Origin of the sequence: Halalkalibacter oceani (assembly GCF_023715705.1) — a bacterium.
GTDB classification, from domain to species: domain Bacteria; phylum Bacillota; class Bacilli; order Bacillales; family Bacillaceae_D; genus Halalkalibacter; species Halalkalibacter oceani_A.
In genome coordinates this window covers 1-115,343 of sequence record NZ_JAMBOS010000008.1, presented here as the reverse complement: position 1 = coordinate 115,343, position 115,343 = coordinate 1, and the positions used below count along the sequence as shown (strand labels likewise).

Genomic DNA, 115,343 nt, shown 5'->3' with positions numbered 1-115,343 from the left:
AAGTTATTCAAATGACAAGAGGTGACGCTTTTATCTGAACGTAGTGGGTTATAAAGTAAAATCCTCCTTTAGAAGGTTAAAACCTGTATTTCCTTTTATCTGAACGTAGTGGGTTATAAAGCTGCTTGTCCTGGCATTGCTATGGACGGGGTACGTTCTTTTATCTGAACGTAGTGGGTTATAAAGAAATGTTTTGTCGCTCATTATGCGACAACATCCCTACTTTTATCTGAACGTAGTGGGTTATAAAGTTGGCGTTGATTGCTGCATTAGTGTTGTTTGTTTTCCCTTTTATCTGAACGTAGTGGGTTATAAAGACAAGGTTATGGGCTTGTTATAGCGGCTGGCGTTATTCTTTTATCTGAACGTAGTGGGTTATAAAGTGAAAGCTTACCAGCCACAGTTGTTTTTCCATCACCCTTTTATCTGAACGTAGTGGGTTATAAAGTAGAAATATTGTTGCTACAGTTGGTATAATCGTCACTCTTTTATCTGAACGTAGTGGGTTATAAAGTCAAAAAATATAAGATTCATTTTATCACCTAAATATCCTTTTATCTGAACGTAGTGGGTTATAAAGCAAGTTAACCATATAGACGGCAATAAAGCTAATAACCTTTTATCTGAACGTAGTGGGTTATAAAGCCTGAGCATCGGGTTGAGGATCGGTCTTACCTGCTCCTTTTATCTGAACGTAGTGGGTTATAAAGATCCATCATACGCTCGTTCAGGCGGTTGATAACATCCTTTTATCTGAACGTAGTGGGTTATAAAGATGAATCTACAGTATTTTAGCGATCCAACGGACGGAGCTTTTATCTGAACGTAGTGGGTTATAAAGGAAGGGCAGCTTTTTTATTCCATGCGCGGCGCCATTCTTTTATCTGAACGTAGTGGGTTATAAAGTACGATTTCTCCTGGTTCAAAATCCTTGCGACATTCCTTTTATCTGAACGTAGTGGGTTATAAAGTGAGTTAGGTCACTATTTTGAAGATGCAGCAGGAATCTTTTATCTGAACGTAGTGGGTTATAAAGTTAAATAAGATAGGAGATAAGAAGACAGCACTCTCTCTTTTATCTGAACGTAGTGGGTTATAAAGGAAGTATCTCGTCATCGATAAAGAGGTGGTTACATGATCTTTTATCTGAACGTAGTGGGTTATAAAGGGGCGATAGTGTAGACCGTACAGCCCGCAGCCTGTCTTTTATCTGAACGTAGTGGGTTATAAAGCGGTAAAATTAAACAACGTATCAAAAGGCGTGTCGTCGCTTTTATCTGAACGTAGTGGGTTATAAAGAAAGAAATATAGAAAGGGAGTTTTAAACATGTTTGCTTTTATCTGAACGTAGTGGGTTATAAAGAGGTACATTAACAAGAGCTGAAGCGGTGACGTTTATCTTTTATCTGAACGTAGTGGGTTATAAAGTCGACTCCAACGCCTCCATAAGTGCTGATATTTTCCTTTTATCTGAACGTAGTGGGTTATAAAGTAATTTTTTGAGATTACTTGCTTCAACAACCGCCGGACTTTTATCTGAACGTAGTGGGTTATAAAGCGCACAATAAAACTGCCAAGCGCTCACCAGTACACTCTTTTATCTGAACGTAGTGGGTTATAAAGGAAAATGCAGAACCGATAGCACATTCGAAAAAATCCTTTTATCTGAACGTAGTGGGTTATAAAGAGTCCCGGACTGTGGACATTAGGCGCAGTGACGGCCCTTTTATCTGAACGTAGTGGGTTATAAATTTATCAAAAAGGGTGGGTAGTTTTCTGCCATCCACACTTTTATCTGAACGTAGTGGGTTATAAAGTAAGTAAATGTCTGAAATACCCTAAAGCTCTCCTGGACTTTTATCTAAACGTAGCGGGTTATAAAGTCTGCCTGGGACCCGGCATATCGCCAAAAACACTCACTTTTATCTGTACGTAGTGGGTTATATATATTGGATTTCTCTTTCACCTAAATACAGTGCAATAAAAGGATGATATAATAGATGATATAAAAAACAATTAGACTTTATCTGAACGTAGTGGGTTGTAAAGAAAGATTCAGTGTAAGGCTCAAATCTCTATCTGAACGTAGTGGGTTATAAAGGTTGATAGATCCTTTAATAATAGCATTTTTAACATATTCACTTTTCAGGATTTGCTTTTTCCTCAACTAAATGCTAATCTTTTCTTTTTATTTTACATGCCGAAGCCGAGGATAAAATATCGTTTTGCTATCATCCCTTCAGCAAACTTCATCATTTTTATCTTACTATATAAGAAGCCTCTTTCCCTATCATCGCAACATCTTAATCGACGTGTCGATATGATGGTCATATTTACAGGTGAACTTCTCGACGAGGAAATTTGTCGGTATGTAGAAGTTCACCCTTTCTCCAAATGGCTTCATATTAGAATCTAACTTGAAAGGCTAATGTCAATGTCTTCCTGAATTATTAAGCTTTCAGGGAGCTGTTTTTTAGGTCTGTAGGTTCTTTTCAATATAAAGGGCAACATATGCCGCATCCTTCCCGATACCACATACTAAGGCCGAGCCTCGCTGGTGCTGCCATGGCAGGCCGAGGAAAAAGAGGCCTTTTATGTCTGTCACACCGCGCTCATGCTTAGGTTGCCCGGCGGCCGATATAACTCCGTCGATCTGTATCCAGTCATAATCAGGAACAAAGCCCGTTGCCCAAATTATATTGTTAGCCGTCAGTTGCGTGCCGTCCTCAAAGGTCACGAGCTGCCCGGTGACCTCTCTCACCCGGGTCTTTTGCGTCACTCGCCCGGCCTTGATTAATGTTTTTAATTCCATTCCAAATACCGGATCATTCTTCTTCTGAAACCATCTTCCTCGTTTTGTATCGAGACCGGCGTATAATAGGCCGCTCTTTTCGAGCCAATGGAAGATGCTTTGCCCGAAAAGCCGGAGCGGAAGGAAGCGCATCGGAGCGGAAATGGCATGAAAAACATCTCGTTGATCATTCGCCAATTCGACAGCGATTTGTGCCCCGGAATTGCCGCCGCCAACCACGAGCGTAGTCCCTTCAGACAGGTTGGCCGGTGAAACATACGTAGAGGAATGAAGCTGGACGATTTCCCCCTCAGTGCTCGTAATGAGCGGTGGAATATAGGGCTTTTGAAAAGCGCCGGTCGCAACCACAACTTGCCTGGCGTACAGCATCTTTTTATTTGTTGTCATGCGGAAAACGTTGTCTTCGAATTCAAGTCGATTAACCGTGATGTTCAGCTCATAAGGCAGCTGAAAGTGGGAAACGTATGCTTGTAAATACACCGCCATTTCTTCCCTGGTCGGATAGCTTTCCGGATCACCTTCCATTTCCATACCCGGAAGAGAGCTGAATCGTTTAGGCGTAAATAAGACGAGTGATTTATAACGCGAAAGCCAGGATTGACCAATTTGAGCACTGGAATCAATCATCAGATGATCAATTCCTTTCATCTTCAAATGGTGACTCATCGCAATTCCGGCCTGTCCCGCTCCAATGATGATAACTTCATATTCATGCTCCATAACCATACCCCCTTATCGTATTATACATGATTGATAGAGATAAAGGGAGGAAGAAATTGGGCAAAAAAAGAGACTAGGGAAAAGGCTGCTTTGATGCCTTTTTCCCAGCCCCTTAAACAATGGGCGGAACCGCCACGCTCTTGTAGAGCTATTGCCAATAGGTCAATGCTGGTTTTGTCTCAAGCTCTTCTCTCTTTTCTAACGTAATGCTGCCAGGTCAAATTCTGGAACAAAGCCTTCCTCTGCCGCTCTGCCCAGTAATGCTTCAACAGCCGCATAGCCCGCCTCACCAAGATCGGCCGTAAACTCATTGACGTATAGATCTATATGAGACTGCGCCACTTGCGGGGAAAGCTCCTGGGCGTGCTCCATCACATAAGCCTTTGAAGCCTCCGGATGCGCCCAGGCATATTCAACGGACGCGCGCGCCCACTTGGCAATTTCCTCTTTATTCAGTGAACGGTGGGCAATGATCGCGCCGAGCGGAATCGGCAGACCGGTGTCGTCTTCCCACCAATTGCCGAGGTCAGCGAGCTGCTTCAGGCCGTAGTCCTGAAAGGTAAAACGGGCTTCATGAATGACAAGACCGGCGTCGATTTTTCCATCACGTACCGCCGGCATGATCTCATGAAACGGCATCACGACAATCTCACCGACTCCTCCCGGCACCTGCTGAGCCGCCCATAAGCGGAAAAGCAAATAGGCTGTGGAACGCTCACTCGGCACGGCGACTCTCCGGCCGGAAAGAGCTGCCGGTCCGGCCGACTCCTTCGTCAGCACGAGCGGACCGCAGCCTCTTCCGAGCGCTCCTCCGCACGGAACAAGCGCATAATCTGACAGCACCCACGGAAGGGCTCCATAAGAGATTTTCAGCACTTCCGGACCCTTTCGTTCGGCCGCCAGCTTGTTTGTAATATCAATATCCGCAAATGTTACCTCAAGCTTCGGCGCGCCCTCAATCAGACCATGCACCCAGGCATGAAAAACAAATGTATCGTTCGGACAAGGGGAATATGCTATTTTCATTGAATAACCTCCATGAATGCTGCACTGGCTTGCTCTAAAACAGCCAGCGCCTCTTTAATTCGCCACGCCCCGCGGTCACGCGGGCCAACAAGATTTGAAATCGTCCGGATCTCCATTGCCGGTAAAGCAAACTGGGTAGCCGCCACAGCCACCCCGTAGCCCTCCATGCCTTCCGCAGTCGCCCCGTCTACACGCTGCGCCAGCATCGTGGCACTTTCGGCGGTACCTGTCACGGTGGAAAGAGTCAAAATCGGGCCGGAGTGAACCGGCAGCTGTTTTTCCCTCAGCCTCGTGACGAGCCTTCCGCTTAGCACGTGCTCTGTTTCGATGACCGCCGTTGTTCCAAGCTGCAAATAATCGATACTGATAAAGCCTTCCGCCGATTCTGTCCCGAGATCGGCGGCGATGATCCGGTCTGCGACGACAATCGACCCGACCTCAGCCCGCTCTGGAAACCCGCCGGCTATCCCGGCGCAAATGACAAGGTCATAGCTTGCCCGCGCCAGTTCCCGGGCCGTGCTGGCAGCAGCAGCGGCTTGTCCAACACCCCCTGTGATGACCGTTACTCCACTGCCTGCTCCAAATCCCCGCTCGACAGCCTCTTTTTCCGCAGCCACTGACGTCACGATTAAGCACCGCAGCGGCCTCTGCTTCTTGTTCATAGTTTTTGCTCCTTTATGTTACAAGCGTTTACGATTTCAAGTGTACTCCAATTCCATTGCGCTTGGCTAGTATCGCCGCTTCTCTTTGCCCACTGTCGGACGAAATTGAGCATAGACAACCTGGAACAAAAATGGAAATAGAAAGACCGGGACGAGCAAAAGCACGCGGCCAGTTAGCAGCAACCCGTAAAGCGCGCAAGCCAGCATAACGAAGAAAAAGACGACGGCAAACCAATAAAATCCTTGAAGCCACCTGTTGCGTTCACATTTTTCCCCGAAAAAGAAGATCAGCAGCTGTTTCATCGAACCACCTCTTTTCCCGCTTAACAAAGACAGCCGTTAGACTTGAATCATCCAGCGGCTGTCCTTTTTTCTATTCATAAACCTCGTACTCAACCTCGTATTGCTCGGCCAACGTCTCCATTTCAGCGATGTATTGATCAATCTTCGCCTTTCCTTCCTCTAATAGAAGATTCGCTTCCTGAATGACCTCTTCGCTTCCCTGTTCAACACCCTGTAAGGAAAGACGCATCGAATTGCGTTGCAGCTGTGCCCCTTCCACAAATAAAGCGTGGACCTTGTCGAGCTCCTCCGATTGAGGCTCAATGCTTTCCAGTCTCTGTACAAATTGCTCATACCTTGGCAGCACTTCCTCCACCATTGTGTGATAGAAGGTTTCATCATCAACATAATTACTGCCCGTCACGCTGCTTAGATGGTCAACCGCTTCCTCCTCCAGACTGTAAATCGGATTGACCTCTTCGTTAACGTAATGAATGATTTCTTGTTTTACCGGGTTTGAACACCCCACCACCAGCATTAGACCCAGACATAGTAGTAACCGTTTCATTCCTGTCTCCTTCTTCTTTGTCTCTTAAAGCTCGAGATCATGCCCTTTCACATACTCCTGCTTAAATTTCGGATATACTTTTCTTCGTAAAAGAATAAATACACCGATCATCGGCAAGGTGACACATAGGCCGAATAGCACGTATAACCCATGGATAAAGGCCATAATCATGTAATAGAGCGAATAAAGGATTAAGATGGCGTAAAGAAGAATAAACAAAAGATTAAACATCATTAATGAAGCGTACTTCGTTTTCTTCTGCTTGGCATCCGTTTGTTTATAAGGCCCGAGACACTGCTTCACCTCGGCAATTGCATCAAAAACAGGCTGTAGCAATATATTCACCGTTTAACTCCTCTTTTCAAAAACTTCTTTTAGGCGCTCGCGTAACAACAGCTCTCCTTCTGTTTCCAACCCTTTAAACACGACTGTTTCGATTTGGTCGCGATCAAAAAAGACATTTGTGTCATTCGATAAATGCCCCTGTGGATACGGACAAGCGACGTAATCCCAAATTTTCTGCTTTTCTCCCTGTTCCTGCTTTCTTCCATAAATCATCACGGCCTGATCAAGGAACTTCACCGTCACGACCGAGCCTACCGGTAAAAGCTCTCCGTTGTTAGGGAGGGTTAATTGGTTGATTTCTTCTGCCATCGATTCTCTCTCCTTTATCACCTATTGCGCGTCATTACGCTTAATCCTCAATCTGTCTTTCAAAGCTCAGTCCTAATTTGACTCCGATAATAAATCGTAAATCAAGCATCGTTTCTTTTCCTATTTTCGCTTCTCCGCCGATGCTTCCACCCGAGGCCCCTGCCGTTATCTTTGCATTCCAGTCGGTGAACGGAATCGGTAAAATCCCGCTGACATCCCCTTCTATAACCGCCGCTTTCGCCGCAACCCCGACAGAGGCATTGTCGACCCCGGCGTAGCCTTTTGCGGTCAGGATTTTCGCATCACCTTCAACTCCGGTCCGGCCAATGACCGGAATGTCACTATCGGCCTGTACTCTCGCATGATGCCTCAGCACGGTACCTTCCGCTTTGACAATTGGAAAAATCGACGGTCCGCCTATGCTCGCTTTCAGCTCGGTATCGACCATCCGCTGGGCGTAAGTGCCGTCGACAACGCTTGTATCCAGGTCAAACCCGGCATAAACGCCTGTAAATTGTGAAGATCCGCCAATCGGCAAATCGGAATTGCGAAAGCCTTCGGAAATTCCAGTCCAGTTATTATCATAATACCCTACTCCACCGGCTGCACTAAATCCGCCTCTTGGCTCACTTTCTTTTCCGATGAGAAACTTCCGGCCTTCATCCTCGTCCTCCACCTTTTCATTCATTGTCGGACGAGCACTGCTCATCATCGTCGAATACAGCTGCCATCTGTACTCATCCTGGTTGGCATAGCGCAGTCCCGCATAATGCATAAAAAGCGAGTCCGTCCAATATGGGTGATTGATAGATCCTCTATTAAAAGGCGAAAAAGCGGAAAGCGTATAGAGATCCTCTGTTTTCTTTTGCAAATTCGTTAATAAAGCGGTATATGCCAGATTACGTTTAACCTGATTGGTTAAGAAGGCAAGAGAATGGACTTTACTCGTAAAAATGGCCTCGACCTGCTTAACGTACTGGGCCATCAGCTGAATATCTTTCCCAACGCTCGTCAACGCCTCGGTCTGCTGCTGGTCAAACTGATACAGCTGCTCAACCGTGTCCTCCGTGTGGCGCTTCGCTCTGCCTGCTTCAAGCAAAACCGGTTCATCCTTAATGTCCGGCAGGAACACGATATCACGTACGCGGCGAATTGCCAGATTGGCATCATTCGTTAAGCTGATTGTGACGGATTTCAGCTGTTCAATTCCCTGTGACACTTCCTGCTCCAAATAGCTTTGCCGAATAAAGCCGTCCTGCGCAGGCTCCAATGCCTGCAAGGCTGCCTTCATTCGTCGCAGCACGCTTTCATATTCAACGGCAAACGCTTGAAAAAAAGCGAGGAAAGGGAGATGGCAATCCCGATAAAAAGACCGGATTGCTCCTCCCCCGCTGCCTGCAAAAGAATCATCTAAATGAATCATAGCTTGAATGTTCAGCTTCACTTGCTGCAGCTGTTCTTTTTGGGAGGAAAGCGTTTCGATCACTTGATCAATTCCATTGTGTAATGCATCCACATTCAAGGTTTTCATTGAATTGCCGGCTCCCTCCTGCTTATCGAATAGAAGAACTTATTTGATGATCTGTTTCTCGCATCACTTCCAACGATTGTCTCGTACTCTCTATATTTTTCAGGACGAGCATTTGGTACTGCTCGATCACCTGCTGTAACTCGCTTGAGAGTTCATTTAAACGTGTGACAACATCAAGCACATTCCCTTCTCCTATGGAAGAAGGGTAGGTCCCATCGACTTGCTGCACCGCGCTTTCGACCTTGGCCAGCTCCTGTTCCACATCGCTATAAAGAATTTTAATTTCTCCGCTCATCTTCTCACCGCTTTCATATGGTTTTATTGACTTGCAGCAGCTGCCTTAGCCGCTGCAATCGCCTGCTTAATCGCGGCAATTTCCTGCTCGGTACGTGTAATTTTATTAGCTACAAGCTGCAGAATATGACTGAACTGGTTTGTATGAATATCTTGATAGCTCGGGACAATCGCACCCTCCCGGATGTTTTCAAATGCTTGAGCCAGCGTTCCGGCCCACGTATTCGAAGAAAGCTCGGGCTCTAAACAAATTGTCTCCTGGCTGTAGAAATCCTGCCGGCAGCTGTTCAACTCATTTTGGCAAATTCTGAGCCGGGATAACTCCTCCTGCTTTTGTCTCAAACGTGCATATAAGCCTGCCAAAGCCATTTCATTTCACCCTTTCCATGGAAATTGACAGAGAGAAAGTCTGCCTGCCGTTACCCACTATGCTGACGGAGAACGCCGCACAAGTTTCGGTAGAATGATGACAAATAATACACCTACCAGTAAGAGCACGACCGAAAACAGAATCGTCGTCAGCTGAATAGCCCCTGCTTCCACTTCCTGCTGATCGCGGTAGGCATTATTTCGTACAGCCTCTTCAAACAATTGCAGCTGCTCCGCTTTGACGACGATCGTATGATTTTCGTCCAGTGTATGGACGAACAGCTGCTGCTCCACCTGGTCAAACAATTCGTAATCCGCCTGCTGAAAAGTCAGCACCCGCTGCTCTTCCGGCATGGCTTCACGCCGCTGCAGCTGAGGATCGCGGAAATAATGTAAGTTCAGCTCGACCTTCCCATGCTCATATCGGTGCGGCTCCACGTTCTCCTCTTCTGCTCTTATTTCCTCTGGCGCAAGAAACAACAGAAAAAGCAGCAAGCAATAGAGTGACGCGCCGGCAAACAAGGCCTCACGCCAGCATCTCGGGCGGGCGCGCTGTTTCCAGCAGCCCACCGTCTTAGCTGACCTCGTCATACTCTTCATAGCTCTCCTCAATCTGATTTCTGCGTTCCTTGACCCGCTTCAGTACATACGGCAGCGCGACGACAACGGCACTGAGTAGCGACGTAATTATGACAGCCGGCAGGAAGGCGGATTGATCTCCATATTGAATCGACATAAACACCTGCGCAACCGGATGCTGAATGCTGAAGCCCGCAATGACTAAATCAAGCAGCGGTGCGATGAAAAAGATCAGCATTGCTCCAACAGTCAGGCCGCCTGTAACCGGACCGATTTCCAGCCCGAGACGAATCATGCCGGCGCAGGCGATCAAAAACAGGATCGTGCTGACGGTCCATTGCACCACCTGAATGTCATGCAGCGGGTAAATCGTTAAGCCGTAAATGCTGATAATTAAGCCCACGGCTAATGTAAGCAGCATGAACAAGGAAAAATTCAGCATCGGCGCTACATGAGAAAAATGATAGACGAGAAACCCGATCGCCAAACCACAAAGAAGGAGAATAATCAACATGACCACCGGCGGCGCGTGGGTCGTCCGTTCTTCCGGAGTTGATCCGCTGATCATCGTCGGATTCGTTAAATACTCATAAATGTACGGGTTAGCCTGCCCATCGACGACGGCATTGCGGAGAACATCATAGAGATCCTCCCTCACCATTCTCGTCGAATCCACATTTTCCGCCCAGCTCTGGTTTAGCTGATCGGCGCGCTCCTGAACGGAGTCGACCCGCTGATAGAGCTCATTCGTATAGTCATTAACATATGAATGGCGGTCCGCTAATGAGTGAACGAGATTCGAAATTTCCTGAATGTCCATCATTGCATTTTGCTGCGTGTTCACGACAAGTTCACCGTTTAATCCATCGACAGGAGCGTCCTCAAGCTCCGGCGTTGTTATTTCCTCCCGCAAAAAGGCAGTAACGTCATTGGCGCCCTGCTCGATTGCAGCCAATTCACTCATCATTTGCTCACGCTCTTGCTTCACCACTTCATCGTATTCCTCAATGAAACCGATTGTCGCCTCGGCAAATTCGATAAATTCATCTTCAAGCAGATTAAGATGAGTTGATGACTCTCTCAGCCCTTTCCGAAGCTGATCAAAATGCGCGGTTTCGCCCTTCAGTGTTTCAAAGGCCGCTTTCACTTCATCTTCACTTTGCCCTGTGTGGCTTGCAATGATCTCACTGATTAGTTCCTGATCAGAGCTTTCAGCCTTTTGCAAAATGTCCTCATAGATTGATAAATACGCAAAATAGGAGAGTAATTGATTAATGTCACGGCTTTGCAACGGCTGCTCAAAATGAGAAGCGAGCTTTTGTTTACGCGCTTCGTCTAAATAATCGAGTTGCAAAATCGCGGCTTCCTTTGCTTTAATCAGTTCAACCGCCCGCTCCTCAGCTGATTTCCCTTCAGGTACATTCTCCTGCTGTTCCTGAATAATCGTTTCCAGACGCTGTTCGACGGCTTGCTCCCATTCTGCTTGCTCGGCAGCCTGTTTCATCAGTTCACTTTCTACCAGCTCGACATTGCTTTCAAGCTGGGTGATTGTTTTTTGGATCTCGTCCAACGGTTTTTCCGCTTCAACGACAACCGCCTCCAACGCCTGGTAAAGACTGTTGATCTGCTCTTTGACCGTCTTTAACGACACGTCTTCCGCCTGCCCGGCTGTCGGTAATCCCGCCGCCGAGAGCTCCTTTGCCTTGCCTTTTGCCTGAATCGCCGATGCAGCGACAAGCTCGCTGCGCGCTGGCAGAAGCTTTTCCTCAAGGCGATTTAACGATTGTTTCTCCGTTTCTTCCCTATATTGCTTCATCATCGCCTCTTGCACGGCCATGATTTTCTCAAATTGTTCTTCGACTTCCGATCCTTCAATTGACTCCTGAATATGCTCAACAATGACATGGTTCTGATGGATCGATTGTTGAATTTGCACGACGCTGTCAAGTAAGTGCTCGCCATCAACAGTCGGGGCCGGGGGGACCTCCCGGTTGTGAAGCACCTGTTGAAGCCCTTCCGTCAGATTGGTTTCATAGCTCATTAAGCCTTGCTGCAACAGCTGCTGATTCTGCAAGCTTGTTGTCAGGAACAGCTCGCTTTGCCGGTCCTGAAATTCACGATATTGCTGGACCCTCGTGAGAAACTCATTCATCTGCTGGACCGACGCTTCCATTTCAGCATTCGTGCCGCTTGAGGCGTTCATGGCTTCCGACGCGGCCGCCTGCAGCTGTTCGAGCATTTCCATCTGCTGTCTGATTTCTTCTGCAATTGTGGCGGAACCCGGTGAATAGAAAGCATACATCGACTCCTGGAAGGCAATTTCCCGCTCCAGAATTTGATCGAACTTCTGCCTGATATCATCAACCTCTTGAGAGACGTGATCCCAGTATAGTGCGGAAATATGGCTATTAATGCGGTTCCGCGCCGTCGTCAAAGCCCGCTGAACCCTTTCCATATTCGCCGCATCCAGGTTACCCTGAATCTGATAGTGCAGCACGGCCTTTTCCGGCTCATCCTCTTTAAAGGCCATTACCTGCGCTGACAAATTCGACGGAAGGTACAGCACTGCATCATACTGATTGCGCTCAAGACCGGCCTCCGCCGCATTGCGTCCTACTACTACCCATTTATAGTCGGAGTCTCTCTCCAACGAAGCGATCACTTCCTGCCCGAAATGGAGCTGCTCATCCTGAAATTCTGTGCCAAGATCTTCGTTCACAACGGCAATTTCCCTGGCGGTCGCTTTATTCGCCTGATCCTGCTCCGGTTCAATATAAGAGAAAAACATTGTCGGAAAGAACAGGATGACCAATATCATGACCACTAATTTAATAAGACTTTTTTTATCGAACATCATTTTGCCCTTCTTTCCTAATTAACTTTAGGAATTTGCATCCTTATTTCTTTCCCGCCCCTGATGAGGTAGCCAAAGCCCGGCTGCACCTCTTCTTCATTTCTTGTAAACGGAAGCGGGAATAGGTTCTGATCCGATTTCTTAGCTAAGAGAATCGCCTGCCTGATCTGCTTGATTTCACTCGTGAAGGAATCGAATCCTTTTGAGAATTCATTCGGATTGCCTGCCACAAGAACCGTAAAGCCAAGATGAGTATAAAGCTTCAGCAGCGTCGCTAATTTATCCTGGATCGCCGCATCCGCTTTTTGCTGAAACCGCGAGAAGCTGTCAATCAGCAAATAAACCTTCGGATATGCCCGCTGCCCGCGATTGGCCTGTTCAATGCTCGCGACATACTCGGCTTCTCTTCTGCTCAACTCAGCTTCCATTTGGTTGAGCCATTCCATAATCTGCTCCTTTGACTCCATATAATGAACAGACTCATGCTGGGCATAATTTGCCAGACCGCGATCAACCCCGTCAAATAACCCGATTGACGTATGGTTTTGGCCGAAGATTCCATGCAGCAGGACGCGCAATGCATTTGTTTTTCCTTTTTTCGCCTGGCCCATAATCAGGCAATGCTGTTCGGCAATCAGATCAACCTCCATCGTCGTCACACTTTCCTCTTCCAGACCGATTGGCAGCTGCCCTTCCGTCACTCCATCGACATACCGCTCGTTAAATTCGGTGATGTTCAGCTGTGAAGGAAGCATTGGAATTGGACGAGGCAAGCTGCGTCCCTGGTTCGCTTGATTAATCAGCTTAATTTCATCTTTAACCATCTGCAGCATCTTAAGGTCGTCCTTCCCTTTAGCCGGCAAATAGATTTGCACAAGGGAGGCCTGGTCTTTAATCAGCAAGGCCCGGCCCGGAATCGGCTCAACTTCATAAGGCGTTTTTCCGACAAGGGTATATTGTTCATTGCTGTCCATAACATAATGCAGGACTTTTGTTTTCAAGGTGTTCATCAATGGCTGACGGACAGCATTGATTCGCGTCGCGCTAATCGCGACAAAAAGCCCGAGCGACTGGCCATCCCTCGCAAGCTGAATAAATTGCGACTCCGCTTCCGGAAGCTCCTCTTTGACTAAGTCAAAGTTATCAACAACTAAGAAGAGTACCGGCAGCTTTTCTTCTACCATTTGGTTATAATGCGTAATATTGCTGACCTCATGCTCCAAGAACAGCTGCTTACGCTGCTCTATTTCACGCTTGATAAAGGTAAAGAATTTGGCAATCTTCCGTTCGTCATCAAAGCGGAAATAATCGGCGGTATGTGCCAGCTGCCTAAGCGGCAATAACGTCCCGTTGCCAAAATCGAAAATATAGTAGTGCAGCTCATCGGCCCGATGGTGGGCGGCAAAGCTCAGCAAGTAGGTGAACAATGTTGTTGATTTCCCATAACCGGACGAACCGAAAACGCCAATATTTCCATCGGTGATCCATTGATATCTGTACGGTGTCTGACTCTGCTTTTCCGGTTCGTCTTTCAGCCCAATCAGAAAACCTTCCGCCGTGGAATCAACTTCCGGTCTCGGCAGCCATTCTCCTAACGGCGGAAGCCATGGGCTCGGAAGCTTGATCAGCTTCAACTTATGTTGAAGAGCCGCGATTTCAGTGACTATCGCTTCTATTTCTGATTTCTGGCCCTTCGAGTCGGGGGCAGTCTTCGTGCTAAGTCCCGAGAGCTGGACAAGTCCGAGATCGGTCACAAGCGAGACCTCTTCCTCCGCCTGAAAGGATTCTTCCAAATACGGAGCGCCGCTCCAGGCTGATTGAAACAACTCATAGACTTCATTGTTTCCGACTTGCAAATAGCCTCTTCCCGTCTGGGTGATCGTTGCCGCATCCCCATTTTTTAAAATCTCCTTACTGTCTGTTGCATCCTGAACCTTAAGGGCGATTTTAAAGCGGGAGTTACTCCAGATCTGGTTATCGATTACGCCGCCAGGCTTTTGTGTAGCAAGGATAAGATGAACACCAAGGCTGCGTCCGATCCGGGCAGCGCTGACCAATTCTTTGATAAATTCAGGCTCCTCACTTTTCAGCTCGGCGAATTCATCCGAGATTAAGAAAAGATGAGGCATCGGCTCTTTGGCGATCCCTTGCTTTACTAAATCGCTGTAGTCGTTAATATGATTAACCTCATACGTATCAAGCAGGCGCTGGCGCCGCTTCATTTCGCTATTAATCGAGGCGAGCGCACGCGTGCTGAAGTTCTTGCTTTCGCTAATGTTCGTGATCGTCCCAAGAAGATGAGGCAGTTGCTTAAACGGCTGCGCCATGCCGCCGCCCTTATAGTCAATCAGCAAAAAGGCAACCTCATGCGGATGAAAGTGAACCGCTAGACTGAGAATATAGGTTTGTAAAAGTTCACTTTTCCCGGAACCGGTCGTTCCTGCTACAAGCCCATGCGGTCCGTGCGCTTTTTCATGAAGGTTCAGCTCCACCTTATCCTGCTTGCCTTTTAAGCCAATTGGCACGGCGAGCGACTTCGACGGCTGATTGCTGTGCCACTTCCGCTCAATCTCCAGATCAGCTACTTCCTCCGCTTCATTTAATTCCAAAAAGGAAACCATCTCCGGAATCGAATTGCTCATCCCTTTTTGATGATCAAGGGAGCACAGCAGACGGGCATAGCTTTCATTACCTATCTCCACGTGCTCGTCGATATCAAAAGGTGTATGAACAGCTCTGTTATGCTGAATAAGAATCTCGCTTTTCTGGCCGTTAATGTAGCTGATAAGGGTGTGAATCGAATCGGTTAGATTCTCTTTGGCCTCTGTTGCAAAGATCGTGGAAAGTCCGATACCGCGATCCTCTCCCTCTAAATATTCCATAATGAGGTGATCGGAAATGAGCTGGCGGTTCTGGACGATAAAGACGAGATGCGGAGCAAATATTTTGCTTGCCTTCTCTTCATCGATATCACGCTCACGCAGCATTTCGTAAATCGAGGACAATAGCTGATCTCTCGTTTTTTCATTATAAATAAAGCCTTTGGCAAAGGAATGCGGCAGCTGAAAATGCGGCAGCCATTTCATCCACTCCCAGCTTTCATAGAGGGCCTGGTCAAAAATGGCAATAAAACGGACGTCACGGTAACTATGAAAGAACGCCAGCTGGCCGACAATCTGCTGTAGCTCCCGCTGGACGATCGCATTCTTTCCGACGAGGCCAATTGAGCCGGCTGACAGATCAATCGGCAAAGCAACATTTTTTACATGCTGATACGCTTTGATGATCTCCTGCGACCTTTCGAGCAGATGGTCGATTTCCCGATTCGCGAAGTCAAGACTCCCAACGGCCACCTGGTAACTCGCCGGGACCTCCGCCCGGCCCACGCGAAACTGTAGAAAGTCCTCACTGTCCAGTGACCGTTCCCAGATTCTTGCGCTGATCGTCTTCGCCATTGCTTTCATTTCTTCAAAATCGGGAAAATGATAGGCCATCACCATCTTCTGCTTTTCCGCCAGGCCCTGCAGCTCCTCCCGCTTCTGCTTCAGGTAATTTGAGTAAACCCTCTCCCGTTGCTCTTCACGCTCTTTTCTTTTTTTCTTTTCCCGAAAATACTGAATCGTTGACGTCAGAATTGTCGTCGTAAACATGACGATTGAAATGAGGATGAAGATTCCTCTTGGAATAAGGAGTACAACGACGGTCATGACAATCAGCATCATCGCCGGCGGTAAAATTAATAACCATAAGGCGCGCTGGTTATTATCAATTTCCTGGGACGGAAAGGAAAACGTCACCTTCTCTTCCGGCAGATCATAAATTAAACGCGGAGTCCGCCGGTAAAGAGGATATGTTTTTTGCATTTCGGAAACGGGTGGACGGACGACGGGAAGCTCAGTTTTAACAGCTTCCGCACATCTGATCATCAGCAGATCACCCTCAACGATTGTGATCGTCATAAACGGAAATAACAGATGATCCCCATTTGCACAAGGTGAGGCCTCCCTAACTCGATGGCCGTTCAAATAAATGACACTTTGCTCTTCAGGCTTGAGCATCCACGTTTCGCCGACTTTGACAAGTGTCAGAAAGCTGCTTTCCTCATTGGCAAAGAAATGGCCCTCCTTTTGAATGGTCGCTCCGTCGACATTGCCGATTTTCACTTCATCCAGTTGCCCTATGTAATAGGTATATTGCTTTTCCTCGGCAGTCCGATAGAGCAGCCGCAACGTCCGGCCGTCCACTTCCATCGTCACCGTCTCATCAGGAGTTAAAGAACCGGTCTGCTGATTCCCTTGATAGATCACATAGCGCTCACTCTCACGCTCAAGCGACAGTTTCCCGCCTGAAAAGGAAAGCGAGTGGATCGTGATCGTATCATGGTCGTCATTGCCGATTAGAATCTCAGATTGATCTTGTTCAAGCTGGCAGTACTGATATGTGTCGTCATAAAACAAAAATAACTGATTCATCTTCTCCCACTCCTATGAAGCGTTACCTGGCTCTTCCGCCGCTTCACTTTGCTGTTCACGCTCTTCAACATACTCCTCAAGCTCCCGTTCGATCAACTGAAGTTCTTCTTCCTTTTCCAGGCCGGATAACGAATCATCCGCCCGAATATCCTCCCTGTATTTCAACAGACCGAACATGACGAGATCACGGTCCCCGAGCGAGCGGCCGAGATCAACCGCCTCCTCATTTTCGCCCCTGCCAATATAGATCCAGTAATCAAAATAAGCAGGGTCGGATTGCAGCGTCAGCGTGTTTTGAATGTTCGTCCTCTGCTCGTCGGACAGCGCCTCATATTGGACATAGGCTGTCGCTAATTGATATTTCGTCACATAGGGCATATCAGCGGGGTCATAATAGCGTAACTGTTCAATGACATCGCTGTATCTCGCTGTGAGAAAATGCTCGCCACTTTTGATATAAGCCTGCTGCTCTGGTTGAATAAAGAAGAAAGAATAGACCGTATAACATAGCGTCGGCAGTAAAAGGATCACGAGCCCCCAAAGACTGTAGCGCTGGATCAGCCATTTTTTTCTCGGAAGATGAATGAGATTTTGCTCTTTTTGTTCCAGTTCATTAATCGATGCTTGCACGATTTCCTGAAGTTCCGCTGTATTTTTGGCTGCAAAGAGCTGCCTCGTCACATCGGACAGCTTCAGAGTCTGATGAAAATGAATATATTCATGGAATGAGTAGCGACTATCAACCGCGGCCGCTATCGTTGCCTTCAGTTCGAGCAGCAACTTCTCCTCGTTTTTCGTATAAGGAGGAAGGCTTTCCTTTACTCCATAATGCAGAAAGCTCGGTTTGAAGCTGCTGTCGATGATTACATTTTCAGGACAGATCACGACAGTAAGCCGCTCGAACCGTTGATTGTAAAGTTCTTTAATCAGCTGATCGGCAAAGAGCCAACGACTGTAAAGCGACTTCCGCTTTACATGTTGAAACGAATATGTGCCCTTTGGCGGAACAACGGTAACTTCCACCAGATCCTCCGACTCATTGATCGTACGCTGAAGCGGATCGTTGAGTCCTTGAAGCATATTAATCTCAAGCTTGTCGGTAAGCTTAACCTTAGCCTTCTGAAACTGAAAAACATAGCTGTCCTGCTTCTTTTTGATTGTCGCTTCCGTTTGACTTTCCAGGTATGAGTCCTTCTTCTCTTCCATTCTTCCAGGCGGCCCCTTTGTCTAGTTAGTACTACAAAATTTCCAGCTTATCTCCGTTCGTAATTCCACTTTCCTCAAGGGTGACATGTCCATGACACACCTTTTCTTTATTTGAAACGCGCACCCAGCCGCCTTCTCTCGGTCTGACTGCAATTCGTTCAACCTGCCATACAATTTCAATTACCTTTTTGATGGAATAATAGTTTGACAGTCTAAGGTCAAACTGCTTATTCACATAATGGCGCAAATCGATTGTCACCTGAATATATATCGTCCTCACCTCTAAACAAAGAAAGAGCGCAAAAACAAGTGGTGATTGTCAGCGCTCTTTTGTGCTCGTTATGATACTGATTTAACCGCGAATTTGGCTGGCAATTTGACGATCGGTATCTTCAAGAACTTGTGCAGAATTTGCTAGCTGCATTGATACTTCGTTCAGCAGCACTGCCATCCGGTCAAACGATGGACGCAGTTCTTGATATTGTTGAGCAAAGGCTTGACTAGACGCCCCTTCCCAAACATCCTGCAAATGACTGCTCATGCTATCCAGCCTGCTAATCAAATCGTGGACATTGCCGCTTTCGGTATCATACTGTCTTGCTACCTCTCTTAGCTCCGATGGTGTTAAACGAATAATTTCAGACATGCTCGATCAGCTCCTTGTTCATTTTTCTCGCTTTAATCGTAAGCGAGTTGTTTTTTGAAAACAACAACTTTTCATTTTTTTACCAAAAACCATTCCTATTCCCTACAACTTTGGCGTCGTTTGTTTCGCCCCCATTCTACAAATAAAGGAAAAAACAACCAGTAAAAAAGTAAGCGGATCAGGTCTTAATGCCTAAAGACCATCTGACAAAAAAAGGAATCCTCAAGGCTGCTATAGCCTCTCGGACTCCCGTTTCCACTCGCCTGACAGCCCATTTGTTACCCAAATTGAGCCTGATGGAGGCGACTGTAAATTCCATTTTTTTCAATTAACTCTTCATGTCTTCCTTGCTCGGCGATGCCCTCTTTTGTTACAACAATGATGCGATCTGCGTTCTTAATGGTTGCCAAACGGTGGGCAATGACTAATGTTGTCCGGCCTTGAGCAAGCTCGGTCAAGGACTTTTGAATCGCCACCTCCGTCTCCGTATCAAGGGCGGAAGTCGCTTCATCCAGGATCAGAATCGGCGGGTTCTTCAAAAACATACGCGCAATCGCCAACCGCTGCTTCTGCCCTCCTGAAAGCTTGACGCCCCTTTCGCCGATCACGGTATCAAGCCCTTGCGGCTGACTGCGGATAAATTCATCAAGCTGGGCCCGGCGGGCGGCCTCAAGAATTTCCTCATCGGAAGCATCGAGCTTACCGTAGGCGATATTCTCTCTAATCGACCCGGAAAAGAGAAACACATCCTGCTGGACAATGCCAATCTGACTGCGTAAGGAGGACAGCTTTATATCGCGAATATCAACGCCGTCGACTTCAATCCCGCCCTCGGACAGCTCATAGAAACGGGGCAGCAGGCTACATAATGTTGTTTTTCCCGCTCCTGAAGGTCCGACAAAGGCTACTGTTTCCCCTTTGCTGATCGTCAGGCTAATATTGTTCAAGACCGGATCCAGCCCTTCATAACCGAAGGAAACATCGCGATAGCGGATATCGCCTTCAAGCTCCATCTCAACCGCATTTGGGGCATCGGCAATATCCGGCTTCGTATCAAGGATTTCCGTGTATCGCTTAAAGCCGGCAATCCCTTTCGGATAGCTCTCAATCACCGCATTGATTTTCTGAATTGGTCCGAGAAGAATATTGGATAACAAAATAAAGGCAACAAATTCACCATTCGTTAATTCCCCGCGAATGACAAAAAATGTCCCGAATAGCAGCGTGAAAAGAGTGATAATTCTCATAAACATATAATTGGCTGTAATGTTCTGCGCCATAATTTTGTATGATTGCAATTTCGTATTGCGGTATTCCTGATTGTTCTTCGCAAATTGACGCTGCTCGTACTTTTCATTCGCAAACGCCTGAACAACGCGGATACCGCCAATGCTGTCTTCTACTCTCGCGTTAATGTCAGCGACATCGTGAAACATCTTCCGAAACGTGCGCGTCATCTTTTTATTGAAGTAAATCGCACAATAGGTCAAGAACGGAATAACAATGAATGAAATTAACGCCAGCTTCCAATTGAGCGTCAGCATAAGCACAAATGAGCCGATCAGCGTCATCACCGCGACAAAAACATCCTCAGGTCCGTGATGTGCGACCTCGCCAATCTCCTCCAGATCCTTCGTCAGCCGTGAAATGGAATGACCGGTTTTATTATTGTCGTAGTAGCCAAAAGAGAGCTTCTGCATATGCTCAAACAGCTTGCGGCGCATATCGGTTTCGATATTAATCCCGAGCATATGCCCCCAGTAGGTCACCACGTAATGGAGACCGGTGTTGATGACATAAATGAGCAGTAAACCAAGACAGGCCCATAAAATAATTGACCATTCTCCACTTGGAAGCAGCCGGTCAATAACCTGATTCACCGCCAGCGGGAAAGCCAGCTCCAGCAGCCCGACAAAGACAGCGCATGAAAAATCTAGAATGAATAAAAACTTGTAAGGCTTATAATAGGAAAAAAAACGCTTTAACAACAGAAACACTCCTTAAAAAACAGGCAAGCGGGCCAACATCTACAAAAGTAATCAGGAAGCGAGCCTATCCTTCATTTTCGATAGTGATAATGATAATCAATTATATGGTAGATTCCCTCGACTTTCAAGCGCTCTACCTCGTTAAAAAACGAAGGAGTGCACCAAAAAGGATTGTTTTTCCTTTCGGTACACTCCGAAACGGCAATTGGCGGCTGCCTGTCATTGTTAAATGAGGAAAACAGATTTTTCTTCCCTGCTCACTAATAAGACTAGCCGCCCTCTGTTTGGATTTTTGAAGTTTAAAAGCCCGTGTGAATGCTCTCTACGACCAGCACCGAGTCCGGTCGCCAGACAGAGACATAAGGTTAGAATCCGTCCTTGCTCCGTGATCTTTCATTTCTCTTCTCAGCCGTTTCCACCGGCCGCAGATTATCCAGAACTTTTCTCGTTTCCTCCGTGCCCAGCTGATAGATTCTTTCATACACCTGGCGCAGCTCCTTTTGCGTTTGATCCTTTTCTGCATCGGACGCTCTCTCATCAAATGGATGGCCAAACACTTGCTGCGGCTCAAAGTCATGGTCGCCCACTTCGTCCAGCAGCGCATAAAGCTCGTCTTTCTCTTGCTCTGTTGCCCTGATCTCGTATTGAACCACATTTTCAGGTGTTTTCGTTTTGCTGATACTGAGAATTGACATATCGACACTTACATAATAGGTTTCCCGCGTCATCTCACATCTCTCCTTTAGTCAGACAAGTTTTGATACTCTTTACCCGGCTAACAGGAGATTCACACCTCTACTCTAGTTTATGTCGGCTGATTCGGCTCCACGTCTGACAGCAGGCCAAAGGATGGACGCCTTGGCGCTTCGGAATCATTCCTTTTCATAAAGGGCGGCGGTTCTATGTATTCTTCCTTAATTTTGTAGAAGAAAACTGGAAGGGTGCAGGATTTTTAGGTATTTTGTCGATAATTTTTATGGCAAAATGACTTTATTAATGCAGAGAAAACAGTTAACATTAAGACAAAGGGAATAAATAAGTAATTAGGAGAGGGAAAAATGCTAGATCACATTGATGATACGTTGATGCTAGAATCCTACTACAAAGCAGTTGAACTTAACCTCAGCCAAGATTTTATAACAATCCTCAGAAACGAATTAGAAAGAAGAGAAATTCAAATTGCAGCACCCGAAGAGATCTGTATATAGCCGTTAAGGGGGAAAGCATGGGAAAGTTATCATCACTTCCAATTATGAGCATTATTTTTTTTATTATGGCCCTATTTTGGCTGATAGCGTCTATCGCTGTCTATGGGGATACTTTATTTTATCTGTTTACATTATTAGTCCCTGTTAATCTATATTTTGGTTTTAAGTTTTTACAACGATAAAAGGATGGCGTGAAGTGTTATCTTTTTTACCCTCTTACAATGGCCGAAGGCTCATTTGCGACACCTTTTGTGCCGACTTCTTCCCGCTGCCCCGGGCTGACGCAAAAGGTCCGAAACACTCTTTTTCGTCAGCGCCCGGCTTTCATTCAACCACTCTTTTTACTTCCCTGTAAAATACGGCACATTTTTTAAAAATATACTTTCGAGATTTTGGACAATCGGACCGTCCTTTTCAGAATCGGCCTTCACTTGCTGCCATTCCGGGTCTGCCTGGAATTTTTCAAATTGTTGATTACGCGTCTCCATATCTGGAAATTCCATCACATAGAAGATACGGTTGTTTTCCGGCTCGATTTCTTCCCAGAATTGAGTGACACGCATTCCGTGCTTTTCAAAGATTGAGAGCGTCGCTTGTGAAAAGCGATTATGGATAGCTTGCATTTTGCCAGGGTGCATCGTATAAATTCTCAATTCGTAAATCATCTTTTCCCCTCCAAATAAGAACGCTTTCATTAACACTATTCTAATTATTATAACACATTTCCTGCTAAAATTCTCTTCCGATAACATTTTTTCTCTATTTATTTATCCGATAGATTGCGAACATAAATAGAACATACTAAACTGAACGGGAGAGACATTTTTTGATGAGTGGAGGGAACTGGATGTTAAAACCAAAAATTCGCGTAAAACTGGCAGAACTAGAAAAAAGACAAAACGAAGTCACAAAGACATTAGACATTAGTGCGCAGCGTTTTAGCAACTGGGTCAATGGTGCAGCCTATCCAAAGCTGGAAGAAGCCTTCAGGCTGGCAAAGTATTTAGATTGCTCTATTGAAGATTTATGGGAGTACAAGGAGCAATGCGATCAAGGAGCGGACTATTTACAAAGCTCCTAGCGCAAAGTTGTCAAAAGGGAATTCCGCTGAACGGCTTGCAGCATCCGCATGCTTGTAAGCGCAGAAAACGGCTTTCCATCCTGTTCAACGTCTGCAGGATGGAAAACCGCCTCTCCTTGTGAGGTTTCAGCTTGCCCTTTGACGCCCCGCTTCTAACCGGTGCGTATACGATTGTTCTCCTTTTTTCTGACTCCACTCTCTCTTATCTATACTCCTAATCCAGCTTCCCGAGCCTGTCGAGAATAACGGCGAGCTGTTCACGTGTCAGCGCTTCTTTAGGGCCTTGACCTTCATTCATAATCCCCTTCGCGAGCGCCTTGTTCCATGAAGCTTCTGCCCAGGAGCTTGGCGTTTGATTACTCATCTGGACCACCCCTCTCTTAAACTGATCAAATGTCGGTAACAGAATAGCTGGACAATTCTTGCCAGTCCAATGCTGATGGGTAACGACCCGGTCAATCGGAATCGAAAGCTCCCTCATAAGCCGGGCGATCAGCCATTGAGCATGGCGCTTTGTTTGCTCAAAGTCTCCATCACTGTTGACACATAGCTCGATTCCAAGCGATTGACGATTTCCTTCCGATCCGGCATGCCACCCAAGCTCATGATTGGGCAAATGCTGGATGATATACTGGTCATCAACGGTGTAATGCCAGGAGACCTGGCGGTTCTGGGCGTCTTCTCCCTTTACATAGCGGGCATGAGTCAACGCGTCTGCTCCCCTTGAACGGTTCGCTGTTTCATGAATGGTGAGATGGGTTGGGATAATCCGGGTGCCTGGACGATTACGATTAGAAGCAGGAATGAAATCCTGCCTAATCTGCATCATCCATTCCCCTTGTCATGCCTTCACGGTTATTCCCTACTTCAAACAAACCTGTTGCTGCCAATGCCGCCAGACCACCGGCCCACAGTCTTAAGCTTAATGAAAGATCCGTGAACGGATAGGACACCACCCCAACAAGTAAGCCAACGACAAAAGCGACTGCTGGAACATAATTCTTCGGAAAAGAGACGGAACGTTTGATCAATTCAACCAGCGCTAAAATTACTGGCGAAATGACGGTTGCAAACAATAAGACTGCTTCCATTTTCATCAGCTCCTTGCTACATAACATGTAAAAAGCTGATTTTTGAAACGGCGCTTATCCTTCTTTTCGTCAGAAATAGGCTCGTCTTATCATGAGGAAGGGAACGAGGAAAATGTTTTGTCCGATCACTATGGCCAAATGGCAAAGGCTTTATTCGGCGAAAAGCCCGACTCAAAAGGGAAATCAAACCTTTTAAGTCGGGCTCCGGAGCTATCCCTCTTTTTATAGCTGTCCGAGTGCGGACAGGATTTTTTCCGGCTTCATCGGTAAGTCATAGATGCGGGCGCCAATCGCGTTGGAAATCGCATTGGCAATGGCCGGAGCTGTTGGGACGATTCCCTGCTCGCCGACGCCTTTCGCCTTAAACGGCCCCTTATTTTCCAAATCCTCAACAATGATGATCTCCATTTCCGGGATGTCTGAGCTGGATAAAATTTTATAATCCAAAAAGCTCGGATTACGGTTTCTTCCCTCTTGTTCAACGACACCCTCTGTCAGGGCGTAACCGACGCCTTGAATAATACCGCCTTCCAATTGGCCTTCAACCGCTTTTGGATTGATCGCCTTACCGACATCATGAGCGGCGACAATGTTCAGGACCTTCACCTGTCCGGTTTCGACATCGACCTCCACCTCGGCAATCTGACAGCCGTAAACGAGATTCGGAAAGTTATGTGAGCCTTCCCCGCGTTTGAATTTCGGCGCCTCCGGATCAAAGAAGCGTCCTTTTCCGGAAACCGTCCTTCCTTCCGTATAGGCGGCGTATCTTGTCACCTCGGCGAAGTCAACCGCCTTCTCCCATTGATCGGCGGGGCCAATTTTTCCATCACGGCAGATGAGATCAGCCGGAGGAAGAGCGAACATCTTACCGGCAAGCTCTAATAATTCGTTTCTTGCCTGTTCAGCCGCTTCCTGGACGGCGATGCCGTTGACAAAGGTTGTCCGGCTGCCCCATGTCCCTAAATCAAACGGAATAATATCCGTATCATGATCGATGATGTGGATGGAGCGCGATGGTACTCCGAGCACTTCGCCGGCAATTTGCGCCATCACCGTCTGCGGCCCCTGGCCGATTTCAACCGCCGGTGTAATAATCGTCACCTGGCCTTCCTCTGAAATCTTCACGAAGGCCTCCGTCGAGTTGAAGCCGTAACCGCGGCTGCCGCCTCCTGATTGCAGCATGCAGGCAAGACCGATCCCCCGCCGCTTCGTCGCATTCTCCGGCTGTTTTGCGTACAGTTCGCGCTTTTCCTGCCATTTTGCCTTTTCCATCGCCACTTCGAGCGTATCGCGCATTGACTCCGTATCAATGACCTTCCCGCTGCTCGTCACTTCATCGCGCGAATGGGCATTCAGCAGCCTAAACTGAGCCGGATCAACACCCAGACGGTCAGCGATCAAGTCCATTTGTGATTCAATCGCAAACGTGATTTGCGGATTGCCGAAGCCACGAAACCCTGTACAATATTGATTGTTCGTATAGACAATAAAGCCGTCAAACTTCGTGTTTGGCACTCGATAAAAGCAGGAATTCACATTTTCACAATAGCTCATCGTATTTGGACCCTTATCATTATAAGCGCCGTTATCGACCGTTGCCGTGCAATGACGGGCGATAATTTCTCCTTCTTTCGTAACCGCAGTTTTTAACGTAATCTGATACGGGTAGCGCGGACGTGCCGTCATAAATTCTTCCTGCCGGGAATTCGAAATCCGTACAGGCTTCTTCGTCTTTTTCGCCAAAAATGCAGCAATCGGCTCCTTCATATCCATCACAAGCCGGTTGCCAAACCCGCCGCCAACCGGCATCCGAATCACTCTTACTTGCGAGATCGGCAAGTTGAGCACCATCGCCAGTTCCTTCCGTAAAGTATGGGGAGTCTGTGTTTGTGAGCGAACGGTTAACCGCCCGGACTGGTCGAATTCAGCGATACACGCTCTTGTTTCCAAGCAGCAATGCGCCTGTTTAGACGTCTCGAAATGATCCTCATAAATATAATCAGCCTTGGCAAATGCCGCCTCCACATCGCCGTATTCCGTATGCATCTCATGAGCGATATTACTGTCGGTCTCCTGATGAACACGGGCACTGTCTTCCTGCCGCGCTTCCTCATATTGAAAAACAGCCGGCAGTATTTCATAGTCAACTTCGATCAATTCAAGCGCCCGCTCGGCAATTTCTGGTGTCTCGGCTGCAACAGCCGCGACTTCATCGCCGATAAAGCGGACGTACTCCTCACAAAGCACGAGGTTGTCAGCCTGCTCAGGCCTGAAGCTGAACTTGACCTTTTCCGTATCGGCAGCCGTTATGACAGCACGGACGCCCTTTAATGCTTCCGCCTTGGCCGTATCTATTTTGCGAATGCGGGCGTGACTGTGCGGACTTCGTAAAATTGCCCCATAAAGCATCCCTGGCAGCACCGTATCATCAATATAGCGCAAGTCACCGGTCACTTTTTGATAACCGTCAATCTTCGGCTCGGACTTTCCAACAAGCCAATGCTTCTCCGCTTGTAATGGCTCGGTTTTCATACTAATCCCTCTTTTCCTGTAGCACGGCCGCAGCTTCCTTGACGGCGTCGGTTATTTTCACATAACCCGTACACCGACATAAGTTCCCTGCAGTTTCATGCTTGATTTCTTCTTCAGCAGGATTTGGATTCCGGTCAAGTAATGCCTTTGTCGCCATGACAAACCCTGGTGTGCAATAGCCGCATTGCGTGCCCCAATGCTTGACGAATGCTTCCTGAATCGGATGAAGGACCCCATCATCTGCCAACCCTTCCACCGTTGTAATCTCACTGTTTTCACATTCGACCGCAAGAACGAGACAGGACTTGACGACTTCACCATCAACGAGCATCGAGCAGCTTCCGCAATCACCGGTTCCGCAGCTTTCCTTACCGCCGGTCAGCTGCAAATCCCGTCTGATATATTCAAGCAAGGTCCGGTTCGCTGGAGCAGTCAATTCATACGTCTCTCCATTGACTTTCATTTCCTTCATTATGATCACTCTCTCATTATTGGTTTTCTTCTGATCGACGCACGATATCGTGTAACGCCCGGCCGACTAAAACGCTGACCATTTTCTTCCGGTAGGCGGCACTCGCCCGCACATCTGTAATCGGGCTCGCCTCATCACCGGCCATTGCTGCCGCTTCTTCTATCACGGTCCTGTCTAAACGCTTGCCGAGAAGATGAGCCGCCGCCAAAGGAGCCTGAAGCGTTGTCGGGCCGACCGCCCCCATCGCCACCCGCGCTCCAGTACATTGACCTGATTCATCCACTTCCACACTAACCGCGACGTTGATAATCGCAATATCGTCATACGTTCTCCCCAGCTTTTGAAAACTCGAAAAAAACCGGTCTCCCGGGAGCGGCAGCCTGATCGCCCGGACAAATTCATTCGGCTGAAGAATCGTCTTACCGGGACCGAGCCAAAATTCAGAAATCGGCACGACCTTTGAACCCGCGGAGGACTGAACATGGACCTCAGAGTGGTAGATAAGCAACGCCGTATTCGCATCCGCTGCCGGAGAAGCGTTGCACACATTTCCGACCAAAGTTCCGCGATTGCGAATTTGTCGGTCAGCCAGCTCATAAATTGCCTGCCACAAAGCCGGATACAAGCCTTTCACCCCATCATGGTCGAGCAGCTCACTTAACGTCGTGCTGCAGCCGATCTCCAAATAAGAAGCGGTTATTTCGATTTTTTTGAATTCTGCTATGCTCTTAATATCAATAATGTGCTGCTGGGGCCAGCGTTTGAACTTCATTTGCAAAATTAGATCCGTCCCTCCCGCCAACAGCTTGCCATTCTCTCCATATTGGTCGAGACAGGCCAAAAGTGCGTCGACGCTTGACGGGTTATGGTATTCAATCTCATTGATAAACACGTGTGATCTCCTCCTGATTAGTAGCCATCCAGTTGTCGGGCGATGGCTTGTTCATACTGCGACTGTTCGTTTAAGTTAAGCAAAATTTGAGGCTGCCCGACCACGATAAGCTGACAGCCCGGATGATGGCGGATCACGGCACGAAGCCCCTCCGTTTCCTCAGTGACCGCTTCAACCTTCTCGTATAGGGAGGCGGCAAAAAGAGGGGGGTGGCCTTTTCTCCCTTGATAGACCGGGATCGCAAGCTCAGCTTGCGTGGATAACAGCGTATTGACGGTGACTGCCCGTACAGGCTGATCGACACCGATGATCAGGACATAGTCACTCTCATTTGCCAAATGCTTCATACCAAGCCGGATCGAGCTTGTTTTTCCTGTTTCATAATGTGGGTTGATCCTGATTTTAATTGTCAGCTTCGTTGCGACGTCTCTTGTCGCTTCCAGTATCAGCGGCTTTAGTAAATCGGCCTGAAAACCAAGTACCACCACGACTTCATCAATCATTGACCGGGCGAGCTCGTCCAGCTGCTTCTCCAGTAACGTGCGGCCGCCCCATGGAAGCAGCGCCTTCAGGCTTCCCATCCGCGACGATTGCCCGGCAGCTAATAAAATAGCTGAATTCATTTTGCCTTACCGTCCGATCGCTTCAATAAAAATTTCCTGAATGCCGCCGCAAATCCCACCATCCTCATAGAAGAGACCTTTCGTTAAATCGACTTTGTACCTCACCGGACTTCCGTTTTCAATCACTTCCAGCCCCTTCTCAATCACTTCGCCTTCCCCGCAGCCGCCGCCAATCGTACCGGAAATGCTGCCATTGCGAAAGATCAGCATTTTAGCTCCGACCTTTCTTGGGGTTGAGCCCTTCGTGCGGATGACGGTCGCCAACGCCGCTCGTTCATTCGTAGCCTGTAATGTCATAATCTGCTGGATAAACGCTAGCTCATTCATGTTGTTCCTCTTCCTCTCTGGCAATAAAGTAAGGAATTTTCTCACGTAGTGAAATACCTGATTTCTCATTTTTGACCTTCAACACTTCCCCAATAATGCTAACTGCGATTTCCTCCGGAGTCTGGGCGCCAATATCAAGCCCAATCGGCGCATAAACTCGATCAAAATCAGCATTCGGGTATTCCTGCTTCAACTGCGAAAAAACGCCTGATATCCTTCTTTTGCTGCCGATCATTCCGATATAGGCCACTTCCTTGTCAAACAGACTCGGCAGGATCATTACATCATGCTTATGTCCGCGCGTCACAAGCAGCACATACGTCGATTTGTCCGTTTTTGCCTCGGCAAAAAAGTCGAGAAAAGGCTGACAGATCACTTCATCAGCCGCCGGAAAATTCTCTTTCATCGCATACTCCGCCCGGTCATCAATCACGGTGACATCGAAGCCGACAAGCTTGGCAATCTCGACAATCGGCACCGCCACATGACCGGCACCGGCGATAATCAGACGAAGCGGGGGGAGAAAAACGTCAACATAGCATTCCATTCTCATCTCCCGCGTTTCAATCACATATGTTTTTGATTTTCGCTTTGCAAAGGCTTCATTGACACATTGTAAGACGGCTGTTTTCACTTCCGCTAAAAGAGGAAATTCACTTTCTGTTTGACCGTTCATCCAAACGAGCAGCTTCCTTCCGATCAGCTCACGATGCCTCTCTTCTGCTGATGCAATCTCGATAATGGTAACAAGAGACACGCCTTCCTTCCGTTCTATTGCTTCTGCCAGCTTACGATAAATGTCCATACCATCACCTTTTATGCTTGCTTTGTTGGGATTTCAGCAACCTTCATCAGCATATGATAGATGTCAGGTGCCTTGTTTTTAATCTTTTCAAATTCAGTTTGATTTCGCTGTAGCAGGTCGGCCCCATTTTCGATCGCTTTGTTGAAGATCGCTTTTTCATCAACGCCGACCGCTTTCCGTTCGCTGACCACCTTTTTGCCGTTTACGTAAACGGCGTCGATCGCCATATCAGCCCGTCCGTATACGAGCTGCCAAATTAAATCATTTAATGGAGCGAAGTTGCTCACCTCTTTATTTAATAGAACGAAGTCAGCTTTCTTACCCGCTTCGAGTGAACCGATTTCGTCAGACATTCCGACCGCTCTTGCACTGCCGATCGTTGCCATCTCAAGCACATCAACCGCCTTCACCCAACGCTGGTAGTCAGGTGTGAACGTATTGGAGAGAATCGCCGCCAGTTTCATTGATTCAAACATCGATTGATAGCCGCAGCAGTTCGCTCCATCGGTGCCGATGCCGATATGGACGCCGGCCTCCTTGAGTGGAATAAGAGGCAGCACTCCACTTCCGAGCAATAAATTACTCGTCGGATTGTGGACGATCGTCGATCCTCGCTTGGCGATCAGCTCAATATCGGTGTCACTGACCCAGACGCCGTGGGCAAAAGAGACCGATTCATTCAAAATGCCGAGCTTTTCAAGATGCTCCACCATTGAATGGCCGTAGCGCTCATAGCCTGTCACTTCCTGGGCCTTCGTTTCAAGCAGATGCGTATGCCACGGCAGCTCATATTTTTGCGCTAATTCCATCGAGGCGACGAGCAGTTCATCACTGCAGCGCTGCGGCCCCGAAGGTCCAACGGCAACCGTAATGCCCTTGTCCGGCTCGGATACGTTTTGAATGACACTTTCGACCATCGCGATATTATCCTGCCAGCCTGAACCGACTGCCTTCGGTCCATGAGGCTCCTTCCCAAGCTCGATCTGAAGGGCTTCCGGCAAGCTGTCGGCATACGCCCTGTCGCCAAACATCGGCGTCAGAACAGCGCGGATTCCCGCCTTTTTATATTCAGCAGCAACTGTTTTCATCCCGTCTGCATCCTGCGCCAGATGATCAAGGAAAGTTGTCGTCCCGCTTTTAAGCATCTCAATACTGCCAAGGGCGGCGTTGATCGCATAATCCTCTTTCGTCATATTTTTCCCTTCGGCCATAATATAGAGCATCCACAGCTCGAGCGGTATGTTTTCCGTCGTTCCTTTCACCAGGTTGGCGTAGGAATGGGTGTGAGCGTTGATTAAGCCTGGAATGATAATGTTGTTTTTCCCATTGACGATTTCGATTCCGTCCTTGTCGCCCTGGTAAACGCCTGCGCCGATTTCGTTAATTCTGTCTTGTTCCACAAGCAGATAACCCTGCTTGATAACTTCGCGTGAGTCATTCATCGTGACAATCATCGCATGTTCAATTAATGTTTTCATTTCATACTCTCCCCTAGTTGTCCAGTCTTTTTCGTTTCTCTTCAAAGGTTGGCTTACATGTTCACGAACAGCTCAGGCAGCCACAGGAATAACCCTGGGAAATAAGTGACAAGCAGCAGCACAACGCACATGACGCCGATCATCGGTAAAATCGGCCGAATCGTTCTCGTAATCGAGACATTGCCAATCGAGCAGGCTGTAAACAAGGTGAATCCTAATGGCGGTGTCGCCATTCCCAATGAAAGATTGGTCGCAACGATCAAGCCAAGATGAAGACCTGAAATATCAAGAGCTGAAGCGACGGTTAACAGCGTCGGCACGGTAATAATTAACGCCGATGTTGTATCCATAAAACAGCCAATCAGCAATAAAAATAAATTGATAATCAACAGGAGTAAAAATTTGTTTTCTGTTATTGAGTATAAAAATTGCAAAATTTGCTGCGGCGCCTGCTCCGCTCCGAGCACCCAGGCGAAGGCCGCGGCATTGGCCGTCAGAATCATAATGACAGCCGAGGTCGAGACAGTCTGCTTGAAAATCTCAGGCAAATGGCGCAATGAAATCGTACGGTAAATGAGCAGTGACACGACCAACGCATACACAACACTAACAACTGCCGCCTCAGTCGGAGTGAAAATTCCGCCAAGAATTCCGCCAATGATGATCACCGGCATGAGCAAAGCCCAAATCGCATTCTTAAACGCCTTGAAGAGCTCACCCGATGTCACCTTGCGCTTATCCGGTTCAATTCCAACCTTTTTTGCCCGAAAGTAAGCGATCGTCATTAGCGCGACCCCGATTAGCACCCCAGGCAATATCCCGGCGATAAACAGCGCCGAAATCGACGTACTGGCCATCGCCCCGAAGATGACGAGGGTGATGCTCGGAGGAATCATCGGTCCCATCGTTCCCGCCGCCGCAATATAGGCGACTGACCACTCCTTGCCGTAGCCATTCTTTTCCAATGTCGGCAACATCGCTCCGCCGATCGCCGCCGTCGTTGCCGGACCTGAGCCTGACAGTGAGGCGAAGAACATCGAGGCAAGGGCGGTTGACATCGCGAAGCCGCCAAGCAGACGGTCAAGCAAAAGCGAGCTTAATTTAATTAAGCGGTCGGAAATCCCGCCCTTTTGCATGATCACCCCCGACAGAATAAAAAAAGGAATCGCCAGAAAGACGAATTTATCAATTCCAGTAAACATTTGCTGAGCGACTAAAATAAGCGGATACTTCGGATTTAACGCCAGATACAATGTCACGGATGCCGTCAAGGCAAAAGCAACCGGCATATTAATGATGAGGCAAATGCCGAGAAAGATAAGCAGCCATTCAATTCCCATCAGGGCTCATCCCTTTCCGCGGAGCTTTATAGAAAAGGTTCCATAAAACTTCTATAATACTCAGCACCATCCCGACCGGAATCGCTAAATACGGATAAATCATCGGTACTCGCAAAACGGGTGACAGCTGGCTTTTGACAACCTGACTGGCAGTAAATCCCTGGTATCCAATGACAGCAAGTGTCACGATTAAGAAAATACTCGCTATTAGTAAAAGAAGCTGACTGCCTTTTTTCGGCAATAAACCGACAAAATAGTCAACTCCTAAATGAGCCCCTACACGAAAGGCAATCGCCACGCCGAGAAAGGTAACCCAAACAAACAAATATCTTGATAGCTCCTCTGTCCAAGCAGGAGGATTGGAAAAAATGAATCTTGTAATGACTTGGTGAAATGAAACGTAGGTAAGAACAATAAGCAATAGGATAGCAATGCTATCTATGACTCGATCATAGACGCTTTTTATACGGACGATCATATGCCACCTCTTTTTCGGAGGATCACGGAAAGGCAGGTCCAAGGGCCTCTAACAAGAAGAAACAGGCAGCAGCGGTTCGTTCTTTCTCCCGCTGCTTCGAACTATCTCCTAACCCGTTCCTTTTCCAGGATCTCCTATTCTAATGTGTTTCCTGTCGCTTCTAAAATATCAGCCAGCATTGCATCCCCGTTTGGAACAGCTTCAGCAATCTTGACCCACGAAGCCTTTGCTCCTTCGATAAATGGAGTCAAATCATCAACCTGTACAATTTCAACGCCGCTTTCTTCCAGCGATTGATAAATGTCGGCTTTAACCTCAGCAATTACGCCATTATGGTACTCCGCTGCTTCCAAGGCCGCTTCTGCCACAATCTCCTGCAGATCAGCAGGCAGCTGATTATAAAAATCCTCGCTGATTAAATACATCATCGTTAAATAGACATGCTGAGTTTCAGAATATACCTTTGATACTTCAAAATGCTGACTGCTGTAAAATGCTTCTGGTACATTTTCAGCGGCATCGACTACACCCTGTTGCAGCCCTGTATAAAGTTCAGAATAAGCCATCGGTGTCGGAGCGGCTCCCAGTTCTTGGAATAACTCGAGATGAGCAGGTGTTTCAAGTGTACGAATTTTTAACCCTTGCAAATCCTCGACCGTTTGAATTGGCTTGCTGGCATAAATATTTCGAAAACCGGCATCGATTGTCGCCAAACGGCGAATGCCGACATCAATCATTTTTTCATTCAGCTGGTCCCCGATTGGTCCATTCAGTACTTCCTGGGCAATCTCACTGCTGTCAAATAAGTATCCTAAATCAAGTAAAGCGAATTCTGGGACGAAGCCGGCCATTGGACCCGAAGAAATAATCCCCATTTCAACCGTCCCCATTTGCATGCCCTCAAGCATATCGCGTTCATTTCCTAACGTTGAATTGGCATGAATATCGACATTGATTCTGCCGTCAGAGCGTTCTTCGACAAGCTCCTTAAAATGATTCGCCCCGTCCTGATAATGATAATTTTCATCCAGCACATGACCAATTTTAATCGTGAACGTTTCCCCTGAATCTGCCTCTGAGCCTGTCTCTCCTGCAGAACCGCCACTTTCAGCACCCGTATCCGTAGAACCGGACCCACAGGCAGCCAAAGTGAATAGCAACATCATCATTAAAAGCACAGCTAATTTTTTCATGTAAAATCCCCTCCATCACAGTGTTTGTTTTCTTGTTTAAGAGGTTCTTTCTACATTCTCCCGCATCGCGTTTCTCTTTCTATTATTGATAATTGCGATAATTAAAAATTCTCTGCTTCGATAATTCAATCTGTTCCTGAATGCTTTTAACAGCGAGCTCCTTGTTGCGTTCTTCCAGCGCCTGAATCAGCACTCTGTGTTCCTGATGATGGAGTTCAATCTCGTCCTCTGTAAAATTATGAAACAAGGCTCTTTGCATCAATTCCAGCACTTGTCTGACAGAATTCGTCAATAGACTGTTCCCGCTTGTTTGAGCAACCTTCGTATGAAATTCGAGGTTTACTTTACGGAAATTCAAGCGAAAGTCATCCGGAAAATAGAGTTTGTCCCCCTTTGTCAGCTCACGCAGCTCCTCAATTTGAGCCGCCGAAACATTTTGAACGGCCATCTCAACAGCAGCCGTTTCCAGAATCACTCTCATTTGAAACTGCTCGACCAGATCTTGGATCGTCGGATTCGAAACAAGATATCCTTTATACGGAATAACTTCCACAAGATTCTCATTCCGCAGCCTGTTCAGTGCTTCCCGCGCTGGTGTTTTACTGACGCCAAAGTACTCTGCGAGCTTATTTTCATTCAAGAGTGTCCCAGGTAAATAGCCCGCATACCCATATAAAATGGCATTCCGTATTTCATTGTAAATATGCTCTGAGCGGGGCTTCCTGCCAATCTCACTTTCCATTTTCATACGATTCCTCCCTCCCTTTTCTTTTTAGCCGCCTCCTCTACAGCCACTTGAAACATTGCGATCCTTCAGCTGAAACCAGCAATATATCAGTGATATAATAATAATATACTAGTGTTTTGCAATTTAAGTTGCTCCGTGTCACATTATCTGCCACGGTTTTTAATGATGACATGTTATTCGCGCTTGGCGTTACCTTAAATCAGCAGTTTCGTCCCCTCCCCTATCACTCAAATCGGTAGCTTTTCAACGCCATCGCCTTCTTCTACACCGATGACTTTTTTCGTAAATGATTGTAGGCGAGCTGCGCATAAATACCAGCACTGTTCCACAGCTCTTCCACCCCTAATATTTCGTTGTCGGTATGCCAATACTCCATCTTCCCCGGGCCGAACATGACGCTCGGAATGTCCCATTTATTTAAATAACCGGCATCAATCGCACTGTTCGAGTAAAAAGCTGTCGCTTCCTCATTGGTCACAGCTTTAATTGCTGCGCTTAACTGCTTGTAAACAATCGAATCGTCATTGACCTCAGACGGGAATGTGACAGGCCCTTGGACGACATCAACTTTGTAAGGTTCATGCCCGGCAATTGTCTGTTCTACTTCTCCCACAATTGCCGCAACATCATCTCCCGGCAGTAAACGGCGGTCGAACACGAGCCGACATTCATTTTGAATCGTATGAGTCGCGTCAGGAAAACTTTTGATCGATGTCGATGTTAACGTCGCTTTGCCAAGCTTCGGGTGCTCCCCTTTAATCGGCATCTCCCTTAGCTTGCCGACGACCTCCATCGCACCTTCAATCGCGTTCACCCCAAGCGATGGCGTGCTGCTGTGGCATGACTTCCCGTACACATTCACCAGAATATCGACCCGCCCTTTATTCCCCTGGCAAATCTCGCTGTTCGTTCCAATTCCGACGACGCCAAGATCCGCCTTTAAATCGATTTCCTTCCGAATGCTGTCAATCGCGTCATGACGACCCGTTTCTCCGGCCAGACTGACCGCGAAAATCAGCTCGCCGTCCAGCTCCTCAAGATTTTTGTTTACGTACTCGGCTGCTGCAATCATTGCCGCCAATGCGCCCTTTTGCTCGGAAACGCCTCTGCCGCGCAAATATTCCTGACCACCCTCGATCACAACTTGTCCGGCAAACGGCTCGTTCATCGAGGAAGCCGGATGCGTCATCGCATAGCCTAAAAACAGGACCTTCTTGGCTGAATCCGGCCTGCCAATCCGGCAGATCAAATTTCCCATTTGATCCAGCTTGACGTTTGTCAGGCCCCTCTCTTTTAGTTCAGGTAGTAAACAGTCGCGGATAAACCCCTTTATTTCAGGATCATATTCCATTTTCTCCGTCTGCTGACTCGGTCGTTTTACGAGCTTGCGCGCCAGTTCCTTCAATGCTTCCACGTCGATTTGTTGCTTGATGTTCGTCATCTTTCTTCCTCCAGTCACCAGCCGGTTATTTTCGTTTTTTTGAGCCAAAGGCGAGATCCTTTATTGGGAACTTCGAGCCATTTTTCAGTTCGAGATCACCCGTTGCCAGCTCCATACACGATTTGACGATTTTTCCGTTTACGTTGACCATACAGACGGAACAAATCCCTCTCCGGCACGAAGCTTCATAAGCCAAAGAAGAGTCACATGTCGTACTGATTTCATCGAGTACATTTAATATGCTCATCCCTGTTTTTAATTCAACTTGAAACGTTTCATTGTAGGTTTCCGCCTCAGGTGCCGGTTGCCTTTGGACGGACACTGTAATTTCTTTCACGTTGGATCACTCCCTTAGTTAGGTTGAATGCTTGTCACAACAAGAGGTACGTCCTTAATCTTCATTTCACCATTGATGTTTTGCACGATAATGTTTTTTAGCTGGTCCTCTCTGCTTTCCGGAATATCCTTCAAATAATGGGCTCCACGGCTTTCCTTACGTTCAAGCGCGCTTAGCGCAATCGCTTCAAGCAGGGATACGACATTTTCCAGCTGCATGCATTCAAGCAGCTCGCGATTATAATGAAGCGTTTTATCCTTCGTCACTAATTGAGGCAGCTTTTCCTCTCGGATCGTCCGCAGTTCTTTAATGACGTTTTGTAAGTTTTCTGTCGTACGTACAACGCCGATGTTGTTCCAGGAGAGCTTCGCTAATTCCTGTCGGAGCTCATAAGGGTTAATGCCCTCCTGTGGCTTCAGATAAGCTTGCTGCTTTTCATGAAGGGCGTCCAATTGGGCCTCCTCAATTTCCAGCAACTCATGCTTCTTCGCATAAGCGGCCGCTGCCGTCCCGGAAACACCGCCCTGCACCAATGTTTCAGTCAGCGCATTTCCGGAAATCCGGTTCGCTCCGTTAAAACCGCCTGTCGCTTCGCCCGCTCCATACAAGCCGGGCACTGAGGTTTCACCATCGACATTAATGCGGATACCACCCATGAAGAAATGACAGCCAACTCCGATCTCAACCGCATTGTCGCGAAGCAGCTCTTCCATCAAATCGTTAAAGTTCAACTTTTCATACGTCCAGTCGCTCGTTACAAACGGATACCAGTCCGCAAATCTGCGAATCAGATTTTTCGGCAGGTGAGCGGTTGAATAATAGACGCCTCCGTCCGGTGTTCCCCGGCCTTCGACGACCTCGTTCATAATCGCAATCGACAGTTTATCCCGCGTGCTCTTTTCCATCCTCTCAGGGTCCCAATCTTTCATAAAGCGGATGCCTGATTTATTTAATAGCCATCCTTCCAGGCCGTGCTTGCTGCCGAACGAGATTTCATAAATAAACTGATTTCCACGCCAGGCAGGGGGATTAATTAAGACACCCGGCATAAATTGCGGCATCTCCATATCAATCAGCTCGGCGCCGGCCCGCCAGGCCATCATGTAGCCGTCACCTGTCAGCTCATCCGGAGCGGTGCGAATCGGAAAGGCCGCCATTCCTCCACCTGTCGCCAGGACGACCGCTTTCGCCCGAATCGTGATAAACATCCCGTTCGCCAGATCATAGCCGTAGATGCCACAGGCTTTGCCGTCCTTTTTCAAAATCTCTAGCACCATGATTTGCTCCAGCAGCGTGATCCTGTCATGCTTTCGCATCTTCTGCGCCAATTTCCTCGTTAGCTTCAAGCCGTTAACGATCACGCCGCGTGGATATTCGTGACCCGGCGTATGAATTAAGCTCTCCGCCTTCAGCCCATCATCGATCAACCCTTTAAGCACGGCTGGAATCTTCCCGACAATTGACTCGACAAGCTTCTGGTTATTCAAATATTTCCCGCCGATCACCGTATCCGTAAAAAACTGATCCTCCGAATCTCCACTATCACCCGGCAGTCCCAGCTCCTTTGCCGTCTTACTGTCGACATTGATATCAGCACTGGCCGTTAACGTCGCCCCGCTCATATTAACCTTGCCCTTTGTCACGACGGTCACATGAGCGCCGGCCTCCGCCGCCGCAATTGCCGCCTGAGCCCCTGATGCTTCACTTCCGACTACCAATACATCTGTTGTATACATCCTCTCACCTCAATTGAATGTCGTTTTTATGTTGCCTGTTGACCCTTATTCATTTTTCAACGGGTTACCATCAAATGGACTGCTGTCAATTTTGATTGACTCCGTCGGACAGCCTTCCAGTGCATCATGCATGTCCTCTTCCCATTCCTCAGGAACTGTAGCCGTCCCCTGATTTTCATCGAGCATGACAAAGGCAATCCCTTCCTCATCGTAATCATAAATATCCGGAGCCGACGCCCCACAGGCTCCGCACGCAATACATGTTTCCTGATCAACAATCGTATAATACGCCATCCTCACTTCTCCTTCGCGTTTAGTTAAAAACAGAGGTGCTGTGCAACGGCTGGACCTTCGCCACCGGGTCAAGATATGCCTTCGCGTTATTCACCGCGGTTGGCGCTTCTCCAAATCCTGTCGCTATCAACTTGACCTTGCCAGGAAATGTACAAATATCCCCTGCCGCATAGATTCCGGCGAGATTCGTTTCCATCTTTGAATTCACGACGATCGAATTTTTTTCAATCTCCAGGTTCCAGCTTTTTAATGCGCCGAGCGCAGAAACAAAGCCGAAGTTTACAATCACTTCATCCACTTCAAGCTCTTCCACCTGTTCTTCCTTCGCATGCTTAATTTTCACCTTGCGAATCCGCTCTTCATCACCGGTCAGTTCCAGTGGGAGAAAGGGTGTCTTTACCTCAACCTGTGATGCGTTAAGCTGCTCGACACTATGCTCGTGCGCGCGGAATTTATCACGGCGGTGAATTAAGGTCACCTTCTCGGCAATCGGCTCAAGCATCAGCGCCCAATCGAGAGCCGAATCGCCCCCGCCAAAAATGACGACACGCTTGCTGCGAAATGTCTCAATATCGTTAATAAAATAATGGAGGTTCTGCTGCTCAAATCGCTCAGCCTCTTCAAGCTCAAGCTTTCTCGGCTGGAAAGCCCCATTCCCGGCGGTGATAATAAGCGCCTTTGTAAAATGCTCTCCTTTTGATGTCACAAGCTTCCATGTATCGTCCTCAAGGCGCTCCAGCCGCTCAGCCGTTTCCGCCAGACAAACCGTCGGCGTAAATTGATTCATTTGCTCCATTAAAGAGTGAACAAGATCCTGAGCCTTCACCTTCGGAAAACCGGCGACATCGTAAATATATTTTTCCGGATATAATGCAGCCAGCTGACCGCCAAGCTGCGGCAGACTTTCCACAATCTTTACCCTCGCCCCACGCATTCCGGCATAAAAAGCGGCAAAGAGCCCCGTTGGTCCACCCCCAATGATCGTAATATCGAATGGTTGTTGCCTCCCCATGATCCAACCTCCTGCTTGTACTAAATTTGAGTGGAATATCACTGATATATTATTAATATATTTCTTGTTGTCTGTTTTTTCTGTCTTTTCGTGAAGTTATCTCACAGTGTTTTTTCTTTAGCAGTTGACGACGGGAACAGCACAAAGAGGTGTGCGAAAAGGACTGTTCTCCTTTTCGCACACCTCCGAAAAAACGAGCGATCACCGGTTAATTAATGAAAAATTTTGCAGTCAATGAACCTCTTCTGCTGTCGCCGCACGTTGGACAATTTGCTCTAATGCATGCTTGATAATCGGCAAATCATGCCCAAAAGAAATCACTTGCGCACCCTTTCCCTTCCAGTCCATGATTTTTGTCTGAAAATCTGCGGCCGTCGGATCAAGTTGTGGAGAGATCACTTTGCCTTTTTTTCTTGCGATATGAAAAATTTCTTCTTCGGCTCTCAGGACATCTGGATGATTCCTTTGACCAGGGACACCTAATGCATTGGCAAGGTCACCTCTACCACTTAAGACGATATCAACCCCTTCAACATCAAGAATATCCTCAAGCTGGTCAATCGCTTCTACATTTTCTATTTGAATACCGACCATCACTTCTTCATTTGTCCACTTTTTAAAACTGGCACCATCGACTGCTCCATAGCCTGATTTCCTAGGCGCCGAAAACATGCCCCTATCACCGACGGGCGAAAATTTTGCCGCATTGACGATCTTTCTCGCATCATCGGCCGTCTCAATGTCTGGTACAATAATCCCCAATGCACCTAACTCCAACACACTTGATATTTTTTGCTGATCGAGATTAAGACGGACAAAAGGAGCCATATTATAGCTTTCAGCTGCTCTGATCATATTCTCAATCATCGGCAGATCAACGGCAGAGTGCGCCCAGTCGATTCTTACCCATTCCATCCCCGCTACGCCGGCCAGCTCGACAATAGTAGGAGACGGTGTAGCCACATAAAAACCAAATGAAACTTCTCCGCGCTCGATCGTTTCCTTTACCCGGTTTCTTTCCATCCTGTTCTTCATTGACATCCCCCTTCTCATTCAACCGCTTGATAGTCCGGCAGTTCGACCCCGTACTCTTGACAGAGCTCTTTCATATCACAGACAAAAGGCTCCAACACTTTAACCGTTCCTTCTTGCTGATTGAGCTTTTTTGTCCACTCAATCTCACCCGGTAACAGAATTTCGCGCCGTTCATCGAGCTTCGGCGCCGCTTTTATTTTCTTGACTAATATTTGTATTCTTTCTTTGAATTCATCGATCGGCATAAATGATTGAATGTTGAGGGCAATAAACAGATGGCCACACTTTCGTTTTCCGTTCGTTTCAAAACTTAACACGTCATCCGCAAAATTCGATCCGCTCAAAATGCCGGTGAGAATATCGACCATTAAGGCGATACCATATCCTTTATAATCGCCAATCGGCAAAATAATTCCGCTCTCCAAAGCCTCATTTGGATCGGTTGTCGGCTTCCCTTCCTTTGTTAAACTCCACCCTAACGGAATAGGCTCTCCCTTTGCAGCGGCCAGACGTATTTTCCCTCTGGCAACAATGCTGTTCGCAATATCGAGGCTGATCGGATAATCAAGGTGTGAGGGGCAGGCAATCGCCCACGGGTTATTTCCCAGCAGCGGCTTGGAGCTTCCTGTTGGCGCAATTCCCGGGGATGCATTTGTAAAGGAAAGACCAATTAACTCTTCCTTTGCTGCCATCTCTGAATAATAGGCCGCTGTCCCAAAATGATTACTGTTTCGGACACCCACCACCCCTACGCCACGCTCCTGACTGATTCTTATCGCTTCACGCATGGCGGTTTCCGCCGCCACAGCCCCCAATCCATTATCGGCATCAACGACTTTAATATTCGGTTCATCCTTGACGAGTGTAAAATCAGGTCGCGGATTAATATTCCCTTGTTTGATATGCCTGATATAAATGGGGGCGATCCGATGTAAGCCATGTGTATAAATGCCTTTTTCATCGGCGTCCAGTAAGTTGTTCATTAATGATTCGACATGCTGTTCTGAAACGCCGAATGGTACAAATAGGTCCCGTCCCATCCTCATATACTCTTTTGTTCTGATTACATACGATTTTCCCACGAAAAGACATTCCCCTTTCCTTTCCAGGATCACCCATCACTTTGTTAGTCGTATTTCTTTTCCGATACGAGAACGCCACTTTGATCGGCGTAAACATAATGGCCCGGTACCCAGTCAATTTGGCCGAATGTCAATGTCAGATCCCTAACTCCTTCCCGCTTTCCCTCTGTCGCAAAGCGGCTTGCCATCGGATGAGTGCCAAGTGCCAATATCCCCATGTCCAGCTTTTCCAACCCTTCAATATCTCTGACATACCCATTTATAATAATGCCGGCGATTCCCCGACCCGCAGCGATTCCCGCTTTCCGGTCCCCCATCCAGGCACAGGGCTTTGAGAAAATACCGTCCATGACAATAACAGAGCCTGGTTCCGCTGTTTCGATCGCTTCCATAAACTTTCTATTGTTGTTGTCAAAGATTTTCACCGTTGTTATCGGGCCTGTAAAGGCCTTTCTTCCACCATAAGACTGCCATTTTGTTTCTGAAATACTCACCTCGTCAAGGTATTGATCACATAAATCAGGCGTACTAACTTGCATAAAGTTCATCCCCTTAATTATTCTTATTTTCCAACTCTTCACTTTGAATTATAAAAGGGGCAAAAATAAGAGTGGTAATACCGATTCATTATCTACTGATATAACTTTTTCTTATAGAACCAGCATGCCTCCTCCGACGCAAATTGAAAGAAATACGGAAAGGTACTTGATTAACCATAACAAAGGAGCTGAGAGAAAAGGTTGTTTTACCTTTTGCCCAGCCCCCTAAACAATGAATGGACCCGCCACGATTTTTTTAAGCACGTTGCTACTCGATGCTAACTAGTTTTGTTTCATCCTCATTTCCTGTGTTGGCAAACTGTATTTTTCCATTAAACGGGAAAACTCCCTGACGGTGGCGAGGACCAGCTCCTTTTCATTATAAATTAACCATGTGTTGCGCATGAGCGGTCTGCCATTGTTATAGAAGAGGTTTTCAATGTGAAGATCCATATCCTGACTGAGGCAGTAACTTGGGACAATCGCATAGCCGAGTCCCTGCGACACCATCTCAATCGCAATTTGGCTATTGCCAACCTCCATACTGATCAACGGCGGAGAAGAAAAGTTTTCCTGCCACCAGCTGTCGAGGGAATGCTGCAAAAGAGGATCTGTCGTGAAACTTACCCGCGGGATTGACGGGAGGTCCTGTAGGTTAATCTTTTCCTTCGAAACGATGCAGATGCTCTCTTCTTTAAGCTTCATCGTCTTCCCACTCCAATTAAAGTCCCCCCGCACGATCGCAACCTGAACCTGTTCTGACTGTAGCAGTTTTAACACTTCCGAGCTGTAACCTGGTATTACTTCAGTCTGAACCCGGGGAAATGATTCGTTAAATTCACGTAAAATACCGGGAAGATCTTTATAAGCATAATTAATCGACACACCAATTCTCAAATTCCCCTGTACTTTATTGTTTTTGAAGTTTTGCAAATGATCCTTCGTTTCCTGAAGAATGTTCAGCATTTGCTTCGCATACTCAACGAGGTATTCTCCTTCTGATGTAAAAGTCACACCCTTTTTACTTCTATACACAATATTGACTTGAAACTCATTTTCCATTTGCTGAATTCTTTTCGTTATCGCCGGTTGCGATACATACAACTGCTCCGACGCTTTTGTTATACTCCGCTCTTCATAAAGCGCTTTCAACACTTGCCAATCTTTTTCATCCATTCATCCATGCCTCCTTTTGCGGATCACGATATGATGTTTGGTCATAATTTTTTTTTATGACAGCCTATTACAAAAAGATATTAACTCCATTATAACGTTTTGTTTTACAGTAGGGATAGAACAAAGAGTTTTATTTTTTAGACAGTTCTAAATTATCAGGTAACAATGACAAAGGAGGCTGCTTAATGTTACTCGGAGAGGCAATCATTCAAAAACTGAAAGCCTCAGGCATTCAGACCGTATTTGGAGTACCCGGTGGCGGTACATCCAGCGATTTATTATGTACGATGGATGAGCATGGAGTTGAGTTTATCTTAACCCAGCATGAAACAACAGCCGCTATTATGGCCAGTGTAGTCGGGGAAATTACTCAAATTCCTGGAGTTTGTATTGGCGATCTTGGCCCCGGTGCTCTGTCATTCAGCCCTGGATTGGCATACGCCCAGCTTGACCGCGCTCCTTTGCTCCTACTGACAGACCGCTATGGAAACGAAAATGTGAGCTATGCCCTGCGGCAAAATGTATCGCATCATGACAGCTTTTCTCCTATTACAAAACTTTCTTCCACGCTTTCAACAACAAACTGGAATTCCATGCTAAACCGGGGGTTTAAAGTGGCGTTAGCATCAAATTACGGTCCGGTCCATTTTGATATTCCAAACGACATTGTCAAACAGGAAGTCGATGATCAGATTCAACCGGCTGATACTGACATACCGCAGGTTTTCCCGGCTAAAGAAAGTGTACAGCAGGCCGTTGATGCCATCCGGCAGGCCAAAAAGCCCGTTATCATTGCCGGCCTAGGAATTAATTTCGGAACAGGAAGACAGTTTTCCTTATTAGAAGCTTTTGCATCACAGCATCATATACCTGTTTTTAAAACAGCAAAAGCAAAAGGCGCCGTCTCTGACGACCATCCGTTGTCACTCGGACTATTTATGGGAGGAAAGCTGGAAGCCCCTATTATGGAGAACTGTGATTTAATTATTACCGTCGGCTTGGACCCGGTTGAATTGCTTCCGAAGAAATGGACGTATCCACAGCGAATTGTCTCGATCAGCACCACAGCAAACCTAGAGGAAGTGTATCATGCCGATATTGAAGTGGCAGGAAATCTCGAAAATGGACTAAGAAGCATTCACGAAAGGCTGACCGATAGCAACTGTCAATGGCAGCAGCAAAGCATCGACTCATACCGTAAGCGCGTCATTGATACATTGACCGTGCCTGCTGACGGACTTACCGCTAATCAAGTCGTTGACATTGCTCAACAAGTATTGCCCCCCGACACCCTTATGACTACTGATGTCGGAGCGAGTAAATTAATTGTTACCCAGCTTTGGAAATCTGTTCATCCTCGAAGCTTTTTTATTTCGAACGGGCTGGCGACGATGGGTTTTTCTTTCCCTGCGGCGATGGCGTTACAGCATCTATATCCTGAAAAAACCGTCGCTTCGTTAACCGGAGATGGCGGCTTTATGATGAAGCTGCCGGAAATCGCCACCGCCGTTCAAAACAAGTGGCCGGTCATCATGATTGTTTTTTCTGATCAACGTCTAAGCCTGATGGATGTGAAGCAAAAGAGCAAAGGCTACAAAAAAAGCATCGGAAATCAATTTACTGCCCCCAACTATGTCGCTCTCGCTGAAAGCTTCGGAGCGAACGGCTGGTCAGCTGATAATGAAGACGATCTGAAAAAAGCAATCCAGGCTGCGGTAAAGTCCGATAACAGAATGCCTTCCATTATCGAAGCGAAGATCGACCCTTCCACTTACCATAAGCAATTTCAAGCCATTCGCGATTTATAATCTTCTAAATAGAACAGGAGGAAATAGGATGTCTGTTAAATATGATGTAGTCGTTGCCGGTGCAGGAAACGCCGCTTTATGCGCGGCCATATCTGCGCGAGAAACCGGATTGTCTGTTCTCGTGCTGGAAAAAGCACCAAAGCATAAGCGAGGGGGAAACTCCTACTTTACCGACGGAGCGATCCGCTTCGCCTATCACGGAATTGATGATATTAGAAAAATTATTCCTGAGATAACTGACGAAGAGGCAGCCAAAATCAACATGCCCTCCTATCAAGCAGACGACTATTACAACGATCTGATGAGAGTAAATAACAACAAAAGCAATCCTTCCTTAGCGAGACAGCTCGTTTCGAAATCATTTGAAACGATTGCATGGATGCACAGCCATGGCATTTCATTTGAATTAAATTACAAGAATCAATCATTTAAAAAGGATGGAAAATTTCATTTTTGGGGTGGGCTGCCGGTAAAAACTCATAACATAGGGATGGGACTTATTAAAAGCTTAAATAAACGGGCCGAGGAGCTGGGAATTGACATTTGGTATGAAGCAAGAGCGCTCGATGTAAAAAAAGAGAATGATAGAATTACTGCGATAGAAGTTGAGAAAGAGAATCAGATCATCACGCTTCCCGTCCATAGTGTCATTTTGGCTTGTGGCGGTTTTGAAGCGAATAAAGAAATGCGGGCAAAACATATTGGGCCTGAATGGGAAGCGGCGATCGTTCGCGGAACCGAGTATAACACAGGGGACGGCTTACAGATCGCTTTAAAGGCAGGTGCCGCTCGTCATGGCGACTGGTCAGGCTGCCATTCAATCGGAACGGACTACAATGCACCGAAAGTGGGTGATTTCAGCAAGCCGGGAGATATTTATAAGAAGCATTCCTACCCTTTAGGACTGCTCATTAATCGAGACGGGGAGCGGTTTGTCGACGAGGGAGCCGACTTCAGAAACTACACCTATGCCAAATATGGTAGAGAGATTTTAAAACAGCCTGGAGCGATGGCCTTTCAAGTATATGACCAGCAGGTTCGTCCGCTCCTCCGTGAAGAATACGACCTTGAAGAAGCGACCGCTTATCAGGCTGACAGCATCGAAGAATTAGCCGAAATGATCGACGTCAATCAAGAAGCCTTTCTGAAAACGATCACCGAATACAACCACGCCGTCCAGGATGGCAGCTTCCACCCGAATGAAAAGGATGGAAAAGGCACGCAAGGCATTCACCCGCCTAAAAGCAACTGGGCATTGAAGCTTGACCAGCCCCCGTACTATGCCTTCCCTGTGACATGCGGGATTACCTTCTCATTCGGCGGCCTATTGGCAAGTGTTGATGCAGAAGTGCTGACCGCAGACGCGACCCCGATACATGGGCTTTTTGCGGCAGGAGAGCTGATTGGCGGCCTGTTCTATGACAATTATCCCGGTGGATCGGGCTTAATGTCTGGTGCCGTTTTCGGTAAATTGGCAGGCAAAAGTGCCAGCCGCTATGTAAAGACAGTCAAAACAGAAGAAGCATCCCTCTAACAACCACCGGCCTTATCAATAAGAATATAGAAAGGCGGAAGGATATGAACATCTATAAAGCCTTAATAGGAGAGCATTGGAAAGAAAGTTCGTCCGGCCGGACAATTTCTTCTTCCAATCCGTTTAATCAGGAAGTGTGGGCCTCTATCCCTTCTTTAACGAAAGAAGACGTAGCCGAAGCTGTCGAGGCAGCGCATCTGGCTTTTCATGACTGGAAGAAAACAAATGGTCTCGAGCGTGCCACTTTGATGCATCGCCTCGCTGACCTGATCGAAGCAGAGGCTGATCACTTGGCCCAGGTTGAAACAACGGATAACGGAAAGCTATTTAAAGAAACAAAGAATCAAATTTTATTCTCTGCCAGAAACTATCGCTATTTTGCCGGTTACGCCGATAAATTACTCGGTGACTTTATCCCCATGGATAACCGGGAGATGATTGATTATACAATTATGGAGCCGGTTGGGCCAGTTGCTCTTATTACGGCTTGGAACTCTCCTTTATCACTGCTTGCCAATAAACTCGCCCCTGCTCTCGCGACTGGAAATACGGTCGTCATTAAACCGTCCGAGCAAGCGAGTATATCGACGCTCGAATTTGCGAAGCTCACGATTCAAGCCGGTTTCCCGTCCGGCGTGATCAATGTCATAACCGGGGACGGGGCTGCCGGCGACGCCCTGATCCGTCATCCGCTAATCGCGAAAGTTAGTTTTACAGGCGGCTCCCAAACTGCTCGGGCAATTACAAAAGCAGTAAGTGACAAATTAATTCCCGTTACACTTGAACTGGGAGGGAAATCACCAAATATTATTTTTGCTGATGCCGATTTGGAAGACGCCCTGACAGGGGCGATAGCCGGTATTTTCGGAGCTACCGGCCAAACATGTATAGCCGGATCGCGCTTACTGGTCGAACGTTCGATTGTAGAGATCGTCAAAGAAAGACTGATCAGGAAAGCCGCGACCATCCAGCTTGGCGATCCCTTTGACCCTGCTACTGATATGGGACCGGTTGCCAACAAGCTCCAGCTGAAAAAGATCGTATCGATGATTACAGAAGCCAAAGAGGAAGGCGCAGAGCTGCTCTACGGCGGAGAACTAGCAAAGGAGGCCGGCTTGCATGGATACTTTATAAAACCAACGATCTTCTTTACTGAAAATCCAGAAATCAACATTGCCTGTGAAGAAGTATTCGGTCCCGTCCTAACGATCATCCCCTTCAATGACCCGGAAGAGGCACTCTCCATCGCCAATCGTTCGCCTTATGGTCTCGCTGCCGGTATCTGGACCCGTGACATAAAAAAGGCCCACCGCCTTGCAGCAGAAATCGAAGCGGGCAATGTCTGGATCAATACGTATCGCGCATCAGCGGCCGGGGCTCCCTTTGGGGGAACAAAGCAGAGCGGCTACGGACGGGAACGAAGCTGGCATGCGTTATATGAGTATACTCATATAAAAAATGTAATGGTGAATTTATCAACGAAAAAGCGTGACCCCTTCTCGATGCAGACTAAATAAAAGAAACATCCGCCAACCTGACCTCGCTGCCGCCTTGAGAGGAGGCCCCCTCCCCTCAAGGCTATAACACTTGCTTTAGGACTCAAGTCTTTGACGAAGAAGCTGGTTGTTTTTCACTTCTGTTCTGTATTCCCCTTCCAAGCAGCGCCCCGCCACCTAGTAAAATAGCCTTCATCACAAAAATAACGCCCAACCCGGTCACATTACTGAGCGCGGCAAACATAAGCGGAATAATCACCTGAGCGAGCCGGTTGCCGGCCAGCCTGATGCTCAGCACCTCCGCTGTCCGGTCTTTTGGAGAAAAATCATAAGTAAGCATGATGGTCAAAGGCTGAATCATCCCGAGCCCTGTTCCGATGATCGTGACAACGATCAGAATATAGGCGATCGTTTCAAAGGCGGGCAAAGCACCGTAAGCAAGCGCCCCCATCACCATAAACACCGTCAAAAGCCTGATGATCCCCATCCGATGAATCAACGTCGTCAGAAATAATCGTGTCACGACACTTGCTAATGCCTGAGTCGTCAGCACAAGCCCAATAGCCGAAGGACTCATTCCGATTGAGCTTGCGTACAAAGGATAATAGACATTAAAAATATCAAGCGCCGATAAAACGAGCATGCTAATAATAATCGACTGTTTCAGACCAGGTATAAAGAGAAGATCTGTTATTTTTACTTTTTCCTGTTGTACTTTCCCCTTCTTTTTGTCTTCTTCGCCAAATGTTTTCTTCTTCACAAACAGCCCCGTCACAAAAAGACATAAAGAAAAGGTGGCAAAAAGTAAATAGGAAAACTGGAAGCCCAGTTTTTCTGTGGAATAGCCCCCGATCAACGGGCCGAGCATGAGCCCGAGGGAGGTAAACAGCGTCAATGTCGCAATCGCCTTATTTCTTTGTTCTTTCGGAACCCCGCGGGCAATCCCGTTCTGGACAGCGACTAAAGCTATGAGCTGACCGCCTCCCAAAAGCAAATGAGAAAGATAAAAAATCGCAGTCGTAGGGAAGAGAAACGGACATAGCATTCCAAGCCCCATCCCAATGCTTCCAATCATTAAAGGCAGCTTTTCGCCGATACGATCAATCACCCTTCCAGAAAAAATCGCCAAAAATAAAGGAGCGAACGAATAACACGCAGTAATTATCCCAATCTCAAAAATATTTGCCCCGAGATGCTCGACAAAAAGCGATGTCATTGGACGGACTGCCGCTACCGGCGTTGTAACAAACAATACAGCCAGTAAAAATAAATGATATTGCTTCATCTTCCTTCCTCCCCTTATCCATACAAAATCATAACACAGCAAGCCCACTCACGATCATTCTCGGAGCGGACTCGGGTAACACAGCATTATGCTTGCATGTTTTTCGGAGGAGAGCTTTTTCTTTTCTTGACCGATTGAAGGACCAGCATCACAATTAACAAGACAATAATCAATAAAATAACCAGACTGTACGTTCGTGTAAAAAAGATCTCGACATTCCCTCCGGAAATCAGCAATGAACGGCGCAGACTTGTTTCGATAATCGGTCCTAAAATAAATGCCAATATAATTGACGGCAAAGAAAAGTCGAGCTTCTTTAAAATGTAGGCCGCTATACCGACCACTACAGCGATCCATACATCAAATAAATTGATCCGGGAAGCGTAAACACCCATAATCGCAATAAATAAAATGATAGGACTTAGCATGAAAGCCGGCATTTTCAGCATACTTGAAAACAGAGGAGTCGTATATTTACCAATAAAATACATAGCGATCGTCGCCACTAGAAACCCCCAAAAAATACTGTAAACAAGATCCGGCTGATTTTCAAACACATTCGGACCGGGCGTAATTCCATGAATAAGGAAGGCTCCCAAAATAACAGCAGTTGCCGGAGAACCCGGAATTCCAAGCGTCGTTAAAGGAACTAAGGCGCCCCCTACCGCTGCGTTATTGGCCGATTCCGGTGCAGCGATTCCGTTCGGCTCGCCTTTACCGAAATTATCCGGGTTCTTAGCGGATCTTTTTGCCTCCGTATAGGCGAACCATGAAGCCGGTCCCGCTCCCAAGCCCGGCAGGATACCGACAAATCCACCGATAAAAGAGCTTTTGATATATGTTTTTCTTACTTCTTTAAATTGCTTCCAAGTGATCTTTGTTTTTAAGTTTTTCGTATCGGTTACAATTTTTTTATCCGAGTTTTGCCCAAGCATACTGAACACTTCCGCGACGGCAAACATTCCGATTAATAAAGCGACCATTGATATCCCATCCATTAACGCATAGCTTCCGAACGTAAAGCGGGCTGAGCCTGTGGCCACATCCAGCCCTACCATCCCCAGCATCAGACCAAGCAGGACAGAAATGATACTTTTTGGCAAATCCTTCGAGCTTAACCCCGCCACACAAACAAGCCCTAGCACCCCCAATAAAAAAAACTCCGGATCCGAGAACCTGATCGCCAATGTCGATAAGGGAATTGATAAGGTCAACAAGATAATGGCCCCGATCCCACCACCTATTAAGGCCCCTGTAATCGAATACCCCAATGCCTCACCTGGCTTTCCCTGTTTTGCCATCGGTGAACCGTCTAAAACAGTCGCTGTTGCCGACGGGGTTCCCGGTACACCTAGGACGATTGAAGAAATCGAACCACCATACTCCCCCGCCTGATAAACAGCAGCTAACATAATAATCGCTGCCACCGGCGACATTGAATACGTAACGGGAAGAAGCAGGGCGATCCCTACCGTTGAACCAAGACCAGGCAATGAGCCAATCAGCAGACCGTAAAGTGTTCCTAACACAATCGCAAATAAAATCTCCCAACTAAACAACAAGCTGAAGTCAAAATGCATAAAGTCCATAATAGATCCTCCACGTCGTTGTTAAATAATTACATTTAGCAGTTTTTCAAATACGAGGTAGATAAACAGCCCGATGACGATAGAAAGACCGACCGCTTTTAGGATGCGCTTCTTCGTACTGTCCTTCCGGTTATAGACATAAAGCAGACTGGACAGAAACAAAAGAGCAAACAGATAAAACAAACCGAATGCATCCCATAAGGCAACGAAGATTACGAGAGCAACAATTGTAAACAGAATATATTTCAGCTGTGGGATATTTAACGTATCATCGCTCGTTTTTTCCTTTCTCCATGTCGTAAAAGCACTGATGATACACATGAAAATTAATAGTCCACTTACAAGCTGCGGAAAAAACGCCGGTCCGATAATTTGACCGCTTGCTCTATCATTAAATTGGAGCGACGTATACATAAACAGCACACCGAGACCTGCTAAAAATAAAAGAGAGAGGTACGTTGCAAGCCTGTAGCTCATCACTATCTCCTCCACTTCCTGGGCATAATTCAGATTACATCCGGCACACAGTCTGTTTAGAGGAGCCGTTTCATAACCGCCCCTCTAAACATATGACCGGCACGTACCTAGTCTAACGCGTCAAAAAGCTCCTTTGCCGTTTCATAGTAGTTGTAATAAATCTCTTTAAATTCTTCTCCACTGGTAAAGTAAATATCCTGATTCGTATTTTCGGCATATTCTTTAAACCGCTCCGTTTCGGCAACTTCCTTTAAAATATCAGCCCAGCGTTCCTGAATTTCCTCAGGTGTGTCAGGATGGACAAAGAAGGCCCGCCAGATTAATTCATCTTCCAATGATGCCATCCCTAATTCAGCAAACGTTGGAACGTCTGGATGATCCTCTACTCTTTCCGCGCTGGAAATGGCAAGCATGCGCACCTCTCCCGCCGCGACCTGTTCCTGGACAACCTCTCCTGAAGACGCCAGTACATCGGTATTCCCACCGAGCAATGAAGTCAGAGCCTCTCCCCCACCGTCATAGGCAATATAATTAAGGTCAATATCTGCCTCACGCATAAACTTCAACAGAAATACATGATTCGCTCCATAGGTTTGGGAGGAGCCGACATTAATACTCCCCGGGTTTTCTTTTGCGGCTTCAATCAAGTCATCAATCGTTTCAAATGGGCTGTCTGCCAAAACGGATAATGTCTGATAATTAGAAACCATCGAAGCGATCGGCGCTAATTCCTCCGGACCAAATTCCAGTCCTCCGGAAGCCATCGTCAAAGGGGCAGTCGAGGACTGGTTAAGCAGCGTATATCCGTCTGCCGGCTGTCCGAGCATATGATTAATTGCCACGGCTCCGCTGCCCCCATCGCGGTTTTCCACTACGATGGACTGTTCCATTCCAAGATCTTCACTCATAATTCTGGCGATTTCCCGAACCATAATATCGCCCGAGCCACCTGCCGAGAAAGGAACCGATAAATTAATCGTCGAGCTTGGAAAATCATCTGATCCTTCCCCACTGACCCCCTCGTTACCGCCTCCACATCCTGCCATCAAAAGTAATGCCAAAAAAATGACTGCTCCGAACGCAATATACTTGTTATCCATCAAAATCCTCCTTTTACATGTACTATTCGTTTTAACGTAAAGAGAAGCCCCTCTCATTAAGAAACTGTTTCATGAACATTCTTCTTGGCACCTTTCTTTTATCGAGCATCGCTCCGGACCACGTATCGGACCGTCTTCCATCACTTCTGCTGGCATAGTAGTCTCTCATCTCTTCGTCATAGAGTTGAATCTTTGGATAAACATCTTCAAACGAAGAATATCTGTTTTCGTGACATACTACCGCCAACGGCAGCCTCGGCTTACGATCCGGGATTTTATCCGGCTGCGGGTAGCCAATGCACATCCCAAATACCGGATAGACCCGATAAGGTAGTTCAAGCAGTTCACTAACCGGCTCCGGGTTATTGCGAATACCGCCAATATAGACGATTCCCAACTGAAGTGATTCCGCAGCTATCGCCACATTTTGAGCAGCAAGCGCAGCATCAATCGTGGAAATCAGCAACATCTCGGTGCTGTCAATCACCTCTTTCATATTGACACTGTTAAGGGAGGCTATCTGTTCGAGACGATGCAGATCCGCACAAAAAACCAAGAAATTCGAACATTCCCTGATATGCTTTTGTTTACCTGCATAATCAGCCAGCATACGCTTCTTTTTGTCATCCGTCACATTAATAATCGTATAGGATTGTCCGTGACTGGAGGATGAAGCCGATTGTCCGGCGGCCAGTACAGTATTTATCAGGTCCGACGGAATTCTTTTGGGCTGAAACTCCCGAATTGATCGGTGATTTCGCAGCAGATGAATCATTTCATCATGTTTGGGGTTCTTCATTTTTACCTCCTCATCTGATAGCGCTTACATTTTAGCGAAGTGAACCTACTGCCTCGCGATTCACAACATTTTTGACATCGCCCAGTGCCCCTTCATACAGGAAAGCATTAATATTGTAATAGGCTTCACTGGCGACGGCCTCCATTGCCTCATTGGTGCCACCTCCGATATGAGGGGTTACTATGACATTTGGCAATCCGGTTAAGAGATGGCTCTGATCAATCGGTTCATTTTCAAATACATCTAAGCCAGCGCCAGTCAGCCGCCCGCTTTTCAAAGCTTGATAGAGCGCATGTTCATCAACGATCCCGCCACGACATGTATTGACCAGAATCGCTTCCGGCTTCATCATTGCCAGCTTCTTTTCGTCAATCAGGTGCCTCGTCTTTTCAGTTAACGGTACATGTAAGGAGATCACATCACATGATGTTACTAGCTCGTCGACCGTTTTATAGGAAATCCCTAATTCCTCTTCCTCTTTTTCCGTTAGCCGGAGAATATCAAAATACGAGACATCACATTGAAATCCCGAGAGCAACTGTGAGACCTTCTTACCAATGTTTCCAAAGCCGATCAGTCCGATCTTTTTATAGGAAAGCTCGTATGAACGATCCCTCAACTCTGTTTTTAACCACCTGCTCTCTTTTGCGATGGCAGTGTGAGCCTGAACCAGATGTTTATAGGTGGCAAGCATTAGCATCACCGTATGCTCAGCAACTGAAGTAGCATTCAGGCCCACCGTATTCGCAACCGGAATTCCTCTCTTTGATGCTTCCTTGATATCAATATTGTTCACCCCGGCTCCAAGCTTTTGGATAAAACGGCACCTCTCGGCCTTCTCGATCCAATCTTTTGATATTCCATTTGTAAACGTTACAAGGACATCAGCTGTCGCAATATGCTCCTCTCTGTCCCTGTCGTTTTTGCAAAAAATGATTTCCGTTTGTTCATTTACATATTCCCGGCTGAGCATTTCCATTTTCGGCGAAACTCGATCCATCATCAACACTTTATGCTTCACTGATTTCTCCCCTTTCGTTCCTGCTGCCCTGCGTTATCTTCATTATAGATAAGTTAGAATATTTTTAATAATACAAACATGTTATCAGCCGTGATAACTTTTCGTTATGTTCGGTCCGCAGGCTCTCCGATCAGGAATTTTCGTCCCGGCCTGAAGCGTAATCGTGCCCGTCGACAATGCCCGCTATGTGATTGATGCTGCCACTATTCGCTGGGACAGCCAGTAGAAGCTGACCCGATGATTTGCAAAAATGAGATGAAAATCCCCCTCCAAACGCCGGTGAAGACAGCCGGGTATCGTCGCCAACAGCGGTAACATTACAGGTGATGCATTCGTGTTCAGGACTCACTCATGAACAACACATCTGCTCTATTTCTACCAAACACATAAAAAATCCCAATAAGGTAAACAGCGATGTCACTGTCTACCTTATTGGGATCTCAAATTCATGCTTATGTTCAACTAAATCTTTCTTTTCTCTCCCGATCCAAAATAGTCTTTAATCTCGGTGTGAGGACATAATTGCTTTTTCCTGTAATCGCATTTTCAGTTAGCACGGCAAGCTCTTGATCATAAATAATTCCGGCCTCTTCCGGCGTAATCCCAAACTTCCTCCCGGCCGCCTTTAGCACAATAGGATCATGTTTAGCGGGATGATACTCGCCATCCTTTTGTTCTAGCTCTTCCCATTTACGAACACAAAAAGAATAGAGGATTTTTTTATCGACCAATGCACACACGTCCTTTCAAAAAAATAGATTCAGATGGAAGCATGTTCTGGAAGCGATAGAGAGTCTTACTCCTTACTAAAGTTCGCTAAAAAGAGCGAAGATCCTACCTTTTTTATTCGTCAAATTTTGACAAGGATTGGCGGAAACAGTGGTTACGTGTCCTTTAGCAGCCGTTCAAGGCTTGTCCTTGCCCCATATTGCATAAAATTGGTAAGATCCTGCTGTAGCGCCTCCTTCAGGCCGGCGATTGTCAGTACATTTATCCCCCACAGCTCTTTTTGCTGAAGCAGTACTTCCGTTAATCGGACCGTGTCCTCTTCATAGCGGGTCCAGGCGTCATAAAAACATTCAATCACCTGAGCATTATCGCGAATCACATATTCCTCGCCCCGCTGCCGACTTCCGATTAGAAAATCACCATCACGCCGCACAGGACGGTAATAGATGATCAAAGCGGCAAGGGAAAACACGAGCATCCGCGGTAAAGTGCCCTCGCGCCGGACATACGCAAGCAGGGACGGCATCACCCGTGCCCGGAATTTATAGACTGCGTTCATCCCGATGTCTGTTAGCATATGCCTCGTGTACGGGTTACGAAACCTCTCGAGCACGGAGGCGGCAAAGCTCTGCTTTTCCTGCTCCTCCACGTCGAGATACGGCATAATTTCGGCATTCATTCCAGTCTCGACATACTTGAGCAGCGTTTCATCCCGCATCACTTCAAGCACGGTATCTCTCCCGGCTAAATAGCTTGCCGCAAACATCATCGTATGAGCGCCATTTAATAAGCGGACCTTTAAATCACGGTAAATTGAACTATCTCCCCATTTCACATTCAATCCGGCCTTCGTAAATGGGAGCAGCTCAGCGGCATCGCTGCCGGCCTCAATCGCAAACAAATGATACGGCTCCCCCACTGTTAAGAGCACATCCTGATAGCCCAGCCGCTCAAAAAAGACGTCACTGTTTTCTTTCGGAAAGCCGGTGACAATCCGGTCGACTAATGAGTTGCAGAACTGATTGGCGCGCACCGCCCACTTTACAAAATCCTCCGGGAAATCCCATTCTCTGGCGATGCGGATCACGAGCTCTTTTAAAACTGTTCCGTTGTCTTCCACAAGCTCACACGGAACGATCAGCAAACCGGCATCATCTGAGCCATTGAAGGCCTTATATCGATGATGCAGAAACGCAGTTACTTTGCCCGGGAAAGAAAGCGGGGACAGCTCTTGCCGATACTCCTCTGCCATATAGGTCAACCCAGCCTCAGTCGTATTGGAAAACATAACTTCGATCGCCGGATTTTCAGCGACTTCCAGTACCCGCTGCCAGTCTGTATATGGGTTAATCCCGCGCGCTATCGAGGAAATCACTTCACTTTTGTCAACCTCCTGCCCATGTTCCACTCCCCGCATGACAAACGTATACAAACCGTCCTGTTCCTCCAATTTCGGGACGACCTTGCCGTGAGGAGTGGGCTGGATCGCCACGACTCTGCCATTAAACAGCTGCTGCTTGTTCGTCTGATGAATCATCCAGTCGACAAAGCCTCTTAAAAAGTTCCCCTCTCCAAACTGAACCACCTTTTCCGACAGGTGATCCGCTCGAAAGCACTCTGCATTTCCATCCCCGGCAATCAGGTCCTTCGATAATTGCTTCATCGTCTCCCTCCCTTTCCCCGCTTATTCTGTCTCCACTATGACCTTAATAACATTTGTTCTTGGATCGATTGCCTCCGTAAACTGCTGTGCAACTTCAGTAAGCTTTAGTCTTTTTGTCAGCAGCGCCTCACAGTTAATTAGATCTTTTTCCATACAGGAAATGACATATTCAAAATCGGCTCTCGTCGCATTGCGGCTGCCGATCACCGTCATTTCCCGCTTATGCATATCAGGGTGGTGAAAGCTGACACTCTCTTTGATCAAACCAACGAAGACGAGCTTTCCACCATGACTGACATATTGAATCGCTTCGTTCATCGAATGTTGATTTCCTGTCGCATCAATTACCGTCCACGCTCCGTCCCCATTCGTCAGCCGCTGAAGCTCTGAAAGCGCGTCCTTGCCCCCTTGAATGACGTGGTCAACCCCGGCCCACTGCTGACAAAAGCGCAGCCTTTCCGGATTAATGTCCATCGCGATCACCTTCGCCCCGGCCAGTGCGGCAAATTTCATCACCGCTAATCCGATAGGCCCGGCGCCGATCACCAGCACTTGCTCGCGCTCCTTCACCTCTGCTCTTCTGACCGCATGGGCGCCAATACTCAGTGGCTCTATTAACGCCGCCGCATCAAGAGAGATGTCGTTCACTTTGACCAAATGAGAGAGCGGAACAGCAAGAAATTCCTTCATCCCTCCATCGGTATGGACGCCAAGCACCTGCAAACTGACGCAGCAGTTGGGCTTCCCGTTCCGGCATGCCACACAGCTTCCACATTCCATATAGGGGACGATCGTGACATAATCGCCTAGTTGAAACTCACTTTCCCCGTTTATCTCCACAATCTCAGCGCTTAATTCATGTCCCAGCACTCTTGGATACGTAAAATAAGGCTGATTTCCATAAAAAGCATGAATATCCGTTCCGCATATGCCGATTCGTTTAATTTGGAGCAGGGCCTCTCCTTCTTTCGGTACAGGCTTTTCCTCCTCCCGTTCGAGAAATTGATTCGGCTGCTGGCAATATACCACTTTCATCTTCTCATCTCCTCTTCCTCCGGTTAGCTGTTTCTTTCATCTTATCAGCAACAGAAGATAAAAAAATTGCGTATTATTGCATATTCATACCTTATTTTGATATGGTTATCAAGAAGATAAAACAGGGAGGACAAAGAGGTATGAAACCGATTCAAAAAAACTTTGCGGCAAGCAGTCTCTTTCCTTTCGAAATCGTTTACAAAGATTCCAAAAACCTGCAACGAGAGCTGCCTTTTCATTATCACGAATGGTATGAGCTGATTTACGTCTACGACGGGGAAGGAACCTTTTTAGTCGATCAATCGATTCAATTGATGCAATCCGGGGATCTGTTTGTCATTCCGAGTAACATTATTCATCGGGCTCTTCCAAGCAGACACAATCCGGTAACCTCAACGGCGGTCTTTTTTAACCCTGTTTTTGTTCAGGACCGTTTTCTCGGCGACTCGTTTCACTTTCTCCAACTGTTTGAAACATGCTTACAACAAAAAAGCTATAAATATCATTTGGATGAAACACAGCGACAGACCGTTATTAGTGAGCTCAACTCCATCCAGACAGAAATAACGGAAAAAAAAGCCGGCTACAAGCATGCCACCCTCATCCACCTGCAAAAGCTGCTGCTGTACATTAATAGAGAATGGCACCAGTCTGACCCTGCCGGCGTACCTCCGCCCCACACGGCGCCCGGCTGGATGAATGACATCCTGTCGTTTATTGAACGTCAGGACCTCAGAAACCTTTCCCTTTCGACGCTTGCCAAATACGGCAACGTCAGCACCGCTCATTTAAGCAGAGTCTTTAAAAAGACAACCGGGCTGAAAATCTCAGAATACATCATGACGAAAAAAATTCTCAAAGCCAGAAAAATGCTCGTAGGCTCCACCTTGACAGTTGAAGTGATCGCACGAGAATGTGGCTTTGAAAGCCTGCCTTATTTCCATCGGACATTTAAGAAGTATAGTGGAATGACGCCTTCCCGCTTCCGCAAACAAAACCGGTAAGAGGCGCACGATCCGTCCCTTTAACCGGCAAGTGGGTACATGCACAGCCGCGCTGCGTGAAGCATATCATGCCGAAGATAAGCTTCACGCACTTGATAGAAAAGGCAGGAGGATACTCAATGGTTTCCTATATGGACTACACATCACCTTCAACCGAATTTGCATTTGATCTAAACCAAAGCAATCTGATGCACAAGGACAGTCAAAATTACATTAACATTTTAAGCATCAATCAATTAAATACGCTGGAAAATGTCTCGTTGCTCGATATTTTTCTCAGCACCAATAATGTGATTGAGCCACACTATCATCAAAATGCCGCTGAATTAGTCTATTGCATCTCCGGAGCTGCCACGGTTTCCCTGCTTAACCCGTTTACAAAGGAGTTTCTTCATTACCCGATTACGACCGGACAAGTAGCAAATGTTCCTCAAGCCTGGTGGCATTATGAAGTCGCTACCGCCGATAACACGCACCTATTGGCGATCTTCAACGCCCCAATCCCTGAAGTCATTCTCGGCTCTGATCTGTTAAAGCTTACCCCTGCCAGCATCATGGCCCACACCTACTGCATGGATGAAAATGAATGGACGCAAACAACCGCCCCCGTTCAGCCTTCAACCTTTATCGGTCCTACAACAGATTGTACAAAAGACGCCGAGCGCACTGTCCCAACCCACAATCAGAGCCAAGGGTATATACCGGCCCATTACCAGCCCTCTCCCTACACATCCTATCCCTATCAGCCGAAATGGTAGTCGAGGCTGGGTCAAAGATTGTTTTTTATCCTTTGCCCAGTCTCTAAGCAAGAAGCGGACCAGCCACGATCCTTTAAAGCCAGCTGTGAGAAACCCGCTCACAGCTGGTGTGGCGAGTGAAGCCATTGCATTATGATGTTCGGCCACTTTATAAATCAGGTGCTTTTTGACTCCACTTGTGATGGGGATAAATGAACGCTAATACAATCGCACCAATTGTACTCGGCAATAAAATAAAAGCAAAAAAACGAAGTGTAAACAATCCACTAACATCAAAATGACCATGAAAAGGATTTAAAATTTGAGTCGCGGTCATGATCGCAACATGAAAGCCAATTGATGTCCAAACGTTTCCTGACACAGCTCTGAAATACCCTAAAATAAACGCGAAACCAGGAATAAATTGAATTTGCTCCACAGAATACATCGCTCCTATAAAGTAAGCAAATAACGTGAACAAAAGTGATTGCAAGATGACCGTGAGCCAATGGGGAAATGATACATGTAAGTAACGATAGATATACCCTCTAAATATAAGCTCTTCAGGCAATGCCTCCATCAAAAATACAGTAACAACTAAAATCAGAATGCTCAGCAACAAGGTATTAAAATTCGTATGGAATGTTATGTCAACCCAGCCAAGCATGAGACAAATACATAAACCGACAAATGCCGGAATTGTCCAGAGAAGAAAGCCGACAAAAAATGAAAAGATGTTTGCTCGAAGAGATGACTGACCAAGGTTTTTCCACGAAATTTTATCAATTCTACATACGATTCCTAAAAGAGCAATAGTGAAAAATGTAGTAAGCAGAGCAATGAAGAAATGGGTTAAGCGGCTGTATTCTTCTCCGGAAGTCAAGTCGCTAATATAGATAACAAAATTCCAAGCGGCAATGCCTAACAACATTACAACTCCGATTCTGACTACTATCGCTGTCATTTTCATTGAACTGCTTCCTTCCATATTGGCTTTTTATAGCTTGGGGCAAGGTCAACATCTCAGATGACCTTGCCCTGACCCTTTTCCTATTTTCGCTCCATCAAATTGATGCCGATCCCCATACAGATTACGCCGATAAGCAGCAGAAACGATAGCGGGGTGGCAATTTCGCCGACACCATACTGGTAGAGCGACGCTCCTTTCAGACCTTCCATCGCGTAGAAAATCGGCGTCGCCTGTGCGAGAAGCAGCATCACTTCATTCGTCACGATCTCAATCGGCCAAAAGGCTCCGCCCAGCATCGCGATCGCTGAAGATGTGATCGGAATAACTGCCTGAAGCTGCTGCGATGTTCTGACAAGGCCGATGAGCAGCATTCCTAAAGCTACAATTGCAAACACATAGCAACCAATAACGATCAGCATGGTGCCAAAGCGATTGCCAAGCTCAAAATCCAGCAAATAGTAAAAAATGAGGAAAACCGCTACGATCTGCAGGAAGCCAATGATAAAGCAATAGAGAAGATGGCCGATGTAGACCTGCCATTTGCGGAGTGGCGAGACAATCAACCGATTCCATGTGCCTTCTCGTTTTTCCTCTGCGACATTCATTAAACTAAACATAATCGTATAGATCGAAAAAAACAACGTCATGCCAAATAATACGTGCAGCCGCTCTTCATCGAGAAAAACGCCATTTTCTCCAGCTAACGAGGTGCTGGAAACCGTAAGAACAGGTTCAGCCAAAAAGCGCTCTACTTCGGAGCGGACATCTGCTCCTTCAGAAGCCTCCAGCTGCCTTAAGCGCAGCTCCTCATTGAATACTTGATTGACATAGCTGTCAACGACATAGTGGGTTTGTTCATCAGCAGCGACAAGCAGACGATAGTCGTCCTTCATAATGCGAAGCGCTAAACCTACCGTACCTGTGGCGACAGCATTTCTTGCCTCTTCTTCCTCTATCCACTCAAAGTGCAAAGCATCGGATTCGTTTAATTTTTCCAGCCAGCCGTCCCGTTCCTCCACTGTAAGGGTTTCATCACCGTATGTGTAAACTGTCAGTTCGCTCTCTGAACGGAAGCCCGCCAGAAAGAACACAAACAATAATGTCAGGCCAAAGAAAAACAGAACCAGGACCGGCGCTCTTTTAAATCGCTGCCATTGCAGCAGAAAAACAGACCTCATGATGACATCGACCTCCTCGGGTAAATCATGGCACTGGCGATTAACAGCAGTAGCGCAAGGCCGGCAATCCTGCTAAGTGGCACAAATAGCTCATTCATCGCAAATCCCTGCATCCACTGAAGATAGGCGGTCAGCGCGGCGCCATTTGGCGTCCAGCTGCCGATGGCTGTGACAAACTCCGGCAATACGGCGGCCGGAACGAAGCTCCCGCCAACAAAGGCGAACAGGCTCACCATCCCTCCGGCAAAAATATGAGAAATCGTGTCACTCTCAAAACGAATCGCGATCGTTGTCAGCAGAACGGCAATCGCGCCGATACAAATAGAGACGATAAAAGCAATCAATCCAAGACCAAGCCAGAATTCGGCCGTATGCTGATATCCCCCAAAAGCCAAGGCGGAAAAGCCGAACAGAATCGCCGTCTGAATATAGGAAAGGACGACAGCTGAAATAAATTTTCCCGCCAAGTACTTATAAATCGAGATTCCGGAAAGCAAAATCCGATTCAACGCATGCTGCCTTTTTTCGACGAACGCTTTACTGGAAAGAGTGGAGCCAACATATAAAACGAACATGACCGCCATCCCGATCGTATAGTACTGAAACGAAGTGACCGGCTCCCGTTCCGTCACTGTCTCAATCCCGCCCGGATCGAGTACTTCTGCGGAGAAATCTGTCCTTTCACCGACCGCAAAAGCAAGCGCCGTTTCAAAATTAAGATGATTAACAAAGCGATCAATAATATCAGAAAAAATGCTAACATAAAGAGACCCGTATTCATTGACGGTTATTTCTAATTGACTCCCGTCGCCTTCATTCAGCAGCATTTTCTGCAACGAATCAAAGGTGAAATTTTCCGGTATCGTCAAAACAGCGGCAATCTCTCCTTCCGCTAAGGCGCTCTCGGCTTCGTTCGCCTCCATCGCGACAAGCTCGACCGCTCCGCTGAGATGATCGTCAAACAGCTCCATCAGCAGCTGATACGGACTAACTTCCGCCGCAAGCTCCTTCCATGCAGAAGCGACATTTTCCGGAAAATCCCTTTCATCCAGCATTGTATGAAATCTCTCTATTCCATACTCGGTCTGATCATGCTGGACAATCGCCGCCTTTATCTCAAACTGTGCGACATCACCTTCCATCACGCCCTTTAACGCAAATCCTAATATTGTAATTAATAAAATCGGCATAAACAGCAAAATGAGCAGTTCTGTCCGATCACGAATTAAGGTGAGGAAGTCCTTTTTCAGCATATCTATCATCTTTTTTCCCCCTCTAGTCTCGCAGCTTCCGTCCCGTCAAATGCAAGAATACATCCTCCAATGTCGGAACCTGGACATTGACGCGCAAAATCTGAGCATCGTGCCGCTCAGCCGCGTGAAAGATTTCAGCGAGCATTTTGCTTCCTTTCGGGACAATCAGTTTAAGCCCTTTTTCCGTTTCAATCGTTTGAATGATAGCCTGATTAGCTTCCAGCTCGTTAAACAGCCCGCCATTTTGCCGTTCTAAATCAATCAGGATCGCTTCCTCTCCTGATAAAATACTTTTCAGCTCTTCCTTTGTTCCTGCCGCGATTACCCGACCATGATCCATAATATATAAGCGGTCGCAGAGGCGCTCTACTTCCTCCATGTAATGACTGGTGTACAGCACCGCCAGCCCCTGCTGCTGATTCAGCTCCCTTACCATTTCAAGAATATGACTTCTTGATTGCGGGTCGATCCCGACGGTCGGTTCATCCATAATCAGAATTTCAGGATTATGGAGCATCGCCGCCGCCATATTTACGCGTCGTTGCATACCGCCCGAGTAAGTGCGGACGACCTGCTTTTGCCGGTCCGTCAGACCGACCAGCTCCAGCACTTCCTGAATTTTTGCTTCAAGCTGCTTGCCCTGCAAACCGTAGATTCTGCCAAAAAATTTCAAGTTTTCATAAGCGGTCAGCTCTTGATACAAAGCGATTTCCTGCGGCACCATTCCCAACACGCGGCGAATCGCGTTCGGCTCCTGAATCACACTTTTTCCATAAAGCCGGACGTCGCCTGAATCGGGACGCAGCAAAGATGAAATCATCGAAATCGTCGTCGACTTCCCTGCTCCATTCGGCCCGAGCAAGCCGATCGACTCCCCCTTTTCCATATAAATGTTAACCCCTTCCACCGCCGTGACTCCTTTAAAGCTTTTTGATAGCTCCTCCGTTTCCAGCATCAACTATACCTCCTTCTTCCATCACCATCTTACTCTTATTTTAAAGTTCCAGCGGTCCGCCGCCTACTATCCTCCGTCACTGCTTTATCGCTTTTTCGTGACTTAAGTCATTTTCTTAGAAACAGCAGCCTGCCTCGATCCCTCGAAAAACAAAAAGGAATCCCTTCAACCGCCGCCTCGGCGTGCAAGGAATCCCCTATATGGCTGCTACACAATTTTTCTGCGAATTGCGTAAATCGCCAGCTGCGTGCGGTCTCGCAGCTCCAGTTTATCTAAAATGACACTAATCTGGTTTTTGATCGTGCCGACAGATAAGCCTAGTTCATTTGCAATCTCCTTATTGCTTCTTCCCTCTCCAACTTTGCGAATAATATCGAGCTCACGTGGCGTCAGAGACGGATCAGGGCTTTCCGCCTCGGTCCTCTCTTCAATCAGCTTTGGCATCACCTTCGCCGCCACCTGGTCCTGCAGCATAATCCCGCCTGCTAAACAGCTGCGGATCGCCCGAATGAATTCCTCAGGCTCCGCACTCTTGAGCATGTAGCCTCTCGCTCCGGCCTTTAACGCCTCCAACGCGTATTGCTCATCATTAAATGTTGTCAGGATCAGCATCTTCTGCTTCGGCCAGCGCGAATGAATGATCCGCGCCGCTTCCAGCCCATCCATGACCGGCATCCGGATATCGAGGATGACGAGATCGAATAGATGCTTTTCACAGAGCGCGACGGCGCTTTTTCCATCGCCTGCCTCGCCGGCAACCGTAAGCTCACGGTCGGTTTCGATCATCATTTTTAAGCCTTGGCGCACCATTCCCTGATCCTCCGCCAACAAAATCCGAATCATTTGCTGTCCCTCCCTTTTTGCAGCAATGGCAGCGTACCACGTACAATAAAATTCCCATCATAATGCCGTATCTCCAAATGGCCGCCCGCCTGCTCGACCCGCTCTCTCATTGAAGATAAACCAAACCCCTCTCTAAAAGAAAGCTGCTCATCATATGTCACATTCGCCACTTCAAAACGAAAAACCGTTCCCGCCGGTGCTTCAAATAAGATAGTGGCTTCTTTCTTTTTCGCGTGCTTCATCACATTCGTCAGCGCTTCCTGAACAGCCCGGTAAACGACTGTTGCTTGCTGGTTGCTCAGCGGCGCTGTGAAAGCGCCGTGCTTCACCGACATATGAATGCGAAGATAGCTCTCGGCCTCCAGCCGGCGGATTAAGCTGATGATAGCCGATAATCCAGCCGTATCATCTTCCTTCAATGTCTTCACCGCATTGCGTGTTTCCTCCAGACTTTCTTTCGCCAATTGCTTCAGCTCATTCACCCTCTCCTTCGTCCCGCCGGCAGCCTCCAGCCGAAATACTTCCAATTGCATGAGCAGGGCTGTCAGCTTATGCCCGACAGAATCATGAATATCCCTGGCAATTTGCCCGCGCTCCTCCTGCCGCGCCAGCTTTTCGCCCGCCACAAGCTGCCGCTTCATTCTGCGGAACTCACTAAGCAAAGCTTCATTGCGTAGCGCAACGTCTGATGCTTTCAGAAACAAGCGGCGATACATTACAAATGCCGTTCCAAGCATCACGCTGTAGACGAGAATAAACAGCGGATGAAAGACGGCGTAGCCGAAAAAGGCAGGAAGAATCGAACCGAGCAGCAGCAGCCCGCCAATCAAAGCAGACTGAACAGCCTTCAGGCGATAGACAGCCTTTCCCGCGATCATCGTAAAAACAAGTAAAGGATAAGGGTTAACGGCGCCTTCTTGCTCCGGCCATAGAGCGGCGATAGCCATTACCGCGGCACAAGCTAATAAAGCGGTAAAGCGCCCTTCCTGCTTCCTAAAAAGCGGGGAAAGAAAAAACAAGGCAAAAAAGCCGGCAGCCCCTGCAATTCTTTCTGGCATCGCATGAACCGGTTCGGCATAGCCGTTTATTGCCAGAATCCACGCCACCATCAGCAGCATCAGCCACATCCAAAAAGCCGCCACACGCTCCCCCTCCTTCTTGCTTAAAACCAGCATTCAACTCAAGGCTAGTATAGCGGTAAGTATTTCCTTTTTACAAGGGGATTTATAAGGAGCTAAGTGATACAAAGCTAGCAGTTCTGCATGCTTACGGGCGAAATTGATATCGCTCCAGCTCAATACGATCATCTTCCGTAAATGTAATTCCCTCGCTTTCAAGGGAGAGTTTTTGAACTTGAAACGCCTCATCATCTTTTAACCCAATCTCCCCTTTGGCATTAATCACTCGGTGCCAAGGGAGGCGCTGCTTTTTGCTCATGGAATGCAAAATCCGTACGACCTGCCTCGCTCCCCGCGGGCTTCCTGCTAGTGCAGCGATTTGTCCATAGGTCATGACCTTCCCAGGCGGTATTTGTTTAATAATCTGAATGGCCCTTTTCGTAAATTGCTCCATTCGAAACGTCCTTTCCATCTCTTTTGTTTCAAGCTACTCCTCAAGCACCTGGCTCTATCCTTGCTTTCTCTCTACTCAAGGAAGCAGCCGGTTGGCTATTTTACTATTAGCCCACACCTTGTCACCAGCATGCCGGCGTATACTTTTGTAGCTTCTTCACCGTTTACGTCCATCCACTCATCAATATCATGCATGCAAGGAATATCAAAGTCGAGAAAGGCGAGCATCGCAAAGTTCAAGGAAATTAACTGTCTCCTCCACCTAACCACAATCAAATGATATAAACAAGCCTATCGACAATCCCGTTTCTACAAGTCTTTGGCGATAGACTGAAAGCTCCAGCGATCCATCTCAAAGATGAATCAGTGGAGTTATTATTTTTTTTGGTATTGGAACATTAGTTATTTTACAGGTTATTGACGATGAAGCAATGTTTTACTGCTCCGGTATACTCAGCAAGTGTCCGCTGGCCGATGGTTGCTCGTGGTACAACCTCTTCGGTAATTAAGCAATAATCTTATGATATGCTTGTAACTTTCATTCTCCCTTGTATGCTTTTTGTAACTCCGCAAGATTCAGTTTCTTCATTTTAAGAGTTGCCTGCGTCACACGTGCGATTTGTTCCGGTGTGCCATTTTTCATCATCTCGTCCTTTTCTCTCGGTACAATTTGCCAGCTCATTCCATACTTGTCTTTCAGCCAGCCGCATTGCTCGGATTCCGGCACCTCGGACAGCTTATCCCAGTAGTGATCAATATCTTCTTGTGTCTCGCAATAAACCGTCAATGAGATTGCCTCGCTGAAACTGAATTGATGATCTCTAGCGCTATCCATTGCGGTAAACCACTGATTCTCAAGTATAAAATCTGCAAACATGACTGTCCCCTCTTTGTCAGGTTTCATGCCTTTAGGGTAGTGGACAATCTGGCCCTTTTTTGCGTTCTTAAATACAGATGAATAAAAATTAATCGCTTCTTCCGCTTTGCCGCAAGTATCACCGACAAACATTAACGAGGGTATGATCGCCGGCCGCTCTTCACCTTCTGGATTCGTAAGGATCAACTGCCACGACAAACCATACTTATCTTGAATCCAGCCGTATTTCTCACTAAACGGATACTTATCAAACGGCATTAACACTGTACCGCCTTCGGACAATTTGCTCCAAACCTCATTTATTTTTTCACTCGCGTCTTGTTCTCGCGCTGGGTCAAAATTAACCATGAAAGACACCGACGGATTAAATTTGAAGTAAGGCCCTGCGTTGATAGCCAAAAACTCCTGTCCCCACAACTCCATCGAGACCATATGGGAGTCGCCCGATGGTGTGTCGTCAAGTGGTGTTATACTCGTAATTCTAGAGTCAGGGAAAATGGAAGCATAAAACGCTGCAGCTTCCTCCGCCTCCTTGTCATACCATAAATGTGGAACGATGTTTTGAGTTGGTTTTGCCATTATGATTCCTCCTCATTATTCTATTGGCCTTTCACTGTTGTTCAGATATTAAGCATGGCTGAATGAAACGTTTCTTCGGTTTCTGTGATAACTAACATAGGACCCAGCTATCAATATGTATCCAATAATGAAAATGATCCATCCACTGGCAGGGACGCCCGCTGCAACACTTGAATAAAACGCTCCTGTCAAATTAATGACAAAACCAGCATACGCCCATTCCTTAATTCTTGGGAAACCAGGTACTAGGATGGCGATTACACCTAACAACTTAGCCACTCCAATAAAGGGAACAAGGTAGGCGGGGTAACCAAGGTGATAAAATCCTGCAATGGCACTGGGAGCAGAAATGATATTAGGAATTGAACTCATAAGCATGAATGCTGCAAATAGAACCGTGAAAGTCCAGCCAATTATAACTTTCTTCGAAGACATTTATTTTCTCCTTTCAACATAAAAAAATCATATTAAATCATTTTGAACGCTTTTCGAGCATTTCTTCAAGTCTATCCAACAGTTCAATGGCTCCTTCAGACATACTTCTAATGAAAGAAGGAACTTTAAGTAGTTCAATCAGTTTGGAACTTCAATCCTTGAGAATGTGTGCATGCTTAACACCCCAAAAATTATGCTCCTTTTTAAAAATTGTCGGGTAAGGCGTATAGGAAATTTATGCACTTGACGATTAGCTTAAGGCTGGAGCATCCAAAGACATAATAGGACTTATCGGCCCTGAGCATTTTCTTGTGAAGTTTCGGTACTCCTTACTGGTTGATATGTCTGAAGGACCGCTCCTTTTTTAAATACCTTTGTGCTTAAAAGGTTAAGGTTAATCGAATCAGGCAAGTCCTTGAATAATGGCACCCCACTTCCAAAGGCAATAGGATTAACAATCAATCGATATTCATCGATAAGACCAAGTCTAGAAAGGGACTGTGCGAACCTCCAACCTCCATGTGCCATGATATCTTTGCCAGGTTGTTGCTTCAAACGGTAAATCTCTTCCGCAATATCACCGTCCACCACTTGTGAATTATTCCAATTGGTTTCCTTTAATGTCTTAGAGAAAATAACTTTCGGTATTTCGTTCATAGGAGGAGCTAATTTAGCGGTTGAAGATGGCCAATGCTCAGCCATTTCGTGATAAGTCACTCGTCCCATAATGTGCGTCCCCACTTCCCAAAACTGATCGACGGTATACTTTTCCAACTCATCATCAAAGCTCCGAAACACCCAGTCATGCGCTCCACTTGTTGGTGCGACAAATCCATCAAGAGAGATGTTCATTCTTAGAATTACTTTTCGCATATATTGTTGCCCCCTTTGTATTCAGCCAAATTGCTCGCAATGATTGCATTCTCCGAGATGATAACAAGCTTCAATATTCCCATTTTCAGACATCCTTTCAATTAAGGCTTAAGAGGAACGATGGTTTATTTTGGTGTTACCATCGTTATTCCTCCTTCTTTTTTTACCATTTTGATTCTGTTGTGATTTCTTAAAAATTGCTGAATGTCTCTGTTATTAAAGAATTTGGCTCCAAACAAACAAGCTCCTGTAAGGGAAAAGCAATCCAATTAATGAAACTTTTATAATACGAACCTTCAGTCAGATAACCTTCTTGAGGAGTTTTATTCAAAGCCTTCTTTTGGATTTTCATTGATTCATACGTTATGAATACATTCAACCTCTCAAAGCATAACAAACCGCCTTCTATCAATAGTAAAAAAGGAATCATTTATCTTTCCAAAACTGAGGGTACATATAGGAGGAATTCATGAAGACATACTACAGAACACGAAGAAACAAAACTTTTGAGTAGAAGAGAATTAAAAGTAAGAGAAGAATTGCCTAAGGAGAAAGCAGAAAGTGCTGCCGCAGAATTAGAGAGCGTAAGTTGTTTAATGGTTATACTTCCTAGGAGGGGCATGATCATGTATGCATGACTACGCAAATAAAACGATTAAAGAATTGACAAGTGAGTATAAATCGGTTGAGGACGTTCTTGAAATGATGAAAAACTTTTAAGGGCACGTTTTAGGAAGTGTTTGAAGCTGAAATCGACTCTCAGCTAGGTACAAAAGGGTGACAATACCGGCAATAACCGGAACGGGTATAGTCAAAAAACAATTAAACGAAATTTGGTAACTCAGAGCTTAAAATACTTAGTATCCTATTGTGTTTCTTAATACGATCCACCTTAATATGCGGAAAGATAATCGAATCATCAATAAGACAGCCTCCAGTGTGTTGGGCATCTCCGAGTCCGGCCCAGAAGAAAATTCTCGGTATTTGGATTGGACAGAATGAAAGTGCTAGCTTCTGGCTAGGAGTGTGTACAGACCTTAAAAATAGAAAGAGGTTGCCAATATCCTCACTGCTTGTAAGGATGAGCTTTCTGGCTTTTCTAAAGCCATCCAATCTGTTTTCCTGCAGACAGAAATTAAATTGTGTGTCATCCATCAAATCCACAACTCTATGAAATAACATACAAAGAACAGAACCAAATAATGTTCGATTTTAAGAAAGTCTATCAAGCGTTAACTATTGAGGAAACAGAATTGGCTTTTCAGGAGTTTACGTATAAATGGGGTGTAGTAGCACTTGTCTTAAACATATCCTTTCAATGACACATATTCCTCCTTGTCCGATAATTACATGGTCTAATAGGTCATCTAATTGTTTTTTCCTACGTCCCTCAATCTTTTTATTACTTCTATATCTTCATGACTTGTACTGACTTGGATGGTTATGTGCCACAATAATTAAAGTACTTAATCTAATTGCTTCTTTGAATGTCTCTCTTGGACGAACAATACTTGAGTTTATTGAACCTTAAAAAATATGCTTTCTTCCAATAAGAACATTTGTTGTATTAAGAAAAATAGCTTCAAAATGTTCTTGTTGTAAACCTTTTAAATCATTGGAATATCTTGCCGCATCTTCTGTGTAACCGCCAAGTAGAAATTTACACTTTTTGCTAATTAGCACTTTACACTTGCCTATTTAGAATATATTTTTTCTGTTTTTCATTCGATAGCTATCACCATTCATATGGATAACTTCTACTCGATGTAATAGTCGGTCTAAAATTGCGGTGGTAATGCCCTGTTCGCTCATCCATTCACTCCATTGCTCAGGACTTTATTTAATGAACTAAACCCGGTATAATGTGCTTGTTTAATTTTAAAGTGATCTAAAAGTTTCATAAAGGGCATTGAATAACAGTTATGGACAAGTTAAGAACTTTTCCTTTTAATTCAACAACTAAAAAAAGGTTCCTCTTGGTAAACGGAGGAACCTCTTTAGTAGTTTATTGTTATAATTACCTACCAAAGAATAACTTTTACGCTGTAGTTTTTACTATTAGCTCAACATTAATAGTTAAAGTGTTTCCATATAAAAATTGTTACTATTGAACAAACCTACTGGGCATCCCTTTCTATTTAAGCACTTTAAGAAGTCTTTGCTACTTTAGCAGTTTCCTCATTTAAAACGTAGTTTTGACTAGCTAAATCCCTACTAAGCCAATATGCAACTCCAATAGCAAACACTCCAGCAATTAATTTACTCACGATAACAGCAGTTATCATACTTGGCTGAACCCCTCCTGTAAATCCAAGATGGTCTCCTAATGCAGCTGTGGCTGGTACAAGAAATGCTACGTTAAGGACTTTCCCTCTGTTATCCATATCCTTAATCATTTTATATACCGGAATACTATTAGCCATACTTATAACAATTCCGGCAGCCCCAACAGAGTTCATTCCTAATAATCTCCCTAATTTTTGTAAAGGTTTTTCTAAAACTTTGACGATAAGATGTAATATCGGGAAAGCGCCAAGTAATATAATTCCAATATGGCCTACAACTTCAACACCTTCCATTATTGGAGCCATACCCGGTATAATTACAACTCCTGTAAGAAATTCAAATCCAGCAGCTAAAAGGCCTGCAGTAATGATGACCACCATAATTTTGGAAAAGAGTAATGCACACCGAATAAAAAAGTCCGGCTTTGTGATTAGACCTATAATCAATACAATGGATAAAATAATAACAGGAATAAGATTGATAAGCATCCCAACTAAGTCAAATCCTGCAATACTCCCACCAACAAGAGCACCTATAGGAATGGTAGTTAACCCCGCAAGTATACCTTTTGCAAAAAATGGTCTGTCTTTAAAATCTATTAACCCGATACCAACAGGGATAGAAAATACAATTGTACATCCTAGCATTGATGCAACTATTAATCCAGAGAAAAGAGCAGCTTGTTCACTCTCAGCTAATTCCATTGCCAGCTGGTATCCTCCCATATCAATCGCGAGAATGGAGGCAAACATTGAAGGGTCAGCTCCAACCAAACCAAAAATTGGTACTATTATTGGACTTAGGATTTTAGCAAGCACAGGCGATAGTGTAATAATACCAATCATACCCAAAGCCAATGGACCCATCGCGTTAAATCCTTCCTCAAATTTTTCCCCCAGTCCAAATTTATTACCTATTATTCTATCTACTCCACCAAGAATTATACCAATGGCCATAACCCAAATTATTAATTCATCGAATGACATACCTATCGCTCCTTTTAATTTTTTTAACTTTCTTTTCAAGGGAGACTTAGCATTGATGTAGTTTTAATAATTTAAACCTCACTATGGAGATTTGATTTAAGTGAGCATAGCAGTGGATTTTCCACCCTCTTTATGAATCCCTTGGAGTCCATGGACGATTTTTTTCCAATGCTTCCTTACTACTTCCTTATTATGATTATTCATTTTGGGGTAATAGATTTTAGACTCAATTAAGTTCGATTCTTTTAAAGCTTCCGGTATCCACCAATTAAGTGCTTCTCCTACTAAATACCCCAAACCAACCCCAGTTGTTTCAACTGTACTTGGCACTTCAACAGGAATACCTAATATGTTAGCCTGAAACTGCATTAGATATGGATTTTCAGTAAGACGACCATCTACTTTTAAGGATTTTAATGGTCTAGAAGATACCTTATTCATCTCCTCCAGTACATCAGCGACACGATGAGCAATTCCTTCTAATATGGATTTAGCCATATCTTCCTTAGAGGTATTGTGTGATATCCCTACAAACCCACCCCTTATATCAGAATCCCAATAAGGTGTAGCCATACCGCTTAACGCTGGGACAAACCAGACATCGCTAGATTCATTATGCTTCAATTGTTCATACCATGTTTCGGAAGCACTTTGGAGCTCCTCGACGCCAGGATATAAATTCATCGAATTAATTCCCCATTCAATCGCGGACCCTGCAGAATATATAGCTCCATCATAGGCGTAATTTACTCTGTTATTCTTCTTCCAAACTATCGTTGACATTAGGTTTTTATTATCAGCAGGCCGTACATCCTCGCCTACATTCATATAGACAAAACACCCAGTTCCGAAAGTACATTTAGAAGAACCTGGTTCAATACATAGGTGTCCATATAATGCTGCTGGTTGATCAACCATGCTCACTCTTATCGGAGCTTCAATTCCACAAAATACACTTGGATTCGTAGTACCAAAAAAGCCTACAGTTGGCTCAACTGATGGAAGCCAATCCCGTTCAATTTGAAGATAATCCATTATTTCTTGATCCCATTCTTCTGAATAAATGTTATACAAAAGTGTCCGCGCTGCAGTCGAAGAATCAGTTAAGAATGACTCCCCCCCTGTCATTTTCCATATTAACCAAGAATCAAGAGTACTACATCGGGCTACATTTAACTGAATGGCCTCCTGCACACTTTCTATATTCTCCATCATCCAGCGTATCTTTGTTGCTGAAAAGTAGGGATCAATATGCAAGCCCGTTTTCCGATTGACTTTCTCGTTCCAATTCTCTTCCTCTCTCCAATTTTCTGAAATTTCTTGGGAACGTCGGCAAGACCATAATACGGCTGGGTAAAGTGGCCTACCGTCATCGGAGTCCCAAAACATTACTGTTTCACCCTGATTTGCTAGCCCCACAGCCTCTATCTCTTTAGGGGTAACGCCACCTTCTGATAAGACGGTTTCAATTCCTGTTTGAATCTTCCTCCATATTTCCTCTGGGTTATGTTCTGCCCACCCCGGCTTAGGATAATATTGATTATGTTTTTGATAACTCCATGCATGTATTTTTGCCTCTTGATTCAAGAGTATTACCTTGGTCCCTGTAGTTCCTTGGTCAATTGAAAGAATATATTTATTTTTCATTAAATCACCTCTAACTTTATAAAAAATTCACCTTCTTTTGAGTTATCATTTCACAAAAGACTCATGGTTAAAATTTGTTAAACAATTAAATACAGAATATTCTGATATATTCTTGTATTTTGACGGCTACTAGTGGCTTATTTTGCCTGCACACCGTCAAAATAGATATTTAAATAACCATCTAGCAATCTTAATTTTCAGGTACAACAATGACTTCAATACCTTTTTCCTCTAAAACGTGAATGATTGAATTCGGCGTCTTTTCATCTGTAATAAGTACTTCTATTTCATGGATATCTGCCGATTTAAAAATAGCTACAACATTTATTTTTGAATGGTCTGCTAACGCATAACTCATTTTTGCATGAGCTATCATCATCCTTCTAAATTCTGATTCATGGATATGAAAATCAGTATATCCGCTGTCAACGGAGAGACCACCAACACCGATAAATGCTTTATCAATGAAAATGTTTTGAATACTTTGATTGCTAATTGGTCCAGATAACGAAAGCTCTTTACCCCTTAGCTCTCCACCACTCAGAATGACTTTGATTCCAGTAGAGTCCGCTAATTCGATAGCTACAAGTAGAGAATTAGTGATAACAGTTAAGTTTTTTCGTGATTTTAACTTTTTGGCCATTAATAAAGTGGTTGTACCTATATCGATATAAATCGCATCCCCGTCTTCTACGATTTCAGCTGCTTTTTCGGCAATTCTTTCTTTTTCGGGTATACTTGTACTAGCTCGTTTAGAATATGGAGGTTCCATGTTCGTTCTGTTTAATACTGCACCACCATGGACTTTTTTTATGAATCCTGCTTTTTCAAGTTCGGATAAATCTCTTCGAACCGTTTGAGGCGTCACCCCTAACTTTTCAGAGATTTGCGCAATGCGTATTGTATTATTTACTTCCAATTGCTCTAAGATTTTTTTATGGCGCTCTTCCTGCAACATTAAATCACCTAAACCTTTTTTTAAAGAATTATACTATATTCCCATTAGGATATGAGCAAAGAAGTAGCGACCTATTCCATATTAAGATGCTTTAATAAATAAAGCCTGTACGTTTTCCGCAAACTCATCACCAGATTTCTTTACAGTCCCTTTCATCAAGACATCCCCAAGAGAAGCTAATCTTCCAGTCATCTGGAGGTCCATATCATACGTGACTTTTGTTTGTCCTTGCTCTACTTCCTCTAGTTGTACTTTAAGTTTTGTTTTAAACAAACCAGCTAGCTTCATAGGTTTACCTACCATTTCAACATTAAGCTCTTCTCCTTCCACCATATCTTTTAATCGTCCATTTGCTTTGAAGCGAATTTTCATAAACTTCGTCTTTACATCCATGTCCGCTTCATACTCTGTATCACTAAGGGCAATCATATTTTCACAGCCTGGGACACAACTTGCTAATTTTTCTACATTCATAAACACTTCCCATACGTTTTCTTTCGGAGCATTGATTGTAAAGAAATCTTTTAATTTCATCATTTATCCTCCCTAATCTAAACAGTCATTAATTCCCTAATGATTCCATGAGATTGAGCTTCGGAATGGTAATCAAACTTATCGGTCTTGTTTGTACAGCTTCCCAACGCGACAATCCCAGGGATGTTGGTTTTCCCCTTTTCGTCAACGACAATAAAATGGTGTTCATCTCTTTCAATCGAAGTGCCCTTTAAATAAAAAGTACACGGAATTGCACCTTCACTAAATACTAAAGTGTCGCATTCATAACTAGTAAACTCACCTGTCACCACATTCTCAAATGTTACTTTACTAATACGAGAGTTTCCTTGGATGTCGATAACTTTCTCTATTTCTCCATCAATTCTTGTAACGTGACTTCCATGCTCTTCTAATAAATTTGCAACGGCTGCGGACACCTTACCGTTCTCAAAAACAATACTTTGATAGCCTGGGAGCTGGTTTCTCTCCAGTAGACTTAAAGCCATTAAAGGAGTCATTATCCCGGAAGGACGTGTACCTCCGATTTGATGGGCTTCTCGTGGCTTTTCAAGAGTACCTGAGCTTAAAATTATCTTATCTGCGAGGATTTCTTTCGTACCTGTTGGGGTTTGAATGCTGAATTCATGAGTTTCTCCGTTTTCTCCTGCAAAAAAACCTACAACCGTAGCTTGTTGCCAACATTCATAAGGCAATTTCTTTGCCCTTTCAATTAAACCTTTTTCCTTTTGAAATTCTTCTCTTTCAAATAGACTCGATCCAAAGCCGCCTATTTCTTTTTCATAATCTACCAGTAATACGCTTTGAATTCCCAGTTCTTTAGCAGTAAGGGCTGACCTAATACCCATTAAACCTGCCCCAATAATAACTAGTTCGTAGTGCATGAGGTTTCCCCCCCTTTAACAGTTAAATATGAGTTCTGTAAACCTTTTAATGGTTGCTGTGAACCATTCTCCTTCATCAAATCCATTATTTTAGGTATACAGCAGTTCCCTTGGCATTCCCCTAGTGTTGCTCCGGTCCTTCTTTTAACGCCATCAATCGTAACAGGAGGAATAGGGCCTTTAAAAGCATTAATAATTTCTCCTTTTGAAATGGACCGGCATAAACAGATAATTTCTCCAGTTTCATCATCATCATCACTAAAAAGATTTGGAATTTCTGTAAGCGCCTCTTCTTTTACTCTCAACTCCAAGCCCGCTTCTTCTAGTTTCTCTCCAACCATTTCGGCTACTCCTGGAGAAGCCGATAAACCAGTTGAACGAATACCTGCAGCATGTATCATATGGTTATTAACATCTGAAGGTTTAATAACAAAGTCTCCTAAACTACAGACAGCCCGCACACCTGCAAACTGACGGATACTATCATATCCTCTTGCATCAGGAATTAATTTCTCACACCCTTTTAGTATTTGCTCTATTCCCTCAGGAGAAGTAGATCGATCATCTTTATCCTCTTGATCTTCCGCTGTAGGTCCAAGAAGGAAGCCTCCAAAAACAACTGGTGAGATTAAGGTGCCCTTGGATTTAGCTGTTGGAACAGGAAGAATTACTTGGGAGACCTCTACTGCTTCTTCCGTTAGCAAAAACTGTCCCTTTCTAGGTGTAATAAGAAAACTTTCGTCACCAATGAATCTAGCAATTTGGTCCGAATAAACTCCTGCTGCGTTAACAACATACTTAGTTACAATTTCTTCTTTGTTTTCAAGGGTGACTTTTAGTCCTTCTGGTATTTCCTCAATACCGACTACTCCATTTCCTAATAGTACTTCAGCGCCATTGAGAGCTGCTAATTCAGCATAAGCACGTGTTGCAGTAAAAGGATCGCAAATAGCTTCCTCTGGAATAACCAATCCACCAATAGCTTTGCTTGTTACCGCAGGATTTGTCTCTAATAGCTCTTCTATACTCACCCATTCTACTTCTACTCCATTTGCCTCAGCATTTGGGATATATTTTCCTTCTATTATGTTTTTTTCTTCCTCAGTAGTGGCTACCATTACAGCACCACAAGGAATGTATGGAATTTTCAAGTCTTCTACTAGTTGTGGCCATAAATTCCTTGACCGTTTTAAACATTCCGCTTCTATTGTTCCTAGGGGGGCATCAAACCCTGTATGAATAATCCCACTGTTTGCTTTACTAGCCCCTTCACAAAGATCTGGTTGTTTTTCAACCAACGCTATCTCTAATTGGTAGAATGATAATTTTCTTAAAATAGCAGTACCAATTACACCGCCCCCAATTACTACAACATCTTTAAAAATGGTTTGCATAGATGTTAACTCCTTTTTGTTACTTTATTTTCTGTTATGTTGCTTTTTGTTATTTTAATTAATAATCGATACGAATATCTAAGTCAATACAATTGTCAGAAAATTTTACCTCCTTTCAAAACTCAAACCCAAACACCAGTATTTATAAAGAATTTACCTTTACAAATTTTAATAAATAAATTGCAATAACCAAATTTAAATGAAACATAAAACAACATATATAAAGAAAAAGCCTTTGAGATTCTCAAAGGCTTTCACCTATTTCAGGTTTTTAGAGCTTACAGATTCAGCTTTTTCCGTCTATCCACCACTACAACATCTACCTACTGCGAATCAATTTAATCTTCCACAACAGTTCGTAATCTAAAGATTCTCTCGTAGCTCAATTGGAGCAGTAATGGTGGCATAGGATTTGTTAGCAATAGTCCCTGACTTACGCCTTTTTACTGTTCCAATAGGGACCAGGCCGTTGTTTCGTCATTCATACCTAAGGCTATCCCCTATATCTTTACTCCCCCCTGCTTCAAAATAAACTGTTTCTTCTATGCAAGATGTGAATTCGCTTCCAATACTCCTATTAAATCTCTATACTTAAAACCTAAACTCTTGGTCCACTACCTCCCCTTCTTCTATGCCTGCAGCCTCCACAACAAGAAGCTGAAGAATCTGCAGCCACTATAGTTCATGAATTGAACCAAGGAACATATTTAGAAGAAACAGATAAGATTTTTAGCGATTTTGCAAAAGAGTGGCTACTTGTCTACAGCGAAGCAAAAAGATCTAAAGCCCGAAACCATTCGAGTACGAGAACATGAAATCAATAAGTTGTTTAACCCAAGAAATGAAAAAAGAAGCCTCTCAAAAGTTCAGCGAACTCATGAGAAGCCTCCGTTAATTAACCTCAATGTTAAGCAAAATGTTAGCATTCCACTCTCACCTTACTCAAAAACTCACATATATCAAGGGTTGAGGGGGGGCAGATTACATCACGCCGCCCGTAAGCTTTGAGTGTGTAACATCTTTAACGTGAGGTGCAAAAAGCGCGGTAAATAAACGTTTTAGATATTGTTGACTGTAACATCTTTAACGTAGATTTACCGTTTTTTATGGGATTGCGTTAGCAAAATGTTAGCAACTTCAAGCTGATATCTGTCGCATTTTCCCACCGTACTCCACACGGCTTGAGTAGTGATCGCAGATAGATGGTGTAGTGTTTGTTGTTTACCTTTTTTACAAATACATTTACTGACGACTTTACTCAATACGTAAATTAACTAAGCATTTTAATTTATTGCACTTAAATAAAGGTTTAATGAATCTTCTACTTCGATTGTAACTAACTTAATAAAGTCATCATATTCTTTCTGTGTATGTGCTTTATCTAATGCTTCGTAATAAGCTAGGCGATTTTCCACTTTAATAACAATTGGTGGAAAACCATCTTTCATTAGTTCTAAATTTAATAACAAGCGTGATGTCCGGCCGTTTCCATCAATAAATGGGTGAATTCCAACAAAAATAGCATGTAACATAGCTCCACGAACAACCGGATGCAATTCTTTTGTTTCTGCTTGGTCATACCATGCCATCAGCTGCTCCATCTCTTCTTTTATGAGGAAGGGAGCTGGCGGTATATGTTTAGCCCCAGAAATAAAAACCTGCTGGTCCCGATATACACCTGCATATTCATCATCAATACCTTTTAGTACAAGTCTGTGTAAATTCTTAATTTGCCACTCCGATAAAGGTTCTGCCTTTTGTACAATCTCCTCTACAAAGTGAATCGCATCACGATGATTCAGAACCTCCAAGTGTTCACGTAGAGTTTTGCCACCAACGGTAATTCCTTCTAGAACGACCTTCGTTTCGTTGATAGTTAACGTGTTTCCTTCAATTGCATTTGTATTGTATGTCCATTCGAGTAATAACTTTTCACGTAAACTTTTGACTGTATATTTGGGTAATGGTCGATTGGCATCTAGAAGAGTTTTTTTCTGATTGATTTGTTCGAACATTGGCTTCACCTCTTTCACTGAAACATATCCTTAAATTGAGAATACCATCGTTGCTCTGCATATACCTACTAAACCAATTTTAATAAAACCTTTGGTAAAAGGTATATATTTTCTGATTTACACCAACCTCTTTTCAATCTTATCTGAAATCCATGAAGAACAGCTTTTTTGCAAACTTACTAAATAGACTCGCAGCTAAAACAAAAAGTAGAACCTTTTGTTAAATTGTTTATAAAGCTTTCTTTCTAGAATAATTGAATTTGTTGGCTTTTCTCTTTGTTTTCACCATATAGACTATAACCAATATTTTTATATCCCTTTAATCGCTTCTCAAACATTTTCTGTAAAACATCCACGTTCGAATCTACATAATCAAACACTTTTACTTCATCTTTATCACTATGATCCCGGTGAAGCCGTCCTACATACTGTTGTAATGTTCCTTTCCAAGAGATTGGCATTGTTAGAAAGAGTGTATCTAATCTAGAATCATCAAATCCTTCTCCAACATATTTTCCTGTTGCAATTAACAATCTCTCCTCACTATCAGGTAATTTAATTAATTTTTCTAGCGCTTGTTGCCGTTCTTTCTTCTTCATAGCTCCTGATAGGATAATAATATTTTTAGCAAATCCTTTGAAAAGCTCATATAGCTCATTTATATGGTCTAAACGTTCCGTTAACACTATAGGAGATCGCTTTTCATCTAGAGCTTGTAGAACATCATTAAAAATCATATCATTTCGTTCTTTATTAGTAGATAACAAAGAATATATAGCTTGTATATCAGTTTCATTCGTTTTCATTAATGTTTCTCTTTTGACAAGAGTTTGTTTAAACGGTCGAATATTGGCTTGCTGTTTATTATTCGTTTTATATCTTATAGGTCCACATTGCATAAATATGATTGGGTGCAAACCATCTTTCCTAACTGGGGTAGCTGTTAAACCATACACTTTCTTCGCTTGGACGGCTCTTAATACCTTTTCAAAACTGACGGCAGAAATGTGATGACATTCATCCACGATAATTTGCCCGTAATGATGTAACTCAGGTTTTATTAAACCATTATGATTAAGCGATTGAATTGTAGATATATCTATGTTATAGGTTGGTTTATTTTTCCCACCACCAATTTGACCAATTTCTTTTACTGGGATGTTTAAAAAAGTTGATAATCTCTCTTTCCATTGCTCAACTAGTTGTGTTCGATGCACAATTATAAGTGTATTGGTTTCATTTCTACAAATTAATGCTGCAGCTGTCACTGTTTTCCCAAAACCAGTATCTGCTGCTAATACTCCATTATCGTAATTAGCCATAGAAGTAACAGCATCCTCTTGTTGGATAGTAAGTTGACCATAAAATTTAGCATCAATGGACTTTCCTACGAATTGATTGTTTAGTATTGTTAGAGATATTTTATATTTAGAGAAAATTCCCTTCACCTTTTCTAATAAACCTCTTGGTAATATGAGCATATTGTCATCAATCTGAGCACAATCAATCATTCTAGGAATTCGATAAGTGGAAAAACGCTTTGCTTGCGCTTTGAAAAATTCTGGATTTCCGAATGTTGCAAGCTTTTGTAATTCATTAAGTATCTTACTAGGTAATAACATCTTAGGAATTTCAATACCTCGATTTAACTCGATAGTTGCTTCTTTTGGCAAGTCAATATTCTCAATTTTCTCTCTTACCTTAATAGGGCTTTCTTCATCGAAATAATTTGTTACTATTTGTGAAATATTTTTTTCAGATATCCTTTTTATCGACGATAGATATTGCCATTGATCTTCAAATTCTTGAAATGACTCATTTACAAAGACACTATTCCCTTTCATTTTTGCTTGTTTCTGTAATGGGAGAGCTATCAGATTGCCAAAACCACCTTTAGGTAATAGATCTTGATTAGGGAACATTCTATCAAAGGAATCCATTCCAACTTCAAAGCGTTTTTCACGTGTTTTCGATAATAGAATTACTCCAAATTTTCTAGCTAACGAAGCACTTATTGCCTTTTCAAAAAAGAACCAAATATGAGCTCCTTCTCCTGAACGGGAGCGTTCGATGTGATATGGTAACTCTAAGTTTTTACAGGTTTCAATAAATGCGCGTACATCCTCTTGCCATTGTTTTTTATCAAAGTCTACAGCCAGAAAATTACACGTATTATCTTCAAGTAACGGATATATTCCCACAGTTTTTATCCCACTTAAATGTTCGTAAATAACTTGGGGAGTTAAGGGATGAAATAATCGATGAGAGCAATCCTGACATTTGATTTTAGGTTTCCGACAAAGCTCTTTATCCCACTCGTTTTCACATGCAGGTGAATAACCAGATTTACCTGTAGTACTCGATTCCCATCTTTGAGCAAAAACATCAGATCTTCCCCGAAATAGGTTCATAAATAGTAAAATTGCAGCTCTTTCTTTAGGAGTAAAATCAGTCGCTGTTTTCTTTATATTAGATGCTCGAATATAAGATGTATTACGACCTTGTACTTTATAAAGATCCTTTTTTAATTGTATATTTTCATTTTTTAATCTATTAATCTCTTTTAATGCTTGATTGAGCTGTTCTTGAATATCCATAAGACTACTCCAATCATTAAAATCTTTAACTCTAGTTTAGCCAAGAATGCACTTATTTAACAGTCTAAATTCTTCATACTAGTAAAATGTTCTAGTTTGATTAAAAGGCTCATCGATTATTTTCAGTAGCGAAAATATAGTAAAAGAATTAGACTTGTTTATAGGGAGTGTGTGTTTTATGGGTAAGAAAAAAAGGAAAAATAAAAAGAGAATTAATGAAGAAACAGACAACTTTGGTACTTGTGTATTATATTGTAAGGATTGTAATTATGAGTTTGAGTTGGAGTGGGATTTAATCTTTGCAATACAAGAAAGTACTCATGGATATGTAGGTTTTCATCTAGAAGATGTAATGATTGATTGCCCTAAATGTCATGAGATTATTTCGACTAGTTCCAAGGATGAAGGTCATCTTGCAAATACCAAGAAAACTGAAAAAAATGCAACAATAGAAGATATTGACTTACCATTTTAAAAACCTTCATCTACAATTCAAGTATCGTACCAATCCGACTTTCAAACAATTCCACATATTCAAATATTAGTCCACCGGCCTCAGTAGGTACTGTGAAACTATATGGGCAGGAATTAGAATAGCAAATAAACTCTTGCAAGAAGATCCAAAAAAACACATAGGAATTAATCTAAGAGAATTTATTGTTACTTTATATCCAAGTATTTCGCAAAAAAGGACTAAAGAACATTCCTTTTCCTTCTCTAACGATTTGACAATAGAATAGAATTAATAAAACTCCTTCTAACGTAAGAAAAGAAAGAGGCTTCTCAAAAGTTTAAGTTTAATCAACTAATGAGAAGCCTCTTTTATATACCTAATGTTAGCATTTTGTTAGCACATCACTTCAAAACCCTTATATATCAAGGGTTTGAGCGGTCATCACATCATGCCGCCCATTCCACCCATGCCGCCCATGTCAGGCATTCCGCCGCCAGCGCCGCCTTCTTCTGGGATGTCCGCTACTACTGCTTCAGTAGTGAGGAACATCGCAGAGACAGATGCTGCGTGTTGTAGGGCAGAGCGTGTCACCTTCGTTGGGTCAACGATACCGGCTTCAACCATGTTTACCCACTCGCCAGTCGCAGCATTGAAGCCTTGGCCGACTGCTTCGCCTTTAAGACGTTCTACGATCACGGAACCTTCAAGGCCTGCGTTGTGAGCGATTTGGCGAACTGGCTCTTCAAGAGCACGAAGAACGATGTTGACACCTGTTGCTTCGTCGCCTTCTGCTTCAACCGCTTGAACAGCTTTAATGACATTCACTAGTGCTGTACCACCACCGGCTACGATTCCTTCTTCAACAGCAGCGCGAGTAGAGTTCAAAGCGTCCTCGATGCGAAGCTTGCGTTCTTTAAGCTCAGTTTCTGTCGCAGCACCGACTTTAAGAACAGCAACACCGCCGGAAAGCTTAGCAAGACGCTCTTGCAGCTTTTCTTTGTCGAATTCAGAAGTTGTTTCTTCCACTTGTGCTTTGATTTGGTTAACGCGGGCTGAAATTTGATCAGCTGCACCAGAGCCTTCGACAATTGTTGTGTTCTCTTTTGTCACAACAACTTTGCTGGCACGTCCGAGCTGTTCAATGGTAGCAGACTTAAGATCAAGTCCTAAATCTTCAGTGATCACTTCACCGCCAGTCAGGATTGCAATATCTTCAAGCATTGCTTTACGACGGTCACCAAAGCCAGGAGCTTTCACAGCAACGGCGTTGAATGTACCACGAAGCTTGTTGACAACTAGAGTCGCAAGCGCTTCGCCTTCTACATCCTCAGCAATGATTAAGATTGGACGGCCTTGCTGTACCACTTGCTCAAGCACAGGAAGAACCTCTTGAATGTTAGAAATCTTCTTGTCAGTGATCAGAATATAAGGATTGTCAAGGACAGCTTCCATCTTATCAGAATCTGTTACCATGTAAGGAGAAGCGTAACCACGGTCAAATTGCATACCTTCTACGACTTCAAGCTCAGTTGAGAATCCTTTAGACTCTTCAATTGTAATAACGCCATCATTGCCGACACGTTCCATTGCTTCTGCGATGATTTCGCCAACTTCATTGTCAGCAGAAGAGATCGCTGCAACTTGGGCGATAGACGCTTTTCCTTCAATTGGCTTAGAGATATTCTTAAGCTCTTCCACAGCTGCTGCTGTAGCTTTTTCAATACCTTTGCGGATCACCATCGGGTTAGCACCGGATGTGACGTTTTTAAGTCCTTCGCGAATCATAGCTTGTGCAAGAACCGTTGCAGTTGTTGTCCCGTCCCCTGCAATATCGTTCGTCTTGCTCGCTACTTCAGCAACAAGCTTTGCACCCATGTTTTCAAATGCATCCTCAAGCTCAATTTCCTTGGCGATTGTCACACCATCGTTTGTAATTAATGGAGAACCGAACTTCTTCTCAAGAACGACGTTGCGTCCTTTTGGTCCAAGGGTTACCTTTACAGCATTTGCTAATGCATCAACACCGCGAAGCATTGAACGGCGTGCGTCTTCGCTAAATTTAATGTCTTTTGCCATCGTTTCTACCTCCTAATTGATTGTATGTAGATCCTATTTTCGATCCTTAACCGATAATAGCGAGAACATCACTTTCACGAAGAATGAGATATTCTTTGTTGTCATATTTCACTTCAGTGCCCGCATATTTAGAGAAAATAATTGAGTCACCTTCACTTACTTCAAGCGCGATACGCTCACCGTTGTCCGTTACACGTCCGGTTCCAACAGCGACGACTTTTCCTTCTTGAGGCTTTTCCTTTGCAGAATCCGGTAACACAATTCCGCTTGCAGTTTTTTCCTCAGATTCAACTAATTCAATCACAATTCGATCACCTAATGGCTTTAACAAGGAAAACACCCTCCTTCAAACCTTTGATTATAATTTTATTAGCACTCATTATCATCGAGTGCTAACACAATTATTATGATAATCATATCGCCCATGTTTTGCAAGTCTTTTATCAAAAAAATTAACGACAAAACGAGTCATTTTTCTCCTCTAGCTTCTCCAAATCCTTCCTGCTTATTCCCTCTCTGTTCATTTCGATTCAACCGGGCGCATCCCTTCTTTTTTCGTGATGAAATATGATAAAATGAGAAGATGCCTGCTAGTTATAAGTAGTGTTTTTTATGTATAGACCTTATATAAAAAGGAGAAAAGCATATTGAATAAACGATATTGGTGGATTCTGATCACATATGTCATCATGCAGCTTTCGGCGATACCGGGTGTATTCATTCTCAAAGAATTCGGCGTTGCAAACGAGCGGATTCCCGGGATTTGGAGCCTGTTTAGCTTCGGTATCGGCCTTGTTATCATTCTTCTGCTTCTAATACCCGATATGCGGGAGCGCCATCTCATTCGCGGACGCTCTTCGCGCGGGGAAGCAGTACGCTGGACAATTATTGGTGTCTTTATGGTATTTGCAGCCCAATATGCGGCCGCTTTAATTGAAGTGTATCTGTTCGGAATTGAACCAGGTTCTGAAAACACGCAGCAAATCATCGAATTTGCCCAGGCGTTACCTGCTTTTATTATCGTCGTTTCCGTGATCGGACCGATTTTGGAAGAGGTCGTATTCCGTCTTATCATTTTCGGGACATTGTATAAACGGTTTAATTTCTGGATTGCCGGCTTCATCAGCTCTCTTATTTTCGCGGCGATCCATTTTGACTTCACTCACTTACTCGTTTACACAGCGATGGGCTTTGTCTTTGCCTACTTGTATGTCAGAACAAAACGGATCCTTGTCCCGATTGTCGCCCACATCGCGCTTAACCTGTTCGTTTCAGTCGTGAACGTCCTGCTCGCTGATGATATTGAGCGATGGCTGCAACAGCTTGAGGAAATTGAACAGCAGATGTCAATGATTACAGGAGGATTATTATGAGAGCATCGCCATTGACGATGGCGCTTCTTTACTTCTTTGTCGGCTGTCTGCTCGTCTTTTTCGCGATTCAAAGCGTGAGCAGCACAGGCTGGACCGTATGGAGCCTGTTAATTATTTCATTCGCCGCAATCGACTTCATGATCTCTCTGCGCTTTTTTCGACTGCGCCGGGTCATCAAGCAAGTCCAAAAGCAAAACAAAAAAAAGAAGTGAGCATTGTCACTTCTTTCAGTCTGTCGACAAAGTCTCGAAAAGCGAGACAGTCGACAGGCTTTTTTGATATAAGTATTTGTCACGATCCAGAGCTTTGAACCCGCTCCCGGGATGGGGGCACGCTTTCCGCAGGAGGGCGTTGAACGAACCGGCACGCCGGTGGATGTCAACCTGCCCTCTCCTCCTGCTGAAGTCGGCCCTCCCCTCCCGTCCGCTTTGTCTAGTTAAGAAGTCCGGAAGATCAGCAGCTTCTTTCCTATCGAACAACAAAATGAGAGGCTCTTTTTAGCCTTTTGCGTCAGTTCTTTTTCCCCTTTGCTCCCCACCAGAAAAGCCCGAGCACCGCCACTACGACGATAAGAATCGGTGCGATCATAATTAGAAAAAAGTCCATAATCCCACCTCCTATTTTCGTCCTTGCACATATTTATTATCAAACAGAAACAGGCGCATTAACAAATAGAGCGACGGAATCAGCAGGCAGAGACCGGCAATGAAAGCGATGATCAGTGCGATCGCCATCGACTCGTTCGTAAAGCCGTCATAAATGGTCAGATGTGGATAGAGCAAATACGGCAAATGAGACGCTCCATAGCCGAAAAAGGCCGTGGCGAACTGGAGCATCACAAAGATGAAAGCTAAGCCGAGCTGTCGCTTTTTCCAGATGAAAAAAACGGCGCCAAGGAAGAACAAAAAGGATAAGCTGAACACCCATGATATATCGAGCATCTTGGCAAAATGCAACGGATTATGCTGATTCAGCGCAAAGAAAACGAGCACACTGGCCAAAATCGTCGGAAAGCTCCAGAATAGCGCATAGCCCCTCAATACTTCAAACGCCCCCATGTCACGCGCTTTATAGGCGTAGAACGAGAGGAAGCAGGCTGAAATGTAAAGCACGCTGACAATTGCCAGAATCACGACCGACCATGAGTAGAAGCTGGAAAACAAGGCGCCGTAATCAAGCATGACATTGTCATTCTCAACGACGATAAAGCCCCCCTCCGAAATCGTCAGCACAACCGATAGAGAAGCGGGAATCAACAGTCCCGTCGCCCCGTACAGAAACTTATAGAGCCGGTTGCCGCGAAAGCCGTAGTGATAAAAGGCGTAATACGAGCCTCTGATCGCCAGCAGGACAATCGCCAAGCTACCGGGGATCAGCAAGGCTGTTCCGTAATAGTACGCCGTCGACGGAAAGAAACCAATAATGCCGATAAAGAAGAACACGAGAAAGACATTGGTTACTTCCCAGACCGGGGAAAGATAGCGGTTGATCACTTTGTTGATAATATGCTCCCGGCCGGTTATCGTCGAATAGTAGCTGAAGAAGCCGGCGCCGAAATCAATCGACGCGACGATCAAATAGCCGTATAAGAATGTCCACAGCACGGTAATTCCGATTAATTCATAATTCATGATCTCCCCCCTTATTCGATTCCCCGATCACGTAATTCCTGTTCAACCGGATTCGATTTAAACATTTTCCGCAGAACGGTCGCACATGAAACCGCCAATACCAAATAGAGCAAAATAAAGAGATAAAGCATCAGGTCCACATGCTGAGACGTAGTCGCTCCCTCCGCTGTTCGCATAAAACCGTTGAGAATCCAAGGCTGCCGGCCGATTTCTGCAAAGAACCAGCCCATTTCAATTGCGAAGAGCGCAATCGGAGCGCCAGCAAGAATCAGCCACAGCAGCGGCTTGTTATACTCATTCCATTTCTTTCTCAGTCTCATAATGACAAACAACATCGAAACCGCAGCCAGGAAGATACCACTTATGACCATCAAATCAAATAAATAATGGACGATCATCGGCGGCAAGTCTTCTTCCGGAAATTCCTCAAGCCCGATCACCTCTGCCCCTGGGTCCCCGTGGGCAAGAATACTTAACGCGTACGGGATCTCCAGCGCATAGGCAATCTCTCCATCCTCGGTCAGGATTCCGCCTAAGATCAATGGCGCTTCCGTCGTCGTTTCAAAATGCCACTCAGCCGCCGCAAGCTTTTCCGGCTGATACTCCGCTAAATATTTACCGGACAAATCGCCAATCAGAGCGGTGACAACGGCAAAGACACAAGCGACAGTCATTGTTAAACGTAACGCTTTTTTATGATAAACATGCTGATTGCCCCGTAGTAAATAAATCGCGGCAATCGCGGCCAGAATAAAGGCCGATGTTAAATAAGCTGATGATAGAACGTGAGCGACTTTGGTCGGCGTCGCCGGATTAAACATCGCCGCAAGCGGGTTAATATTCGTAATGACGCCGTTCTCCACGGTAATCCCATAGGGTGAATTCATAAAAGCATTGACCGTCGTGATAAAAAATCCCGAGGCCGAGGCGCCGATTACAACCGGAATCACAAGCAGCCAATGATGAATTTTCTTTTTAAAACGATCCCACGTGTAAAGATAAATCCCGAGAAAAATCGCTTCAAAGAAGAACGCGAATGTTTCCATAAACATCGGCAAACTGATCGCATGTCCGGCAACCTCCATAAAGCTGGGCCAAAGCAGACTTAATTGAAGACCGATCGCTGTTCCTGTCACGACCCCGACCGCGACCGTTATCACAAACCCGCGCGCCCAGCGACGGGCAAGCAAACGGTAATGCTCATCGTTGCGTTTAATCCCGATCCATTCTGCCAATGCAATTAAGAGCGGGATACCGACCCCTATTGTCGCAAAGATTGCGTGAAAGCCTAACGTAACACCTGTTAATATCCGACTGTATATCACCGGATCGTACTCAATCATTTTTCCTCACCCTCCTTATATCCATGCCTCTGCCAGCCTAAGAAAACCACCACGGTCGCTTTTCTACTCATCCCGCATTTTTATCCTTTCTTATCTCCCCAGATAATGCTCACCTTTTCACATTCGAATTAAAATGAGCTTTAAAATTGAGCCGAGACAAGCTTTTTACTACTGCCACTATCAATATAGGGTTTACAAGGCGATTGTAACATAACGAAAAAGCCGTTGAGAAAATGATCAATGAATATTTTGTGAAACAGATCACATTGTCATGATTTATTCTTTTTTTCTATACCATTTGTTCATTATTTTTAAACCCATCCGCTCAATAGAAAGGGATGTTTTCGCTCGATGCTGCTGAGCGGATTAACAAACTCCCGGACAATGCGTTCAAAACGGAACAGCTAAAAGATGTGCCAAAAGGCGCATTCCCCTTTGACACATCTCCAAGCACTTTTAAAGCAACTCCCCTTGCTTCTTTATTACTGCCTGCTATTTTTGCAGCAAACCGTTTCCTTCTATACAGTTCAGATTTGCCGCGTCTCTCTTACGCAAAAGCTGCCGGCGTAAATAAGGCAGCACCCAACGGTCTCCCCCAAACCTTCCAGCGTTGGCTCCAGCCGCCATAATAAAAATAGAAATTAAAATAAGCAGTGGATTTGTCGAAATCGTTCCGGCAAATAGAAACGCCATATTCATCGCTACGCCAAAAAAAGCAGCGGCAGAAGTCAGAATGCCTGTAATAAGTCCTAAACCAACAAGAATCTCTCCCCAGGCAACAACAAAACTGAATAAACCTGCGTATGGAAGCGCCACTGATTCTAAAAATGTCACATAAGCAGGATATAAAATCTCTTCCCCTTGCATCACAGGATTGGCCACTGCATGTTCCAAATATCCTCCGGCATGAAATCCCCCTGTCACCTTTCCTACCCCTGAGGATAGCCAAGCCCAGCCTAAATAGAGGCGTAAAATAACCATAACCCCTGCTACCACCCTGTTTTCCCGTAAAAACTGTCCAATCATCAACAAGTCCCCCTCACATCATGTTCAATAAAATAATTTTGTGAATGTTTTCACAATGTTTTATAAGTTAAGTATATAAGACGTAGATCAATTTGACTACCGAATCTTGCATTTTTCACACTTTGTTCAATATTTCACAAACTATTGCTAAAATTAAGAAGGAATATATCCTGTGCCGTTGCAATAGAATCGTATCGATTCCTCTACTCAAAGAAAAACGAGCAGGAACCTGTTCCCTGCTCGTTTTTTCAACCTTTATTATGAATCGGCTGCTCCTGCCTCTTCCCGTTCTCTTTCCGCCTTTTGCACTTTTCGATACGTCACATAGGATACCCAGATGCTGAATTCATAGAGCAGCAATAGAGGAACCGTGACCATTAAATGCGAAATAACTTCAGGCGGGGTAATCATCCCGGCGATGACCAGCAGCACAAAATAGGCAAGCTTGCGCACCTGGCTTAACAGCATTGGGGTAATGATCCCCAGTCTCGTTAAAAACATCACGATCACAGGGAGCTGGAATAGCGCGCCGAATGGGAGTGTCACCTGAAAAAGAAAGGTAAAGTATTCATTAATCCCATACTGTTCCGTGATCCCGAGCCGCTCTGCTAAATTGCTCATGAACTGAACCAAATAAGGAAACAAAATAAAATAAGCGAAAGCGATTCCCGCTAAAAACAGCAAAAACGCAAGCGGAATGTAGGACAAGGTCGCTCTCTGTTCATTCTCATGAAGACCGGGTCGGACAAAAGCCCACAGCTGATAAAGAATAACTGGAAACGTTAAGATTAACGCACTCGCAAACGCGAACGTCATAAAGACTCGGATCGAATCGGTCATCTTAAAGGCGTTCATCGGCAAATCAGCAGCCGTTGGCGTGCTTTGCAAATATGTGATTAAGGGAGTCGCTAAAAAAAAGCCGGCGACAAAAGCCACTGCAAAGAAAGCGAGTGTGATGATTATTCGCCGCCTTAACTCCACAATGTGTTCCATCACCGACATATCTTTTTGTTCCATGGATAAACCCTTCCTGCTTAGGCTTTGTTATTATCTTTCTTTTTATCGTCTTCTTCATCCGCCAAGCCTTTTGTCGCATGCTTGAATTCACGCAGTGTATTTCCAGCAGCCTTTCCAAGCTCCGGCAGTTTTTTTGGACCAAAGATCAACAATGCAACAAGCGCAATAATCGCAATACTTCCCGCTCCTAATCCCATAGGTAGCACCTCCTTGTCCTTTTATCATACTCAGCAACAGCTTCGCCGAGGAATTTCGCTTTTCGTCATACTCCCGCTGGGAGTATTCCTATTATACGGGATAATGCTTTAGAAAATAAACTAACGCCTGTAATTCGACTGACAGGTCAATGTGATGGACACGGACTTCCTCAGGCACATCCAGCCGGGCCGGTGTAAAATTAAGGATGCCCTTAATTCCTGATTGTACGAGCTGATCGGCAATCTTTTGAGCGGCAAAGGCCGGGACTGTTAAGATCGCCACCGTCACCTCTGGATCAATCAGCTCAGTCAGCTGCTCAAGATGATAGATCGTCACCCCGCCAATGTCCTTGCCGACTTTTTCCTGATCAACATCAAAAGCCATCACAATTTCAGTATTATTATTTTTAGAAAAATTGTAGTTCAAAAAGGCTGTTCCAAGGTTGCCAACACCGACAAGAATCACTTTCGTCAACTCATCCTGATCAAGTGTCTTACGAAAAAAAGAAAGCAAATAATTGACATTATAACCATAGCCCTTTTTCCCAAGTGCTCCAAAATAGGAAAAGTCGCGACGAATGGTCGCTGAATCTACTTTCACTGCCTCACTCAATTCCGTTGAGGATACTCTCTGTTTTCCTGAGGCCTGGAGATTCTCCAAAAACCGATAGTACAAAGGCAGCCGCTTTGCAGTTGCTTGGGGAATCTTCATTTGCTCGCTTTTCATCAGCGCCTCCCTCCTGCCTGCGAGGACACAGTCCTCATTTTTTCATTGTACACCATTTCACACAGTTTGTAAGTGGTTTCGTTTCATGTTCAATAAGTTGTTGAAAGATTGATTCTGCGATACACTCACAGTATACAGCTTTTTTAGAAAACACGTCGTATCTTTGCAAGAAGATAGAAAGGGAAAACCATGATTGTTTTACAGTGCATCAATCTTTCAAAATCATTCGGCGCAGAGCCTATTTTATCAAATATTAAGCTGGATATCCAAACTGGAGAACGTCTTGCGCTCGTTGGACGTAATGGAGCCGGCAAATCAACCTTGCTCAAAATCATTGCCGGACAGCTTTCTTACGATGACGGCGAGCTTATGCTGCCTAAAGGCGTAGAGCTTGGCTACCTTGCCCAGGACACAGGACTCGAATCAAATCTGTCAATCTGGGATGAAATGCTGACTGTCTTTGAGCCTTTGCGCCAGATGGAAAAACAGCTGCGCGCGCTCGAAGTGCAGATGTCGGACCCTGACTTGCTGCAAAACACGCCACGCTATGAAAAGCTGCTGCGGGAATATGATGAAAAGCAGCTTGCTTTCAAAGATAAGGGCGGGTATCAATATGAAGCGGATATCCGTACCGTGCTTGCCGGCATGAACTTTGCTGATTTCGAATACAGCACGAAAATTTCTACGTTAAGCGGCGGGCAAAAGACACGGCTTGCTTTAGCGAAGCTGCTTCTGACAAAGCCGGACTTGCTCATTCTTGATGAGCCGACGAACCACCTCGATATTTCTACATTAACATGGCTTGAGCATTATTTGCTTGGCTACAAAGGAGCGATTTTGATCGTCTCCCATGATCGCTATTTTCTCGATAAAATTGTTACAAAGGTTGTTGAGATTTCCAGAACGAAATCCATCAAATATCATGGAAATTACAGCAATTACCTCGAGGAGAAAGCAAAGCGCTACGAGCTTGAAGTAAAGCAATATGAAAAGCAGCAGGATCAAATTGCCAAGCTTGAGGATTTCATTCAAAAAAACATCGTCCGCGCCTCGACGACAAAGCGGGCGCAAAGCCGGCGCAAGCAACTCGAGAAAATGGAGCGGCTCAACCGGCCTCCCGGTTCCGAGAAATCCGCCTCCTTTTCTTTTGACATTGACAGACAAAGCGGAAATGAAGTGCTGCGGGCAACCGGCCTTCATGCAGCCTACGGCGAGCACTCGATTTTCCGCAATCTTGATTTGGCGATCGACCGCGGCGAAAGCGTCGCCCTGATCGGTCCAAATGGAGCCGGCAAATCGACGCTATTAAAAGCGTTAATGAAGGCGATCCCGCTTCAGGACGGAACGATCCGCCTCGGCAGCAACGTAACGATTGGCTATTACGATCAGGAGCAGGCGAATCTCAAATCGAACAAGCTTGTGCTGCAGGAGCTGTGGGATGACTATCCGTTATTACCGGAAAAGGAAATCCGGACCGTGCTCGGCAACTTTCTATTCAGTGGGGATGATGTGCTCAAGCCAGTGTCGGCGTTAAGCGGCGGCGAAAAGGCGCGCCTTGCCTTGGCGAAGCTAATGATGCAAAAAGCCAATTTCCTGATTCTTGATGAGCCGACGAACCATCTCGATCTCGACGCCAAAGAAATGCTGGAAGCGGCCTTGATTGATTATCCTGGCACCCTGCTCTTCGTCTCACATGACCGTTACTTCCTCAACCGAATTGCGACAAGAATGGCAGAGCTCGAGCATGGTCAGATCACGAATTACCTTGGTGATTATGATTACTATGTAACGAAAAAAGCTGAAATGCAGCAGCGTGAGAAGTTGGAACAGGAGGAGGCTGCCGGCCCAGTCCAAACCGAAGATCAGTCCGACAAACGGAATTATGAGGCGGACAAGGAAGCGAAAAAACTGGAACGCCAGCGCTTGCGCCGAATTGAAGAGCTCGAACAGCATATCGAACAGGCAGAAACGGAGCTTGCCGAATGCGAAGAAGCGCTTTGTGATCCCGACGTCTACTCGAATCATGAGGAAGCTCAGGCTCTCCAGCAAAAAATCGATGACCTTCAGGCAACGATTGAGACATATATGGAAGAATGGGAGCAGCTGCAGGAATAAATCACTCACCGTCCCAACTAGGCAGGGCAAAGGTTGTTTCTTTTACTTTTCGCCTGCCCTCCATCCCATGAGCATTTAAAGCCCGTTGTGAGTGGGTTTCTCACAACGGGCTTGTGGTGTTTGAAGCCATTGCCAGTAGGTCCAAAGCTAGTTTTGTCTCAAGCTCTTTGGCGTATGAAGCCTTTGCCAACAGGGGTCAAGGCCAGTTTTTCTCTTCCTCAGCGCGCCGCCTGAAGGGCGATGATGCGCTCGGGGTGGTTTGTCGTAACTCGAAGCTCGTCGTGAAAGCTGGTGAGCTTTTTCAACGTCTCCTCTTCATCCACTGTCCAGACGCCAATCTTTATCCCTGCTTGTAGCAGCTCACCAACCATTGATTCTGTAATAAAGGCATAGTGCATCGAAATAAAACCAGCCTTTGTATAGCGTGCCTGCTCAAGCAATAGAGTCGGCCGGCCAAGATAAACGAGTCCTGTTTCAATCGCCGGATCAGCATCTTTAACCAACTTCACACTAATGTGGTCAAACGAAATGACGGTAACCTGACGCTCCATCTGATAGGACTGGATCAGCTTCACAACGGCTTCCTCCAATCCTGAATAATAACCGGCTGTCTGCTTAAGTTCAATCACGAGACGAGTCGGGCGGTCTTTGAACAATTGGAAAACCTCCTCTAAAGAAGGAATCCTTTCAGCTGAGAATTCCTGATCAAACCAGCTGCCGGCAGTAAGCTGCTGCAGCTCGGAGAACGTATAATCGCGGACGGCTCCGTTGCCATTCGTTGTCCGTTCCAATGTATGATCATGAATGACGACCGGAATGCCATCCTTCGACAGGTGAACATCCAGTTCCACTTCAGTAATGAGCGGCTCGTCCAATGCCAGCCGGAAAGCGGCCAGCGTATTTTCAGGCGCCTGTCCGGACCAGCCCCGGTGTGCAACAATTTTCATTCAATCGTCCCCTTCCTGCTTTTATTTTACTCCTGTATACACAAACGCCCGGATGATTTGACGCTGGGCGAAGAAAAAGACAATCAAAATCGGCAGAACCAAAATCATGTTGCCCGCCATTAAAATATGCCAAGCGACCCCGCCTTCGACTTGCAGCAATTTCGTCACACCAATCGGCAATGTCCGCGAAGCATCGGTCGTCGTCATAACGAGCGGCCAGAAATAATCATTCCAATGGGTAATAAAACTGAACAATCCGAACGTAATTAAAACAGGCTTGGCCATCGGCACCATAATCTTGATAATGATCTTCCATTCACTCGCCTCATCAAGCCTTGCCGCTTCAATCAGCTCCTCCGGCACCTGCTTAAAGGATTGCCGCAACAGAAAAATACCGAAGGCGCTTGAAGCGAAGGGAAGAATCAAGGCCCAGAGCGTATCAAGCAGCCCCCACGAGCTCATCTGCAAATAAACCGGTAAAAAGATCAGCTGCGCCGGAATCATCAACGTGATCATCGTTAGGCCGAAGAAGAATGTATCCCCTTTAAACCGGTAGCGTGCGAAGGCGTAGGCCGCCGGGATAATCGTACAAAATTGCAGGATAAGAATCCCGACAGAAACAAGGATGCTGTTAACGAAAAACCGCAGAAACGGACCCGAATTCCATGCCTTTTCAAAATTGCTCCAATGAAATTCTGCAGGAATCCATTTCGGTGGAAAAATAATTGTCTCGCCCAGTGATTTAAGCGAGGTCGACATCATCCAGACAAACGGCATCGCAAAAATGATGACGATCCCGATCAAGCTAATCGCACGAATTAGCTTAAGGGCAACCACTTTGTAATTCATAAGCCTCTCCTTTCTTAGCGGTAGTGAACGCGTTTGGCAAGCAGGCGGAAGTAAATAATCGTCAATAGGCTGACGACAATTAGCAGGATGACACCAGCCGCGGATGCATAGCCGATCTTAAAGAAACGGAAACCATTTTCATAAATGTAATAGACGAATGTGTTCGTTGAATTAATCGGTCCTCCCTGCGTCATGATCGAAATCGTATCAAAGATTTGAAAGGAGCCAATCATACTGATCACCGCTAAAAAGAACAGTGTCGGCGACAGCATTGGAAGCGTAATTTTCGTAAATGTTCTCCATGGACTTGCCTCGTCCAAGGATGCTGCCTCATACATGTCTTTCGGTATACTTTGCAGGCCGGCGATAAAGACAAGCGTATTAAACCCGACCCCTTTCCAGACAGCCACAATGACTAAGGAATACAATGCGGTGTCCGGGTGGGTGAGCCATTGCACCTTCTCAATCCCGAACAGACCGAGAAACCAGTTAAGCAAACCGTAATCCACATCCATCATCCACATCCACAGCATTGAAATTGAGACGAGCGAAATAATATGCGGACTGAAAATCGCCCCCTGGACAAAGCTGTAGACGCCCCCCTGCTTATTCAGCCAAAGCGCCAAAAACAGCGAGATGGTCAGCGTGAAGAAAACAGTCAGAAACGTATAGACAGCCGAATTGCGCATCACTTCGATAAATTCCCGTTCAGCCAGCAGCGATTTGAAGTTTTCCAATCCAACGAAGTCCTTCGTCGGACTGACGAAATTCCAATCAAAGGCACTTAAGTAAATCATATAGAAGATAGGATAAATAAAAAACAGGCAGAAAATGATCACCGCCGGAGCAATCATTGCGTAAGGGCGCAGCGTCGTCCAATTCACGAAACTAAACCCCCTCCAGCACAAGCGGCTTTTGTCCAATCGAGACATGGCGCATCCGGATTCCATCTTTATCAAAGAAATAGAGCTTATCGAGCGGGATTGTCAGGTAAACCGTTGTCGCTTCCTCGACATTCGTTTGAAACTGCTTCACCCTGCAAAAGCCTGCGCCCGTTTTCACCTTGTAAATAATTTCAGCGCCCAACGTTTCCCGTGTCACGATCTCTCCCGGAATGACGAGCTGGTTATCATGATGGGACGAACCGCTCAGCTGGACAACCTCAGGTCTGAAGCCGATATAGCCCGCCTTAAGATTGACATCGGGAAGATACATTCTAACCTGTTGATACTCAACGACATTCATCGCCGGTGTTCCTATAAATTCAGCGGTGAACGTATTATTCGGATCGCGATACATCTTCATCGGACTGTCCACCTGCTGGATTTCCCCTTTATTCAACAAAATGATTTCATCGCCCATCGACATCGCTTCCACCTGATCATGGGTCACATAAACGAATGTCGTGCCGAGCCGCTTATGGAGCTCGATCAACTCCGTCCGCATCTGGTTGCGCAGCTTCGCATCGAGATTGGATAGCGGTTCATCCAGGATAAACACCTGCGGCTTTTTGACCATCGCCCGCGCCAGAGCGACGCGCTGGCGCTGTCCACCGGATAAATGCTGCGGCTTCTTCTTTAAATACTCCGTCAGGCCGACAATTTCCGAAATCTCATTGATCAGCTTTTTCCGTTCGGCTTTCGGCACTTTTTTATTAATCAAACCAAATTCAATGTTTTCTTTGACCGTCATCGTTGGGTATAACGCATAATTCTGAAACACCATTGCGATATTGCGCTTCCCAGGCGGCACTTCATTGACGCAGCGATCACCGATCCAAATGTCGCCACCCGTTTGCTTTTCCAGCCCTGCAATCATTCGCAGCGTTGTCGATTTCCCACAGCCGGAAGGTCCCACCAGCACGGTGAAAGAGCCGTCTTTGATCGTTACATTTAATCCTTTAACGACCTGTGTCTCATCAAAGGCCTTTGTGACATTTTTTAAGACGATTTTTGCCATTTTGCAGGTCCCCTTTCTGCTTTCATTCGTTACTACCCTGTGATCTGAATTGTTTTCGCGGCAAGTACTTCAGCTAACTGATCAACCGTTTCGACAATGACATCCGGCTCCATTAATAACCCGTGATGCGTATATCGCGTAATCAGGCACGTCTTTCCCCCGGCTGCTTTAACAGGGTACAGGTCATTCCACGGGTTATCGCCAATCGACAGAATATGTTCGGGCTTGTAGCCATCCTCCAGTAGACGCCTCACATATCCCTTCATCCCAACCGGTTTTTTCGCGTCATACACGTATTCATCAAACAGCCCGCCGATATTTAAATAGTTGACAAATTCTTCGCCGGACGGTGACGGTGTGTTCGTCATAAACACCTTTCTTTCCACCTCCAGCTTTTCAATCGCAGCAAATAACGGCTCGCAGCGTTCAATCGAAAACGGTGATTGCAGCATTTCCTTTCTTACTTTATTAAAAGCCGCCACGCACGTTGCTGAAGCAATTTGATGCTTTTCAATATAGAAATTCGCCACACACCACGGATCACCGAGATAGGCAAGCTGCCCGCTTTCCAGATTTACAAGGTCAGACGTAACCGTTTGCTCCACTCCCTCCCAGGAAAAGGCTTTTGTGATCCTCTCCTCTTCATAGAGAAAAACAATTTTCTGTTCCCGATCGAGGAAATGCCCTAATTGAATCGGGTGCTCGCCTGCTAAAATCTGATACGCCTCGTTAACGGTCTCATGAATCTCTCTCTCAGACAGTTTGTCTTTTAACAAATAGGTGATATAACGCTCCAAGAAGGAATATTCCTGATAAAGAGTTCCATCTAAATCAAATATCGCCACTTTACTCGTTTGAAACGGGTGCATTCATCCAACCTCCATTTTTATGCTGAAAAAGGGGCCGCGCCTCTTCTTTTCGCAGCCCCGCTTTGACGTTCCTGTCAAAAGTATTACTGCAATAACTGATTGGCTCTTTCCGCCGCGGTATTCAACGCCTCTTCTGGACTAATATCATCATTAATGAGCGAGCGTGTAATTTCATCCTGTAAAATCTTTGAGATTTCCGGGTACTGATCGAGCATTGGACGCGGTCTCGCATACTCAAGCTGCTCCACAGCCACTTCATATTGCGGAAACTCCTGATACAGGTTTTGCATAACATCACTTTCAACGGCGGATAAACGGCTAGGCAGATACCCAGTATACTCACTTGCATAAACCGTCTGTTCCGTCGCGGTCATCCATTTAATAAATTCCCACGCTGCTTCCTGCTTTTCCTCATCCAGCCCAGCAGTCATGACTAAATTACAGCCTCCTGTCGGCACTCCGTACGTCTCATTGGCCGGCATGAAGGTTGTATTCAACTCAAAGCCCTGCTCATCGGCCATCGTCAGCCAGTAGGAAAGGTCGGCCGTCGAACTGAAGGTCATTGCCGCCCGGCCATTCGCAAAATCCTGCTTCGCCGTGTCACCCGCTTCGTCACCCGTCGGAATTTTAATAATCCCTTCCTTGTTCATCCTTTTCCAAAATTCAACCGGTGCGACCCCTGCATCACTGTTAAACGCGACGGACTGCTCATCGTCGGCAATCATTTGGCCTCCGCTTTGCGCGACATAGGCTTCATAGAACCATATGTTCACAGGCAGCGTAATCCCAACCCGCTCACCTTCAACCGTCAATGCTCTGGCATACTCTTCAAATTCCTCCCATGTTTTCGGTCCGGATGGGTCAAGTCCGGCTTCTTCAAGCAGGGTTGCATTCAAATAAAGAATCGGCGTACTGCGCAAATATGGCAGAGCATATAAGCGGTCGTTAACGTAGGAATTCCCCATCAGGCCCGGGATAAAGTCATCCATTTGAATATCATCGCGCTCGATAAATGGCGTTAAGTCTTCCGTCATTCCCGAGTTCGCAAAAATCGCCACAGAAGCAATTTCATTTTGCGTCACTTCCGGCGCGTTCCCGGCAGCAAACGCCGCCTGGGTCTTCGCATGCAAATCATCATAGGAGCCCTGATATTCAGCCGTCACATGGATGCGATCCTGCGACTCGTTAAACATCTTAACTAGATTCTCGTTATTTTCGCCGATTTTATCTCCCCAGGCGTACCAGTATGTGATTTCGATTTTGTCTCCCTCTCCGCCCTGAGTCGCCTCATCTCCACTACCTGAAGCATCGGAGGTCGTATCGGTTGATTGACAAGCAGCTAGCACAAGCATCACCATTGCTGAAACGAGCAACATCCACAATCTGTTTTTCATTTGATCCATCTCCTTTTATTTGCTTTTATTTTTCCTCTTCCTTGACCAGGCCGCTACGCTCACTCAGACTCTAAAAAAAGAGACCTCGCTCCAATAGTTAGAATGAAAGAATCATTCATCTCTATTCGGCAAGGTCTCTCTGATCATCGCACCAACTAATCTATTTACTTGTTAGGATCATCATAGCTTTCAAATATTAAGAGAACATGAAAGAAAGATAAAGCTTTTATGAATAAGCGACCGCCCCGGCCAGGTCCGCTTTCCACACATCTCGATTAGAGGTCGAAACAGCCAACGCCCCATGGGCGAGAGCCGCTTCGGCATGCTCCTTTTCCGTAAGTAGCCCGCCCGTAATAATCGGGACATCCTTTGTAAAGGTTTTAATTTCCGCGAGGATTTCAGGAATCCGGGCCGGCATGATTTCAATAATATCAGGCTTGTTTCTCTCAAGCTGCACGGGAAGGTTGACGAGAATCTCGGAATCAATCATAAAGATTCGTTGCACCGTCAAAAGCTGACGCTTCTTAGCGGAAGCGATCAAGCTCGGCTTTGTTGTGACGATACCTGTTGGTCTGACATAGTTGGCGATAAAATCAAGCCCGTCGCTATCATTGCTCAATCCTTTGATCTTCTCGATATGAACGAATGTCGGCAAGCCAGCTTCAATTAGCACCTCGACATAATGCTTAATCACATTTATGTTGCCTGTTAAGAGAAAGACACTGCCGATTTGCTCACGCAGCTTCAGTACAAGATCAATATGCTTCGGGGTTTTCACCGCGGCGATTTTCTTCGTCTCTGCTATGCGCGTAAAGATATCCTTTGTCCCGTTCATTCCTTTTCCCCTTTCTTGAAGCATTAAAAAGGTTTAGCTTACATCAACAACCGGCAGGAGCGACACCCGGCATTCACGATCAATCGCTTCTCCCCGTACATCGGTCTGATGGGTGAAATGATTCATATGCCTGTAGACAACAGGAGCGGCCTCTGCCATAACCAGATCCTCGATATCAACCGCCGAGACGATAATTTCTTCCGGCGTGAGCTCAATGACACGCAGGGCATGCTGATCAAGGCAAGCCGACACCTGAACAAAGATCCACTGTTCCTTTTTCACAATCGAATCAATATGGGTATGACCATTAAAATACATCCCGATTCCACGCTTTTTCTCCAAAATGGACCAGACATCAATCTCCGGATGAATCGATCCTTTTTCATGATCGGAGCGCTTCGTCGTTTGATAAACCGGATGATGGGCAAAGACAAGTAATGGCTTCGTCCCGGATTCAATCACCACCTCTTCTAACCAATCGAGCTGCGCTTCATCCAGCCAGCCGCCCCAGTCTTCATAATCCATTTCTTTCGCCGTATCGAGAAACGCGAGGATCGCTTGATCAGTCTCAATCGAGTGATAGCGTTTTTGCCCCGAAATGGTAAGGACCTTTTCCCGCGGCTGCGCATAAAGGTCATGATTTCCTAAAACATGAATGAAGTCCTTTTGATGATGGTTGATCAGACGATAAATATCCTCCAATTCGCTGGTGTGACCGTAATTGGTCAAATCACCAAGTGAAAGATACAAATCCGCCTCAACTTGAAGAAAGTGATCGATAAATCTTTTGTAAAAGACTTCCCGCGCTTCAGCCAACCCGTCAATGTCTGCCTCAATGTCCGGATAGTGCAAATCCCCGATAAGTGCCAGTTTCACCTTCATTCTCCTCTCTTCATTTCAAATCATGTAATATAGGCTTGTCCACTGTTCCTGAATTACTCGGCGGCTTTTTCATTTTTGAACGGCTTCTCTTTCAAAAAAATGAAAAAACCCCTCCTACTGTCGATACAGACAGTAAGCAAGGTTTCTCCTATTCTCTACCTTAATGGTCTTTGTTTATTTACTTCTTACATTCACTATACGGTTACATTGTTAAGTGATTATTAAGGGAATGTTTAGTTTCCTTATAAAAAGCTGTCATTCCTTCCAGCTTCCGGCTCTTTTGCAGATTTCACCAGCCAGAAGTAATAGCTTGATACCACACAGAACATCGACGTCGCCGCCGCCACGACTCCCGAATCATTAAAAAGCAGCAGGGAGAACGAGGCGACGACTCCGGCCTGCATAAAAAGCTGCATATCAGCCCTTTTTAACTGACGCCGCTTTCTCCACAGCACAATCGCCCCCAGCAAATAGCTTGTCACTAACAGCTGTGTCCAGTTGGAGTGCTTGAATAACTTGAAGTTCATCGCCAGCTTCCTCTGAATCAAGTCAAAAATGAATCTTACATCCCCCTGCAAAAGTCGCTCAAACGCCGATCCGATATGGGTCCGTTCACCCGTAAGCTGCATCATAAACAAGAGCAGGACGCCACCTGCCAGCACAGCCAAAGCGATTACCACAAACCTCCCTCTGGACCAGCGCCACTGACCGAGCCGGTAAAACAAAAAGGCGAATGTAATTAACGCTGATAAGGTCGCCCCCGCATTCGTCCCCAGTGTACTTTTTCCGAGCACGAGAATCACGACAACCGCCAATCCCCCCGCGGTGACAAGCGCCGCCCATTTACGGGCATAGGCTAATAGCGGCATCAACACCATTAACGCGACGATCAGATAAACTCCGGCAAACTCATTTCCCATTCCGTAATAGCGTGCGCCAATGATCGGATCATAGCCTAAATACGAGCGCTGCATAAACGGCGACCCGAGCATAACATCGAACGTTAGCAGCAGAAAGGTGAAAAGTCCTGTCCAAAAAATCGGGGTTCTTGTTTTATCCACGAGATATCCACATGTAATCGAACTGATAATTAACAGTATGATAAAGCCCCACACGCCTGTAAACGGGGTCAGCCGCGCCAGCGCCAAAAACCAGAACGGCGACCAAAGCATCGAAAGGAGCAGAAGCCGGATCAGCCTGCGGTACATCTGTTTCGATCCTTCTGTGATGAAGCTGAATGCTCCCGCTGTAAGCAGAGCAATGACGAGAAAGGAAATATAGGTCGATAACACATTGGCACGGCTTTTATAAATAAGAACCATTTCATCGACAGCCGAAAGGATGTCGCCGCCGTCGCTTCGTTCCTGACGGATGACTTCTCCGGCAAGAGGCACTCCACCACTTGATAAGCCGAAAGAGTCCAACAGTGTCGGGACGACATCAAGGCTGCTGACCAAATAGGGCTGCTTCGTCGTCGCCGACGTAAGCATTTCCCCTTTCTTCTTCCCCCAATAAAATACCGGGGCCAGCTGCTGTTTCTCTTGATAGGCATCCTCGTTCATCATCGGCGCCAATAACCAGATTTCCTCCGCATAGCCGCTCTCATTCAGCTCCTCTAAAAAGCTGCTTAATTGCTGTAATTGCCGCTGGTGTTTAGAGGCAAACAACTGCTGATCCATAAAAGCCTTCTGCTCATAAAGCCGGTGCAGATCTCCCCATTCAATTACGCTTAATTGCCGCCGGTTTGCCGCCTCCGCCAACTGCTCCATCAGAAAGGTCCGGTTCATCTCAAGAGCAGACGGAGCCTGTGGATTAGCGCGCACCGCTTCGAGTAAGCTTCCTTTCCCTTCACCATGTTGATTCATAATGAGCAAGGAGCCATAACGCTGCTGTTCAGCTGTCGTATCACTATGGCCAAAAACCCGGCGTTCGATCCCGGCATCCTCGAGGAGTTGTCCTAATAAACCAACTGTCACCGCCATGTGCTTTTTCCGGAGCTGTGGATAATAAGGATGAAATAAGTTTTCTCCTGCCGTTTGCCTACCGACCTGGGACATCCAGTGTTCAACCTCCAGCTCCTGAAAGTTTTCCCCAAGCTGATAGCTGTTCCATCCTTTAACACCGACTGTTCGCACTCCTAAACTTAACGTCATCATATTATTCAAATAAGAATAAGGGCCGTCAGGGCGGACATTCATCGCCCCAATCGCCGACCGCTTCCAAATACGTGATTTGTCCTGCTCAAGGAACCAGCTTGCTTCATGAAAGGAAAGGTCCGGTACAATCATGACAACGACCTGCTTCGCTTCTGATTCTGCCGCCCACGTATCCACAGGGCAAATCAAGAAGATGACGCACAGCCATCCAATAAGCGATTTTTTCGACATTGTCCTTCCTCATTTCGACCTAATTTTCTGACATATCCACATTACCCACAAACTTATTCACATGAAAAACAGCGTATTTCCTACTATCTTTTTATTTATCCACATTATAAACAGCTTTATCCACATTGCAGTTAATCACAATTCATCCTTCGATTTTATCGTTATTTCAGAGCTTATCCCCATTAATCACAGCAATGTGGATAAATGCTGTGCACAAGCTAACGACAGTTCCTTTTTCCCACTTTACTAGCATAAAAAAACCATTTAAGGATAGCCTTTACACCCTTAAATGGTTTTAAACACTATTTATTTACATTAATGATAAACCCGGATTCCCGTTCAGATCATAGCCCGAGAAAAGTCGCTGCTTCCATTTACTACTGGCCGCCGCGCCAATCATCGCCGCATTATCGGTGCAAAGCTCAAGCGGTGGAATGATAAGCTCAACTGATGTGGAAAATTCCTCCTCCAATGCAGCGCGCAACCCTTTATTTGCTGCTACTCCTCCAGCCAACAGAAGCTGCTTGACCTCCAGCTCCTCAACCGCCCGTTTGGTCTTGCCGACGAGCACCTCAATCACACTTTGCTGAAAGCTTGCGGCGACGTCTTCAATTTTCGCCTCTTCACCGCGCTGCTTGTAATTGTGCAGCGTATTAATAACAGCTGACTTCAGGCCGCTGAAACTGAAATCGTAGGAATCACTCTCAAGCCAGGCACGCGGAAAGGAAATCGTCGCTTCTCCTGCAGCCGCCAGCCTGTCAATATGCGGCCCGCCCGGATAAGGCAAGCCCAATGTTCTAGCCACTTTATCATAAGCCTCACCGACCGCGTCATCCCGCGTTTGCCCAATAATCGTAAAGCTGCCTTCCTTCTCCATGTGCACAAGCTCTGTATGGCCGCCTGAGACAACGAGCGCAAGCAGCGGATAGGTTAATGGCTGCACGAGCTGATTCGCATAAATATGCCCGGCGATATGATGAACACCGATTAAAGGTAGTCCTTGCGCAAAGGCAATCGCTTTTGCCGCGTTCACACCAATTAACAGCGCTCCGACAAGCCCCGGCCCTTCTGTGACGGCCACTGCGTCGAGGTCGGAAAAGCTCACCTTCGCATCCTTCATTGCCTGCTCGACGATCAGTGTAATCTGTTCTACGTGATGGCGCGACGCCACTTCCGGCACGACTCCGCCGAAGCGCTTATGGCTCTCCATTTGCGAGGAGACAACGTTACTCACAATGTCAGTCCCTCCCCGTATCACAGCGGCTGATGTTTCATCACAGCTCGTCTCGATAGCAAGGATCAATTCTTCCGTCTTCATATTAGCTTCACCCACATGACTAATGCGTCTTCCAAGTTATCCGCATAATAATTTTTTCGAATCCCGCCGGGCTCAAACCCTAGCTTCCGATAAAGATTTTGCGCAACTTCATTCGATATCCGGACTTCCAGAGATAATGTCGCCGCCCCCAGCTGTTTCGCGAAAGCCATCGCAAAACTGAGCAGCTTTTCGCCCCGCTTCTGCCCGCGAAAACGTGAATGAATGGCGATGTTTGTAATCTGCGCTTCATCCATCACGACCCATAGCCCGCAATATCCAATGACACGTTCCTCATATTCATACACAAGATAATGAGCAAATTGATTGGACGTTAATTCATTATGGAACACAGCCGGATCCCACGGAACGGAAAACGCGTCCCGCTCCACGTCCATTACTTCCTCAATATCACCCTCTGCCATAAAGCGAATGAGCTCCCGTTCTTGTTCAATCATGTTGTCGGTCCCTTTTCTGTCTGGGCTTTCTGCCATTTCGCTTCCGCTTCTGCCAACTGCAAGTAATCAGGCACGAGCGCATGGGGGGAAGGCACTCCCTGAAGATCGTCGCCTAGTCTCGCCAGCTCGGCCGGCCGTGGTAATTGAGCTGCTCCTGGCATAAAACAAGCCCTCTCCCCTAATCGTTCGACGATTGTCTCCCTGTGCAACGCCACATCCTGGCCGATGAACAGGACGTCCTGCTGCTGTTCATGCAACCAATCCAGCCAATCTGTCAGCAGCACGAGACGATCCTCACCCTGCTGTCTGACTTCCATCCCTTGTGCTATGTAGCTGCCAGTATAAACCTGTCCACGCCGCGCATCCATCAGAGGAACGATCACTCCGTGAAAAAAGCGTCCCGCCTGGGCCAGCACCGCCAAACTGGATACGCCAACGACCGGAATGCCAAGCGACCACGCCATCGTTTTTGCTGTCGTGACACCGATCCTCACTCCTGTATACGAACCGGGCCCCTTGGCGACGACAATTTTCTCAAGCTCTCGGGGAGAGATGTCCGCTTCTTTCATCATCTGCTCAATCGCCGGCATTAAACGCAACGAATGATTCTTTTTCAGATTCGTAGTCAGCTCAGCAACCGTTTTCCCATGATCGGTCAGCGCGACTCCCATAATGAAAGAAGATGTATCAATTGCTAAACATATACTCATTCCAGCCACTCCTTACCGAGCTGCCGCTCCCGCTCTCCCACTGCCGTTACCGTTAGCTTTCGGCTCGTCTCATCCAGATGATAGATCGCAATACTAAGTCGGTTCTCCGGCAACTGCTCCTCAATCCTTGTCGGCCATTCAATTACCGAAACACCCTCACCATAAAAATATTCCTCTAAGCCGAGCTCCTCCGCTTCGTCTTCCATTCGGTACACATCCATATGATAGAGCGGCAGCCGTCCTTGATATTCTTTAATGATCGTAAAGGTCGGACTGTTCACAACTCCCTTCACACCAAGACCTTTGGCCAGTCCTTTTGTAAAGCTCGTTTTTCCAGCCCCTAAATCTCCCTCTAGCGTAATAACATCACCGGCTGCCACCAGCTGTCCAAGCCGCTCCGCCAGTCCCGCGGTTTCATCGGGGCTGCGGGTCACCACTGTCCATTCCTGCATCTTCTTCACCTGCGCTTTTGAAAATGATTATAGCCTTTCTTCTCCAGCTTTTTCAGCTGACCGTTTTGCCTTAAAAAAACACCCGGTTCTCCGGCTTCGACACGTCCCACTTCAAAAAAGGGAAGCTTCCCAGCCGCAAAACGCTCTTTTAGTTCCTTTACATCAGCGGGCGCTGCTGCACCGAGCAGAACATAATCCTCCCCTCCGTACAGGGCCCAGTCAAGTTGCTGACTAGCTGGGTAGACACTCACGCTCGGATGAAATGGAAGTGAATCGGCTTCAATGACAATCGAGACATGACTCGCTTCTGCTATTTCATCTGCTTCGCTGGCCACTCCGTCACTAATATCATTTAATGCCACTCGTCCGGCAAAGTCCGCGAACAGGCAACCTTGCTCCACATGAGGCGATGGCTCCTGATGGGCCTTCACCAATGCCAGTTCCTCCTCTGAAAAAGTCGCTGTTCTGCCTCTTTTCAGCAACAGCTCCAGTCCTGCAGCCGCAGAGCCTGCATAGCCCGTCAGAAACAAAAGATCGCCCGGCCGTGCGGCATTACGATACCTTGCTTTTGTACGCTCGACCTGGCCAATCACCGTGATCGTCAGCACGAGCGCGGCCGGAGTAGAAACCGTGTCACCGCCGATTAAATCCATTCTATATTTTGTTGCCAGCTCCTCCATGCCACGGTATATCTCCCTCAGCTCTTTTTCATCCCATGTTTCAGGAACGGCCAGCGATACAAGATAATAAGCCGGCGTTGCCCCCATCGCAGCAAGATCACTAATATTGCTGGCGAGTCCTTTCCTCCCAATCTGAAATGGGGAGAGCGTATCGCGCCGAAAATGTACGCCCTCAACGAGGGTATCAACGCAGACAACCTGATCAGACTTATCTGAAGCCTTGTACACAGCAGCATCATCACCAATCCCTTTAATCAGGGAAGGCTGCTGCAACTGCCTCGGCATAATACTGTTGATGAAAGAAAATTCATCCATATTGATACTCTCCTTTATCCGGACTTTAGGCAATTCGGAATGTCTATCCTCATCTCTCTTCTAGTTTATCCGATTTCGGAGGAAATGCCTATTTCCTCTCAGCACATAAGAAAAAAACCGAAACAATCCGCTTCGGTTTTTGGTATTGCGGGGGACGGATTTGAACCGCCGACCTTCGGGTTATGAGCCCGACGAGCTACCAGACTGCTCCACCCCGCGTCGTTACAAAGTTATTAGATGATGCTTTTACAAAGATGATTAGAACTCTTCTCTTCCCGATTATTCAAGGAAGCTTTCATGCGTCGAGTTTACTCGTCGCTGTTTCGGTGGATGTTTTGCTTGTTGCTCCACCCCGCGTCGTTATTAAGTATTCGGATGATGTTTCCCAAGGAAGCGATAAACTCTCCTCTTCCTGATTGTTCAATGATGCTTTCATGCGTCGAGCTCACTCGCTGCTAATTCGGCGGATGTTTTGCTCGTTGCTCCACCCCGCGTCGTTACAAAGTTATTGGATGATGCTTTTACAAAGATGATTAGATTTATGTGAGATGTACGACCTTAATGAAAGTATCGCCAACTTGTTCATCTTTTATGCAGAACAGCCCGGCAACGTCCTACTCTCACAGGGGGAAGCCCCCAACTACCATCGGCGCTGAAGAGCTTAACGACCGTGTTCGGCATGGGAACGGGTGTGACCTCTTCGCTATCGCCACCGGACTGTTTCTGACACAAGATCTATAATACCATACTACTCTTAACACTTCAAGTGCTTTTAAAACAAAAAGAATTGTTCACAGATTGTACAAATAATTTGATTATGATAGCGCTTACATGTTATGATATAAAAAAGAATATTCAGATAAAATTCACATTTATAAAAAGGGGGAGAACAATTTGCTAAAGAAAATAATGAATCCTCTTCGGGTTATGTTACTTACACCGGTCGGTCTGTTACTCACTGTGTTAGTTCTTCCAGTTCTCATCGCTACCGATGAAGTGCCGCTTTTGCAGCAGTTCTTTGAGTCTTTACACCAATACGACTAGGCGTCTCTTTATAAGAAGAGGCTGGACAAAAGGTTGTTTTACCTTTTGCCCAGCCTTTCAGAAAGCCGAGCTGCCGTCAATTCCAGCAGCGTACAGCTCAGCTCTTCTTTCACTTACAAATCATTCAGAAAGAGCGAAATCATTTTCGCTGCTTCAGCCCGTGAGCTGTGCGCCTTTGGCTGAAACTCTTCTTCCGTCGCTGTCATCCAGCCCAATTCAACAGCATATTGAGCGGCGGCTTTCGCATATGCACTAATCTGTTGATCATCCGCAAACGTAACTTCGCTTCTCTCTCCTGTTTCTTCATTTATATAATCAAATGCTCTCGTAAAAATAACTGCCATTTGTTCTCTTGTAATAGACTGCTCCGGCGCAAACAGATGCTCCGCCGTTCCATTAACGATTCCTGCTTCGTACGCCGCTTGGATAAACGATGCGTTTTCTCCGCGCACGTCAGTAAACGGTCCAGCTGCATCACTTGGCTCCAACCCAAGCCCACGGCTAACCATTACAACCAGGTCACCCCTTGTCAGAGTTTCTGCAGGGCGAAACGCGCCGGCATCAATTACATCCCTTTCCAACAACTCGATAATATAAGGGTAAGCCTGATCGCCCTCGTTCACATCAGGAATTGGCGATAGTGCTCCCGACTCTTCTGTGAATTCATATACTGCAACTGTACCGGAAACTTCATGAGTTGCAGCTAGCAACGCATGACCTGTTGGACTATTTTCTGCTTCGATAAATACAAGCCCTTCCGGAGAAACATCTCCACCAACATTAACGGAAAAATCGCGGCTTGAAATCATCGTCACAAATTGAGAATCTGCCGGGTTCGTAACATCGTAAACCATAATGGCTCCAACGCGCTCTAACGCTGTAAAGGCATAAATAGAATCACCAATCCGGCCGACCACGACCGTTTCCGGTTCTGGTCCCTTCGCATCACTGCGCCCATCAAACTGGAGCTTATCATTCGTTGTATTAAAGTGCTCAGGCAGCACTTCGGCTATAATCTGCTCAAATTCCGCACCACTGTCATAGACCAGTTCCATCGTATCAGCATTGTAAATTGAAAAACTCCGTCCCCCAAAGGAATAAAGGGCTTCATAGATGCCTTGATCATTTTTACCGTCTTCGGCTGTAATAAGGGTATCCTTCATTTCTTCAAGAAGTCCCGACTCAACCAGTTCATCAAGCTCTTCTTGGGAATAACCTTCATAATGATCAGCATTCAACTCAATTTGATCAAGAATTTCTCCAATTTTCACTTCTTCTGAATACGCATCGTAATCGCGCGCATCACCTTCATTTGGCGTAAAAAGATAGGTTTGTCCATTTATAGTGTATAGATCGATTGCATCGGGCATTCTCCAGCCAAGTAAAGGCAGATTCTCTATATTGATCTCGCCATCTTCTATTCCGTCCAGTTCATTTCCAGGAATCGAATGATCCTTAAAACCAATGCCTTTCACTGCCGTTACTTTTTCGGCCTGCAAATCGATAATCGCAATTGCATTATTTTCCTGCAAAGCCACATAAGCAGTCCTGCTATCATCGCTCACAACAATATATTCAGGCTCGATCTGCTGAGCCGCGCTTCCTTTTGAACTGACACGAACATGTTCATCAAAGAGCTCTTCAGGAAACGAGAGTGTTTTCACTTCCAGCTCACTAGTTGACGTTACGCCATTGGAAACATCAATAATGGATACTGATCCTTCCGGGTCCACGCTGTAGTCATCATTTGGTTCCCCTTCATTTGCGACAAGCGCTTTTTTTCCGTCCGGGGAGAAGGTCACCATATCCGGTAATGCCCCTACCTGAACATGAGTCAAATAGTCTCCTGATTTTGTCAGAAATACTATATAGCCAGGATCCGTCTTCGGATCGCTTACGACGGCTAACGCAATAAGGTCTTCACATGGATGCGAGGCTACGCTCGTAATATCCTCAACCTGGTCAAGTCCAAAATCCCCGACATTTATACGACGAATCGATTCCAGCTGACGAAACTCTCCGGAAGCCAGTTCGGCAAACGATAAAATATCAAGCCCGTCTTCAGCCCCGTTTGTTACAAATGCTTTTTTGCTGGCAATATCAAATGCCAAAATTTCTGTTCCACCAGCCCCTGCCAGACTGTCATACTGAGCGAGCTGCGTCACTTGTAGCCGACTTTCCCCATCATATTGCAAAAAAGGCGGTGCCTCGGCAAGTACGTTATACGGTTGGGCTGTGAATAAGAGTGCTGCGGCTAATGTAACGTTTGTTATAAGTTTTTTCAATGTCTTCTGTCTCCTCTTCCATATCGTTCACTCTTCATCATACTGAACAACTGTAAAGAAAAGTTTAAGACTTGTTAATGTTTGTTTAAAGATTGCAAAAAGAACCTGAGTCATAAAGGTTTGCTTCTAACCTTTACGTCCCAAGCCCCCAAAGCGCTGTCGAAGTCAGCGTCTACGTTGTTCATCTCAACCTCGACTTCTGTTCCGGCCTTTCCTGCTCTATGATTGTGCTGACGAAATCGCCAGCTGAAAAGCACTAATAATATCCCGTTCATCCTCTATCCCTACTGAAATACGAATAAGCTGTTCTCCTATTCCCAACTTCTGCCTTAATTCCGCTGGAATTGTTCGATGCGAAGTCCGGATAGGATACGAGACAGTCGTTTCAACACCGGCCAAGGTCGGCGCGATTTTTACCCAGCCGAGCGATTTGAAAAAGGTCTCCACATTAACGGTTTGCTTCAGATCTATACTGACCATCGCACCGTTCCCTTTCTCGGAAACATCCTTCGGATAATGAACGCGGGCCACACCCTCGTTTTCTTCCATTGCGGCAGCCAGTGCAGCCGCGTTGGCACTCTGCCGCTCCATGCGAATGCTCAATGTCTTTAACCCTCTGCATGCCAGCCAAGCTTCAAATGGCGTTAAATTACTTCCAAACGTGACAATGTTTGCTCTTGCTGCATCAATTAACGACTGCTCGCCAGCCAATACACCCGCTGTCACATCACTGTGGCCGCCAATGTATTTTGTCGCACTATGGACGACAAGATCAGCGCCCAGCTTGACCGGCTGGAGTAAATACGGCGTTGCGAATGTGTTATCGATCATTGTTTTTATTTTTTTCGCTTTCGCCAGTTGAATGACCTCCGCCAGCTGCTCTACTCGAAGAAGTGGATTCGTTATCGACTCGGTGTAGAGCAAAACGGTTTTTTCTGTGATCGCTTTTTTGACATCATCCAAATCTCCAAAGGAAACGAAGCTTACTTCAATATCAAAGCCCGCCAGCTCCTGAGAAAAGAGAGTATACGTCCCGCCATACAAATCATCTGAAGCAATAATATGATCTCCCCGCTTCGCAACAGCAAGAATCCCTGCCAAAATGGCCGCCATTCCGGAAGCCGCCGCAACTCCATCATCCGCCTCTTCTAATAAAGCGACCCCTTTGCCAAGATCATCGGTATTAGGGTTGCTGTAGCGCGTATATAAGTATTCCTTTTCACCCTCATAAAAGCTTTCCATATCATCAAGATCAGTAAAGACGAAAGCTGAGGTTTGATAGATTGGCTTTGCCTTACTTGTATTGCGGGCTTTCTCTTTTTTTTGAAAATGAACCGTTCTCGTATTAAAATGTGACTCTTTCATCTTCCCCACTCCTTAACGCTTATTATCTCATTACCGTAAATCCGATCATAAACAAACAGATGGAGCCGAAAACAGTCAACCCCGTATAAAGAAACAGATGCAGCCATCGCTTTTGCTGATACAATTGAACAGCTTCTACACTAAAAGTCGAAAAAGTCGTAAATGCACCGAAATAACCAAGGGCCAGAAAGAGAAATAACGGCTCATCATAAGCCTCGGGAATTTGTTGAAAATAAGATCGATAAAAGACCCCCAGCCCCAGTGAACCTAGGGCATTTACAATCAACATCGAAAGAGGAAAAGGCTGAAATACGAGCTTTTTCATGAGGTAAAGTCCTAATATGTAGCGGGACACTGCCCCCGCCGCCCCGCCTATACCGGCAAACAGTAAAGCACAGTTCAATGCAGCTTCACCTCTTTCCCTCTTTTAGCCGCCAGCTTCCGACCGAGTAAAAAGCCGGCTAACGCACTTATCATCCCACCAAAAACTGACAATAGCAAGTAGATGAATGCAGGCAGCCATCGAGACTCTAACAGCAAAGCCGTGCTATCGGCAGCAAAGGTCGACATCGTCGTAAAGCCCCCGCATATTCCAACCCCAAGGCCAAGTCTGAGCCATTCACGGGGCTGCCGGGACAAAAACCAGCCTGTCAACGCACCCAGCACAAAGCTCCCCGTTATATTTTCAAATAATGTTCCTAATGGAAAATCGCTCGCTTGTGAATATAAATGAACATAGTAGCGCAGCAAGGTGCCAATCGCTCCACCTGCCGCCACCGCGCCAATATTTTGTAATAAAGAGCCCCTCATCTTCTTCCCACCCTTGCGAATAGTACGATTTTAACGTATGAAAGGATCAGGTGACAAGTCTTATTACTGACTTGCCCCTGCTTCCTTTTTCAGGAGCATCTCAAATATCACCCTTACCCGACCCTAAAACGGTGTAAAAGGATTGAGTTTAGTATAAACATTCCTTTAGATTGTAGTTTGTCATCGGCAACTTTGCTTCACTGCTCCCACGCAGTACCTCAAAACCAGTGCCCTTTAGATCATTAACGTCATCTTTTGTGCAATAAAAAAAGCACAATCCGCTTGGATTGTACTTTATCGCCCGGCAACGTCCTGGCTCTCCATTTGTCTTCTACGGGGATGATATTCATGTCGCTTTCTCTGGCCTCTTTTCATGAAGTCCTACGAAGACAAACGGCTCGTCTCACAGGGGGACATGCTGTTTTGCTTCGCTGCTTACTTATGAAGCTCCATCGGCTTTTTCATAGAAGCGGCTCGTTCTTCCGAACGAGTGCTCTTCAGGCCTTGTGCGTTATCCTTTGTGCAATAAAAAAAGCACAATCCGCTTGGATTGTACTTTATCGCCCGGCAACGTCCTGGCTCTCCATTTGTCTTCTACGGGGATGATATTCATGTCGCTTTCCCTGCCCCCTTTTCATGAAGTCCTACGAAGACAAACGGCTCGTCTCACAGGGGGACATGCTGTTTTGCTTCGCTGCTTACTCATGAAGCTCCATCGGCTTTTTCATAGAAGCTGCTCGTTCTTCCGAACGAGTGCTCTTCAGGCCTTGTGCGTTATCTTTTGTGCAATAAAAAAAGTACAATCCGTTTGGATTGTACTTTATCGCCCGGCAACGTCCTACTCTTGCAGGAGGAAGCCTCCAACTACCATCGGCGCTGAAGAGCTTAACGACCGTGTTCGGCATGGGAACGGGTGTGACCTCTTCGCTATCGCCACCGGACATTTGATCGACAGATTACCTCGTAAGGCTCTCTTTGATCAATCTAGCCCACGTCCCAAAAAGACAGGGGACATGGGCTTGATTCCTTCAAAACTAGATCATGATTGTACAAGTATCAAGAATTGCTTGGATAAGTCCTCGACCGATTAGTATCTGTCAGCTCCACGTGTCGCCACGCTTCCACACCAGACCTATCAACCTCATCATCTCTAA

At 45.7% G+C, this 115,343-nt stretch carries 107 protein-coding genes, 1 tRNA gene, 3 rRNA genes, 2 pseudogenes and 1 CRISPR repeat array (1 of these 114 running past the window's edge); of the genes and pseudogenes, 12 read left to right on the top strand and 101 right to left on the bottom strand.

What is annotated here, in order from left to right; translation table 11 throughout:
* Positions 1-2,101: direct repeats of the CRISPR family, unit length 29 nt; unit sequence CTTTTATCTGAACGTAGTGGGTTATAAAG (it extends 4,411 nt beyond the left edge of the window).
* Positions 2,102-2,473: 372 nt separating this feature from the next.
* The 18 genes from M3212_RS10305 to M3212_RS10220 all read right to left on the bottom strand — a co-directional run bounded on the left by M3212_RS10305 (position 2,474) and on the right by M3212_RS10220 (position 21,391).
* Positions 2,474-3,532, bottom strand: a complete 1,059-nt coding sequence (locus tag M3212_RS10305; protein ID WP_251193884.1) for a flavin-containing monooxygenase — start codon at positions 3,530-3,532, stop codon at positions 2,474-2,476.
* 198 nt (positions 3,533-3,730) lie between these two features.
* Entirely contained in the window at positions 3,731-4,558 is an 828-nt protein-coding gene (locus M3212_RS10300) for a 1,4-dihydroxy-6-naphthoate synthase (protein WP_251193883.1), read from the bottom strand.
* Positions 4,555-5,220 (bottom strand): futalosine hydrolase, encoded by a 666-nt coding sequence (locus tag M3212_RS10295; RefSeq protein WP_251193882.1) that lies wholly within the window; start codon positions 5,218-5,220, stop codon positions 4,555-4,557. Before M3212_RS10295 ends, M3212_RS10300 begins: the two co-directional genes overlap by 4 nt.
* Before the next feature lie 66 nt (positions 5,221-5,286).
* Entirely contained in the window at positions 5,287-5,523 is a 237-nt protein-coding gene (locus M3212_RS10290; protein ID WP_251193881.1) for a hypothetical protein, read from the bottom strand.
* Positions 5,524-5,593: 70 nt separating this feature from the next.
* On the bottom strand, positions 5,594-6,070 hold the full coding sequence (locus M3212_RS10285) for a hypothetical protein (RefSeq protein WP_251193880.1): 477 nt from the start codon (positions 6,068-6,070) through the stop codon (positions 5,594-5,596).
* Positions 6,071-6,094: 24 nt separating this feature from the next.
* Complete coding sequence (locus M3212_RS10280; RefSeq protein WP_251193879.1) at positions 6,095-6,415, bottom strand: hypothetical protein; 321 nt, start codon at positions 6,413-6,415, stop codon at positions 6,095-6,097.
* A 3-nt stretch (positions 6,416-6,418) separates the two neighbouring features.
* Positions 6,419-6,724, bottom strand: a complete 306-nt coding sequence (locus tag M3212_RS10275) for a DUF4176 domain-containing protein (RefSeq protein ID WP_251193878.1) — start codon at positions 6,722-6,724, stop codon at positions 6,419-6,421.
* Positions 6,725-6,764: 40 nt separating this feature from the next.
* Positions 6,765-8,255 carry an LXG domain-containing protein gene (locus M3212_RS10270; protein ID WP_251193877.1) on the bottom strand — a complete coding sequence of 497 codons (1,491 nt, stop codon included), beginning with the start codon at positions 8,253-8,255 and terminating at the stop codon, positions 6,765-6,767.
* A gap of 22 nt (positions 8,256-8,277) precedes the next feature.
* Positions 8,278-8,550 (bottom strand): YwqI/YxiC family protein, encoded by a 273-nt coding sequence (locus M3212_RS10265; RefSeq protein ID WP_251193876.1) that lies wholly within the window; start codon positions 8,548-8,550, stop codon positions 8,278-8,280.
* 23 nt (positions 8,551-8,573) lie between these two features.
* A complete protein-coding gene (locus M3212_RS10260; protein WP_251193875.1) occupies positions 8,574-8,918 on the bottom strand; it encodes a YwqH-like family protein in 345 nt (114 codons plus the stop codon).
* A 57-nt stretch (positions 8,919-8,975) separates the two neighbouring features.
* The gene (gene essA, locus M3212_RS10255; RefSeq protein ID WP_251193874.1) at positions 8,976-9,509 is read right to left on the bottom strand and encodes a type VII secretion protein EssA; all 534 of its coding nucleotides are present in this window, start codon (positions 9,507-9,509) and stop codon (positions 8,976-8,978) included.
* A complete protein-coding gene (gene esaA, locus M3212_RS10250; RefSeq protein ID WP_251193873.1) occupies positions 9,493-12,351 on the bottom strand; it encodes a type VII secretion protein EsaA in 2,859 nt (952 codons plus the stop codon). Before esaA ends, essA begins: the two co-directional genes overlap by 17 nt.
* A gap of 17 nt (positions 12,352-12,368) precedes the next feature.
* Positions 12,369-16,823: a type VII secretion protein EssC gene (gene essC / locus M3212_RS10245; protein WP_251193872.1), complete on the bottom strand. Its 4,455-nt coding sequence runs from the start codon at positions 16,821-16,823 to the stop codon at positions 12,369-12,371.
* 12 nt (positions 16,824-16,835) lie between these two features.
* Positions 16,836-18,029, bottom strand: a complete 1,194-nt coding sequence (gene essB, locus M3212_RS10240; protein ID WP_251193871.1) for a type VII secretion protein EssB — start codon at positions 18,027-18,029, stop codon at positions 16,836-16,838.
* A gap of 31 nt (positions 18,030-18,060) precedes the next feature.
* Complete coding sequence (locus M3212_RS10235) at positions 18,061-18,300, bottom strand: EsaB/YukD family protein (protein WP_251193918.1); 240 nt, start codon at positions 18,298-18,300, stop codon at positions 18,061-18,063.
* Positions 18,301-18,381: 81 nt separating this feature from the next.
* Positions 18,382-18,675 (bottom strand): WXG100 family type VII secretion target, encoded by a 294-nt coding sequence (locus M3212_RS10230; RefSeq protein WP_251193870.1) that lies wholly within the window; start codon positions 18,673-18,675, stop codon positions 18,382-18,384.
* A 278-nt stretch (positions 18,676-18,953) separates the two neighbouring features.
* Entirely contained in the window at positions 18,954-20,663 is a 1,710-nt protein-coding gene (locus tag M3212_RS10225) for an ABC transporter ATP-binding protein (protein WP_251193869.1), read from the bottom strand.
* A gap of 365 nt (positions 20,664-21,028) precedes the next feature.
* Positions 21,029-21,391 (bottom strand): hypothetical protein, encoded by a 363-nt coding sequence (locus tag M3212_RS10220; RefSeq protein ID WP_251193868.1) that lies wholly within the window; start codon positions 21,389-21,391, stop codon positions 21,029-21,031.
* A 330-nt stretch (positions 21,392-21,721) separates the two neighbouring features.
* On the opposite strand from M3212_RS10220, the gene sda reads away from it, so the two are divergent.
* Positions 21,722-21,871: a sporulation histidine kinase inhibitor Sda gene (gene sda / locus M3212_RS10215; RefSeq protein ID WP_251193867.1), complete on the top strand. Its 150-nt coding sequence runs from the start codon at positions 21,722-21,724 to the stop codon at positions 21,869-21,871.
* Between the two features lie 341 nt (positions 21,872-22,212).
* On the opposite strand, the gene M3212_RS10210 is transcribed toward sda, so the two are convergent.
* Positions 22,213-22,536 (bottom strand): NIPSNAP family protein, encoded by a 324-nt coding sequence (locus M3212_RS10210; protein WP_251193866.1) that lies wholly within the window; start codon positions 22,534-22,536, stop codon positions 22,213-22,215.
* A 182-nt stretch (positions 22,537-22,718) separates the two neighbouring features.
* Here M3212_RS10210 and M3212_RS10205 point away from each other — a divergent pair, with 182 nt between their 5' ends.
* Entirely contained in the window at positions 22,719-22,952 is a 234-nt protein-coding gene (locus M3212_RS10205) for a helix-turn-helix transcriptional regulator (RefSeq protein ID WP_251193865.1), read from the top strand.
* A gap of 214 nt (positions 22,953-23,166) precedes the next feature.
* On the opposite strand, the gene M3212_RS10200 is transcribed toward M3212_RS10205, so the two are convergent.
* The 22 genes from M3212_RS10200 to M3212_RS10095 all read right to left on the bottom strand — a co-directional run bounded on the left by M3212_RS10200 (position 23,167) and on the right by M3212_RS10095 (position 43,583).
* Positions 23,167-23,778 (bottom strand): peptidoglycan recognition protein family protein, encoded by a 612-nt coding sequence (locus M3212_RS10200; protein WP_251193864.1) that lies wholly within the window; start codon positions 23,776-23,778, stop codon positions 23,167-23,169.
* Positions 23,768-24,043 (bottom strand): holin, encoded by a 276-nt coding sequence (locus M3212_RS10195; RefSeq protein WP_251193863.1) that lies wholly within the window; start codon positions 24,041-24,043, stop codon positions 23,768-23,770. Before M3212_RS10195 ends, M3212_RS10200 begins: the two co-directional genes overlap by 11 nt.
* Positions 24,044-24,265: 222 nt before the next feature.
* Positions 24,266-26,575, bottom strand: a complete 2,310-nt coding sequence (locus M3212_RS10190) for a xanthine dehydrogenase family protein molybdopterin-binding subunit (protein ID WP_251193862.1) — start codon at positions 26,573-26,575, stop codon at positions 24,266-24,268.
* A 1-nt stretch (position 26,576) separates the two neighbouring features.
* Entirely contained in the window at positions 26,577-27,047 is a 471-nt protein-coding gene (locus M3212_RS10185; protein ID WP_251193861.1) for a (2Fe-2S)-binding protein, read from the bottom strand.
* A 16-nt stretch (positions 27,048-27,063) separates the two neighbouring features.
* Positions 27,064-27,939, bottom strand: coding sequence for an FAD binding domain-containing protein (locus M3212_RS22290; protein ID WP_251193860.1), 876 nt, complete (start codon positions 27,937-27,939; stop codon positions 27,064-27,066).
* Between the two features lie 17 nt (positions 27,940-27,956).
* Positions 27,957-28,562: a nucleotidyltransferase family protein gene (locus M3212_RS10175; protein ID WP_251193859.1), complete on the bottom strand. Its 606-nt coding sequence runs from the start codon at positions 28,560-28,562 to the stop codon at positions 27,957-27,959.
* Positions 28,563-28,568: 6 nt separating this feature from the next.
* Positions 28,569-28,889, bottom strand: a complete 321-nt coding sequence (locus M3212_RS10170) for an XdhC family protein (protein ID WP_251193858.1) — start codon at positions 28,887-28,889, stop codon at positions 28,569-28,571.
* Entirely contained in the window at positions 28,882-29,694 is an 813-nt protein-coding gene (locus tag M3212_RS10165; protein ID WP_251193857.1) for an XdhC family protein, read from the bottom strand. Before M3212_RS10165 ends, M3212_RS10170 begins: the two co-directional genes overlap by 8 nt.
* Before the next feature lie 11 nt (positions 29,695-29,705).
* Positions 29,706-31,172 carry an amidohydrolase family protein gene (locus tag M3212_RS10160; protein WP_251193856.1) on the bottom strand — a complete coding sequence of 489 codons (1,467 nt, stop codon included), beginning with the start codon at positions 31,170-31,172 and terminating at the stop codon, positions 29,706-29,708.
* 53 nt (positions 31,173-31,225) lie between these two features.
* A complete protein-coding gene (locus M3212_RS10155) occupies positions 31,226-32,512 on the bottom strand; it encodes a TRAP transporter large permease (protein WP_251193855.1) in 1,287 nt (428 codons plus the stop codon).
* Positions 32,502-32,990: a TRAP transporter small permease gene (locus tag M3212_RS10150; RefSeq protein WP_251193854.1), complete on the bottom strand. Its 489-nt coding sequence runs from the start codon at positions 32,988-32,990 to the stop codon at positions 32,502-32,504. The genes M3212_RS10155 and M3212_RS10150 overlap by 11 nt, the downstream gene beginning before the upstream one ends.
* 134 nt (positions 32,991-33,124) lie before the next feature.
* Positions 33,125-34,183 carry a TRAP transporter substrate-binding protein gene (locus tag M3212_RS10145; protein ID WP_251193853.1) on the bottom strand — a complete coding sequence of 353 codons (1,059 nt, stop codon included), beginning with the start codon at positions 34,181-34,183 and terminating at the stop codon, positions 33,125-33,127.
* Between the two features lie 82 nt (positions 34,184-34,265).
* Positions 34,266-34,931: a GntR family transcriptional regulator gene (locus tag M3212_RS10140; protein WP_251193852.1), complete on the bottom strand. Its 666-nt coding sequence runs from the start codon at positions 34,929-34,931 to the stop codon at positions 34,266-34,268.
* A gap of 262 nt (positions 34,932-35,193) precedes the next feature.
* Positions 35,194-36,372 carry a M20 family metallopeptidase gene (locus M3212_RS10135; RefSeq protein WP_251193851.1) on the bottom strand — a complete coding sequence of 393 codons (1,179 nt, stop codon included), beginning with the start codon at positions 36,370-36,372 and terminating at the stop codon, positions 35,194-35,196.
* Between the two features lie 25 nt (positions 36,373-36,397).
* On the bottom strand, positions 36,398-36,709 hold the full coding sequence (locus M3212_RS10130) for a 2Fe-2S iron-sulfur cluster-binding protein (RefSeq protein WP_251193850.1): 312 nt from the start codon (positions 36,707-36,709) through the stop codon (positions 36,398-36,400).
* 14 nt (positions 36,710-36,723) lie between these two features.
* Entirely contained in the window at positions 36,724-38,445 is a 1,722-nt protein-coding gene (locus M3212_RS10125; RefSeq protein ID WP_251193849.1) for an FAD-binding protein, read from the bottom strand.
* Positions 38,446-38,490: 45 nt separating this feature from the next.
* Positions 38,491-38,739: a ferredoxin gene (locus M3212_RS10120; RefSeq protein ID WP_251193848.1), complete on the bottom strand. Its 249-nt coding sequence runs from the start codon at positions 38,737-38,739 to the stop codon at positions 38,491-38,493.
* Positions 38,740-38,758: 19 nt separating this feature from the next.
* A complete protein-coding gene (locus M3212_RS10115; protein ID WP_251193847.1) occupies positions 38,759-39,751 on the bottom strand; it encodes an NAD(P)/FAD-dependent oxidoreductase in 993 nt (330 codons plus the stop codon).
* A 231-nt stretch (positions 39,752-39,982) separates the two neighbouring features.
* Positions 39,983-40,786 carry an HpcH/HpaI aldolase family protein gene (locus tag M3212_RS10110; RefSeq protein ID WP_251193846.1) on the bottom strand — a complete coding sequence of 268 codons (804 nt, stop codon included), beginning with the start codon at positions 40,784-40,786 and terminating at the stop codon, positions 39,983-39,985.
* Between the two features lie 14 nt (positions 40,787-40,800).
* Positions 40,801-41,832, bottom strand: coding sequence for an Ldh family oxidoreductase (locus M3212_RS10105; RefSeq protein ID WP_285874250.1), 1,032 nt, complete (start codon positions 41,830-41,832; stop codon positions 40,801-40,803).
* 80 nt (positions 41,833-41,912) lie between these two features.
* The gene (gene rraA, locus M3212_RS10100; RefSeq protein ID WP_251193844.1) at positions 41,913-42,407 is read right to left on the bottom strand and encodes a ribonuclease E activity regulator RraA; all 495 of its coding nucleotides are present in this window, start codon (positions 42,405-42,407) and stop codon (positions 41,913-41,915) included.
* 282 nt (positions 42,408-42,689) lie between these two features.
* Positions 42,690-43,583, bottom strand: coding sequence for a LysR family transcriptional regulator (locus tag M3212_RS10095; RefSeq protein WP_251193843.1), 894 nt, complete (start codon positions 43,581-43,583; stop codon positions 42,690-42,692).
* A 185-nt stretch (positions 43,584-43,768) separates the two neighbouring features.
* Between M3212_RS10095 and M3212_RS10090 the strand changes: the two genes are divergently transcribed.
* Genes M3212_RS10090 through M3212_RS10080 form a run of 3 tightly spaced genes read left to right on the top strand, consistent with a single transcriptional unit; the run spans position 43,769 to position 48,442 of the window.
* Positions 43,769-45,391: a thiamine pyrophosphate-binding protein gene (locus tag M3212_RS10090; protein WP_251193842.1), complete on the top strand. Its 1,623-nt coding sequence runs from the start codon at positions 43,769-43,771 to the stop codon at positions 45,389-45,391.
* 28 nt (positions 45,392-45,419) lie between these two features.
* Positions 45,420-46,925: an FAD-dependent tricarballylate dehydrogenase TcuA gene (tcuA, locus tag M3212_RS10085; protein ID WP_251193841.1), complete on the top strand. Its 1,506-nt coding sequence runs from the start codon at positions 45,420-45,422 to the stop codon at positions 46,923-46,925.
* Between the two features lie 44 nt (positions 46,926-46,969).
* Positions 46,970-48,442, top strand: a complete 1,473-nt coding sequence (locus tag M3212_RS10080; RefSeq protein WP_251193840.1) for an aldehyde dehydrogenase — start codon at positions 46,970-46,972, stop codon at positions 48,440-48,442.
* Positions 48,443-48,524: 82 nt separating this feature from the next.
* Here the strand turns inward: M3212_RS10080 and M3212_RS10075 are convergent, their stop codons facing one another.
* From M3212_RS10075 to M3212_RS10035, 9 genes are all read right to left on the bottom strand, one after another.
* Positions 48,525-49,706, bottom strand: coding sequence for an MFS transporter (locus M3212_RS10075; RefSeq protein ID WP_251193839.1), 1,182 nt, complete (start codon positions 49,704-49,706; stop codon positions 48,525-48,527).
* Between the two features lie 86 nt (positions 49,707-49,792).
* Positions 49,793-51,295, bottom strand: coding sequence for a tripartite tricarboxylate transporter permease (locus tag M3212_RS10070; protein ID WP_251193838.1), 1,503 nt, complete (start codon positions 51,293-51,295; stop codon positions 49,793-49,795).
* A 21-nt stretch (positions 51,296-51,316) separates the two neighbouring features.
* The gene (locus M3212_RS10065) at positions 51,317-51,772 is read right to left on the bottom strand and encodes a tripartite tricarboxylate transporter TctB family protein (protein WP_251193837.1); all 456 of its coding nucleotides are present in this window, start codon (positions 51,770-51,772) and stop codon (positions 51,317-51,319) included.
* Positions 51,773-51,879: 107 nt separating this feature from the next.
* Positions 51,880-52,872: a tripartite tricarboxylate transporter substrate binding protein gene (locus M3212_RS10060; protein WP_251193836.1), complete on the bottom strand. Its 993-nt coding sequence runs from the start codon at positions 52,870-52,872 to the stop codon at positions 51,880-51,882.
* Between the two features lie 31 nt (positions 52,873-52,903).
* A complete protein-coding gene (nfsA, locus tag M3212_RS10055) occupies positions 52,904-53,671 on the bottom strand; it encodes an oxygen-insensitive NADPH nitroreductase (RefSeq protein ID WP_251193835.1) in 768 nt (255 codons plus the stop codon).
* 31 nt (positions 53,672-53,702) lie between these two features.
* Positions 53,703-54,692: a 2-hydroxyacid dehydrogenase gene (locus tag M3212_RS10050; protein ID WP_251193834.1), complete on the bottom strand. Its 990-nt coding sequence runs from the start codon at positions 54,690-54,692 to the stop codon at positions 53,703-53,705.
* 458 nt (positions 54,693-55,150) lie between these two features.
* Positions 55,151-55,423, bottom strand: coding sequence for a hypothetical protein (locus M3212_RS10045; RefSeq protein WP_251193833.1), 273 nt, complete (start codon positions 55,421-55,423; stop codon positions 55,151-55,153).
* A gap of 152 nt (positions 55,424-55,575) precedes the next feature.
* The gene (locus M3212_RS10040) at positions 55,576-57,084 is read right to left on the bottom strand and encodes a tagaturonate reductase (RefSeq protein ID WP_251193832.1); all 1,509 of its coding nucleotides are present in this window, start codon (positions 57,082-57,084) and stop codon (positions 55,576-55,578) included.
* A 21-nt stretch (positions 57,085-57,105) separates the two neighbouring features.
* Positions 57,106-58,119: a zinc-binding alcohol dehydrogenase family protein gene (locus tag M3212_RS10035; protein ID WP_251193831.1), complete on the bottom strand. Its 1,014-nt coding sequence runs from the start codon at positions 58,117-58,119 to the stop codon at positions 57,106-57,108.
* Between the two features lie 140 nt (positions 58,120-58,259).
* On the opposite strand from M3212_RS10035, the gene M3212_RS10030 reads away from it, so the two are divergent.
* The gene (locus tag M3212_RS10030; RefSeq protein WP_251193830.1) at positions 58,260-59,123 is read left to right on the top strand and encodes an AraC family transcriptional regulator; all 864 of its coding nucleotides are present in this window, start codon (positions 58,260-58,262) and stop codon (positions 59,121-59,123) included.
* A gap of 119 nt (positions 59,124-59,242) precedes the next feature.
* Positions 59,243-59,881, top strand: a complete 639-nt coding sequence (locus M3212_RS10025; protein ID WP_251193829.1) for a cupin domain-containing protein — start codon at positions 59,243-59,245, stop codon at positions 59,879-59,881.
* A gap of 148 nt (positions 59,882-60,029) precedes the next feature.
* Here the strand turns inward: M3212_RS10025 and M3212_RS10020 are convergent, their stop codons facing one another.
* The 10 genes from M3212_RS10020 to M3212_RS09975 form a co-directional block, all read right to left on the bottom strand.
* Positions 60,030-60,830, bottom strand: coding sequence for a CPBP family intramembrane glutamic endopeptidase (locus tag M3212_RS10020; protein WP_251193828.1), 801 nt, complete (start codon positions 60,828-60,830; stop codon positions 60,030-60,032).
* Between the two features lie 80 nt (positions 60,831-60,910).
* Positions 60,911-62,008 carry an ABC transporter permease gene (locus M3212_RS10015; protein ID WP_251193827.1) on the bottom strand — a complete coding sequence of 366 codons (1,098 nt, stop codon included), beginning with the start codon at positions 62,006-62,008 and terminating at the stop codon, positions 60,911-60,913.
* Entirely contained in the window at positions 62,005-63,270 is a 1,266-nt protein-coding gene (locus M3212_RS10010; protein WP_251193826.1) for an ABC transporter permease, read from the bottom strand. Before M3212_RS10010 ends, M3212_RS10015 begins: the two co-directional genes overlap by 4 nt.
* A gap of 13 nt (positions 63,271-63,283) precedes the next feature.
* Complete coding sequence (locus M3212_RS10005; protein WP_251193825.1) at positions 63,284-64,216, bottom strand: ABC transporter ATP-binding protein; 933 nt, start codon at positions 64,214-64,216, stop codon at positions 63,284-63,286.
* A gap of 207 nt (positions 64,217-64,423) precedes the next feature.
* Positions 64,424-65,059 (bottom strand): response regulator, encoded by a 636-nt coding sequence (locus tag M3212_RS10000; protein WP_251193824.1) that lies wholly within the window; start codon positions 65,057-65,059, stop codon positions 64,424-64,426.
* Positions 65,056-66,201, bottom strand: a complete 1,146-nt coding sequence (locus M3212_RS09995) for a sensor histidine kinase (protein ID WP_251193823.1) — start codon at positions 66,199-66,201, stop codon at positions 65,056-65,058. Before M3212_RS09995 ends, M3212_RS10000 begins: the two co-directional genes overlap by 4 nt.
* Positions 66,202-66,325: 124 nt before the next feature.
* Positions 66,326-66,631, bottom strand: a complete 306-nt coding sequence (locus M3212_RS09990; RefSeq protein WP_251193822.1) for an MGMT family protein — start codon at positions 66,629-66,631, stop codon at positions 66,326-66,328.
* Between the two features lie 537 nt (positions 66,632-67,168).
* Positions 67,169-68,086 carry a VOC family protein gene (locus tag M3212_RS09985; protein ID WP_251193821.1) on the bottom strand — a complete coding sequence of 306 codons (918 nt, stop codon included), beginning with the start codon at positions 68,084-68,086 and terminating at the stop codon, positions 67,169-67,171.
* Positions 68,087-68,134: 48 nt separating this feature from the next.
* Positions 68,135-68,521, bottom strand: coding sequence for a DoxX family protein (locus M3212_RS09980; protein ID WP_251193820.1), 387 nt, complete (start codon positions 68,519-68,521; stop codon positions 68,135-68,137).
* Between the two features lie 288 nt (positions 68,522-68,809).
* Positions 68,810-69,394: a dihydrofolate reductase family protein gene (locus M3212_RS09975; RefSeq protein ID WP_251193819.1), complete on the bottom strand. Its 585-nt coding sequence runs from the start codon at positions 69,392-69,394 to the stop codon at positions 68,810-68,812.
* 630 nt (positions 69,395-70,024) lie between these two features.
* Between M3212_RS09975 and M3212_RS09970 the strand changes: the two are divergent.
* Positions 70,025-70,680 (top strand): annotated as a pseudogene (locus M3212_RS09970) (transposase); the annotation flags it as partial.
* Between the two features lie 130 nt (positions 70,681-70,810).
* Here the strand turns inward: M3212_RS09970 and M3212_RS09965 are convergent.
* The 10 genes and pseudogenes from M3212_RS09965 to M3212_RS09920 form a co-directional block, all read right to left on the bottom strand.
* Complete coding sequence (locus tag M3212_RS09965; protein WP_434084042.1) at positions 70,811-70,915, bottom strand: JAB domain-containing protein; 105 nt, start codon at positions 70,913-70,915, stop codon at positions 70,811-70,813.
* A 177-nt stretch (positions 70,916-71,092) separates the two neighbouring features.
* Positions 71,093-71,227 (bottom strand): annotated as a pseudogene (locus M3212_RS09960) (ATP-binding protein); the annotation flags it as partial.
* 314 nt (positions 71,228-71,541) lie between these two features.
* Positions 71,542-72,666, bottom strand: coding sequence for an ethanolamine utilization protein EutH (locus M3212_RS09955; RefSeq protein WP_251193818.1), 1,125 nt, complete (start codon positions 72,664-72,666; stop codon positions 71,542-71,544).
* 96 nt (positions 72,667-72,762) lie between these two features.
* On the bottom strand, positions 72,763-74,313 hold the full coding sequence (locus M3212_RS09950) for an FGGY-family carbohydrate kinase (RefSeq protein WP_251193817.1): 1,551 nt from the start codon (positions 74,311-74,313) through the stop codon (positions 72,763-72,765).
* A 190-nt stretch (positions 74,314-74,503) separates the two neighbouring features.
* Complete coding sequence (locus tag M3212_RS09945; RefSeq protein ID WP_251193816.1) at positions 74,504-75,271, bottom strand: DeoR/GlpR family DNA-binding transcription regulator; 768 nt, start codon at positions 75,269-75,271, stop codon at positions 74,504-74,506.
* A gap of 81 nt (positions 75,272-75,352) precedes the next feature.
* Positions 75,353-75,805 carry a CoxG family protein gene (locus M3212_RS09940; protein WP_251193815.1) on the bottom strand — a complete coding sequence of 151 codons (453 nt, stop codon included), beginning with the start codon at positions 75,803-75,805 and terminating at the stop codon, positions 75,353-75,355.
* A 17-nt stretch (positions 75,806-75,822) separates the two neighbouring features.
* Positions 75,823-76,668 (bottom strand): NAD(P)/FAD-dependent oxidoreductase, encoded by an 846-nt coding sequence (locus M3212_RS09935; RefSeq protein ID WP_251193814.1) that lies wholly within the window; start codon positions 76,666-76,668, stop codon positions 75,823-75,825.
* Positions 76,653-78,062: an NAD(P)/FAD-dependent oxidoreductase gene (locus tag M3212_RS09930; protein WP_251193813.1), complete on the bottom strand. Its 1,410-nt coding sequence runs from the start codon at positions 78,060-78,062 to the stop codon at positions 76,653-76,655. Before M3212_RS09930 ends, M3212_RS09935 begins: the two co-directional genes overlap by 16 nt.
* Before the next feature lie 1,283 nt (positions 78,063-79,345).
* Positions 79,346-80,077, bottom strand: a complete 732-nt coding sequence (locus M3212_RS09925) for a Fic family protein (protein ID WP_251193916.1) — start codon at positions 80,075-80,077, stop codon at positions 79,346-79,348.
* 245 nt (positions 80,078-80,322) lie between these two features.
* A complete protein-coding gene (locus M3212_RS09920) occupies positions 80,323-82,674 on the bottom strand; it encodes a TOTE conflict system archaeo-eukaryotic primase domain-containing protein (protein ID WP_251193812.1) in 2,352 nt (783 codons plus the stop codon).
* A 178-nt stretch (positions 82,675-82,852) separates the two neighbouring features.
* Between M3212_RS09920 and M3212_RS09915 the strand changes: the two genes are divergently transcribed.
* A complete protein-coding gene (locus tag M3212_RS09915) occupies positions 82,853-83,149 on the top strand; it encodes a hypothetical protein (protein ID WP_251193811.1) in 297 nt (98 codons plus the stop codon).
* Between the two features lie 420 nt (positions 83,150-83,569).
* Here the strand turns inward: M3212_RS09915 and groL are convergent, their stop codons facing one another.
* Together groL and groES are read right to left on the bottom strand one after the other, a co-directional pair.
* Positions 83,570-85,204, bottom strand: coding sequence for a chaperonin GroEL (gene groL, locus M3212_RS09910; protein WP_251193810.1), 1,635 nt, complete (start codon positions 85,202-85,204; stop codon positions 83,570-83,572).
* A 46-nt stretch (positions 85,205-85,250) separates the two neighbouring features.
* Positions 85,251-85,535: a co-chaperone GroES gene (groES, locus tag M3212_RS09905; protein WP_251193809.1), complete on the bottom strand. Its 285-nt coding sequence runs from the start codon at positions 85,533-85,535 to the stop codon at positions 85,251-85,253.
* Between the two features lie 316 nt (positions 85,536-85,851).
* Between groES and M3212_RS09900 the strand changes: the two genes are divergently transcribed.
* Together M3212_RS09900 and M3212_RS09895 are read left to right on the top strand one after the other, a co-directional pair.
* Entirely contained in the window at positions 85,852-86,577 is a 726-nt protein-coding gene (locus tag M3212_RS09900; RefSeq protein ID WP_251193808.1) for a CPBP family intramembrane glutamic endopeptidase, read from the top strand.
* Positions 86,574-86,789: a YdiK family protein gene (locus tag M3212_RS09895; protein WP_251193807.1), complete on the top strand. Its 216-nt coding sequence runs from the start codon at positions 86,574-86,576 to the stop codon at positions 86,787-86,789. The genes M3212_RS09900 and M3212_RS09895 overlap by 4 nt, the downstream gene beginning before the upstream one ends.
* A gap of 298 nt (positions 86,790-87,087) precedes the next feature.
* Here the strand turns inward: M3212_RS09895 and M3212_RS09890 are convergent, their stop codons facing one another.
* The 7 genes from M3212_RS09890 to M3212_RS09860 form a co-directional block, all read right to left on the bottom strand.
* Positions 87,088-87,183 (bottom strand): DUF4349 domain-containing protein, encoded by a 96-nt coding sequence (locus tag M3212_RS09890; protein ID WP_251193806.1) that lies wholly within the window; start codon positions 87,181-87,183, stop codon positions 87,088-87,090.
* Between the two features lie 11 nt (positions 87,184-87,194).
* Positions 87,195-88,208, bottom strand: a complete 1,014-nt coding sequence (locus M3212_RS09885; protein ID WP_251193805.1) for a cytochrome d ubiquinol oxidase subunit II — start codon at positions 88,206-88,208, stop codon at positions 87,195-87,197.
* Positions 88,209-88,219: 11 nt separating this feature from the next.
* Positions 88,220-89,551: a cytochrome ubiquinol oxidase subunit I gene (locus M3212_RS09880; protein ID WP_251193804.1), complete on the bottom strand. Its 1,332-nt coding sequence runs from the start codon at positions 89,549-89,551 to the stop codon at positions 88,220-88,222.
* Between the two features lie 492 nt (positions 89,552-90,043).
* Positions 90,044-90,577: a DoxX family protein gene (locus M3212_RS09875; protein WP_251193803.1), complete on the bottom strand. Its 534-nt coding sequence runs from the start codon at positions 90,575-90,577 to the stop codon at positions 90,044-90,046.
* Between the two features lie 258 nt (positions 90,578-90,835).
* The gene (gene tatC, locus M3212_RS09870) at positions 90,836-91,594 is read right to left on the bottom strand and encodes a twin-arginine translocase subunit TatC (RefSeq protein WP_251193802.1); all 759 of its coding nucleotides are present in this window, start codon (positions 91,592-91,594) and stop codon (positions 90,836-90,838) included.
* A gap of 17 nt (positions 91,595-91,611) precedes the next feature.
* Positions 91,612-91,791: a twin-arginine translocase TatA/TatE family subunit gene (locus M3212_RS09865; protein WP_251193801.1), complete on the bottom strand. Its 180-nt coding sequence runs from the start codon at positions 91,789-91,791 to the stop codon at positions 91,612-91,614.
* A gap of 91 nt (positions 91,792-91,882) precedes the next feature.
* Complete coding sequence (locus M3212_RS09860; RefSeq protein ID WP_251193800.1) at positions 91,883-92,518, bottom strand: redox-sensing transcriptional repressor Rex; 636 nt, start codon at positions 92,516-92,518, stop codon at positions 91,883-91,885.
* Between the two features lie 189 nt (positions 92,519-92,707).
* On the opposite strand from M3212_RS09860, the gene M3212_RS09855 reads away from it, so the two are divergent.
* Positions 92,708-94,633: an ABC transporter ATP-binding protein gene (locus tag M3212_RS09855; protein ID WP_251193799.1), complete on the top strand. Its 1,926-nt coding sequence runs from the start codon at positions 92,708-92,710 to the stop codon at positions 94,631-94,633.
* A 218-nt stretch (positions 94,634-94,851) separates the two neighbouring features.
* Here M3212_RS09855 and M3212_RS09850 read toward each other — a convergent pair whose 3' ends face one another.
* The 22 genes from M3212_RS09850 to M3212_RS09745 form a co-directional block, all read right to left on the bottom strand.
* Positions 94,852-95,580, bottom strand: a complete 729-nt coding sequence (locus M3212_RS09850) for a glycerophosphodiester phosphodiesterase (RefSeq protein ID WP_251193798.1) — start codon at positions 95,578-95,580, stop codon at positions 94,852-94,854.
* A 21-nt stretch (positions 95,581-95,601) separates the two neighbouring features.
* A complete protein-coding gene (locus M3212_RS09845; protein ID WP_251193797.1) occupies positions 95,602-96,429 on the bottom strand; it encodes a carbohydrate ABC transporter permease in 828 nt (275 codons plus the stop codon).
* Between the two features lie 14 nt (positions 96,430-96,443).
* The gene (locus M3212_RS09840) at positions 96,444-97,283 is read right to left on the bottom strand and encodes a carbohydrate ABC transporter permease (protein ID WP_285874243.1); all 840 of its coding nucleotides are present in this window, start codon (positions 97,281-97,283) and stop codon (positions 96,444-96,446) included.
* Between the two features lie 34 nt (positions 97,284-97,317).
* On the bottom strand, positions 97,318-98,388 hold the full coding sequence (locus tag M3212_RS09835; RefSeq protein WP_251193795.1) for an ABC transporter ATP-binding protein: 1,071 nt from the start codon (positions 98,386-98,388) through the stop codon (positions 97,318-97,320).
* A gap of 32 nt (positions 98,389-98,420) precedes the next feature.
* Positions 98,421-99,257, bottom strand: a complete 837-nt coding sequence (locus M3212_RS09830) for an HAD family hydrolase (protein WP_251193794.1) — start codon at positions 99,255-99,257, stop codon at positions 98,421-98,423.
* Positions 99,258-99,340: 83 nt separating this feature from the next.
* A complete protein-coding gene (locus M3212_RS09825) occupies positions 99,341-100,651 on the bottom strand; it encodes an ABC transporter substrate-binding protein (RefSeq protein ID WP_251193793.1) in 1,311 nt (436 codons plus the stop codon).
* A gap of 226 nt (positions 100,652-100,877) precedes the next feature.
* Positions 100,878-101,486, bottom strand: a complete 609-nt coding sequence (locus M3212_RS09820; RefSeq protein ID WP_251193792.1) for a glycerol-3-phosphate responsive antiterminator — start codon at positions 101,484-101,486, stop codon at positions 100,878-100,880.
* A 33-nt stretch (positions 101,487-101,519) separates the two neighbouring features.
* A complete protein-coding gene (locus M3212_RS09815) occupies positions 101,520-102,362 on the bottom strand; it encodes a metallophosphoesterase family protein (RefSeq protein WP_251193791.1) in 843 nt (280 codons plus the stop codon).
* Positions 102,363-102,610: 248 nt separating this feature from the next.
* Positions 102,611-104,755, bottom strand: coding sequence for a hypothetical protein (locus M3212_RS09810; protein ID WP_251193790.1), 2,145 nt, complete (start codon positions 104,753-104,755; stop codon positions 102,611-102,613).
* Positions 104,756-105,065: 310 nt separating this feature from the next.
* Positions 105,066-106,073, bottom strand: coding sequence for a tRNA (adenosine(37)-N6)-threonylcarbamoyltransferase complex transferase subunit TsaD (gene tsaD / locus M3212_RS09805; RefSeq protein WP_251193789.1), 1,008 nt, complete (start codon positions 106,071-106,073; stop codon positions 105,066-105,068).
* A complete protein-coding gene (gene rimI, locus M3212_RS09800) occupies positions 106,070-106,528 on the bottom strand; it encodes a ribosomal protein S18-alanine N-acetyltransferase (RefSeq protein WP_251193788.1) in 459 nt (152 codons plus the stop codon). Before rimI ends, tsaD begins: the two co-directional genes overlap by 4 nt.
* Positions 106,525-107,238, bottom strand: coding sequence for a tRNA (adenosine(37)-N6)-threonylcarbamoyltransferase complex dimerization subunit type 1 TsaB (gene tsaB, locus M3212_RS09795; RefSeq protein ID WP_251193787.1), 714 nt, complete (start codon positions 107,236-107,238; stop codon positions 106,525-106,527). The genes rimI and tsaB overlap by 4 nt, the downstream gene beginning before the upstream one ends.
* Positions 107,235-107,690, bottom strand: a complete 456-nt coding sequence (tsaE, locus tag M3212_RS09790) for a tRNA (adenosine(37)-N6)-threonylcarbamoyltransferase complex ATPase subunit type 1 TsaE (RefSeq protein WP_251193786.1) — start codon at positions 107,688-107,690, stop codon at positions 107,235-107,237. The genes tsaB and tsaE overlap by 4 nt, the downstream gene beginning before the upstream one ends.
* 5 nt (positions 107,691-107,695) lie before the next feature.
* Positions 107,696-108,685, bottom strand: coding sequence for a thiamine-phosphate kinase (thiL, locus tag M3212_RS09785; RefSeq protein WP_251193785.1), 990 nt, complete (start codon positions 108,683-108,685; stop codon positions 107,696-107,698).
* Between the two features lie 145 nt (positions 108,686-108,830).
* Positions 108,831-108,904, bottom strand: a tRNA-Met gene (locus M3212_RS09780).
* Between the two features lie 382 nt (positions 108,905-109,286).
* Positions 109,287-109,402: ribosomal RNA gene (gene rrf / locus M3212_RS09775) — 5S ribosomal RNA — on the bottom strand.
* A 440-nt stretch (positions 109,403-109,842) separates the two neighbouring features.
* Positions 109,843-112,014 carry a choice-of-anchor I family protein gene (locus tag M3212_RS09770; RefSeq protein WP_251193784.1) on the bottom strand — a complete coding sequence of 724 codons (2,172 nt, stop codon included), beginning with the start codon at positions 112,012-112,014 and terminating at the stop codon, positions 109,843-109,845.
* 219 nt (positions 112,015-112,233) lie between these two features.
* Positions 112,234-113,379, bottom strand: coding sequence for a trans-sulfuration enzyme family protein (locus M3212_RS09765; protein ID WP_251193783.1), 1,146 nt, complete (start codon positions 113,377-113,379; stop codon positions 112,234-112,236).
* 22 nt (positions 113,380-113,401) lie between these two features.
* Positions 113,402-113,782, bottom strand: coding sequence for a fluoride efflux transporter CrcB (gene crcB / locus M3212_RS09760; protein ID WP_251193782.1), 381 nt, complete (start codon positions 113,780-113,782; stop codon positions 113,402-113,404).
* Complete coding sequence (locus M3212_RS09755) at positions 113,779-114,189, bottom strand: fluoride efflux transporter FluC (protein ID WP_251193781.1); 411 nt, start codon at positions 114,187-114,189, stop codon at positions 113,779-113,781. The genes crcB and M3212_RS09755 overlap by 4 nt, the downstream gene beginning before the upstream one ends.
* A gap of 825 nt (positions 114,190-115,014) precedes the next feature.
* A 5S ribosomal RNA gene (rrf, locus tag M3212_RS09750) occupies positions 115,015-115,130 on the bottom strand.
* 126 nt (positions 115,131-115,256) lie between these two features.
* Positions 115,257-115,343, bottom strand: a 23S ribosomal RNA gene (locus M3212_RS09745); the annotation flags it as partial.

Bases quoted from the DNA above. Each gene is read 5' to 3' on its own strand.
- M3212_RS10080 (WP_251193840.1), top strand. From the start codon at position 46,970: ATGAACATCTATAAAGCCTTAATAGGAGAGCATTGGAAAGAAAGTTCG.
- M3212_RS10170 (WP_251193858.1), bottom strand. From the start codon at position 28,889: ATGAATGAGCTAGCGTTTATCCAGCAGATTATGACATTACAGGCTACG.
- M3212_RS09890 (WP_251193806.1), bottom strand. From the start codon at position 87,183: ATGGACTTTTTTCTAATTATGATCGCACCGATTCTTATCGTCGTAGTG.
- M3212_RS10120 (WP_251193848.1), bottom strand. From the start codon at position 38,739: ATGGCGTATTATACGATTGTTGATCAGGAAACATGTATTGCGTGCGGA.
- tsaB (WP_251193787.1), bottom strand. From the start codon at position 107,238: ATGAGTATATGTTTAGCAATTGATACATCTTCTTTCATTATGGGAGTC.
- M3212_RS10110 (WP_251193846.1), bottom strand. From the start codon at position 40,786: ATGAAGAACAGGATGGAAAGAAACCGGGTAAAGGAAACGATCGAGCGC.
- M3212_RS09830 (WP_251193794.1), bottom strand. From the start codon at position 99,257: ATGCACCCGTTTCAAACGAGTAAAGTGGCGATATTTGATTTAGATGGA.
- M3212_RS10175 (WP_251193859.1), bottom strand. From the start codon at position 28,562: ATGAATTCAGCTATTTTATTAGCTGCCGGGCAATCGTCGCGGATGGGA.
- M3212_RS10025 (WP_251193829.1), top strand. From the start codon at position 59,243: ATGGTTTCCTATATGGACTACACATCACCTTCAACCGAATTTGCATTT.
- M3212_RS10005 (WP_251193825.1), bottom strand. From the start codon at position 64,216: ATGCTGGAAACGGAGGAGCTATCAAAAAGCTTTAAAGGAGTCACGGCG.
- M3212_RS09820 (WP_251193792.1), bottom strand. From the start codon at position 101,486: ATGAACGGGACAAAGGATATCTTTACGCGCATAGCAGAGACGAAGAAA.
- M3212_RS09860 (WP_251193800.1), bottom strand. From the start codon at position 92,518: ATGAAAAGCGAGCAAATGAAGATTCCCCAAGCAACTGCAAAGCGGCTG.
- essA (WP_251193874.1), bottom strand. From the start codon at position 9,509: ATGACGAGGTCAGCTAAGACGGTGGGCTGCTGGAAACAGCGCGCCCGC.
- M3212_RS10165 (WP_251193857.1), bottom strand. From the start codon at position 29,694: ATGGACATTTATCGTAAGCTGGCAGAAGCAATAGAACGGAAGGAAGGC.
- M3212_RS09950 (WP_251193817.1), bottom strand. From the start codon at position 74,313: ATGAAAAATAAATATATTCTTTCAATTGACCAAGGAACTACAGGGACC.
- M3212_RS10190 (WP_251193862.1), bottom strand. From the start codon at position 26,575: ATGAAAACCGAGCCATTACAAGCGGAGAAGCATTGGCTTGTTGGAAAG.
- M3212_RS10015 (WP_251193827.1), bottom strand. From the start codon at position 62,008: ATGAGGTCTGTTTTTCTGCTGCAATGGCAGCGATTTAAAAGAGCGCCG.
- M3212_RS10020 (WP_251193828.1), bottom strand. From the start codon at position 60,830: ATGAAAATGACAGCGATAGTAGTCAGAATCGGAGTTGTAATGTTGTTA.
- M3212_RS09880 (WP_251193804.1), bottom strand. From the start codon at position 89,551: ATGATTGAGTACGATCCGGTGATATACAGTCGGATATTAACAGGTGTT.
- M3212_RS09980 (WP_251193820.1), bottom strand. From the start codon at position 68,521: ATGTCTTCGAAGAAAGTTATAATTGGCTGGACTTTCACGGTTCTATTT.
- M3212_RS09990 (WP_251193822.1), bottom strand. From the start codon at position 66,631: ATGGAGCAATTTACGAAAAGGGCCATTCAGATTATTAAACAAATACCG.
- M3212_RS09935 (WP_251193814.1), bottom strand. From the start codon at position 76,668: ATGCACTACGAACTAGTTATTATTGGGGCAGGTTTAATGGGTATTAGG.
- M3212_RS10030 (WP_251193830.1), top strand. From the start codon at position 58,260: ATGAAACCGATTCAAAAAAACTTTGCGGCAAGCAGTCTCTTTCCTTTC.
- M3212_RS10125 (WP_251193849.1), bottom strand. From the start codon at position 38,445: ATGTATACAACAGATGTATTGGTAGTCGGAAGTGAAGCATCAGGGGCT.
- M3212_RS09955 (WP_251193818.1), bottom strand. From the start codon at position 72,666: ATGTCATTCGATGAATTAATAATTTGGGTTATGGCCATTGGTATAATT.
- M3212_RS10265 (WP_251193876.1), bottom strand. From the start codon at position 8,550: ATGAGCGGAGAAATTAAAATTCTTTATAGCGATGTGGAACAGGAGCTG.
- M3212_RS10275 (WP_251193878.1), bottom strand. From the start codon at position 6,724: ATGGCAGAAGAAATCAACCAATTAACCCTCCCTAACAACGGAGAGCTT.
- M3212_RS09895 (WP_251193807.1), top strand. From the start codon at position 86,574: ATGAGAGCATCGCCATTGACGATGGCGCTTCTTTACTTCTTTGTCGGC.
- M3212_RS09810 (WP_251193790.1), bottom strand. From the start codon at position 104,755: ATGTCGAAAAAATCGCTTATTGGATGGCTGTGCGTCATCTTCTTGATT.
- M3212_RS10220 (WP_251193868.1), bottom strand. From the start codon at position 21,391: ATGACGCGGGAAACCTATTATGTAAGTGTCGATATGTCAATTCTCAGT.
- M3212_RS10185 (WP_251193861.1), bottom strand. From the start codon at position 27,047: ATGAAGGAAATGAAAGTCAATGGAGAGACGTATGAATTGACTGCTCCA.
- sda (WP_251193867.1), top strand. From the start codon at position 21,722: ATGCTAGATCACATTGATGATACGTTGATGCTAGAATCCTACTACAAA.
- M3212_RS10000 (WP_251193824.1), bottom strand. From the start codon at position 65,059: ATGATTCGGATTTTGTTGGCGGAGGATCAGGGAATGGTGCGCCAAGGC.
- M3212_RS10270 (WP_251193877.1), bottom strand. From the start codon at position 8,255: ATGAAAACCTTGAATGTGGATGCATTACACAATGGAATTGATCAAGTG.
- tsaE (WP_251193786.1), bottom strand. From the start codon at position 107,690: ATGCAGGAATGGACAGTGGTGACCCGCAGCCCCGATGAAACCGCGGGA.
- M3212_RS09875 (WP_251193803.1), bottom strand. From the start codon at position 90,577: ATGATTGGACAGTTTTTACGGGAAAACAGGGTGGTAGCAGGGGTTATG.
- M3212_RS09930 (WP_251193813.1), bottom strand. From the start codon at position 78,062: ATGCAAACCATTTTTAAAGATGTTGTAGTAATTGGGGGCGGTGTAATT.
- M3212_RS10305 (WP_251193884.1), bottom strand. From the start codon at position 3,532: ATGGAGCATGAATATGAAGTTATCATCATTGGAGCGGGACAGGCCGGA.
- M3212_RS10075 (WP_251193839.1), bottom strand. From the start codon at position 49,706: ATGAAGCAATATCATTTATTTTTACTGGCTGTATTGTTTGTTACAACG.
- M3212_RS10150 (WP_251193854.1), bottom strand. From the start codon at position 32,990: ATGATCGTCCGTATAAAAAGCGTCTATGATCGAGTCATAGATAGCATT.
- M3212_RS10095 (WP_251193843.1), bottom strand. From the start codon at position 43,583: ATGGATGAAAAAGATTGGCAAGTGTTGAAAGCGCTTTATGAAGAGCGG.
- M3212_RS10060 (WP_251193836.1), bottom strand. From the start codon at position 52,872: ATGGATAACAAGTATATTGCGTTCGGAGCAGTCATTTTTTTGGCATTA.
- M3212_RS10295 (WP_251193882.1), bottom strand. From the start codon at position 5,220: ATGAACAAGAAGCAGAGGCCGCTGCGGTGCTTAATCGTGACGTCAGTG.
- M3212_RS10135 (WP_251193851.1), bottom strand. From the start codon at position 36,372: ATGACGAACATCAAGCAACAAATCGACGTGGAAGCATTGAAGGAACTG.
- M3212_RS10065 (WP_251193837.1), bottom strand. From the start codon at position 51,772: ATGAGCTACAGGCTTGCAACGTACCTCTCTCTTTTATTTTTAGCAGGT.
- M3212_RS09940 (WP_251193815.1), bottom strand. From the start codon at position 75,805: ATGAAATTAAAAGATTTCTTTACAATCAATGCTCCGAAAGAAAACGTA.
- M3212_RS10210 (WP_251193866.1), bottom strand. From the start codon at position 22,536: ATGATTTACGAATTGAGAATTTATACGATGCACCCTGGCAAAATGCAA.
- M3212_RS09865 (WP_251193801.1), bottom strand. From the start codon at position 91,791: ATGGGATTAGGAGCGGGAAGTATTGCGATTATTGCGCTTGTTGCATTG.
- M3212_RS10155 (WP_251193855.1), bottom strand. From the start codon at position 32,512: ATGGGAATTGAATGGCTGCTTATCTTTCTCGGCATTTGCCTCATCATT.
- tcuA (WP_251193841.1), top strand. From the start codon at position 45,420: ATGTCTGTTAAATATGATGTAGTCGTTGCCGGTGCAGGAAACGCCGCT.
- M3212_RS10140 (WP_251193852.1), bottom strand. From the start codon at position 34,931: ATGAAAATGGAAAGTGAGATTGGCAGGAAGCCCCGCTCAGAGCATATT.
- M3212_RS10230 (WP_251193870.1), bottom strand. From the start codon at position 18,675: ATGTCTGAAATTATTCGTTTAACACCATCGGAGCTAAGAGAGGTAGCA.
- M3212_RS09915 (WP_251193811.1), top strand. From the start codon at position 82,853: ATGGGTAAGAAAAAAAGGAAAAATAAAAAGAGAATTAATGAAGAAACA.
- M3212_RS10070 (WP_251193838.1), bottom strand. From the start codon at position 51,295: ATGGACTTTATGCATTTTGACTTCAGCTTGTTGTTTAGTTGGGAGATT.
- rraA (WP_251193844.1), bottom strand. From the start codon at position 42,407: ATGCAAGTTAGTACGCCTGATTTATGTGATCAATACCTTGACGAGGTG.
- rimI (WP_251193788.1), bottom strand. From the start codon at position 106,528: ATGATTGAACAAGAACGGGAGCTCATTCGCTTTATGGCAGAGGGTGAT.
- M3212_RS09855 (WP_251193799.1), top strand. From the start codon at position 92,708: ATGATTGTTTTACAGTGCATCAATCTTTCAAAATCATTCGGCGCAGAG.
- M3212_RS09825 (WP_251193793.1), bottom strand. From the start codon at position 100,651: ATGAAAAACAGATTGTGGATGTTGCTCGTTTCAGCAATGGTGATGCTT.
- M3212_RS10160 (WP_251193856.1), bottom strand. From the start codon at position 31,172: ATGAAAACATTAATTGAACATGCGATGATTGTCACGATGAATGACTCA.
- M3212_RS09985 (WP_251193821.1), bottom strand. From the start codon at position 68,086: ATGGCAAAACCAACTCAAAACATCGTTCCACATTTATGGTATGACAAG.
- nfsA (WP_251193835.1), bottom strand. From the start codon at position 53,671: ATGAAGAACCCCAAACATGATGAAATGATTCATCTGCTGCGAAATCAC.
- M3212_RS10040 (WP_251193832.1), bottom strand. From the start codon at position 57,084: ATGAAGCAATTATCGAAGGACCTGATTGCCGGGGATGGAAATGCAGAG.
- M3212_RS10010 (WP_251193826.1), bottom strand. From the start codon at position 63,270: ATGATAGATATGCTGAAAAAGGACTTCCTCACCTTAATTCGTGATCGG.
- M3212_RS09755 (WP_251193781.1), bottom strand. From the start codon at position 114,189: ATGAGGGGCTCTTTATTACAAAATATTGGCGCGGTGGCGGCAGGTGGA.
- M3212_RS10195 (WP_251193863.1), bottom strand. From the start codon at position 24,043: ATGGAAGCAGTCTTATTGTTTGCAACCGTCATTTCGCCAGTAATTTTA.
- M3212_RS10300 (WP_251193883.1), bottom strand. From the start codon at position 4,558: ATGAAAATAGCATATTCCCCTTGTCCGAACGATACATTTGTTTTTCAT.
- M3212_RS10200 (WP_251193864.1), bottom strand. From the start codon at position 23,778: ATGCAGATTAGGCAGGATTTCATTCCTGCTTCTAATCGTAATCGTCCA.
- M3212_RS09835 (WP_251193795.1), bottom strand. From the start codon at position 98,388: ATGGCAAAAATCGTCTTAAAAAATGTCACAAAGGCCTTTGATGAGACA.
- M3212_RS10090 (WP_251193842.1), top strand. From the start codon at position 43,769: ATGTTACTCGGAGAGGCAATCATTCAAAAACTGAAAGCCTCAGGCATT.
- esaA (WP_251193873.1), bottom strand. From the start codon at position 12,351: ATGTTCGATAAAAAAAGTCTTATTAAATTAGTGGTCATGATATTGGTC.
- M3212_RS09945 (WP_251193816.1), bottom strand. From the start codon at position 75,271: ATGTTGCAGGAAGAGCGCCATAAAAAAATCTTAGAGCAATTGGAAGTA.
- M3212_RS09885 (WP_251193805.1), bottom strand. From the start codon at position 88,208: ATGAATTATGAATTAATCGGAATTACCGTGCTGTGGACATTCTTATAC.
- tatC (WP_251193802.1), bottom strand. From the start codon at position 91,594: ATGGAACAAAAAGATATGTCGGTGATGGAACACATTGTGGAGTTAAGG.
- M3212_RS10035 (WP_251193831.1), bottom strand. From the start codon at position 58,119: ATGAAAGTGGTATATTGCCAGCAGCCGAATCAATTTCTCGAACGGGAG.
- M3212_RS09925 (WP_251193916.1), bottom strand. From the start codon at position 80,077: ATGTTCGAACAAATCAATCAGAAAAAAACTCTTCTAGATGCCAATCGA.
- essC (WP_251193872.1), bottom strand. From the start codon at position 16,823: ATGAATCAGTTATTTTTGTTTTATGACGACACATATCAGTACTGCCAG.
- M3212_RS09845 (WP_251193797.1), bottom strand. From the start codon at position 96,429: ATGAATTACAAAGTGGTTGCCCTTAAGCTAATTCGTGCGATTAGCTTG.
- M3212_RS10205 (WP_251193865.1), top strand. From the start codon at position 22,719: ATGTTAAAACCAAAAATTCGCGTAAAACTGGCAGAACTAGAAAAAAGA.
- M3212_RS09975 (WP_251193819.1), bottom strand. From the start codon at position 69,394: ATGCGAAAAGTAATTCTAAGAATGAACATCTCTCTTGATGGATTTGTC.
- M3212_RS09765 (WP_251193783.1), bottom strand. From the start codon at position 113,379: ATGAAAGAGTCACATTTTAATACGAGAACGGTTCATTTTCAAAAAAAA.
- M3212_RS10290 (WP_251193881.1), bottom strand. From the start codon at position 5,523: ATGAAACAGCTGCTGATCTTCTTTTTCGGGGAAAAATGTGAACGCAAC.
- tsaD (WP_251193789.1), bottom strand. From the start codon at position 106,073: ATGAAGACGGAAGAATTGATCCTTGCTATCGAGACGAGCTGTGATGAA.
- groL (WP_251193810.1), bottom strand. From the start codon at position 85,204: ATGGCAAAAGACATTAAATTTAGCGAAGACGCACGCCGTTCAATGCTT.
- M3212_RS10285 (WP_251193880.1), bottom strand. From the start codon at position 6,070: ATGAAACGGTTACTACTATGTCTGGGTCTAATGCTGGTGGTGGGGTGT.
- M3212_RS10115 (WP_251193847.1), bottom strand. From the start codon at position 39,751: ATGGGGAGGCAACAACCATTCGATATTACGATCATTGGGGGTGGACCA.
- M3212_RS10105 (WP_285874250.1), bottom strand. From the start codon at position 41,832: ATGAGGATGGGACGGGACCTATTTGTACCATTCGGCGTTTCAGAACAG.
- M3212_RS10260 (WP_251193875.1), bottom strand. From the start codon at position 8,918: ATGGCTTTGGCAGGCTTATATGCACGTTTGAGACAAAAGCAGGAGGAG.
- essB (WP_251193871.1), bottom strand. From the start codon at position 18,029: ATGGAAGAGAAGAAGGACTCATACCTGGAAAGTCAAACGGAAGCGACA.
- thiL (WP_251193785.1), bottom strand. From the start codon at position 108,685: ATGGATGAATTTTCTTTCATCAACAGTATTATGCCGAGGCAGTTGCAG.
- M3212_RS09840 (WP_285874243.1), bottom strand. From the start codon at position 97,283: ATGATTGCTCCGGCGGTGATCATTTTCTGCCTGTTTTTTATTTATCCT.
- M3212_RS10145 (WP_251193853.1), bottom strand. From the start codon at position 34,183: ATGAAAAAATTAGCTGTGCTTTTAATGATGATGTTGCTATTCACTTTG.
- M3212_RS09850 (WP_251193798.1), bottom strand. From the start codon at position 95,580: ATGAAAATTGTTGCACACCGGGGCTGGTCCGGACAGGCGCCTGAAAAT.
- M3212_RS09920 (WP_251193812.1), bottom strand. From the start codon at position 82,674: ATGGATATTCAAGAACAGCTCAATCAAGCATTAAAAGAGATTAATAGA.